Origin of the sequence: Bifidobacterium simiarum, assembly GCF_002802905.1 — a bacterium.
GTDB lineage: Bacteria > Actinomycetota > Actinomycetes > Actinomycetales > Bifidobacteriaceae > Galliscardovia > Galliscardovia simiarum.
In genome coordinates this window covers 288,357-402,570 of the sequence record NZ_PEBK01000001.1, presented here as the reverse complement: position 1 = coordinate 402,570, position 114,214 = coordinate 288,357, and the positions used below count along the sequence as shown (strand labels likewise).

Sequence of the window (114,214 nt, the reverse complement as noted above, 5' to 3'; positions counted from 1 at the left end):
GTTCGTCGGGTATCTGGGCGCGTCGACGGCATTGTCGTTCATGCTGATGCTGACGGCCCTGCTGCTGGCGGCAGTGGCGGGAACCCTATGCCGGAGCATGGCGGCGGCGTTCTCGGCGACGGGACTTGTCATGTTCGCCGCGGGAGCGCTGCCCGCCGTATGCGCCCAGAACGGCTGGTGGGAGGCCTACCATCTGATTGTCCTGATTGCCGCCGGACCGATGCATGCGCTGCTCACCCGTTCGATGTGGTTCACCGACATGGGGCTGAAGGCCCTGATGCCGTGGCAGGAAAGCATCGAAACACTCGCCTCGGCGATCATACTGGCCATCGCCGTGAAGATGGCCTGTCGCAGGTTCCGCGGGAAGGATCTGTAGCGATGCCTATGGTCGGACGGCGGAATGCTGAGGCCCGACCGCTAGGCCTTGCGGGGCATGTCAGTGTCGGTGTCAATCACGATGGTGACGGGACCGTCGTTGACCAGACCGACCCGCATGTGGGCGCCGAACCGGCCTTCGCGCACCTTCACGCCGCCGGAGCGCAAAGCCTCGTTGAATTCGATCCACGTCAGGTTCGCGTGTTCGGGCTTGCCTGCGCCGACGAAACTGGGACGGTTGCCCTTGTGCACGTCCGCGTACAGGGTGAACTGGGAGATCGAGAGGATCTCGCCACCCACGTCCTGGATGGAGCGGTTCATCCGGCCGTGCTCGTCCTCGAACACGCGCAGGCACAGCACCTTGTGTGCCAGCCAGGCGATCTCCCGCTCGTCGTCAGAGTCGGAGACCCCGACCAGCATCATGTATCCGTGGCCGATCTGCTGGGGTTCGAACGTGACGTCCGGGGTGCCCAGCTCGTTGACCACGTCCACGCTGGCCTGCGACACCCGCTGCAATACGATTCTCATGACCCCGATTATGGCATGACGGCCGCGACACCGTATCGATGGCGATATCGGGACGCGGCCGTCATGATCGGGTCATCGCATCGGGCTCACAGCACGTTGCTCGGCTTGACGAAACGCCATCCGCGCTGGTTCCACGCCTGGTCCCAGAACTCCCATTCCAGCTCGCAGCTCTTGAGGAAGATCTCCTCGGTACGCTTGAGGTGCTCCTCACGGTACTTCGGCGCCTCGGTGTCGAGCAGTTCGAACATCTTCGGCAGCACGGAATCGCCTTCGCCGTCAAAGTTGGCGTAGAAGTCGATCCACGGCTTGAACACGTTGTCCTCGCCGTTCTTGCCCTCGCGCACCAGCTCGTTGCCGATCTCGATGTACGTCCACGGGCAGGGGGTCATCGCGGCCACCACGTCGATCAGGTCGCCGGTGCGGGCCGCGTTGTACATGTGCTCGTTGTACAGGTAGGTGAACGGGGCCTGGGCCTCATGCTGCAGCGACTCGTACTCCACGCCGGCCACGTCGCAGAAGTTGTGGTGCGGGTGGATCTCGCTGTTGAGCACGAAGCCGATCTGCTGGGAGAAGAACGCCATCTGCTTGCGGTTCACGCACTTCTGGATCGCGCCCGCATACACCTTGATGAAGGCGTTGAGGTAGTTGAAGTCCTGTCCGACATAGAAGGTCAGGGCCTCCTTGGGCAGGTCGCCGTTGGCGATGCCCTGCACGAACGGGTGCTTGAGGATCTCCTCGAAGATCGGGGTTCCGGCCTTGACGAGCCGCTGGGAGAAGGATTCGGTGCTGTCGGTCATCTGTGCTCTTTTCCGATGCGTTGGTTGATGGTTTGCCAAATGCACACTGGAATTACCAGACGCGACTGACGTCGAAATCACTTTCCTACGTTGGTCCTAGCCAAATCAGGTTCGAAGGGATTGGCGTACAGCCATCTCAGCGCAAGGCACCCCTAGTGTTTCCGCGTATGCGTTCACAGGCTAACACCCGGTGGCGCCGACCCGCAAGCGCGAGTGCCGGAACCAGCGACCGTCCGGTCCACGGTTCGGACGATCGGTTGTCGTACGTCAACCGGGTCATTATGCTCACTTGCGTCTTCGAACCACGAGACGAACCACGAAACGGGGAGCATAGGAAGAGCATGGCCATTGCGGGAACATCGATCATCACGTTGCTGTGGGTGCTCGTGGCGGGCATCGGCGCCGGATTCGTCGGCTATGCGGTCGGCGCCTCGTCGCTGGTCTCCTACCCCGCCATGCTGGCGCTCGGCGTGCCGCCGGTGCTCGCCAACACCACGAACACCGTGGGCGTGGTCGGCACGGGAGTCGGCGGATGCCTCTCGGCACGCAAGGAGCTCACCGGCCATCGCGCCCGCGTGATCGCCTACGCGATCATCGGCGTGGTCGGCGGCATCCTCGGCGGCATCCTGCTGCTTGACCTGCCGCCGCAGGTATTCGAATATCTGGTGCCGCCGCTGATCCTGTTCAGCGCGCTGATCATCGCGTTCAACCCGCGGGGACGGGCCCACGCCCGCGAAGCCGTGCATCAGGCGCTCGGCCCCGACTCCGTTCAGGGCCGGGAGGTCTCACGGCAGTCGTCGGCCAAGCCCAGGGACGATATCCGCAAGGACCCGTGGTGGATGTGGCTCGGCATGGCGTTCGTCGGCACCTACAGCGGCTATTTCGGTGCGGGAGCGGGTACGCTCGCCCTCGCCATGCTGGATCTGGGCAGGATCGGCAGGTTCCATGAGATCAACGCGCTGAAGACGGTCGTCGGGTTCGGCGCGAACGTCACCGCGTCGGTCATGTTCATCATGCGCGGCTCGGTGAACTGGCCGTTCGCCATCGCCCTGTGCGCCGGCTGCTTCATCGGCAGCTACATCGCCCCGCCGATCACCCGGCATATCCCGGAGAACATCATGCGCGCCGCCGCCGTGCTGGCCGGCGTCATCCTCGCCGCCAAACTCGGCTGGAGCACCTACTTCTGATCGGCTGATCGGCTGATCGCCGTGATGCCCGCCGGCGCCGGCTTCGTCGTTGTCTGGGATTCGGCTCAGTCCGCCGAGCCCGAAGCGGCGTGTCCGGCACCGACATGGGTGTGGGGCTGCCCCGGGCCGGGGGCAAGGTGCTTTCGACAGCAATGCGTTCGGCTGAGTCTATCCGTGTCGATCATTCAGCGCCCTCGGCAGGATCTCGGAGAATACCGACGAACAGCGGCGCATTCCCATCGAAGTCGCTCGACAGATCCGCGTCCAACGCATAGATGAACGGACGGTCAAGCCTCACCCGCACCTTCTTCGGTTCGGGCGGAGGACCTCCGAGTGCCATGGCAAACATGGTGTATGCCGCGGCCTTCGCCCCCTCCTCCGACACTTCCATTCTGGTTTCCTGAATGGCTTCGCCGATGAACAGAGGAAGATCGGCCATACCGGAGAAGTCGGCGTTCTCGGCGTCGAAGGCACTGACGATACCGAGGGCGGCCAGATGATCGCATAGCGACGCCGAATCAAACGTGGACTGGACGGTGAAGCGCGGAATGCTCAGATCCACCAAATAGCCCCAGCTGCTGGCTTTGGCGTTGAACGCCTTTCTCAGCTCCTCCGTATCGCCGACAAGCCGGTCGAGAGCGGATCGGTCATCGGGAAGAATGCAGGTCAGTCCGCCCCTGTATCTCACAAACGGTATAGTGACTTTCACCCATCCGTCGCCCCGGGCATAGCCGAACGACCCTGATTGCTGACGCATCATGGGTACGGGTACGTCGCCGTTCGTTCCATGAAAGATCTCCGTTCTGGTCCGTGACTTGTTGAATTTATCCTTCCATGTGCCTTCGGCGACCAGAGCGTTGATCAGCACCAGCATCTGCGAGGGATTCACGCTGATATTGGGAGACAGCATCCCTCTGGTGTGATCGCTGACCCACTGCGACATGCGACGCCCGGTGCCGGCATCGAACGGTTCGGCGTCAAAGACGTCGGCCTCCATGGCATGTACGGTCGCGCGCCATGATTCGCGAATCGAACAGCCCTTCCACACCCATACCGAGTCGGCGATGTCATACGCCTTCATGGCGTTCATCTCACGTCGGAAGTCAGCCAGGTCCGATGCCGTGATGTCCGCGGCATGCAGCGCCTTCTCCAATTCGGCTTTCGTACGTCCCCCGGCACCGGTTAAGGCGACCATCAACGCCATCCACAGCGATGTCGGGGAATAGTTCACATTGCCGTCCGCAGACAGGAACTCCGAGGTCGAATCGACCGCGAAATCCCGGATCGCCGACACGACGTTTTTGGGCGCCTCGGGAGCAAGCGGCTCTTCTTCGAACTCTTCGTCATCCCAATCGTCATCCCAGTCAGGTTCATCCCCGTCGTCATCCCAATCGTCAAGCCGCTCGTCATCGTCGATATCATCGGTATCGGCGTCGAATGCATCGTGACGCATAGTCATCCCTTCCACGCAAAGACTCACATTGACGCGCCATCGCGCCTTCATTCATATCATGCAGATCCATAACGATCATATCGTTCAGGATTCGGCGGCGCAATGCTTCCGGCGGATCCAGACCGGTTCGATCATGCGGCCGTGACGCTGCAGATGGATCAGCAGGGCGATGGCGAGCGAGCCCATGATCACCACCGGCACGACGCTGGCTTCGAGGCCGAAACGGCCTCCGGTGAGCAGGTCCGGACCGCTCCATTGCGCGATCAGCCATGAACGCTGAGTTCCGGTGCCGGAAACGATCGAGCCGAAGATCGGCCCTTCGGCGATGTTCCACATGGCGTGGAAGCCGATGCACCACCACAGTGACCGTGTGGCCAGATAGATCGCACCGAACAGCAGTCCCGCTTCGATGGCGATGGCGATGCCGCCCCATAGCGTGCCGTCCGGATTGAGTACGTGCAGCAGACCGAACACGAGCGCGGACACCGCCACCGCGCCCCATGAGCCGAGACTTTCCTCGACCAGACGCAGCAGGATGCCGCGCATCATGATCTCCTCGGCCACGCCCGCGGTCAGTCCCAGCGTCAGCAGATCGGCCCACGGAACGTAGCCGGCGTTGAATCCGACGATCCGGTATCCGCCGAACAGGGCGATGACGCCGATGCTGACGGCGATGCAGACGAACGATGCGATGCCGCCGCGCACTAGATCAAGAGCGCGGGCCGGCGCCAGTTCGATCGGCCGGCGACGGCCTTCCAACGCCATCACGACGATCAGATACGCGATGATCGCGCCGAACAGTTCGCCCCACGATACGAGCGTCATGTCGGGAGTCACTCCTGTCCCGGAACCCGGCAGCGCCGCCTTTCCGCCGGAGCCGACGCCGATGATCGCAATCGCCGCGACAATGAACACCGCCGCGAATACGAAGCCGCGCAACGGCGCGCTGTAGCGCTTCCGGTCCTTGCCGTTATATCGGCGGACCGGATGGTCGTCGGTCATGAGATCGGTCTGTCGGATCGGGGGCATACCGCCCAGCAGTATCCGGTGGATGTCGTTCGTTGAGGTATCGTTCGCTCTGCGTCCGGGGTCGGTTTGCCGTGTGGCGTTCGTTTGGTTCTCGAGGTTTGTTTGGTGTTCGGGTTGCCGCGTATCATCCATCGCCATGCCCCTTCTTGCGAATACGCCGTTGTCCTCTTTCAGTATGGCACAGCCAAGGCGACGACACTATGGGCATTGATGCCTCTAAGATGGTTTCCAGCCGTATCGCAGAGGAGCGAAGGAGAAGGACTGGCTGATGGGGAAACCGACGAAGAAGGGTGGCAGAAACAGGAAGGCCATGCAGAAGGCGCAGCAAGCCGCTGCTCGTGATCTGGTCGCCGTATCGCATGCGGCCTCGGATCCGATCAACCATTATGCGCAGTTCCGACATGGCCCTCGTTCTTTCATCCTGCATGTAGGTCCCACCAACAGTGGCAAGACCCATGATGCGCTGCAGGCGCTGGTGGGCCACGGTTCCGGCATATATCTCGCGCCGTTGCGGCTGCTCGCGTTGGAAACCGGGGAACGGCTGCGGGAGACCGGATTCGCCTGCGACATCATCACCGGAGAGGAACGATCCCTCGAACAGGGAGCACGATATTCGTCGCGGACCATTGAAATGGTCGATCTGGAGCGTCCCTATGCATGTGCGGTGATCGACGAGGCCCAGATGATCGCGGACCCTAGGCGCGGCGGCGCATGGACCCGCGCCATACTTGGCATTGATGCCGCGGAGGTGCATGTATGCATGGCTCCCGAAGCATTGGACATCGTAACGACGCTCGTGGCCCTGTGCGGGGACGAGGCACGCGTCGTCCGTCATGAACGGATGACGCCGCTGAGCGTCGAACGTCATCCACTGGACGACGATTGCGTATCCGGAGATGCGCTGATTGCGTTCGACCGGCAGATGGTGCTCACCGAGGCGGCGAGCATTGAGGATCGCGGCATCCCCACCGCCGTCATCTACGGTGCATTGCCGTGGCCTGCCCGTAGGGCGGAAGCGGAGCGTTTCGCCTCCGGCGAGGCGAAGGTGCTGGTCGCCACCGATGCGGTGGGAATGGGACTCAATCTTCCCATACGACGGGTGGTATTCACCACAGTCAGCAAATACGACGGGAGAAGGAACCGCTTGCTCACCGCATCGGAGGTGCGTCAGATAGCAGGCCGAGCGGGACGTCTGGGCATGTTTGATCATGGATACGTCACTTCGACCTGCGACGAGAATGACTGGCTGAGAAGCAGAATCGAAACCACCATTCCACCGATCACGTCGGCCCGCCTGCCGTTCCCGCGCGAATTGGGAAAAGACGCCGATGTCCTACTGAGTGTCGTGCTCAAGGCGTGGTCGAAGGCTCCCCTTCGTTTCGACATGATGCGCCGTGTTGACCTTACCGGCCCGATCACCATCGCGTCCATGCTCGAACAACGAGGGGCGGGAACGGGACAAAGCCGAGCCTCCAGCCGAAGCACCCTGCTGAAGATGGCCTTTCTGCCCGTTGACGTGCACCGTGACCTCGATGAGGTCAACGGCCTGTATCAGGGATTGAAGCGCAAACGGCACCCCATGCTCCCGGGCGGCGAAGTATGGGAACGAGAATATGACCGGGAGGATCACGACCTGATGCGGCTGGAACGAATGGTCCGGACGCTGAGCATCAGATTCGCCTTCGCGCGCACGCTCGGACTGTTGGACGAAACCATGGAAGCCCGTTTTTCGGAGGAGCGAATACGCCTGGAGCGTCAGGTGATCGCCAAGGTCACCGGACCGAAGGCACCGTTGATCGAAGACCGACTCACGACGGATCTCCTTGACTCGGAAGGCAATGACGGGCGCCTGACCGGTGTCTGGAGATTCTGACGAATGGCGGCCCGTCCCGTCGGATCAGGCCGCACTCTCCTACCGGATAAGCGCTATGGGGGTATCAGCCGCGTCAGCGTCGAGTTTCGCGGATGGCGGCCTTGCAGGCCCATTTGGTGAGCAGGTATTGCCCGTAGCAGCTGACGGCGATGACGCCGACCATGATCGCCGTGGACGCGATCGTCGGCACCAGACCGTCGCGGTTCCTCAGCTCCTTCCACGGGCAGGCGCATGCGGGCTTGCCGTCCACGATTTCGGGAGCGACTCGCTCCGTGCCGTCCGTCTCGTTCATGCGCTTGTCGTCAGTGTTTCCGTAGTCGGCGTTTCCATAGTCGGCGTTCATGGCAATCCTCCTTGATTGAATCCGTGCGACCATGCCACATTCAGCTTATCAACCGGCGCCATCTGCGCCCAAGCAGCGTACATGTTCCTGATAGGTGTTCAACGTGTCGATGACCGGCGGAAAATCGATCATGACTGTGTCATATAGCACATCCCAATCAACATCCCCGTATTCATGGACGATAACGTTCCGCAACCCGCGGAGCTCTCTCCATGGCACATCGGCCATAGCCGTTCGGGCTGAATCGGAAAGCCGCGCGGCACATTCCTGCGCCTGCTCTATTTCCTTGGCGGCCGAATTACGGCTCTTTCGGTCCAGCGCCAGATCCTCGGCGGCAGCAAATTCAGACACATCATCATAGGCATAGCCGAGATGCTCAATGAGTTCGGCCAGCAACAAACCATCACGCTCAGATTCCTTCATCATACGATCCTTGTCAGATCATGTTTGATGGCGTCATAGAATCGTCTTCCCGAAACAGTGTGTTCGGCATTGAACAGCAAGGTCTTCTGGGAAAGGAGCGAAACCGGCGAGCCGAGACCTGCTTCCAAATCATCCTTCAACGATAGAATCGCCCCTGCCGTAGCCCTGTGATTGTCATCCAGCCGGTAGATGAGATCGACGTCCGAGTGGGGACCATTCTCACCGCGGGACACCGAACCATAGACGTACATCTCCCCAACACCATGATTCGGCGCTGTTCGCTGCGCGACGGTCCGCAACTGATCCAGTGAGAGAACACCCATATGTTCATGATACATAGCCTCGCAAACGGCACATAAGAGGGGCGTGATGAACACAACGGCAAGATTCACCCCCATACGATGGCGGATTCCGTTCGTCTCTCGACTTCCGTGTTGCTTTCCATCAAGGTATGAGTCATACGCAGGAAACGGCCGTGATCACTTTCGTCTCGCGCGCAACGTCCTCTCCTGCGGGCTTCCCTTGCGAGGGGTCTGCGAAAGGAAATCGGGCGCTGGGTTTGACTGTCGGCTCATAACCCATTATCATATTCCATGAATTCCCCCAAAGGGCCTCTCCGGACGGTCTTCGACTCAGCCGTGATGCACTGGGGGTTCTCTTTTTTCCCAAGGCATTGTTTCGTCCTCCGCCTCGGTTGCACCGACTTCGACATCATCCGCGCGCGAGTCGTTCCGCCCGTAGAACAGGATGACTACGATGCATCCGGCGAATGCGAGCATGGCGACGAACATGCCGGTCGTTCCCATGAGGCCCAGCGGGACCATTCCGAGCATGCCCAGTTGCAGCGTAAGGCCAACACCCAACATCACGGCGATACCAACGAGCAGTGTGTAGACACTCCATACTCGCATTATCACGGCATGCCTCCATACCGAGCGCGGAGGCCGATGCGGGTCGATCAGGCGCCCTGAGTACAGGATGGCGATGTGTCCAAGCACCATCACGGTAACAATGGCAAACTCGAAGCCGGGCGCAAGCCAGATCAGCCACGGACTTTTGTCGGCCCAACCGTCGACGACGCCGGCCATGTTCATGTGCATCGGCACACGCTGCGGCATACTGTCGTAGCCTGCGTATCCGATGATGACCGTCGCCGCGATGATCGCGACGTAAACGAGATCCCACCACAGCGGCAGCGGCTTGGGCAGCGAATCGTCAATGACGGCAACACGTCGATCGCCGGTCGCTTTCCAACCGCGTTCCGTCTTGACCGAGATCACCTCGCGGCGGCACCGCTGCCACCAGACGAATCCGAATGCCATGATCAGAACCAAGGCGATGACCGCGGTCCAGAATGCCACAGTCGGACCGAATCCAAGCCACACACCGAAGTCGACGAGTGCCAATATGCCGCCGAAGCCACCGACGGTCAACGAATAGTTTCTTCTGAGACCCGCGAGACGTATATCGGAGAACGCCGCGGGCGGTACTGTGACACCGAACATCTCGTACCGGTCGGTCGCCCATGGTGCGGCCGCCACGCCGACGGTCTCCAGCACCGGCAGCATCAGCCACATCGCCGTCGTGATGACGGTCATTGCGCTGTCATTCATTGCCCCCCTACTTGGGTCCTTGAATCACTTGAATTATATGTCCGTATGCCCGTTCGCACTGGCGCCGGACCATGATGAGGGACGATGCCATGTCACCGCCGCCGCTCGTAAAGCGCCATCCCGCGCGCAGCATCCCCGAGTTCAACCCGCACAAGGCCTCACACGATAGCAAAAACTCGCATGATGACGGGCTTCCATATGCCAAGGGTCACTGGTCTGGGTTGTTAAGTAGTGGGGCGCGACCGTCATCATATGCGCGGATCAATCGCGCAGAAGGAATGCCGTGAAGTATGGTGCGGTGAAGATGTGATTGCTGCCGCCGATGTTGCCCGCACTAAATTTGATACCGAAGTTGATGTCCGGGTAGGAGTCCGAAGTCACGAGCGTGCGCAATAATTTGGCGGTGCCGTTCTTCGCCTTCACCTCGACCGGGACGAGGTGGTTCCTGGTCCGGATGAAGAAGTCCTGTTCCAGTGTCGAATTCTCCCGCTTGTAGTAGTAGAGATCGTATCCCTGCTTCTTCAGCGCCTCGCCCACAATGCTCTCATATAGCGCACCCTTGTAGACACCCAGATTGCGGTTGGCCCGAAAGTCCTCGCTGGCCTCGCCGTCGAGCATGGACACAAACAGTCCGGTGTCGCCGAAGTAGAGCTTGAACCGGTTCTCGTCGTAGTTGCCCTTCAACGGCAGTTCCGGATACGCCAGACATGGGCTGCGTGTTGTATGTGGTGATTCCGATTGTCGCCAAAACCCATTGCCGAAGAATACAGGAGAAGCCATGAATTGGCAGAAGGACTCGGCTGGAATGAATCCTGCGACGGATGACTGTACAAGGTCTTCGTCCAACCGTTTTACGGATTGGTTGAGAGAAGCAAAGGGCTCATGCTTCGTGAAGGAAGCCGCATACAATGGGAAGCGTAATACTTTATAGGGGAACTATGGATTGGAGACTGTCATGGCGAAAATCGGCATGAGTAACCTGCTGGAGGCCAACGGTCTTCGGCTGGGATACACGGCGAGAACGGTCACGGTCACCGAGCCGGCGACCGGGTTCAAGATCGTGTTCAACAACGACGGCACGGTGCGCAGCAACACGTTCCCGCCCGAATCATTCCCGTTGGTGGAAGGCTATTTCAAGCGTTCCTATCCGTTTGTGGAGGACGCACGCGAAGTGGATCGCGAATATGCCTGAGATATGGTTTGAAGACGTCGCCGGATATGAGTTCTATGTGACCAGCAATGATGGCGGTCACGGCGTGCATTTTCATATTAAACGCAATAATTCGTATCGGCTTGCCAAATTCGTATTGGCCGCCGACGGGGACGTGGTCGTGGACTCGACCACGTTGGATCCCAAGACGACACGGAAGATTCAACTGTACATGCGCCGCAACTGGAACGGCTTCGTGCAGGCTTGGCGCAGTTTCTTTGGTAACTGCCACTTCGATAAGTGACAAGTCCAATGCGAGACATTCGGCGTTCTACTAGCAAAGCAGCCGGTCGCCGGCGAGCGCGTGCGCTTGGGTGTCTGCGTCTCAGCATCTCCTTGGATTGTGCGGCCATAGTATTTGACGAAATTCGCAATTGCGACAAATGCAATCACACCAAAACCTCATGTCGTCTTTAGTTGACAGCCGCTCCTTCGATTGGCGTAATCCCGCGCGGGCAATCATCATGGAGGAGCGAGACGCAGTAATACGCAACGGCAGGATTCTCGGAATAACATGACGGTTTCGGCGGCGGAACGCCGTCAGCAGACCATCATCGGAATGTTGACCGTCGCGATCACTGCCATCCTGCTGATCGTGTGCGGCGCTGCCCTGTATCGCAGTATGTCGGGCAGGCATTTCGCCACGACGGGCGCTCCGCAATCGGAACAGGCCGCATATGAGACCTTGCGCAAGGTCAAGGTCAAGCCGTCGCTCGCGGACGATCAGGGCGGCATTCTGATCGCCAAGAACGGGTACGTAAGAACGGCTTCTCCACGCCAACCGTCACAATCGACGATCGTCGCTGGCAAATGGACGGCGGCGATCTGAAAAGCAGCTTCCTCACCGCCATCGGCCTGGACGAAAATAAAGTCGGCAATTCGGCCATCACGCCGAAAAACTGATTGCACAAACCATAACGTTTGAGGAGCGATATTGATGGAACCGATACATGCTTGCGACAGTCTCAATGAGGTACGTACCAATATCGACCGCATCGACGCACGGATGGTCGATCTGATAGCCGAGCGCGGAGCCTATGTGGCGCAGGCCGCGCAGTTCAAGAAGAATGCGGACGACGTCAAGGCATCATCGCGCGTGGACGCGGTCATCGCCAAAGTGCGTGGGTTGGCCGAGGCATCCCATGCCGACCCGGATTTGGTCGAAGCGGTCTGGCGCACGATGATCACCCACTTCACCAATGCGGAAATGACGGATTTCATGCACCGATAATCGACGTCACTTCTCGCCGCGGCCATTCCCGCGCGCAACGCCACCCGAATCCAGCCCGCACAAGGTCCCACACACTAGAAAAGCCCGTCGGCCGTCATAACACGGCCGGCGAACTTACGCATTAACGAAATTATACGCAGGATCAGTCGCCCCACACCTCGTCGGCGATGGACTTGACGAGGGCGATCTTGGCCCACTGCTGCTCCTCGGTGAGCTTGTTGCCCTCCTCGGTGGAGGCGAAGCCGCACTGGGTGGACAGGCACAGGCGATCGAGCGGCACGAACTGCGAGGCCTCCTCGATGCGGGCCTTGATCACGGCGGGATCCTCGAGCTCCGGGGTCTTCGACGTGATCAGGCCGAGCACGACCTTCTTGTCGCCGGAGACTTCGGCGAGCGGCGCGAAGTCGCCGGAACGGTCGTCGTCGAACTCCAGGTAGTAGGCGTTGACGTTCTCGCGGCCGAACAGGTTCGCGGCCACGGGCGCGTAGCCACCGGAGGAAAGCCACGTGGAGTGGAAGTTGCCGCGGCACACGTGCGTGTTGATGGCGAGGTCGGCGGGCTGGCCTTCGATCACCGCGTTGATGATGTCGAGGTTCTGCCGCTGCAGGCGCTCGGCGTCCTCGTCGCTCCAGCCGAGACGTTCGCGCACGGACGGGTCGCACAGGCGGGTCCACGTGCAGTCGTCGAACTGCACGTTGCGGCAGCCGGCCTCGTACAGGTCGGCGATGGTTTGACGGTAGGCCTTGACGATGTCGGCGGCAAGCTCCTCGTCGGTGGCGTAGAACTCGTCGTACGGGTAGGCGGCCTTGTTGCCGGTGAGCACGAACAGGGTCTGGGCGGGAGACGGCATGGTCTGGCGGGCGACGGTGTTCTCGTCCTCGAACTGCTTGACGAACTTGAAGTGTTCGACGAACGGATGGTTATGGCCGTCGAGCCTGCCGGTCACGGCGGCGGTGTCGGCGGGGGTGACCTCGTCGTGGAAGGCGACGCGGTGGGCGGCGGCCTTGTGCTCCACTCCGGCGAAGCCCCACATGAAGTCGAAGTGCCACCAGCGGCGGCGGAACTCGCCGTCGGTGATCACGTGCAGGCCGGCCTGCTTCTGCCTGGCCACCAGTTCCTCGATGGCCTTGTCCTCGACCGCCTTGAGCGCGGCGGCGTCGATCTCGCCGACTTCGAAGGCCGCACGGGCCTGCTTGAGCGCTTCGGGACGCAGGTAGCTGCCCACCACGTCGGCATGGAAGGGCGCGTTGCTGGCGTATGCCATGGTTGTTCTCTCCTCGGGTATCCGGTTCGCCGTTTGCGGCGCTGACCTTGGTACCTTACCGCGATTCGGCGAGGCACGCGACCGATGGCACCGCCGGCGACGGATCGTCCGCGGCGGGAAGCGCGGTCACGCACACGGCAGGACGACGACATACGGATTATAGTCCGTGGACTACGGGCCCTGTTTCGGGGATCATATCCCGTATGAGTTTGGATGATGTGAAGACGAGACGACGTAGGGCATTCGGCAAGGCGGTCGCGGCATTGCGGCGGAACCGTCGGATATCGCAGGAGAAACTGGCCCTGAACGCCGGCATCGACCGCTCCTATGTGGGGCAGATCGAGCGCGGGGAGAAATCGCCCACGCTCGACAAGATCTGGCAGCTCAGCGACGCACTGGGCGTGACCCCCGTGGAGATGTTCACGCAGGTGCTGGTGGAGCAGCAGGTGCTGGACGACGGTCAGGACCGGTAGCCGGTAAGCGGCAACAGTCCCGACACCCCCGAAAAGCGGACGGGTGCCGGGACTGTTGCCGTTCAATGTCGAACGTCCGACTATTCGGCGACGATCCTGTTCATGGGCATGGCGGAGTCGATCGCGAAATCGGGTGAGCTGGGCTTGACGCCGGCCTCCACCAGATTCACGCCGAGCATCGCCACCATCGCACCGTTGTCGGTGCACAGCTTGATTTCGGGGATGCGCACCTCGACGCCATGGTCGGCGCCGAATTCCAGCAGCTTGGCGCGCAGCTGCGAGTTGGCGGAGAAGCCGCCGCCCACGATCAGCGTGGAGGAATCGTACTGTTCGCAGCCGCGCATGGCCTTGCGGGCCAGCACGGTGGCGACGGAGTCGGCCAGCGAGGCGCACACGTCGTTGACGGGGATCTCGCGGCCGGCGGCCTGCTGCTCCTCGATCCAGCGGGCCACGGCGGTTTTCACGCCGGAGAAGCTGAAATCGTAGGGGTGCTTCGCGGCGGCCTTGCCCTGGGTCAGCCCCTGCGGCACCCGGATGGCGTGCGGGTCGCCCTGCTGCGCGTGACGGTCGATGTGAGGGCCTCCCGGGTAGGGGAAGCCGAGCAGACGGGCGACCTTGTCGAAGCATTCGCCCGCGGCGTCGTCAAGCGTGGTGCCGACCACGTCGACGTGCCGGGCCACGTCCTCGACGTGCAGCAGCGACGTGTGGCCGCCGGAGACGATCAGCGCCAGCGTGTCGGGCGGGAACGGCCCGAACTGCAGCTGGGTGACGGCGATGTGGCCGATCACATGGTTGATGCCGTACAGCGGCTTGTTCGCCGCCCAGGCCAGCGCCTTGGCGCCGGAGACGCCGACGGCCAGACACCCGGCGAGACCGGGACCGGACGACACGGCGATCGCGTCGACGTCGGACAGCGTCATGTCGGCGTCGGCAAGGGCCTTGGAGACCACCGGCACGAACGCCTCGGCGTGCGCCCGGGAGGCGATCTCGGGGATCACGCCGCCGTATCGGGCGTGCTCGTTCATGGATGAGGCCACCACGTTGCTCAGCAGCGTCCGGCCGCGTACGATCGCCGCCGCGGTCTCGTCGCAGGTGGATTCGATGCCCAGCACCACCGGTTCGCTCATGATTCGTCTCCCCCGTTCCCTTGCTTGTTCTCCTGTTCAAGGCTTTCGTGTTCGCCAGTGCCGTGGAAGCCGACTGTCCACGGGTTCAGTTCCAGACTCATGGTGAAGGCGTCGATACCCTCCGGTTGATAGTACCGTTTGCGACGTCCCATCATCTCGAATCCGAAGCTGCGGTACAGGGCGAGAGCCGGCTCGTTGTCCACGCGCACTTCAAGCAGCATCCTGCGGGCGCCCTTGGCCTTCGCCTCGTCGATCAGCCGGCGCATCAGGGCGTTGGCGATGCCTTGGCGCTGATGCTGCCGGTCCACGCCGATGGTCATGAGTTCGGCGTCGTCCCCGTCATACCAGAATCCCGCGTAGCCGCGCATCGGCTCGTGCTCGGACGGGGCCTCGGCGAAGTACGAGCGGGCCGGGGCCTCGAGCTCCTGACGGATCATCGATTCGCTCCACGCTCCCCGACCGAACAGGTCGGCCTCCAGTTCGGCCATGCGCATGATGTCATTGTCCGTGAATTCGCGGATCATCGGCCGCCCTCGCCTTCCGCGGCAACACGGTCGGCACCGTGATCGGCACCGGCACGATCAGACCCGGCACGGTCAGACCCGGCACGGTCCGCACCGCCATGGTTCAGCACATGCTTCAGCGGGTTCGGCACCGACACGTCGGGCCTGCGCAGATACAGTGGTTCGGACGGGCATTCGTCGCCGTCGACATGGTGTCGTTCGGCCGTGCGGGCGAACAGGATCGGCCCTTCGACGCCCGCGCCATGCAGTACGGAGTCGTCAATCAGCTCCCCGCGTCGGATCAGGTTCAGCCATGCGGAGGCGTATTTCTCCACGCCGTGGCCGATGACGTCGACCACGATCGGACGGCAGTCCTCCCCGAGCATGTCGGAGACGATCGCGTTCGTCCTCTCCACGATGTCGTTCGGATACGCGATGTCCATGTCGCCGATCGGCCGGGGCAGTCCCGCCTTCGCCAGTCCCGACGCATCGGTCGGTTCGATCACGCTTTCGTACAGGCGGTAGTACAGCTGACGACGGCGGGCGTCGTTGACGGCGAGCACGAGATGCCGGTAGTCGGACGCCACGCCGCCATCGGCACGCAGACGGCGTTCGGCCTGCCAGACGGCCTGCGGCTCCAGCACGTCCTGTCCCAGCAGCTGCGCGTCGAGGGCGAAGGCGAGCGCCTTGGCCGCGACGATACCGGCGCGCAGTCCGGTGAACGGCGCGGGCCCGGTGCCCACCACGATGCGCGAGATGTCCTTCGGCTCCAGTCCCGCGCGTTCGATCGCCGCGGCGATGTTCGGCTGCAGCCGTTCGACGTGCAGGCGGGAGTCCGCCTCATGGATCGGTTCCTCGCCGACCACACTCACCGTGGAGCCGTACGACGTGTCGATCACCAACGTGGTCGGGAATGCGGTCGGATCCTCACACACCATAATCCTGTCCAGTCCTGCCCTTCTGTCCGCTCTGTCGTTCCGTTCTGTCCGTTCCGTTGCCGGTTGCGGCCGCCGTCTCCGTCCGGTTCGCCTCCGGCGTCCGTTTTCATTCCCCGTTATTGTAAGCCCGACACCCGTCGGGTCCAGTCCGATCCCACGGGCACGAGGGTGATCGTCCTGACGCCGTCGCCGGTCAGCTCCCGATCGGCGTCGGTCTCCTCGGCGGACGGTTCGATCGGCGTGATCGGCCGGTCGATGTGGATCTCCAGACGTTCGGGGGCCAGGGCGGCGATCATCTGCTCGCCCCATTCCATCAGCACCACCGTGTCGTCGCTGGGATCCTCCAGTTCCTCGTCGAGGCCGAGGGATTCGAGCTCGTCCAGCAGACGCGAGACCACGTCCTCGCCCGGCGCGTAGTCATTGCCTCCCAGGCGGTAGGCGTCCACGTGCACGAGATGGGCCGCCGTGCCGTCTGCGAACCGGCCCTTCAGCTCGCGGGCGATGGTGAAGGTGGGCGAGACGATGGGTTCGTCGATGCCCAGTCCCGCGCCCAGCCCCTGGGCGAAGGTGGTCTTGCCGGCGCCGAGCGGGCCGGAGAGCAACACCACGTCGCCACCGCGCAACAATCCGGCGACCCGTTCGCCGATCGTCCTCGTGTCGTCCGCGGTGGGCGCCTCGATGGTCAGCGCGTTCCTGCCGTAGGCGTTCATGTCGTTTCCGCTCATACTCGTTCCTCTCCTCATCGTCGGCCCTTGGCGGCGATGGATTCGATGCTGCGTTCCAGCGCGTACACCGCGTCCCCGCCGTTGGTCTTGCTTTGCTCGTCGGCCCATGCCAGCATGCGGATGCAGTGGCTCATGCCCTGCGAGGTCCAGCCCGGCAGCTGTCGCTTAGCGTTGTCCAGCACCCACGGATTGACCTTGGCCTCCGCCTTCGTGATCCTGCCCATCTTGACCGCCGAGGCCTTGGCCATGGTCCGCATCTTCATCGCCAGCGCGCCGATCAGCGCGATCGGGTCGGTGCCCTGTTCGATGGCGGATCGCATGGCCACGATGGCGCCGGCCGCGTCCCCGGCCACGGCCCTGTCGGCGACCATGAACCCGGTGACCTGCGGGTTGGCGGTCAAATACTGGTTCACCCGGTCGATCGTGATCGGATCGTCGTCGAAGTCGAAGCACAGCTGCGAGCACATGGCCGCCAGCTCGCCGGTCCGCTCCCCCAGCACGCTGACCAGCTGCTGGGCGGCCGCCGGGTCGATCCGGCGATGTTCACGCTCGAACCGCTGGTAGACGAAGTTGATCTTCGCCTCGGCCTTCTTCAGATCCGGCATCTGCACCCGTTCGGCGCCGGCACGGACCATGCCGTCCACCACGCGCTTGCCCTTCGGTCCTCCCTCGTGGCGGCAGATCACCACGCTGGAATGCGCCGGATCCTTGGCGGCCTGCTTCGTGTAGGCGATCAGGGCGTCGCCGAGCCTGTCGTCGGCGTTTTGCAGGTTCGTCAGGGAGACGACCGCCACGTCGGAGAGCAACGACGGGCTGACCGCCTCGTCGAATGCGTAGGCGTCGCATGAGGAGGCGTCCAGTTCGATGAGTTCGGCGTCCGGTCTGGCGTCGCAGGCCGCCCGGCAGCGTTCCCAGGCCCCCTGACGGTTGAGGAATTCGTCGCCGCCATACACGATGACGACCGGTGAGGTTCCCGCCTTGTTCGATGCTTTTGACGCTGCTGCCATATCTTCCCATCTTCCCGACGACGTGGACAATCGCCGCTCAGTCCTTCAGCAGCATGCCGCGGGTCTCCTCCCACCAGCCGGCGGCATGTTCGAACCATGTCGCCCGGTATTCGCCCGGAGCCGACCGTCCCCGTGCCGCCGAACGGGCTGCGATCGCATACCGGATGCCCCATATCGCCAGCGCCACGGCGATTTCCGCGCCGCAGACCCCCAGCATGCCGGGAACGCCTTCGGGCCATGCGAGCGTATGATCGCCGCCGAGCAGCGTGGCGCAGCGTTCCAGTACCCAGGTGCCGCAGCCCGACAGCCATGCCAACATGAAGCCGAGGGACGGCAGCGCCCAGGAGACGAGCAGCGAGGCGAGTCCCGCGACGGTGGCGAAGGCGACCACGGGCGCGGCGATGCAGTTCGCCGGCACCGACCAGATCGGAATATCCGGCGACATCAGCACCTGGATGGGCAGGGTCAGGCACTGGGCCGCCAGCGTCACTGCGGCGGCGTCGGCAAGCGGGCCGGGCATCCAACGGGACATGGGCCTCCGGATCACGTCGTACAGCAGCACGATGCCGTACACCGAGGCGCAGGAGAGCGCGAAGCCGAAGCTGACCGCCAGCGACGGGTCGAATATCAGCGACAGGATCACCGTCCAGTTCAGCGCTGACAATGCCTGCGAGCGCCGGCCGGCGAGCAGGCAGGCCACGCCGAACAGGCCCATGGCGAACGCTCTGAGCACCGAATCGGCGGGGAACATCAGCATCGTCAGGGAGGCGTAGGCCACGGTGACGGCCACGGCCTTCGCCCATCTCGGCAGCAGCAGGAACGAGGCCAGACGGGTGACCATGGCGGCGACGAGCACGAAGTGACCGCCGGAGACGGCCATCAGATGCATGATGCCTGCCGCCTTGAAGTCGTCCTCCAGAGCCTCGGCGTAGTTGCCGTCGATGGGCTGCGCCTCGCCGGATCGGCCGAATCCCGACCATCCGGTTTCAGGCAGATAGGCGTCCTGTCCGAGCACGCCCATGGTGAGTCCCGGCACGAGCACCCTGCCCTGATCGGAGAGTCGACGCGTCACGTCGATGAAGTCGTGGCGCATGGCCTCCACGGCCGTGTCGAGCCGACCCGGCGTTTCGGTTTCCAGCATCATGTCGCGGGACTTGTCCTTCAACGTCAGCCACGCGTCGGCCTGACCGTATTTCGGCTCGCCCAACGTGCCGCTCGCCCGGTAGACGCCGCCCTGCCGCCACCGGCAATGCGCCGCGTCGGCGAACACATGCACGGTCGCCGAGGACGGCGAACGGATACGCTCCGATTCGATCCACTGGACGACGGCGTCGGTCTGGCAGTCGGATCCTCGCATCGGTGACGCCGTCATCGGCGACACCGTCCGCAGACTCATCGTCACATGCCCGCCGCCTGCTCGCAGTGACGCGGCTACGGCGTCGCCGGAATCGATCAGAGCGGCGCACAGTCCGGAGCAGAGCGCGCACAGCGTCGCAACGACGAGAACCATGGCGTATTGCAACGAAACCATGCTCACGCCGACCGGTCTCATCCGGCTCCCGCCATTCGCCGTGCCACGGGGTTTCCGGGACAGCAGCCGCGGCAACAGGGACGGCACAACCGAACCGATCACGACGAAGCCGATGAACAGGGTCACGATGAGGAGGATCATGGCGTCGTCCCCGGCCGCCGATGCGCCGGAACCGAACGGCTGACCATACTCCGCTGACTGGCCATACCCCTCTGATTGACCAGACGATGCCGATTGGCCATACGATGCCGTTCGTCCGCGCCCCGCCAGCCGGTCATACAGTGCCCGTTCGGTTAGCTGCGCGGCCCATACGGTCAGCGCGACCGGCATCATGCGCCAGTCGCGGCTGCCCCGCTCGCGGCAGGCCGTCGGATCATGCCCGGTTTGTCCCCGGTCCGGCCCCGACTGGCGTACCGCACATTGTCCTATGCCTCGCTGCCTCATGATCCGCCGCCTTCTGCCGCACCGACGGCCCCACCGGCAGTCCCGCCTGCACCGACGGTGACGTAGGGGCGGATCTTGCTCAGGGTCTTGTCGCCGATGCCCGGAACGTCGAGCAGCTCCTCGACGCTGGCGTACCGGCCGATCCGGGCACGGTGATCGAGGATCTTGCGGGCGGTGGCCGGTCCGACGCCGTTGATGGTCTCCAGCTGCTCGGCCGTGGCGGTATTGAGATCGATGGGCACGGCCGAACCGCCGGACGCCGCCGACGGGGACGGGGACGCCGACGGGGACGAAGAACCCGACAACGACGAAGATCCATCGGTCCGCTGCGCTCCCCCGGATGGTGCCGAAGCCGTCGGCGTCGGCGCAACCGGCCTAGCAGAGGTCGATGCGGAGGTCGACGCGAGCGGTGACGAGGTGACGGCGGATCCCGGCGAATCGCCGGCGGACGCCATGCCGGACGATGACATGGCCCGGTTCATGGCGATCGTCTGCTGGACCAGCAGGGTCATGCTCAGGGCGAGCGCCATCGTCAGGATCAGGATGATGATCGCACTGTGCCGCGGGGTCAGTCGCAGCCGGGGCAGATCACGGCCGGTCTCGCGCTCCAGCAGGGCGTCGGCGCCGGAATCGTCCGGGGACACGCCGGAGAGTACGCCGAGCATCGTCTCATGCCGGCCGGCCTGGACCGATGATGGTTTCCCCGCCGGCACCGGTCGCCGCGATGACACAGACGACGAGATCGACTGCGAAGACCCGGACGACACCGGACCTCGGGCGACCGACGTCGCGGCCGGCACATCATGCGCAGCAGGCGGGGCCGGCGGTCTGAGGAGGCGTTCCCGGGCGGATCGTCGAGGGGCTCCGGGGGTTCTGTAGGTGGGCACGCTCCCAGTATCGGCGATGCGACCGTGCCGCAATCCGTCTTCGGGACAATGTGGTCGAACGTGCCTCGGTCCCGGCGTGTCTGTGGATGGATTCGGGGTCCGACGTGATGCCTGTGGACGAATCCGGCACCGTCAACAGTCGGACGCCGTGAACGTGCTGGGCGGAAAACCACCCTCCGACGCGTTGCACGCGTCACCTCCCGCCGGCGGGAGGAGCCCATCATCGGAAAACCGGGGAGAGGTCCTCCGCATCAGACCGACAAAAACAAAGGCCCCTCGCCCACCGGGTTCGGCGGGGCGAGGGGCCTGGATCATCGACTCAGATCATCGACGGATCGGAGGATCCGCCGGCATGATCAGTTCGCGGGCACCACGGAGACGATCTTCGGGGCCTTGACGATCACCTTGCGCGGGGGCTTGCCGCCCAGTCGGCTCTGCACTCCCGGCAGGGCGAGGGCCAGCTTCTCCAGTTCCTCGGGCGTGATGTCGGGGCTCACTTCGAGCTTGCCGCGCACCTTGCCCTTGACCTGCACCACGGCAGTGACGCTGTCCTGACCGACGTAGCGTTCGTCGGCGACCGGCCACGGCGCATGGGCCAGCGACTTCGGGTGGCCGAGACGGCGCCACAGCTCCTCGCAGATGTGCGGGGCGATCGGCGAAAGCATGAGGATCAGCGGCTCGACGGCGGCGCGCGGCACGGACGGCAGCGACGTGAGGTGGTTGTTGAGCACGATGAGCTTGGAGATCGCGGTGTTCGGGCGCATGCCCTCCATCTCTTCGGTCACCTCGGCGATCGTGTTATTGAGCAGCTTGAGCGTCTTCGCGTCGAGCGCGTCGTCGCTCACGTGCACCTCGCCGGTGTTCTCGTCGACCACGTTGCGCCACAGACGCTGCAGGAAGCGCATGCCGCCCACCACGTTGCGCGTGTTCCACGGACGGGAGTCGGCCAGCGGGCCCATGCTCATCTCGTACAGACGGAAGGTGTCGGCGCCGTAGTTGGAGTACATGTCGTCCGGCGTGATGATGTTCTTCAGGCTCTTGCCCATCTTGCCGAACTCGCGGTTCACGTGTTCGCCATGCCAGGTGAACGTGGGCTCGCCGTTCGCGTCAGCCGGACCCTCCTCCACTTCGGCGGCGGGCACGTACTGGCCGCGGTCGTCGGTGTAGGCGAACGCCTGGATCATGCCCTGGTTGAACAGCTTGTGGAACGGTTCGGCCGAATCCACGTAGCCGAGGTCGAAGAGCACCTTGTGCCAGAAGCGCGAGTACAGCAGGTGCAGCACCGCGTGCTCCACGCCGCCGACGTACAGGTCCACGCCACCGGCCCGGCCGGCGGTCTTGTTGTGGTTCGGGCCCATCCAGTAGTCGAACTCGTCCTTCTCCACCATGTGCTTGGTGTCGGTCGGGTCGATGTAGCGCATGTAGTACCAGCAGGAGCCGGCCCAGTTCGGCATGGTGTTGGTGTCGCGGTAGTAGGTCTTCTTGCCGTCGCCGAGGTCGAGCTCGACCTTCACCCAGTCCTCGTTGCGGCTCAGCGGGGCCTCCGGGTTGGATTCGGCGTCCATCGGGTCGAAGGTGCGCGGCTGGTAGTCGGGCACGTCCGGCAGGTTGATCGGCAGGGCGGAGTCGGGCAGCAGATGCGGGGTGCCGTCCTCGCCGTAGACGATCGGGAAGGGCTCGCCCCAGTAGCGCTGGCGGCTGAACAGCCAGTCGCGCAGACGGTAGCTGACGGTTCCCTTGCCGACGCCGGCGGATTCGAGCCATGCGTTGACCTTGGCGATTGCCTCGTCGACGCGCAGGCCGTCGAGGCTGAGCGCGTCGCCCTTGGCGGCGGTGGCGTCCACGGACGAGTTGATGACGATGCCGTCATGGGAGACGAACGGGGCTTTGCCCTCGTAGGCGGCGAGGTCGTCGCCGGAGTCGGGCAGCGGCTTGACCGTGTAGATGACGGGCAGACCGTACTTGACAGCGAAGTCGTAGTCGCGCTGGTCGCCGCCGGGCACGGCCATGATCGCTCCGGTGCCGTAGTCCATGAGCACGTAGTCGGCGGTGAACAGCGGCAGCCTGACGCCGGTGATCGGGTTGACGGCGTACAGGCCGGTGAACAGGCCTGTCTTCTCGCCGTTCTCCTCGACGCGGTCCTTCGCGGTCTTCGATTCGGCGGCGAGACGGTAGGCCTTCACGCCCTCGGCCGGAGTGGCGTAGCCGCCCTTCCAGCTGTCGGGGATGTCCGCGGGCCATTCGGCCGGCACGTACTGCAGCAGGTCGTGCTCCGGGGAGACCACGGCGAACGTGGTGCCGAACAGGGTGTCGGGACGGGTGGTGTAGATCTCCATGTCGCGGTCGCCGGACGGGGTCTCGACCGTGAAGTGCACGGAGGCGCCGTGGCTTTCGCCGATCCAGTTGCGCTGCATGAGCTTGACCTTCTCGGGCCAGTCGATGCCGTCGAGGTCCTCGATCAGACGGTGGCCGTAGGCGGTGATGCGCATGGACCACTGGCGCAGCTCACGCTGGAACACGGGGAAGTTGCCGCGCTCGGACTTGCCTTCGGCGGTGACCTCCTCGTTGGCGAGCACGGTGCCCAGACCCGGGCACCAGTTGACCGGGGACTTGGAGATGTAGGCGAGACGGAAGTCGTTGAGGATGTCCTGCTGCTCGGCCTCGCTCAGATCGCCCCACGCCTTGCCGTCGGACTCGTGGCCGGGGATGGCCTTCTCGCCGGATTCGAACTTGGCGACCAGCTCGCCGATCGGACGGGCGGATCCCTTGGAACCGCTGGGGTTGGTGGCGTCCTCGTCGTACCAGGCGTCATAGATGCGGGAGAAGATCCACTGCGTCCAGCGCACGTAGCCGGGGTCGATGGTGGCGAAGGTGCGGCGGTTGTCGAAGCTCAGGCCCATGCGGTGCAGCTGGCGGCGCATGTTGGCGATGTTGGCCTCGGTGGTGACGCGCGGGTGCTGCCCGGTCTGCACGGCGTACTGCTCGGCGGGCAGACCGAAGGCGTCGTAGCCCATGGCGTGCAGCACGTTCTCGCCCTTCATGCGGTGGTAGCGGCTCACCACGTCGGTGGCGAGGTATCCCAGCGGATGGCCCACGTGCAGGCCCTTGCCCGAGGGGTACGGGAACATGTCCATCGCGAAGTACGAGGGACGGCCCTCGGCGTTGCGGCCGTCGCCGTCCTTGAGATCGCCGTTGACGTTGGCCGCCCAGAAGGTGCCCTCATCGTCCCAACGCTTCTGCCAATCCTCTTCGATCCTCTGTGCCATCTGCGCGTTGTAACGGAACGCGGGTTCCTCCGGATTCGGGGTCACGTTGGCATCGGTAGCATCCTGGGCCATGCTGCTCCTTTTTCTCCTACTTACTCAGGTAACAGGGGCCATTATCATCATGCAACTGGACACGAGGACGTTTCGTTCCAGTTAGTGAACCTAGTGAACCTGATCGGCGAACCATCGGAGAACCATCGACGGACCATCAGCGACTTCGATCGGTCTCGTAGCCGATCGCGCCGAGCGTCCGGTTCCACGCCCGATCCCAGGTGCCGTCCCTGTGCATCCGCCGCAGCGCGAGGTCCACCCGGTGCTCCAGCTGCGTGCTGCCGGAGGGCAGGGCCACGCCGTAGCGGCCCTCGTCGCCGAACCGTTCGGACAGGATCCGCGTGGTGTCGTCGTTCCCGGCGCTGTGCAGTCCGGCCAGTACGGCGCCCGGCGCCACGACGGCATCCACCATGCCACTGAGCAGTGCGGTGGCGCACTGAGTGGACCCCGGCTGCTGGATGAGGCTCACCGAGGAGCCGAATTTCCTGCGCATCTGCTCCACGGACCGGCTGCCCCGCACCACGCATGCCTTGCGGCCGCGCAGCGCATTCAACGAATCGATCGGAGCTCCTCCCCTCCTGCGGACCATGACCGCCTGTCGTTCGGTAAGATACGCGCCGGCGAAGTCGAAGCCGAGATCGTCGACGTTCTGCGAATCATCCACGAACACGCCGACGATCATGTCGACCTCGCCGGAGGCCAGCATGCGGTCGCGATCGGCCTCGGGGGCGTTCTCCCAGACGATCTGCCAGTCCGCGTAGCCGAGCCGGTTCGCCACGTACCGGGCCACCTCCACGTCCAGTCCGCTGTAGTCGTCGCCCTTGCGGTATCCCATGGACGGCTGGTCGTAGGCCACGCCGATCGCCAGACGGGGGCCGACCACCTCGCTGGCGCCCAGCGGATCGGTCTGCCCGCAGGCGGCCAGCGGCAGGCACAGCGCAAGGGCGACGACGGCGGACAGCGCGCGGACGAGCAGTCGGCCTGCGCGTCGCGGACGGCATGAGGGCCGACGTAGGGACCGGCGACGGAGACGGTGGCCAGACCGGTGACAGGGCGCGGTCAGTGGTTCGCGAGAGGCGGACATGGCGGCCACCCGCTACTTGAACATGCGCGACCGGGTGAGGAACCACGTCACCAGCGCGGAAATGACCAGCGACAGGACGATGATCACCGCGAAGCCCCACGGATGCCCGGTGAACGGCATGCCGAGCATGCCCTCCTGGAAGTTCATGCCGTACATGGAGAAGATCAGCGTCGGGATGGACAGCGTGATCGAGATAATGGTGAACACGCGCATCACGTTGTTCAGGTTGTTGGACACCACCGAGGCGAAGGCGTCGGTCATGTTCGCAAGAACGCCGCTGTAGATGTTCGCCATCTCAATGGCCTGCTTGTTCTCGATGATCACGTCGTCGAGCAGATCCTGATCGTCGGGATACTGCCGGATGCGGCTGAGCGTGTTGAGCTTCTCCATCACGATCTCGTTCGATTTGAGCGACGTGGTGAAGTAGACCAACGTCTTGCTCAGTTCGAGCAGCATGAGGATCTCGCGATTCTGCATGGAGTGGCGAAGCTTGAGTTCGAGCTTGTCGCTTTCCCGGTCGATGATGCGCAGGTAACGCAGGTACATCGTGGCGTTGCGGTACAGGATCTGCAGGATGAACCGGGATTTCATGAACGTGTTGAACCCGCGGATCGTGCCCTCCATGAACGGGTGGAGCACCGGCGTGTCCTGCATGCACACGGTGATGATGATGTCGTCGACGATGATGATCGACAACGGGATGGTCTCGTACCAGTCGCGTCCGCCGCGCTCCTCCACGGTCGGGATGTCGACGATGATCATCGTGTAGTCGTCCTCGACGTCCACACGCGAGCGCTCCTCGTCATCCAGCGGGGCGCGCAGATCGGCCAGATCGATGTTGCAGGCCTCGGAGACGGTGGCCAGTTCCACGTCGGTGGGTTCGCTAAGGCATATCCACGATCCGGGGGTGGGTTTTTCGATCTGTTCGATCTGACCATTGATGGTGCTGAAAGTCCTCATCATCGTGCATCACCTGCCTCATATCCGCCATGCCGTGTTCCGGCCCTTCGTATGTGCGGGCGCGGTGCGGGACCGTCTGTCATGGCCGTGCCATGGTCCTTTTCGCCGCGAAACCCTCAATAAGGATAGTCCCCGCTGGGACATCGCACGGTCCCGTCACCGTCCGGACACCCGTCGTTCATCCGATGACGGTGAGGGGACGGCATACGGCTCGCGGATCCGGTGTCGGGCGATCCGTCCCGTCAGCCACGCCATGCCCTGAGGACGTCCGCGGGGATCCGGCTCGCGTCGAACCGGTAGTGCGAGGTCACGGTACGTCGGTGGATCCGACTCAGATAATCCTCCTCCATGTCGCCCTTCTGCCGGTTGTTGTGGATCAGGTACGGCACTCCCCGATCGTCGCGTCGGTCGGAGACGACGGCGATGTGCTTGGTGTGGTCGAAGATCACGATGTCGCCGGGCTGCCATTGGGCGAGGTTCGCCGCGTCCCCGGGGCGGATGTCGTTGGTGAGCCGGATGGCGTAGGCGCCGAAGAAGCCGTCCAGCGTGCCGGACCGGCGGAAGTCGATGTTGGGGTCGGGACGGGTGAGACCGGGATAGTGTTCGGGATGCGAAGCGATGTCCGCGTCCACCATGGCCTTGAGATCGAAGCCCGCGGCCCGGAACGCATGCTCCACGAGATCGGTGCACGCACCCCGGCCTTCGGGAGGATACCCGCCCTGATAGTAGCCGTCATCGTAGGTGGGGTGGACCTTGGCTTCGGCGCGCGCTCCCCGGACGATATCCGTGTAGTCGTCGATCCCGTTATGGTTGTAGTCCGATGAGGAGCGGATGTTCGCCACCGTGATCGCGGACTCGGACGGTACGGCGGTGGAGCCCGCCGACGATCCGGCGAGGATTCCGGACGATCGTCCATGCCACAGAATCATGGCGCCGACCATGCCGACCGCCAGCAACAGGATCAACGCGATGAGGGCGGCGATAATCCACGGACCGCGCGCTCCCCCGCAGACGCCGGAACGATGGCCGTCGCGGCTATGGGAATCAGGATGTCGTAAGTGTTCCATACCGTTCATGCTAGCCAATTGGCTCCATGCGCACGGCCTCGCCTCAGGCTTCCCCCTTTGGGGGAAGCTGGCAGCCGAAGGCTGACTGATGAGGGCGATCGATACGCATCAGGAAGATCGAATGCCGTCAGGAAATGCGCCGCTGGCGGGACTGGATCGTCTGAGACGAGACTGGGGATAGTTGACAATGAAGGCAGGAATGTTCGTCACACTGGAGGGAAAGCCCAGCAAGGAAGAACGCGAAAACCATTTCAAAATCCTTAAGGGAAAGGACATGCAGCATCATGCGCGCCACTTTGTTCCACGATTTCGACGACGTTGAATTCTGGCATAGGATTCCACAACGAATCGACTGCCCACCCTCGCAGATCGAGGTATATCGGATGCGTGAGTCGGATCGCGATCCGATGGACGAGGACTTCACCGACCCCGTCAACCGCATATGCGGCACCACCCTCGGCTACGGCGACGTCGACTTCTTCGACCCCCGCCAATGCAGGCTCCTCGCCGCATGGCTCGAAGCGCGACTCAACCAACCCATCACCCCACGACTCGCCGACATCTACCGCCACCTCCTCGACTACGCCCAAAGAGCCATCCGATACAACACCGGCATCGTCATCGAACTCTAAGAACAGGGCCCTCCCCTTTACGACATCAACCGGATTATTCATTGATGAATACCGATGACATGGTTTCGATTGGAAGCAATCGCATGACAAGAAGGAAGGGATCCAATGGCCCGATTCGATGACGATACCGATTTCGGGGGCGGTTACATGCTGGTTCCACCAGTGCTTATCCATGAACTTCGTCTCTGCACGGTTCAGGAGATAGCCGAACGATTTAACGTTTCACGGGATTGCGCGATGAGAGCACTCACCGCATATCACAATTGGCTCCGTCATCGAGATAATGACAAGACCATCGACGACAAGATCCTCACCCTGTATACCAAAGGCCTCTGGCTTGAGACACAAAACACGACAACGGGTCGGGAGACCGGGTCACCGCTGGAAGCAGCAACCACCAATTTGACTTCAACGACCCCCATCCAGACAGAGTCGCGCGATCATCTCATCAATCCTGCTGCTCATCGTCGTCCTCCCTCACCGTCAGCATTCGTTCCACCAAGTCGATCATGAGGTCCTTCTCGCCGGGGTCGCTCACCGCAATCAGCAGCGTGATGGCCACGAGATCGTTATTGGTGATGACAGGGCCTCCATCCTTCCCGAACGCCGCGTCGTTCCCTTCGAGGAAGCTGACGAACGCGGCTGCGGCCATACGCTTGTTACCGTCGGCGAAAGGATGGTCCTTCACGATGAAATACAGCAGGTGGGCGGCCTTCTCCTCCACGGTCGGATACAAATCCTGCCCCGCGAAGCTCTGATACACGGCGCCGATGATGCGTTCGAGCGCATCCCCGCGTTCCTGCCCAAGGAGCGTGTCGTCGGGATACTCCTTCCGCAACCGATCCGCCATGACGCGGGCGTCCGCGACCGTGAACTCCCAGACCGGTGCTGTCAGGGGCTTCGGATCGAGGGCATGCGCATCATAATCGCGGAGCATGTTCAGCCCCGGCAGGTAGCTCGACACCACGTCGGCGATGCCGGAGGCGAGTCGGTCGTCACTGCGGGCCAGCACTTTGACGACCTTCTCCAACTGGTTCAGACGGCGCTCGTTGACGGCGTACCCCTCCATCAGATACCGGCGCAGCACACTGGTGGCCCAGCGGCGGAACTGCACGCCTCGCTGCGACTTCACCCGATACCCGACCGATATGACGACGTCAAGATTGTAGTAATCGACCATGTAGGTCTTACCGTCAGCGGCAGTTGTTGCAAATTTTGCAACAACTGACTCATCGTGATTCAGCTCCCCTTCGTCGAATACGTTCCTGACATGCCTGGATATGGTCGACTTATTGCGCCCAAATAGCTCCGCCATCTGGTCACGCGACAACCACACGGTATCGCCCCGCACATTGACCTCCAGCTGCACCGAGCCGTCGTCGGACCGGTAGAGTTCGATATCGTTGGTACCCATCGTTCAGGCCTCCAGGTCCGCAACGATGGCGTCGATCTGTTCGCGCAGTTCAGTCTGACGTTTGACGATGTCGTCGGTCTTGTGCTTGCTGAGCACGATGACGCAGGTGGCGATGGTCACGCCGAAGAACAGGTTGGCGGGCAGTTGGACGACCGAGTCCACGGCGCCGCGAACCTCGTCGGCGATGCCCCAGATGGCCTTATGCAGTTCGGCGCGCTGCGATTCCCTGTTCCCCGATGCCGGCATATCCGCTCCTTCACCTGACCACGCGGCCGTTCCCGATGCATGATCCAACCGCAATGCACCGATTGTACCGTGATGCCGCGGCTTCAACCGGTGACGACAGCGTCGGCGATTTGTCCGCTGACGGTGGTACATATCATCGGAACGGCAGACACGTATTCTGACTCCACCGCTATCGGGAGCTGTCATGCGCAGCATGACTGAGGGTGGTCAAACACCCGCGGAAATCGAACGAGCGCAACAAGCGATATGAGAAGGCCTCCGCATGGTTCGCTCCGTTTCATTCGAAGCATCATTCAGCTCAGTCTCAATAAGATCGTCGTGATCATATCCTATTTCTTCTTCAGAGTTCCAAGGCTATTGTTTGCCTAATGTTGGCCTTGTTCGCAAGAATGGTTTCAGCCTGCATTGTGCACTGCCGGCCAAGGTCCTCCAACTCTACATGGCAGCCCCGGGATTCAATTTACGATAAGAACCGCAAACTGTTCAGCAAGGACTTCGTCTGGAGGAAGAAATGAGCAACAACCACAATCTTGAAAACCGTATCAGAGAATTCTTCGACGCCGACCACAACTCTATGCCTTATGACGAATGGTATGCATTGGAGAAACGAACCGCACACCTTGTGGACGAATATGGTTGGGATGCTGTCAGGCGGGAGTTCTTCCACTACGTGCAGACCGAATGCAAAAACCCAGATGACATCGCTCGTGTGGCATTCCGCTACGAGGGACTCGATTGGAACAAAAAACCGGTCCCCGATCCGTACGACTTTCTCGGATACCTCTACTACAAGGCTGGATTCAGAAAAGCCCCGTACGACGCCGCACGCGCCCTTGACGATCTGTGCATCAGCATCCTACCCGCATCGGGCTGCCCAGAAGCGAACATCTACTATCATCCATACTACGCAGCGGAAGCCGACCCCAAAATGATCGCTGCCGTCGAACGCTGGCGCCAACGCGAAGCTGACGACGACACCGGCACGGCCAATGAATCAAACACCTCGACCGCAAATTCCGAGAGGAAGGATCAATGAAGCCAGAGGACGCAAGAAAGAACATGTGACCATGGAAGCGGCATTGTTCCACGACTTCGACAACGTCACCTCATATTACGGGAACATTCCCTCCCGTCCGATGCGATCCGACGAACATGTCGAACTGTATCGGATGCGTGAGTCGGATCGCGATCCGATGAACGAGGACTTCACCGACCCCGTCAACCGCGTATGCGGCACCACCCTCGGCTACGGCGACGTCGACTTCTTCAACCCCGACCAATGCAGGCTCCTCGCCGCATGGCTCGAAACGCGACTCACCCAGCCCATCACCCCACGACTCGCCGACATCTACCGCCACCTCCTCAACTACGCCCAAAGAGCCATCCGATACAACACCGGCATCGTCATCGAACTATGAGAAAAAGAACATAGTCCTTCCACAACACCGAACCGTAACGACGATGACGACCCGCTGGCTGAGACTGAGGGCAGTCAAACAGACTTCATTCAGGCAACAGGAACGACAACGGCGTCGGCGTTCAGCGGCGGCAAGGCCATAGGTCGCAATAATGATCAGACGACCGGACTACCGAACACACATTTGGTCTACACCCCGTGCTTCGCCGGGCTGTATGCGGATGTCGAAACTTTCGGTTCGTCCTCAACGCGTCACTCGGTGCGGATGGTGCGTCACGCGGTGCGGGTCGTGCGTGACTGGGCGAGGATCATGCGTGACTGGAGGCGGATGGTGTCACTGGGTGCGGGCGCACCTGGTCACGCCTCTGCCCAACCCCCTGCGATTTCAACGTTTCTCACGCCCTGTCACTCGGTGCGCCCGCACCCAGTGACGTATCCCGCACCCGGTCACACCTCCGACGCACCCAGTCACGCCCCTGCGCACACGGCCGGACGCCAATTGGGGTTATGATCCCATCGTTGGCCTATGACCTAGCGGACATACGGCCTATGACCTAGAGGACATACACGTTTTGACCGATATCCCTAGAATCGGTTTAGCCAATACATTGCGCACCAATGATGAACTGCATCCCCATCACCTCATCCGTCCGACTTCGCCGGACACCTTCCCCTCGAGGGGAAGGCAGGGAGGAGGCTCCGCCGGCACAGGCAGACTTTAAGGCGGAAAACAAAAAAGGGCTTCGGGCGTGTGCCCGAAACCCTGTCTGTGGAGCTAGGGGGATTCGAACCCCCGACCCCCTCCATGCCATGGAGATGCGCTACCAGCTGCGCCATAGCCCCAAGAGCCATATAGCCCTGTCGGATGCACGATCGCCGAGCCTTTCGGCCGGTCCCGTGCGGACCTGAGATAGGTTACAACATGAAGCCCATTCACGCAATCCTCGGCGAGTCGCCTGCAATGGCGCGGTTTTCGCGTCATGCGGCGACTCGCTGGATCATGCCGTTCACGGTGTCACTGGATCCTCACTGGACCGTGGTCGACCCGCTGCCGCTTGAGCTGCCGCCCGAACCGGTCGATCCCGACGTGGTGCCGGAGGTCGAACCGGAGTTGGTGGACGACGAGCCCGAATCACCGGTGGTGCCGGAGTCGGAGGACGTGCCGCCTTCGGAGGTCGAGCCATTGCCCGACGTGCCGCCCGACGTGGTGCCGGAGTTGCTCGACGTTCCCGAATTGCCGGAGGTCGAGCCACCAGTGGTGCCGGACGTGCCGTTGCCGGTCGAGGACGAGCCATCGCTTCCGGCGCCGTCGGACGTGCCGTCGGTGCCGGTGGTGCCCGACGTGCCGGAAGTGCCGTCGTTCGACGTGGTGCCGTCGGTGCCAGTGTCGGTCGACGTGCCGTCGGTCGACGTGGACTGCGGCGTGGGCGTCGCGTCCTGCGTGGCCTGCTGGCTCGGCGTGGTCGTGGTGGGCGTAGCCGATGGCGTGCGCACGGTCCGGCTCGTCGTGGGTGCGACGATGTTCTTCACCACGTCGTCGGTGCCTTCGCCGTTGGTCAGGGCCAGCACCACGCCGGCGGTGGCGCCAACGGCGATCAGCGCGCTGACGATCGTGACGATGAGCGCCTTGCGGTTGACCGGAGTCTTCGCTCCGCCGATGTGCACGGTGCTGACGTGGCCGGCGGCATGGCCGCCATGCTTCGCCGCGGCCGAGGTTCCTGCGGCCTGCGCGCCCGCGATGGCGGGCATCACGCGGGTGCCGTCGGCCTCGTCTGCGGCATTGCCCAGAATCCTGGTCTCGTCACCGGTTCCGCCGGCCGCACCGGCAATGGCCGGCATGGCCGTCGTCTCGCCGGATCGCGCGGCCGCATCCACGGACCCGGCCGTGCCAGCGACGCCGTTCAGTGCGGGCATCGTCGTGGTCCGCCCATCGGTGGCGCCCGCGACGCCGGAGGTCTCCCCCACGGCGGGCATGGCGACGGTGGATTCCGCCTCCAACGCCGCCGCACCGGACGATCCGGCCACACGCGGCGTTCTGGACTGGTTCTCCTCGTCGGACTTCGAGTCCGAACCGGTTACCAACTCCACTTTCTCCTGAATCTTCTTTCCGGTCTCCTTCATCACGTTCTGATAGATCTGGGACGAGACGGCGGAGATCACCGAGCCGACGGCCGTGCCGATGAGCGAGCCGGCAAGACCGATCTTCGCAGACAGCAGAAGCGAGGTGACCGCGGCGAGCGCACCTGCAGTGACGGGCACCACGGATATGTTCTTAAAGTACTTCTTGAACACTTGCTCCCTTAAACCGAGTGATATGTATAGTCGTTTCGCAGGATACGGTATGCGTGTTTTCTGACCATTCTGTGAATTCCCGCGGCGAGAGGCCAAACCGTCACACGCTTCCTACAAATCGTTCGACGCCGGCGTAATGCACCGGCGTCGAACGTTCAGATGATCAGGGTGGGCGGTCAGGGCAGACGGGGGTCCTCCCAGCCCGTGGACTGGGCGATGGCGGGACCCATGTTGAACGCCGCGAGCCGCCAACGAATGGCACCGACAGTGCCATCACCGTCGGCCCGGTCCAGCGGTATCAGCCGCGCCCAGTGGGCGTTGCGCATCGACATGAGTCCGGCGAAGTCCGGGTGGACCTCGCTCAGCCCGATCAGGGTCTGCAGGGTCTGCGAGATCCACGCGCCGTGTGAGAACACGAACAGATCGACGTCCGAACCGTATCGGCCGGCCCAGTCCTCCAGCGCTTCGACGCCGCGGGCTCCGACGGCCCGCTTATCCTCGGCCCCGTGAGCCATCTCGCCGCCGCGGAATTCGACCCACTCGGCGTAGTCCTCGGGCCAGCGTTCGCGGATGTCGTGCAGGGTCATGCCCTCCCATTCGCCGAAGTTGCGTTCGCGCACCCGCTCGTCGGCGTGCACCTCCAGATGCAGCGGATCGGCGAACGCGTGGGCGCTCTGCCGGGCGCGGGTCAGATCGGAGCTGACGACCACCTGCCGGCGCCCCTGCCCGGCACCGTCCACGTACAGGTGACGCAGGGCGATGCCGGCCTGCTCCACCTGCCACAGTCCGGTGTCGTCCAGTGGGATGTCGGACTGCCCCTGCAACCGGCCCTCGGCATTGTACGCGGTCCTGCCGTGACGGATCAGCGTGATCGAACGGACGTGACGCACGACGGCATGATCCCGATCGGCGCCGGCGATCCCAACCGTTCCCGCCATGTCACTCGGCCTCGTCCACGGCCGGCTCGGCATCGGTACGCTCGGCCTCGGCATGCTCCGGATGCTCGAGACCGAGGTCGATCGTCGGGCAGTCCTGCCACAGGCGTTCCAGATCGTAGTATTCGCGGGTCTCGCGGTACATCACATGCACCACGAAGTCACCGTAGTCAAGCAGCACCCACTGCCCCTGATCCCGGCCCTCGCTGGTCAGCGGCTTGACGCCCCGCAGTTCGGCGAGCCGACGTTCGATCTCGTCGGCGATGGACACCACGTGCCGGTCCGACGAGCCGGAGGCGATCAGGAACGCGTCGGTGATGCCGAGCGGTTCGGACACGTCGAAGGCCACGATGTCCATGGCCTTGATGGAGTCGGCCGCCTGCGCGGCGACGCGAATGGAGTCGATCGAATCCTGTGATGCGGTCACGGACATCCTTTCCTTCGTTGATGCTGAACGTTGATGCTGAGACTGACGATGCCGGGAAATCCCGTGCCGGAGCTCAGTCCTTGGTCGGCGGCTGCCAGCCCTCGATCACATGTTGCGTGTTCTCGGAGTACACGGCGGTGTTCTCCGCCACCTCATGCCGGATCACCGAGCCGGCGCCGGTGGTCGCCCCGTCGCCCACGACGACCGGGGCCACGAACATGTTGCCCGCGCCCACGTGCACGTTCGAGCCGATCTCGGTGTGGTGCTTGTTCACGCCGTCGTAGTTGGCGGTGATGGTGCCGCCGCCGATGTTGGTGTGTTCGCCGATGTGCGCGTCACCTACGTAGCTCAGGTGCGGCACCTTGGTGCCACGGTCGATGTGTGCCTTCTTCATCTCCACGAACGCGCCGGCCTTGGTCTCCTCGCCCAGATCGTTGCCGGGACGCAGGTAAGTCCACGGGCCGATGTTGGCGGCGCGGCCGATGTGCGTGCCCTGCACGCGGGAGCGCTCGACGTGGGCGTCGGCGTCGATCACGGCGTCGATCAGCGTGGTGTACGGGCCGACCACGGCGCCGGACGCCACCACGGTGTGGCCCTGCAGGAAGCTGCCGGGCAGGACGGTCACGTCCTGGGCGAGACGCACGTCGTCCTCGATCCACGTGGTATCCGGGTCGAGGATCGTCACGCCGTCGCGCATCCAGCGCTCGCACACACGCCGGTTGTGCGCCTTGGCCAGACGGGCCAGCTGCACGCGGTCGTTCACGCCCTGCACGGCCAGCGCGTCGGGGGCCGCGTAGGCGCCCACGCCGCCGAACTCCTTGGCCTTCTCCAGCGCGTCGGTCAGGTAGAACTCGCCCTGCGCGTTGTCGTCGTCGAGGCCGGCGATGGCCTGGGCGAGCACATGGGCGTCGAACACGTACACGGAGGTGTTCACCTCGCGCACGGCCAGCTCGGAGGAGTTGGCGTCCTTCTGCTCGACGATGCGCAGCACATGGCCCTCGGAATCGCGGATGATGCGCCCGTAGCCGGTGGGGTCGTCGAGGATGGTGGTGAGCACGGTGGCAGAGTTGCCCGAGTTGGCGTGGAAGTCCATGAGGCTACGCAGGGTCTCGGTGTCGAGCAGCGGCATGTCGGAGGCCGCGATGAGCACCGACCCGTTGAGCTCGCCGCCCCGGGAGAGCTGGTCCATGGCGCACTGCACCGCGCGTCCCGTGCCGGGCACGTCGTCCTGGTTGACGATGGTTACGTCCTCGTCGTACGACTTGGCGGCGGCGGCCACGCGTTCGGCCTGATAGTGCACCACCACGGACAGCACTTCGGGGTCGAGGGCGCGGATGGCGTCGATCACCCTGTTGAGGAACGTCTTGCCGGCCAGCGTATGCAGCACCTTCGGGTCGGCGGACTTCATGCGGGTGCCTTCGCCCGCCGCGAGCACGATCGCCGCGCTGAATGCCATGGTGATCACAATCCTTTCATAACGAAAAAGCCGGTCGCGCAGCCGGATGAGGCGTCATCCGAGCGCAACCGGCACTCTCCAAGCTCCCCCACCTGGACTCGAACCAAGACAAAGGGTTCCAAAGACCCGTGTGCTGCCATTACACCATGGGGGAACGGCGGCGAAACCGCCGAGTGTTTATTATGCCATGACCCCGCGAATATGTCACGCGAAGACCGGCACGGCTTCGCCCGCAACGGTTCGGCCACGACCGCGAAGCCTTGACCGAACCGTGGTTCCGATCACGCGACGATCATGCGAAGAGGAATCCCTGACCGTGGTGGGTCGGGTAGGTGTCGAACAGCTCGGCCACGGAGCCGTCGTTGAACACCTCGCGGATCGCGCTGGCCAGCAGCGGGGCGATGGACAGCACGGTCAGGCCGTCCCAGCGCTTCTCCTGCGGGATCGGCACGGTGTCGGTGAGCACGACCTCGCGGGCGCCGCAGTTCTTCAGCCGTTCGACGGCCGGGTCGGACAGCACGCCGTGCGTGGCGGCCACGGTGATCGACTTCGCGCCGGCCTCCTTGAGCACCTTGCAGGCGCCGGCGATGGTGCCTGCGGTGTCGATGAGATCGTCGACCAGCACGCAGTCCTTGCCGCGGACGTCGCCGACGACGCGGTTGGCCACGGCCTGGTTCGGGCGGGTGATGTCACGGGTCTTGTGCACGAACGCCAGAGGGCCGCCGCCGAGGCGCTGGGCCCACTGCTCGGCAACCTTGATGCGACCGGCGTCCGGAGAGACCACGATCACGTTGTCGAGCTCGAGACGGTCACGCACGTAGTCCACCAGCACCGGCATGGCGATCAGATGGTCGACGGGGCCGTCGAAGAAGCCCTGGGACTGGGCGGCGTGCAGATCCACGCTCATCACGCGGTCGGCGCCGGCGGTGGCGAGCAGATCGAAGATCAGACGGCAGGAGATGGGCTCGCGGCCGCGGTGCTTCTTGTCCTGACGGGAGTATCCGAGCATCGGGCACACCGCGGTGATGGAGCGGGCGGACGCGCGCTTGGCGGCGTCGATCATGATGAGCTGCTCCATGATCCACTTGTTGATCGGCGTGGTGTGGCTCTGCAGCACGAACACGTCGGCTCCTCGAACCGATTCGGTGTAGCGAACGTACATCTCACCGTTCGCGAAATCGTAGGCGGTGGTTTCCAGAACATCGATGCCCAGCTGGTCGGCGACGTCCGCCGCCAGCTTCGGATGGGCCCTTCCGGTCACCAGAATAAGATTCTTATCGGGCTTTCCTTCGAGGATTGCGCTCACCGTATCTCCAAACGTGTGTGTTGGTTTGTTGACAATCCGTCAGTCTACCCACCGATTACGACAGTTCGGCCCTATCGGTACAGTCCGTGTTTCGAGATGTACTGCACCACGCCGTCGGGCACGAGATACCACACCGGCTCGCCCTGCTCGCTGCGCCGGCGCACGTCGGTGGAGGAAATGGCCAGCGCCGGGATCTCCAGCATGTCGACCGACCGGGTCGGCACGTCGAGCTTGCGCAGGTCCGAGGAGTATCCGGGACGCGACACGGCCACGAAATGGGCCAGCCGCAGCATCTCCTCGGCATCCTTCCACCGCATGATCTCGGCCACCGCGTCGGCGCCGGTGATGAAGAACAGTTCGGCGTCCGGCCGGGCCGCGCGGATGTCGCGCAGCGTGTCGATGGTGTAGGTGACGCCGGGCCGGTCGATGTCGACGCGGGACACCGTGAACTTCGGATTGGACGCCGTGGCGATCACGGTCATCAGATACCGGTCCTCGGCGTTGGTCACCGACTTGTCGAGCTTGAACACCGGGCGTCCGGTGGGCACGAAGATCACCTCGTCGAGGTCGTACACCCACGAGACCTCGGAGGCGGCCACCAGGTGCCCGTTGTGGATCGGATCGAAGGTGCCGCCCATGATGCCGATGCGCGGCACGGCGTGATGGTTGCCGCGCGCGGACGGCCGTCGGAACGGCATCTGCGCGCCGCCGAGCTCCGACATCGTGCGGGACTCGAGGGGCGTGCGACTGCTCGCCAGCGGAGTGGAATCGCTCATGCCCCCGCCTCCGCGTCACGCTGCTCGTGCTCGATGTCCTCGGCCAGAGTCTCATGCTCCATCTCGCTGGCCGTCCCCGAGGCATGGGGGTCGATCTTGCCCATGTCCTCGTCCCACTCGTCCTGCACCACGCGGCGGATCTCCGCGAAGGTGGGCAGGGGGAAGTCGGGCTGGAACAGCTTGCGGATCTCGGCCACCCGCTCGGAAATGCGGATCAGGATGTCGGTCATGCCGTCGATGTCCGCCCCGCGCTCGCAGTCGCGGAACTTGTCGATGTACTCCTCCATCACCCGCACATGGCCTTCGGCGTCGTGGCTCTGACGCTCGTCGAGCGCCACCACGTCGGGGGCGTCGGCGTCCGGCCACCCGATCAGCACGGCGTCGGCGTACTCCAGTGCGGAACGCTGGTCCGCCGTGGGGATGCCGTCCTCGATCTGCACCAGGAACACGTAGCGCACCAGGCTCAGCCGTTCGGCGGTGATGCGCAGCCACAGCCCGCTCCCGTCGCCGTTCGTCGTCTCGCCGCCCATGCTCTTCTCCTCGATCTTCTCGCTCATGGTTGTCCTCCTGCGTTCGTGCGGTCTACGGGCGGACCTGTCCGGTGCCGTAGCCGATCCACTTGGTGGTGGTGAGCTCCTCCAGTCCCATCGGCCCGCGGGCGTGCATCTTCTGCGTGGAGATGCCCAGTTCGGCGCCGAGGCCGAACATGCCGCCGTCCGTGAACCGGGTGGACGCGTTGACCATCACCACGGCCGAGTCGATGCGCTGGGTGAACTCCTCGATCGCCGAGTAGTCCTCCGAGACGATCGCCTCGGTGTGCCCCGTGGAATGCGCGTTGATGTGCTCGATGGCGGCGTCGAGATCGTCCACCACGCGGATGCCGATCTCGTAGTCGAGGTATTCGGTGTCCCAGTCGCGATCCTCGGCGGGCACGATCTTCAGATCGTCGATGCCGGCCGCGGTGATGATGGCGAGGGACGCATCGTCGGCGTGGATGGTCACGCCGTGCCGGCTGAGCTCGTTGGCCACGACGGGCAGGAAATCCTCGGCCACGGCCCGGTGCACGAGCAGCTTCTCCGCCGCGTTGCACACGCCCACGCGCTGGGTCTTCGCGTTGATCACGATGGGCAGGGCCTTGGCGAGGTCGCCGGAGGCATCCACGTAGATGTGGCAGTTGCCCGCCCCGGTTTCGATGACCGGCACCCGGGCGTTGTCGACCACGGCACGGATCAGGCCCGCGCCGCCTCGGGGAACCAGCAGATCGACGTGCCCGCGCGCCTGCATCAGCGCCGTGGCGCCTTCGCGTCCGTAGGCGTCGACGCTGGCGACCAGCGAGGAGGCGAAGCCATGGTCGGCCAGCACCTGCGCGATCACGGAGAGCGTGGCCTCGTTGGTCCGGCGGGCGGCGTGACCGCCCCGCAGCAGCGCCGCGTTGCCGGATTTGAGGCACAGTGCCGCCACGTCGACCGTCACGTTGGGCCGAGCCTCGTAGATCATGCCGACCACGCCGATCGGCACGCGCACCTGATTGAGCCGCATGCCGTTGGGCAGGTTCCTGCCCCGGACCATCTCGCCCACCGGATCGGGCAGGGAGACCACGTTCCGCACGCCGTCGGCGGTGGCATGGATGCGGGCCGCATCGAAGCGCAGCCGGTCGAGCAGGCCTTCGCTCATCCCCGCGGCCGCCGCCTCGCTCATGTCCACGGCGTTCGCCGCCTCGATGCCCGCGGCACCGGCCTCCAGCGCACCGGCGACGTCAAGCAGCAGATCGTTCTTCAGATCCGTACTGGCCCGCGCCAGCGTCCGCTGCGCGTATGCGGCCTCGTCGGCCATGTCGCATACGGCGGCGAACGTCCTCTCGCTCAGTTCATCAGTCATAGTGTTCAGATTAGCTCAGGGAAACGGGATTGACGACCATTCACGGCACTTCGTGGCCAACGGGACCGTGATCCGGATCACAGCGGACCGTCATACGGCGACCCGGCACGCAAAGGACCGGCGTCCGCGAACCGAATACGTCCGCTCCCCCGAAAACGAACCGCTCCCGCCGGATCGCATGCGCATCGCATGGATCCGGCGGGAGCGGCGGGACGAACGGTGCCGATCAGACGGTGCCGATCAGACCATCAGTACCGATCAGTGGATCTGATCGAGACCCGGGTACAGCGGGAAGTCCTCGACGAGCTTGTCGACGCGGGCCTTGAGCGCCTCCACGTCGGCGCTCTTTCCGGCGGCGAGCGCGGTGCCGATGATGTCGGCGACCTCCTCGTACTCGGCCGGTCCGAAGCCGCGGGTGGACAGCGCGGAGGTGCCGATCCTCAGACCGGAGGCCACGGAGGCCGGGCGCGGATCGAACGGCACGGTGTTGCGGTTGATGGTGATGCCGCACTGGGCGAGCAGGTCCTCGCCCTGCTTGCCGTCCATCTCGGAGTTACGCAGGTCGACCATCACCAGATGCACGTCGGTGCCGCCGGTGAGCACGGAGATGCCGTTGGCCTTCACGTCGTCGGCGAGCAGACGGTCGGCGAGGATCTTGGCGCCGTCGAGCGTGCGCTGCATGCGGTCCTTGAACTCGGGGGTGCCGGCCACCTTGAAGCTCACGGCCTTGCCGGCCACCACATGCATGAGCGGACCGCCCTGCTGGCCGGGGAACACGGCGGAGTTGAGCTTCTTGGCGTACTCCTGACGGGCCAGGATGAAGCCGGAGCGGGGGCCGCCGAGGGTCTTGTGCGCGGTGGAGCTCACCACGTCGGCGTACGGCACCGGGCTGGGGTGCAGTCCCGCGGCGACCAGACCGGCGAAGTGGGCCATATCCACCCAGAACTTGGCGCCGACCTCGTCGGCGATCTCCTTCATCGCCTTGAAGTCCTCGATGCGCGGGTAGGCGCTCCAGCCTCCGATGATCATGGCCGGGTGGGTCTCCAGCGCGCGCTGGCGGATGATCTCCGGGTCGATGCGGAAGGTCTCCGGGTTCACGCCGTAGGCTTCGGCGTGGTAGAAGCGGCCGGAGAAGTTGATCTTCATGCCGTGGGTCAGGTGGCCGCCGTGGTCGAGTGCGAGGCCGAGCACGGTGTCGCCCGGCTTGACCAGTGCCTGGTAGACGGCGGCGTTGGCCTGGGCGCCGGAGTGGGGCTGCACGTTGGCGTATTCGGCGCCGAACAGGGCCTTGGCGCGCTCGCGGGCGAGGGTCTCGATCTTGTCGACCTGCTCGCAGCCGCCGTAGTAGCGGCGACCCGGGTAGCCCTCGGCGTACTTGTTGGTGAGCACGGAGCCCTGGCACTGCAGCACGGCGCGCGGGACGAAGTTCTCGGAGGCGATCATCTCCAGTCCGCCCTGCTGACGGTGCAGCTCGGCGTCGAGCAGTTCGGCGATTTCGGGGTCGGTCTGTGCGATCGGCGCGTTGAACGCGTCGTCTTGGGTCTGTGCAAGCGGCGAAGCCATGGTCGTCTCCTTTGGTGTGGATGGTACTTGCCCGCCGGGCCGGATCCCTGCCGGCGTCACGGTCCGGGGCATACCCCGCCTAGTGTAGACGCTGTATGAGGCGTTGCCTAGTTACATGGTCGTAACCATCCGCTCCTTGGACCGCGTCCTTCCGGGACCGCGTCCTTCCGTGGCCACGGCTTACGGACCTCGTCCGGCGATGGACGGCAGGCCCTTCCTGCCCACACTTGCGACTAGACTGGGATTCTGCCTTGATGGCTCCCCCGTTCCGTCGATCCGAAGGATGAATTCGTGAGCACCTTCCATAGCACTCGCAGCACCACCGATTCTCTGACCGCCAAGCAGGCGATCCGCAAGGGCATCGCCGACGACGGCGGCCTGTTCGTCTCCGATTCGCTTGGCGAGGAGCATGTGGACATCGCCTCGCTGCCCGGCAAGTCGTACCAGCAGATCGCGCAGATGGTACTGGCGAAGCTGCTGCCCGACTTCACCGAGGAGGAGCTGGCCGACTGCATTCGCGAAGCCTACGGCGAGCAGTGGTCCGATCCGGCGATCACCCCGCTCAAGCCCTTGGGCGACGACTACATCCTGGAGCTGTTCAACGGTCCGACCAGCGCGTTCAAGGACGTAGCCCTGCAGATCCTGCCCCGGTTCATGGCCCGCACCACGCCGGCCGGCGGCGACGAGGACGAGCGGATCATGATTCTCACCGCCACGTCCGGCGACACCGGCAAGGCCGCTCTGGCGGGCTTCGCCGACGCACCGGGCACGGCGATCACCGTGTTCTACCCGGAAGGCAAGGTCTCCCAGGTGCAGCAGCTGCAGATGACCACGCAGACCGGAGGCAACGTGAACGTGTGCGCGGTCAAGGGCAACTTCGACGACGCGCAGTCGGCGGTCAAGCGCATCTTCGGCGACCATGATCTCGCCGCCGAGCTGGCCGACCGCTCCCACACCGTGCTCTCCTCCGCCAATTCGATCAACGTGGGCCGTCTGGTGCCGCAGGTGGTCTACTACTTCGCCGCCTACGCGCAGCTGCTCGCCGATCAGGTGATCAACGTGGGCGACGAGGTGGAGTTCACCGTGCCGACCGGCAACTTCGGCGACATCCTCGCAGGCTACTACGCCAAGCTGCTCGGCCTGCCGGTCAAGCATCTGGTGGTGGCCAGCGACAAGAACAACGTGCTGTTCGACTTCCTCACCTCCGGCACCTACAACCGTCAGCGCCCGTTCTTCCAGACGATCTCCCCGTCGATGGACATCCTCGTCTCCTCGAATCTGGAGCGCATGCTGTACTACTTCTCCGACAAGGACACCCGTCTGATCTCCATGTTGATGAACGATCTCAACGAGTGGGGTGCGTTCGAGGTGCCCGAGCCGATGCTCAAGCGCATCCGCTCGCTGTTCGGCTGCGGCTGGGCCGACGAGGATCAGGTACGCGAGTCGATCCACGACTGCTGGGAGAAGAACCACTACGTGATCGACCCCCATACGGCCTGCGGCTACTTCGTGATGCAGCAGATGCCCCGCGACCCGCTGACCCCGCGCGTGCTGCTGAGCACCGCCAGCCCGTACAAGTTCCCGCGCGTGGTGAACGAGTCCCTCGGCCTCGATGCCACGGGCACCGACTTCGAGTGCATGGACGTGCTCGCCGAGGCCACCGGCACGACGGCCCCCGCGGCCCTGCGAGGACTTGAGACCGCCGACGTGCGCTTCGACGACGTGGTGGAGATCGACGCCATGGAGGAATACGTCCGCACCGCCGCCGAAAGATAACGGACCGGCAGATAGCATCTCTCCGAAGGGGGTGCGTCGATCAGCCGATGCATCCCTTTCTGGCTTCCCCCTCCGGGGGAAGCTGTCGGCGCCAGCCGACTGATGAGGGGCAGGTAATCCCTGCATGCCAGACTCCACCGGCATGCAAGCTTATCGGGCACCTCATCCGACCGGCAAGGCCGGCTGCCTTCAGGCAGGAAAGGACGGCCGGGGATCAGGCGATGCGGGTGCGGAACGTTCCGGTCTCCAGCACGGATCGGATGCCCTCGACCGAGCAGTTGACCATGCTGTGCACGGCGGCGTCGGTGTAGAACGCCATGTGCTGGGTCATCACCACGTTGGGGAACTGCCTGAGGTAGGCGACGCCGCGGTTGGTGAGGATGTCGGTACGGCGGTCCCGGTGGATCAGATCCTCCTCGGTCTCCACCGTGTCAAGACCGAGACCGCCGATCTTCTCGGATTCGATGTTGTCGATCAGCGCCTCGAGATCCATGAGGCCGCCACGGGCGCAGTTAATGAGCACCACGCCGTCCTTCATGCGGGCGATGGTATCGCGGTTGATGATGTGCTCGGTGGACGGCAGCAGCGGCATGTGCAGGGTGATGATGTCGCTGCGGCGATACAGTTCGTCAAGCCCCACGTATTCGGCCAGCTCCGCCACCTTCTCGTTCGGGTGCGGATCGTACGCCAGGATCTCGCATCCGAATCCGGAAAGGCAGCGGATCACCGTGGCGCCGATGCGTCCGGTGCCCATCACGCCGACGGTGAGGTTGCGCAGCTCGCGGCCACGCAGGCCCTCGAGCGAGAAGTCGTACACCTGCCCGCGCCACAACGCCGGCTTGTAGTTGCGCAGCACCATGAGCATGAACATCACCGTGTATTCAGCCACGCCGTTCGGCGCGTAGTCGGCGTTGAGCACGGCGAGACCGAGTCGCTTCGCCGCATCAAGGTCGATGTGGTTGTATCCGATGGTGCGGGTGGCCACCACCTTCACGCCGCGTCCCGCAAGCGTCTCCAGCATCCCGGCGTCGAGACGGCTCAGCCCGAGGGTGCTGACGCCGTCGCAGCCATCGACCAGCGCCGCATTGCCCGTATCCAACGGCTCCGCATGCAGCGTGACCTTCACACCGAGGCGTTCGGCCTCCGTGGCGAATGCCTCACGCTCATCATCCCGCACCTCGAACGCCGCGATTCTCATGGTCTTCCGCCTTTCTCCCATCCTCGGGAATCCTCGTCAATGGTCATCAGTCATCATAGCGACACGCAAACTTCTTTCCGTCATGGAAAGTGATATGCTTTCCACAACGGAAAGAAGTTTCGACATCATCCGCCAGCCACCGACCGATGTCCCAAACTCCATCCGACCCCCATCACTCGCATCAGGAGGCGAAATGATGACCGACACACCCCGTACTCGGCCCACACAGGACGACGACACCGAGCACGCCCCGCGGATCGACGCCCTGAAGCAACTGCAGGCCCTGCAGGACCTCGACGCCGACCGACTCGCTCTGGCGCAGCGCGGACAGCGGGGACACGCCGCGATGCTGCTGCCGTTCGCGGTGTTGGGGTTCATCGTCATCATGCTCTACTGGCCGTTCGGACTGATGTTCGGCGGGTACATCGACATGACCTGGGCGATGCTCTTCGCGTTCCTGGCGTTCGCCATCCTGTCCATCATCGGCATGCTCCTGCTGATGCATCGGTATCAGCGCCAGACCGGCATGGCGACATATTTCGGCGGAGGCAAGGGCTCGCGCCGCGCTTCCCTGAAGGCATGGCATAATCGCGGGTACGCGGCAACCTACGCACTCGTCATCGTCACCGAAATCGGCATTCCATGGCTGAACATGGCGTGGGGCTACCACGGCGGCAGCTGGCCGGTCGCCGCACTGATCGCCCTGGCAGGCAGTATCGTCATCTACCTGCTGCTGCAAAGCAACATGCGGATCTTCTTCCGCACACTCGCTTCCCCCTCCTCCCCCGAGCTGCACGACGACACGACACCTATGACGGGCATGAAGGACGCCGCCGCACCCAGATCGGCGCCACGGAATCCATCGACGTCACCGGCAGGTGACCCGTCATGACCGATGCCATGGAACCGAAGTTCGACGACGTCATCCACGCGCCGATCCGCCTGCGCATCTGCGGCATGCTGGAAGCCTACGGAACCCTGAGATTCGACGCCCTGCGCGACACGCTGGACGTCAGCGACGCCACCTGTTCCAAGCACCTCAAGACCCTCGCCGACCACGGATACGTGACGCTCACCAAAAAGGCCGGCGGCGGCAAGGGATACAAGGTCACTTGGGTGAGACTCACCGACGACGGGCTCCGCGCCTTTCAGGGACACGTCGCCGCACTGAAACGGATTATCGCCGGCGAATAGTCCGTTGCGGCAATCCACTTCGACAATCCGTTGCGATAATCCCTTGATCGCCGATCCGAGCCTCGCGTAGCGGTTCCCGCATCGCGGCCCACACGCCGGGCCGGGCGTCAGCATGCCCAAATTCGGCCGCCCAGGCCGCCTACCTCCCCCGTCATCACCCACCTGTCGCCACCCACCTGTCGCCACCCACCACAACCTTCACCAACCCAAGAGGCGATAATGAAAGCCATTCTTTACAAGGATATGATCCAACTCGGCCGCAATACGCCGATGCTTGTGCTGCTGATCATCGGCGTCATCCTGTCCGGCGCGACGCTGGCCCTCACCGCGATCACCGATCCCGCACCCCGCATGGCCTCCGTCATGCTGCAAAGCTCGCTGATCTGCCTGATCATGACGGTCACTCCGACCTGCGCCTTCGAGCTGATCCGGTCGGACCTCGCCAACGGCACGATCGCCGCGTTCCTGTCAAGCGGCCGGCCGCGCCGACAGTATCCGCTCACACAGTTCGCCGTCGCGATCGTTCCCCCGGCCGCGTTGGGCTTCGCCGCCATCGCCGGCTTCCACCTGTTCGTCCCCGCACTACAAGGGACGTTCGCCGGGACGAACGGTCCGTTCATCCTCCTCGAACCGCTGCTGCCGGCGCTGATCCTCTACTCCTGGTCCATGTTCTTCAAGGGAAAGGCAATACTCATGACCACGACCACCGCATCCGCATCCATCACCGCACAGTCCAAAACCAACCAAGCCGAAACTCATCAGGCAGGCATCAATCAGTTCGAAACCACCACGTCGCCGATCGCCGTATCCGTACAGGACGTCTCCTTCGCCTACCGCAGGAACCGTCCGGTGCTCGAGCACATCGACCTCGACGTGCCCCGGGGACAGTCGATCGGCATCCTCGGCTACAACGGCGTGGGCAAGACCACCCTGTTCGGCGTGATCATCGGCACCTTGAAACCGCAGTCCGGCCGGACGATCATCAACGCCGACGTCTTCGGTTCGATGCGCGACGTCTTCCAGCTCACCGACTCCGGCAACCTGACCTTCGATATGACCATACGCGAGAACATCCGTTTTCGTGCGATGCTGTACGCCACGCATGACGATCCGCATCCAGTCGATCTCGACCATCTCGAGGATCTGCCGATGGTGAAGGCGTTCGAACTCGGCGACCATCTCGACAAGAAGGTCAAGGAGCTGTCCGGCGGATTGCGCAAACGCGCGGGCATCGTGGCCGGCCTGCTGTTCGATCCGCATCTGATCATGCTCGACGAACCGACCAACGCCGTGGATCCGGTCACCCGGCAGCTGCTCATCGCACTCATGCGGCAGCTCAGGGCCGACGGCCGCACGATTATGACCATCACGCACGATCTCGAATACTGCTGGGAGGTGGCCGACCGCGTGGTCATGCTGGACGATCGACGGATCGTCGGAGACCACAGGATCGCGGATTTCCCCGACTACGAGTCGTTCCAACTGACCGCGACACCCGGCCGCGAACGGACAGCCGTCGATTTCGGCATCGCCGATCGCTGAGAGACCATCAATCACTGGGAAAGGAAAGGACGGATCATCATGAAAGCCGTAATCTGGAAGGATTGGCTGCTGTGCAAACGCACCCGAATGTTCTGGGTGGTGATCGTCGGCGTGGCGGTGGGCTACGTCGTCGGGGCCTCGATCTTCTCCTCCATGCTCGGCAGCGGGTACGGGGGTGTGGTCCTGATGCTTCTGGGACCGTGCATCGCCTACATACCGCCGGTGCTGACCGCGGGACTGTCGTATCCCAACACCGATACGACGGCCGGCGGACTCAGCGGCACGCTGCGGGAAGACGGCACCATCGAGACCGTGCGATGCTCGGGCCGTTCGATGGCCGGCTATCTCATGGCGAAAAGCGTGATGCCGATGATCGTGGCCGTCATGCTGTTCCTGCCGATGTTCGCCTACTGCCTGTGGGGCGGCGCCCTGCCGCTTTCCGAAGCGTTTTCGGTGCCGACCGCCTATGCACTGGGCGCTGCCGTGCTGCTGACATTCGTCAACCAGCAGATCCTGCTGGCCACGCGGGCGAACACCGCAGGAGCCCTGCACCTTATGGTCCTCGTCACCCTGATCCCGGTGTTCGCGTTCATGGTCCTGTTCATGGTCGTCCCGTATTGGGCGGCGTTGGCGATCATGCTGGCCTTCGGCGCACTCGCCGCGGCGGTCAGCGTGACCAACTGCCGCAGACGGCATCCGAATACGCTGACCTCGCTCGTGCCGACGGGACCGACAGCATCGGCCTGAGAGACCGAAGGGACGGCGACCGAAGGATAGCGGCCAGCGCACGGCAATAACGACTAGCGCCACTCCTCCTTCCAGCGCCGCTGCATGCGGTAGGCGCTGTCCCAGAACATATATTCGTGTTCGACGCCGACGACGAACTGTTCGGTCAGCTCCCGCAGATGCTCCCCGGGCTCGGAGACGGCAAGCCGTTCGATGTCGTCGATCAGCCACACCGCCGAATCCCAGAACTCGTCGGTCCTGTACATGTCGATCCACGCCTTGTACGGGTTCGCGTCGATCGCGTCGCCGATGCGCTCCGCGATACGCGTGCCATAGTCGGCGTACACCCATGCACAGGGCAGCAGCGCCACCAGAATGTCGATCAGCGGCTTCGTGTAGGCGATGGCGATCATGTTCGAGGTGTAGGAACGGGCGAAGGCCGACTGCCGCGCCGAGGCCATCTGCTCACGGGTGATGTCGAACGCGTCGCGGAAGAAGTCGTGCACATGCTCGGTCTCGTTGGAGGCGCCGGCGATGGCATTCGACAGGTGCGTGCGGATCACCGGATCGTCGCACTTGGCGAACGCGATGGCGTGCACGTTCACGTAGTCGTTGAGATACAGGTAGTCCTGCAGCATGTAGAACACGAACCGGTCGCGGTCGAGCGTGCCGTCGGCGAGCTCGCGGAGGAACGGCTGGTCGAGCCCCTCCTCCCATACCGGCTCGGCGGCTCGGTAAAGCCGCTCGGCAAAGGGATGGTCAGGCAGGAAACGGGTGAGAGGCATGGAAAACTCCTTCTTCGAAATATCGGGGATGCGACGCCACGGGGGCACGTAAGGTCACAACGTGCGAGGCGCTTCGACGAAGTCATGCATCGTGCCGTCGGCGATCTCGCAGATCAACGGCCACTGGCCGCGCGACGAGGCGTCGTACATCGCCCACGCCGTCATGCCGACCGACTTCACCGCCCGGATGCCGACGAGGATATCCTCGAACACCGTGCAGTCGGTCGGATCGACGCCGATCCGGCTTGCGGCACGCAGATACACGTCGGGTTTGTCCTTGGACACATGGCCGACGTCGTCGACGCTGCACAGGACGTCAAAGAGATCGAAGACGCCAAGCCGGCGCAGCACCGGCTCGCGGAAGTTCGGCGGCAGGCTGGTGGCCACGGCCAGCTTCGCGCCAGTGGCCTTAAGATAGCGCAGATACTCCCCCGCATGTGGCTTGAGCGGCACGGTGGTGGCATAGGCGTCGAAGGCCATGCGATTCCACTCGTCCATAAGATCCTCGGGCGAGTCGGGCAGACCGAACCGCTCCACCGTGTACCGGGCGCACTCGTCGAACGACAGGTGGGCGATGGACTCGGCATAGTCCGACGGCACGTCGAGGCCGCGACGCCGCAGGAACTCGTTATCCACGTCGGTCCAGACGCGCATGGAATCCAGCAGCGTGCCATCGAGATCAAAGATGGCGGCGCGACCGGCATTGCTCATACCGGTGCCAGCCGCGCCTCCGGCGTCGAAGACGCAGGAATCAACAGGATCAGGCATTGGCGTCGAAGCCGGCGAGGCCATGCGCGTACAGGTCCCAGAAATGGTTGGTCGGGCCGTTGCCGTGACCGAGCTCCAGCGAATGCTCGATGGCCATGGTCACGTACTTCTTGGCGCGGTCGATGGCCTCGTGGAACGGATGGCCCAGCGCGAGATTCGCGGCGATGGCCGAGGAATAGGTGCAACCGGTGCCGTGCGTGTTCTTGGTGTCGATGCGCTTGGCGGAGAACTCGTAGAAGCGCTCGCCGTCGTACAGCACGTCGATGGCGTCGCCCGTGGCATGGCCGCCCTTGACCAGCGCGGAAGTGCATCCCATCTCCTGAATGGCCTTGGCCGCGGCCTTCTGATCATCGAGATCATGGATCTTCATGCCCGAGATGCATTCGGCCTCGGGGATGTTCGGGGTGAGCACGTCGGCATGCGGGATCACGATCTTGATCAGCGAGTCGATGCAGTTGGGATCCATGAGCGGGGCGCCGTTCTTGGCGTACATCACCGGATCGATCACGATGTTCTCGGCCTGGTATTCCACCAGCTTGTCGGCCACGGTGCGCATGATGTCGGGGTTGTCGAGCATGCCGATCTTCACCGCCTTGGGACGGATGTCCTCGAACACGGCATCGATCTGGTCGGCGATGATCTTCGGCTCCACATCCATCACGGAGATCACGCGGGCCGTGTTCTCGGCCACCACGGAGGTGATCACCGACATGGCGAAGCAGCCGTTGGCGCTCATGGTCTTCAGATCGGCCTGGATGCCGGCGCCGCCGGAGCAGTCGGATCCGGCGATGGACAATACGGGCGTAAGCACACTCATCTTTCGTTCCTCCCTACGCTGGTGTTAACCAACAGGTTCTAAGGGTCAGGCGGTTTCGCCTCTCTCAACCCACGGGCCGCGGCCCTTTCCGGTCCGGCCTGCGCGGGTTCCCCCGTAACTGACAGTGTCGAATGTATGCCGTCGTTACGACAACCGGCCTGAAGTGCGTCGGGGACGGTCGCGGGCCGGCGGGGACCGCGGAAATCCCCGATCAGGTCCGACCGGACCCCGATCGAACACTGTCTGGGCCTGATCGGACGTTGCCGGGCCCGATCAAGCCCGGTCGGCGGACGTCACAGACGACTGGAGTCCAGCAGCTCCCTTGCGTGGCTGATCGACGTCTCGGACTCGCTGCCGGCGAGCATACGGGCGATCTCCCGCTCCCGCTCCTCGCCGCGCACCTCGCTCACGGTGGTCCACACGTCGGCGTCGGAGCCGTCGCCGGCCGGGGCGTCGTCTCCCGTACTCGCGGCCTCCTCCGTACGCGCGGCGCCCTTCGACACCACGAACTGCGCATCCGCCCACGACGCCACCTGCGGCAGGTGGGTGACCACGACCACCTGGGCATTACGCGCCAGCGTCGCCAGACGCCTGCCGAGCTCCGCCGCGGCCTTGCCGCCCACGCCGGCATCCACCTCGTCGAACACGAACGTCGACGGCGACGACCCGACGGCGTCCTTTCCGGCTCCCGCGCCCGCGCCGAATCCGCGGTCGGCCGCGGCGAGCTCCAAGGCGAGCATCAGACGGCTCAGCTCGCCGCCCGACGCGCTTTTGCCCATCGGCAGCCGCGGGGACCCGGGGAACGGGGTGAACAGGAATCGCACGTCATCGCATCCGGAGGCGTCCAGCGGACCGAATCCGTCGGCCGGAGCCTCGGACGGCTCCCATCCGCCGACGGCACCCCCGTCTGCGGATTCCGCTTCCGTCGCGGCGCCAGCCCCTGCTCGGGCAGTCACCTCGATATCCAGTGCGGCGCCGTTCATCGCGAGCGACTTCAGCTCCCCGGTCACCCGACCCGCAAGGTCCCGTGCGGCACCGGCTCTCGCCTCATGCAACCGCCATGCGGCCTTCATGGCCACCGCCCACGCCTGCGAGCGTTCGGAGCGCAACCGTTCGAGACGTTCCGGCGAATCGTCGAGGTCCTCGAGCTCATAGCCCGCCTTCTCGCGCCATGCCAGCACGTCGTCCAGCGTGGGCCCCCATCGCCTGGACAATTCGTCAAGATCATGGATCCGTCCGTTGATCTGATCGAGGTCCTGTCCCTGCGCATCGTCGTCGATCAGACCGGTCAATGCGTAGACCACGTCGGACAGTTCAGCATTCACCGATTCCAGACGGTCGGCGAGATCGGCGTAATCGCCTTCCACGCGGATGGATCTGAGTGATTGCGCGGCCTGTTCCACCAGTGCGGAGGCGCCCGGCGACCCTCCTGACGACATATCGTCGTCCACGCCGATCTGCGAGGGATCGATCGCGGCCAGTGCCTCGGAGACTCCTCTGGCGATCTGGGCGGCGTTCTCGATACGGTCGCGGAGCCGGTGGAGTTCGTCGTCCTCGCCGGCCTTCGGCGCCACCGCGTCGATCCGCTCGATGGATTCGCGTAGATAATCGGCCCGCTGCCGGGTCTCGGCCTGCTGCTCGGAGAGCCCGCGCAGCTTCGCATCGCAGTCGTTCAGCCGACGCCAGGCCTCGTGATAGGCCTCGGCGAGCGCCCCGTCGCCCGCATAGGAGTCAAGGAATCCGCGCTGTCGCGACGCGGCGGCCATGCGCAGCTGATCGGACTGGCCGTGGATGGTCACCAGCTCCCCGCTGATGCGCTGCAGCACCGCACGGGGCACGCTTCGTCCGTTGAGCACCGCGCGGGACCGTCCCTTGGACGGCACCGAACGGGTGAGGTACAGTTCGCCGTCCTCGACGTCGGTTCCCGCCTCCGAGGCCATGCGTGACGCTCCGTCGTCCGCGCCGACGTCGAACACGCCCTGCGCCCAGGCGTCGTGGGCCCCGGCGGATACCATCCTCCCCGGCGCGTCCCCGCCGGAAATCAGCCGGAGCGCGTTGAGCAGCATGGACTTTCCGGCTCCGGTCTCTCCGGTGATCGCCGTCATGCCTGTGGCGGGGGCGATCATCGCATGGCGAATGGGGCCGAGATTACGAATCTCCAGTTCTCTGAGCATCACATCTTCCCGTTGGCGCGGCCGGTGACCCCGCCTTCATGGGCGTCGGCGCCGCGGTTCTTGTTCGATTCACGCCATCCCTGCACCGGCAGGTCGAACTTGCTGACCAGACGGCTGGTGAACGGCACGCCCATCAGACGGGCCAGCCGCAGCGAGTTCGGCGACTGCTTGACGATGATCCGGCTGCCGCGGGGCACGGCGCGCTGGCGGCGGCCGTCGCAGCAGATCCATCCCTCGCTCGCGGAATCCTCGGAGACGCCCAGCGTGAAGGTGGATTTCGATCCGATCACCAGCGGTCGGGCGAACAGGGCGTGGGCGGCCAGCGGCACCAGCTGCAGCGCGTCGACGTTCGGCCAGATGATCGGGCCTCCGGCGGAGAACGCGTACGCCGTGGATCCGGTAGGGGTCGAGACGATCACGCCGTCGCAGCCGAAGGAGCTCATCTCCACGTCGTCCACGCTGATCGACAACTCCACCATCTTGCCGCGGTCCGCCCTCTCGAGCGTCACGTCGTTGAGCGCCCACTCGTGCAGGGGCTCGTCGGCGCCGGGCAGCCACACGTCCACCCATGCGATCACGCGTTCGTCGATGGTGTAGTCCCGCGCGGCGATCTTGGCGATGGCATCGCGCGTCTGAAAGCTTTCGAATTCGGCCAGGAAGCCCACATGGCCCATGTTGATGCCGACGATCGGCACGTCGGTGCCCTTGACCAGCTCGGCCGCGCGCAGAATGGTGCCGTCGCCACCCAGAACGACCACGATCTCCGTTTCGGGATCGAACTCCTGCACCTCGCTGACGGCGAACGGCGGCGCCTCGAGATTGTCCACGATGGAGACGTCGAAGCCATTGTCCCTGAGCTGTTCGACGACCTCCTTGACCTCGGTCCCCGTGGTCGCCAGTTTCCTATGGGTTACCACCACCGCGCTTCGTTGACCTGGCAATGCACCCCTCCTGACGTTGACGTTGTACGATCGGCTTTCATTCTCCCACACTCAATCGATATGTTCCGGCACCGGCGCGAAGCGATCCCCAACTGACGACAACATTCCCCGCGTGTCGCACTTGCCTTTAATTAATTAACGTTGTTAATATATTCACAGCAAGACAACATGTTTGACAACGCCGTTAACGATGCCAGATCCAATCGACACCCATACGACGCCCGACGTCAAACCCCGACCCCGTCCGCCCGGTCCCCGTCGCCCGGACGCGCGAATCCTCCCCACCGGAGACAATCAGCATCAAGGAGGCCCGATGATCGCACCCGGCAGCACCCATGCCTCCATGGCCGAGCTCAACCGCTCCCGCATCATCCAGCTGCTCCACCTCAACGGCGTCAGCTCCCGCGCCCACATCGCCCGCGAACTCGGGCTCACCCCCGCCGCGATCACCAAGATCACCGCCCAGCTCATCGACATGGGCATCATCAGCGAGACCGGCAACCTCGACGGCATCAAGAAGCGCCGCTCCATCGGGCTCAAGCTCAACGAATCCAAGTACCGCGTGATCGGCGTGAAGTTCGCGCGCAGCATCATCCAGATCGGCGTGTTCGACCTCGGCGGCAACCTCGAAAGCGCCCAGACCCTTCCCCCGGTGGACAACGACGACATCCCCGCCACGCTGGAGGACATCAAGACCCGCGTGAACGCCCTGCTCGACCGCGACCCCTCGATCGTCGCCATCGGCATGGCCGTGCCCGGCCCCTATCTGCGCGACGAAGGCCGCATCGCCGTGGTCACCTCGATGATCGGATGGCAGAACGTCAACTTCCTCGACGAATACGAGCACGCCTTCCGGGTGCCGGTGTTCATCGAGCAGGACGCCCGGGCCGGCGCGCTGGCGCAGAGCCTGTTCAACCCGCACGTCTCCTCGAACAACATCGCCTACTATCTGGTCGGCGAAGGCGTGGGCCTCGGCCTGATGGACCACGGCGGGCTGATCAACGGCGAGCTGGGCGCCGCGACCGAAATCGGTCACATCAGCATCGACGTGAACGGCGAGGCCTGCGAATGCGGCAACCGCGGGTGCCTCGAACGATACTGCTCCGCCGTGCGCCTGCACCGGCTCATCAACGAGGCCGGCGTGGTCGAGGGATCCGAATCCATGACCCACGCCGACGCCTGCCGGGCACTGTTCGCACGGCTCGGCCATGACGACGTCTGCGACGAGCTGTTCCGTTCGCTCGCCACCTACGTGGGCTACGGCTGCGCGATGATCATCAACGCGTTCAACCCCAAGCAGATCGCGATCGGCGACATCCTCGCCGAAGCCGGCCAGCCGCTGCTGGACACCGTCCGCGAGGTGGTACGGCAGCGCATCATCCCCGCGCTGAGCGAGACCACCGAAATCCTGCTCTCCGACCTACCGGCCGACGCCACGCTCTCCGGAGCGGCGGCAGTCGCTGCGGCCCAGTTCCTCGAACACCCCACGGAATTCGTCGAACCGCGGGACGACGACGGCGTCTAGCCGCACGACCCGCGCGGCGGACTTCCCCGCAGGGATCCTCCCGTAGGAAACCGAGCCCCATCCACCCCCGTTCCCGCACCACCTCCACCACCCACCGACAGACACTTCCATCAGCAACCAGCAATGTTCTCGCAGCAGAGAGCAGTAGAGAAAGGAAACCAACCATGTCCGAATCCAAGCCGATCGTCCTGAGCCTCGGTGAAATCCTGTGGGACATGATCCCCGAAGGCAAGCGCGCCGGCGGCGCCCCCGTCAACTTCATCTACCACGCCACCAAGAACGGCGCCGACGGCTACTCGATCAGCGCCATCGGCGAGGACGAGCTCGGCGACGAACTCAAGGCCGCGGTCGAGAAGACCGGCATCAAGTCCGTCCTGCAGCGCAACGCCTACCCCACCGGCCGCGCCGACGTGAAGCTCGAGAACGGCATCCCCGAGTGGACCATCGTCAAGGACGTGGCCTGGGATCACATCGCCCTGACCCAGGACCTCATCGACCTGGTGCGCAAGGCCGACGCCATCTGCTACGGATCCCTCGCATGCCGCATGCAGGAGTCCCACGACACCATCATGAAGCTGCTCAAGCTGAGCCGTCCCGAAACCCTGCGCTACTACGACATCAACATCCGCGGCGACCACTACTCCAAGGAACTCATCGAGGAGCAGCTCGCCGACGCCACCGTGTTCAAGCTCAACGACGACGAACTCATGCTGCTGCGTCCGATGTTCGGCATCACCGGCACCGACGAAGAGGCCTGCCAGTGGTTCATGGACCACTACGACCTCGACTACGTGATCCTCACCGCCGGCGCCGACTTCAGCACCATCCTGGCCAAGGACGGCGAGATTTCCACGCTGCCGACGCCGCGCGTGCAGGTGTCCGACACCATCGGCGCCGGTGACTCCTTCTCCGGCGCGTTCACCATCAACATCCTGCTCGGCAAGTCCCTCAAGGAGGCCCACCGCGCCGCCGTGAACACCGCCGCGTACGTATGCACCCAGGCCGGCGCCTGGCCCGAGTACCCGGAGGTCATGCCCGACTACATCGCCGAATGGGAGGCCGCCCACAAGGAGTAATCTCCACGGAGAAGGGTGATTCTCGTAGGGGATGATCACACCCGATCCGTTCGCCCATGGCGATCATCGGGGATGATCGCCGGGCGATTGTTGACGAAACCGGACATGGCACGGTATAGTGAAATGTCCGGTTTTCCACACCGGAATGCTTGATAATTCAAGATTGGGGACGATCGGTTTCGACGGTGATCTGTTCGCCGCAGGGAAGCGTGCCGAGAACGCGGGGGTCCACTCGTTAATGTCCTCCCGCAAAGAATAAGTGCTAAATCTAACCGCACTGAGTTCGCTCTCGCTGCCTGAGCTTCGCGCCAGGATTAACCAGTGAGCAGCCGCTCCGTTCACTCTCCCATGTCTTCGGGGAGATGCTGAGCGTCGTTTAGGAGACTCGCCCGATGCGTTGCGTCACAGGATGCATCGGGGACGTTTACTGTGACTATGCCCGCCGTCAGTAGTCTGCGACACAGACGGGGGCAGACAGATAGCCATCCGGCCAGCGGACTACGCACGTAGAAGACTGTGGGTACGGTCACCGGACGCGGGTTCAATTCCCGCCGTCTCCACTGATGCGAAAGGGGCAGGACGCCGTCAGGTGTTCTGCCCTTTCGCATTCCTTGGCGGGAATTGAACAGGGCATGGATCACGCCGGCGTGATCCAACCAACAGCATCGCCGGATGTCTGGGTGCCGCCGCTAGACCATGCACCCATCCGGATAGTCGTTCCATCCGTTCGGATAGTCGACCCAAGGACGCGGCTTGCCGATCTCCAGCCAATGGGAGATGTCCGCGATGACGCCTTCGACGCTGTCCGGATATTCCTCACCGGCATGATAATAGGGCTCATGGAACGTCGCCGAATATTGGCGCAAAAGCTTTTTCAACGGACTCAATGTGTTATCGCCGCTCATTAATCATGCCCTTTACAATCTGATCAAACATCTTCGTCGCCTTCGGGAAATATGTCTCCATTATCGTCCAGGATCTCTCATCGACCAACTATTGGGGCGCAGTTCACATCAGGCGCCGACTCACACCTCATCAGTCAGCCTTACGGCTGCCAGCTTCCCTTCAAGGGGAAGCCCGTCCCCCCGGTTTTTGGTCAATCCAAGCTTGAACAGGCCGGAAACGGGCTCTTCAAGCTTGGAATGACCAAAAACGGGCCGCATCGAACCCACAACACGCCAAGAACACCGTCGGTCCGTATTGCGGACGGAAGATCACAAACGATCCGACGGTGATTATCCTCGTTGGGGTCATTCGTCAACGGAGACAGACGGAGAAGACACGACGAAGAAAACCACGACGGGAGGAATACGGGAGAAATGGGTCTGTTCAACGCCCTGCAGGGGTTCTGCGTCATCGGCGTCATCATTCTCATCGGCTATGTCGCCGCACGGTTCCGTGTTGGCGGCCCCACCGCGCAAATGGTCCTCAACCGGTTCAGCTTCTTCGTCTCCACGCCATGCCTGATGTTCTCGCTGCTGTCCAAGGAGCATCTTTCCGACGTGTTCAAGCCGTCGATGCTCGTCGCGCTCCTCTGTGCCTCCATCACCGGCGTCGTCTTCCTGCTGCTGGGACACAAGGTGTTCCGTCTCGGCACGGCGGACACCACGATCGGCGCACTGGTGTCGATGTACATGAACGCCAACAACATCGGTCTGCCCGTCGCCACCTACATCCTCGGCGATCCGACCGCGGTCACCCCGATCATCCTCATGCAGCAGGTGATCTTCACCCCGATCGCCCTGACCGCACTCGACCTGTCCGTCAAAGGCAAGGTGAGCGCCAAGGCCATCATCACCCAGCCGCTGCACCAGCCCATCCTCATCGGCGTGACGATCGGCATCGTCGTCTCCGCGATCAGCGACGCCGTCGGCTGGTTCGTCGTGCCGCAGTACCTCTACGACCCGATCAACATCGTCGCCCAGTCGGCCGTGCCGCTGATCCTCACGGCGTTCGGCATGTCGCTGCGCGGCGCCAGACCGCTGCAGGGCGGCAACCGCTCCGCCGTCGTCATGGCCACGCTGTGCAAGGATCTGATGATGCCCGCCCTCGCCTTCGTACTCGCCTACTTCATGATGGGATTCCGCGGCCAGGAGCTCTACGCCTGCGTCGTGCTCGCCGCGCTCCCCTGCGCCCAGAACGTCTACAACTATTCCGCCCGGTACGAGACCGGCACCACGTTCGCCAGGGACGGGGTGCTGCTGACCACGCTCACCTCCCCCATCGTGATCTTCGTCATCGCGGCCCTGCTCGGCTGACACCGCCGAACCGCCTGAGCCCGCCGAACCCTCCGACACGCCGCGGCACGGCCATAAGACCACCACCACCCATGCGGCCACATCTATACTGTCATAGACGCCGCGTTGTCACCGACATCATCCCTGACATCGTCCGTCGCCGATACCGTCAAAACCCAAGGAGGCCCTTCGATGACCGTTGCCGCATGCGGATCGATGTCCATGCTGACGCTGGGGTTCGCCCCCAACACCGCCATCGCCGCCGAGAAAAGCCGGTTCCCCAAGGCCGCGTTCGTCGGCAAGGATCCGCTTTCCACGAAGCTGAGGCAGCGGTTCGTCTCCGACGTCGAAAGCATCACCCTGCTGGGCCTGCTGCGCCCGCAGAACACCGGCATGGCCGCGGGCCGTCTCGGTGAGATCCTGGTGCTCGGCCTGCGCCTGAACGTCCCGGACGTCCCCAAGTCGGTGATCGAGCGCATCGCCGCGCAGCGCAAGGGCGGCATCCTGTTCGTCTGCGTGCGTCAGACCGCGCAGGCGACCGCGGACGAGTCTCAGACCGAGGACGCGACCGAGGGCGAGGAGGGCACGGTCCGCGAGGAATGCGCGCTGGCAATCCGTCGCGCCCTGCCGGTCAAGCCCGGCCATCTGCCCGAATTCAGGGTTCACGTCGGCGAATGGACGGACCCCGCCGACGTCCATCTCGCCCTGCACGGCACCACCATGGACGAACTGTGGGATTCGCTGGGCGCCCAGGTGATCCTGCACGATGAGAACGGCGCCGATCTCGACATGAGGCTGGCCGTGCACGACAGGATCGTCAGGCTCGAGGCGGAGGAGGTCAAGCTCGTGCGGGACCATCAGCGGGCCAACACCACGTCGCAGCGCAACGAAGTGTACGCCCAGCTGCATCGTGTCCGCACCCAGATCGAGAAGCTCAGGTCCGTGCTGCGTCCGACGGTCTGACGGCCAACAGATACGGACGGCCGTCAGACCGGTCCGACGGCCCAACGGCCTGACTGCCACCTGACCCGGCCCCAGCTTCAAGGCAGGGGCCTCGGTCATTTGATCGTGGCCTTGTCCGGAGCCGCCACGTTGATCGTCTTGGCCCCACCCAGCTGCTTGGGGTTCTTCAGCAGCGTATCGACCACCGCCTTCTTCAGCCGCATCTGGGAGGAATTGCCCCAGATCACGGTATAGCCGTCGGCGAGGGTGGTGGTGACGGAATCCTGCGTCTTGGCGGTGACCTTGCTCACCTTGCGCCGCATCGACTCGTCAAGCGTGCCCAGCACCTTCACCGCCTGGATCACGGCCTTGTTGTCGAGGCTCTTCTTCGCGTTCTTCACCTCGATCACGGGAATGCCCTTTACCGAGGCGTTCACCGCGTTGAGTACGCGCCCCTCGCTGTCCACGGCGGTCATGTCGCCGTTGGCGTCCTTGAGGACCGCTGCCGGCGGCTCGGCCTTCACCACGATGTCCAGTCCGTGCGGATACCGTTTGCTGGCCTGTGCGGACACCACGCCGGGCAGCTCGCCGATCTTCTCCTCGATCCCGCTGCCGCTGACCAGCAGCAACGACGAGCCGACGTGCGTGTCGGCGATGGCGGTCACGTCGCCTTTCGACACCCAGGTGTTGGTGCCGCGCACCGTGATCTGATCGGCCTGCAGCTTCAGCAGCGGAGAGAACAGCAGCGACCAGATCAACGTGAGCACCGCCACGACAACCAGCGCCGCGACACCCATGCGGGTCAGCCGCTGCCGACGGTTCGCCTTGCGGCGTTCCTTCAGTCGTTCGGGAAAATCCACCACCTTGGGTCTGGTGAGCAGTCCCGGCCCACCGAACGCCTCGCTGTCCAGCCGTTCGGAAACGCTCTCCCCCGACCGCAGGACGCGGGCGTCCACGAACCGGCCCGAATCCGCGGCGGAGACGTCCGCACGCTGAGAACGGACGGTTCGCCCCGATCCGTGCTCAGCGGAAGCCGACGATACGTCCCCGGATCCCGGACCGAAGGGGACCGAATCGGAGGAGGCGGTACCGGAGGCGACTCGGCGACCCGGCGCCTCCGACCCCGATCCCGAGCTCAGGGACCGACCGCGGCGTGACTGGCCGTGCGGGGACTGCCCATACTGAGACTGCCCATACCGGGACGGGCCGTCATCGGAGGATCCGTCGTGCGAGGTGACCCTGCGCCCCACCAAGGTCAGGACTCCCGGTCGCCGCGGGCCTTGAGCACGCTGAGCAGCACCGGCGCCATATCCGTGATGTCGCCCGCGCCCACGGTGATGATCACGTCACCGGCCGAGCTGCGCATCGCCAGCATCTTCGCGGCCTGGCACATGTCGGGCACGGCCGAGATCCATCCCTCGGCGGGGTCGTGCGTCAGACCCGCCGCCGCATCCACCACGGTCTGCGGGCCGACGTCGGGATAGTCGGCCTGCTTCTCGCGTGCGGGGAAGATGCCGGTCACGATCACGTCATCGGCCTTGGCGAGAGCCTCGGCGAAGTGACGGGCGAAGAACATCGTTCGGGAGAACAGATGCGGCTGGAACAGCACCCGGATCACGGAGCCGGGGAACCGGCGACGGGCGGCGTCCAGCAGGGCGGCGATCTCGGTGGGATGGTGGGCGTAGTCGTCGACCACGGTGACCGAGGACACCGTGCCCTTGATCTCGAAGCGTCGCGCCGCACCACGGAAGGTGGAGGCGGCTTCGGCGGCCCGGGCCGGATCCATGCCGAGCAGTGTGGCCGCGATGATGGCGGCCGAGGCGTTGCGGGCGTTGTGGATGCCGGGGATGCGCAGGCCCACGGTGATGTCGCGGGCCTCGGACGGAGCCCCGCCCTGCGCACCCTGCGCCGGCTCGCCGCCCATGCCGGCGGGAAGATGCAGCGTGAACGATTCGACGGCGGACGCGTCGCTCGACGCCGAGGCCTCCGACTCATGCTCGATATGGGCCAGCGTGGCGCCGTTGAGATCGCCGAGCTGGTCGGCGTCGTGCGTGGCATACACCACCGCGTGGGATGCGGCCTCGGGGGACATCGAGCGCAACACCGCGAGCGCGCCCTCGTCGTCGCCGCACAGCACCACATGGCCCACGGCGTGATGCGCGTGCTCCACGAACGCCTGACGGTATGCCTCGGCGGTGCCGTAATGGTCGAGATGCTCGGCCTCCACGTTGGTGATCACCGCCACCTGCGGATGGTACTTGGCGAGGCTGCCGTCGGATTCGTCGGCCTCGGCCACCAGCACGCCGCCCTTGCCGGCATGGCCGCCGTCGAGCGGGCCGTCGGGGCCCTGGATCGAGCCGCCGATGGCGTAACTGGGGTCGGCGAGTTCGCCTTCGCCGGCGTGCAGCAGAATGTGCGCGATCATGGCGCTGGTGGTGGTCTTGCCGTGGGCGCCGGCCACGGTGACGGCCTTGGCGGACTTCATCAGCAGCGCCAGCACGTCGCTGCGGTGCATGAGACGGGCTCCACGGGCGACCGCGGCGACGATCTCCGGGTTGTCGGGCTTGATGGCGCTGGACCACACCACCGTGTCGGCGTTGGCGACGTGCTCCGCCTGCTGCCCGACGAATACGGTGATGCCCAGCTCCTGCAGACGCCTGGCCTTGGGACCGAGCTCACGGTCCGAACCCTGCACGGCCACGCCCTTCTCATGCAGGATCTCGGCCAGCACGCTCATGCCGGCGCCGCCGATACCGATGAAATGCGTGACCCCCAGCGAGGCCGGGGTCAGTGAGTCCGCGTCGGCGGGACGACTCGTGGGCTCAAGCACGATGGACGATGTGGAAGCGTCATTCACTGTTCAATACTCCTTTTTCGGCATGCCGGCCCGATCCGCACAACCATGCGGACGGCATGGCATCCGACCAACACATTCCTAACCATTATCGACGACGTCCCGCCAACGACGGAAACGTCTCCCGAACCCGTCCGAAACTACCGGCGGGCCTTTCCGGCGATGTCGAGCACGCGGGAGGCCATCGTCTGCGCGGCGTCGCGGATGCCGTATCCCCATGCGGCCCGGGCGACCTGCGCCAGTCGGTCGCCGTCGGCGAGCAGCTGCGGCACATGGCCGGTGACCCACTCGTCGGTGAACCGGTCGTCGGGCACGAGGAATCCGCCGCCGGCCTCGACGACCGGCTCGGCGTTGAAGCGCTGTTCGCCGTTGCCGATGGGCAGCGGCACGTAGACGGCGGGCAGGCCCAGGGCCGCGATCTCGGCCACGGTGCCGGCGCCGGACCGGCAGATCACCAGATCGGCGCAGGCGAACGCCTGATCGATGCGCTCGAGGTATTCGGCGGCGTGGTAGTCGCCCTTGCCCCGCTGGTCCGAACCGATGCCGCTCAGCACCGACTCCCCCGCCGACGCGGTGACGAGCTGACGGACCTGGCCCATCTTGCCCTTGCCGGTCAGATGGATCACCTGCGCGCGGGACAGCAGTTCGCCGGCGGCGTTCGCCACGGCGACGTTGAGGCTCTGAGCGCCGAGGGAGCCCCCGGTGACGAGCAGGATCGGGCGGGAGGGGTCGAGGCCGAGCCGTTCGGCCCCCTGACGGCGGGCCTGCGCACGGTTGCGCTCCATGCTGCGGGCCACGTCGGCGATGGCCGGGCGAAGCGGCAGTCCGACGCGTTCGATGACGGTGCCGGACGGGGCCTTGAGACCGGTGTTCTCATACACCGTACCGATGAACTGGGCCCACCTGGCGCCCAGCTTGTTGGCCATGCCCGCGCGGGCGTTCTGCTCGTGGATCACGATCGGGATGCCAAGCTTGTGGGCCGCGTAGTAGGCCGGAGCCGAGGCGTATCCGCCGACGCCGACCAGCACGTCGGCATGGCGTTCGGTCAGGATCGTCTTGACCTTGTTGACCTCGCGGATCCAGCGGGCGGGGAACGCAAAGGCCGCGCGGTTGATGGATCGGGGGAACGGCACCTTCTCGATGGTGTCCATGTCGAATCCCGCCGCCGGAACCAGCTGCCGTTCCAGTCCCACCTCGGTGCCGATCACGCTGATGGAGGCCTTGGGCTCGAGGCGTCGGATGCTTGACGCAATGCTGAGCAATGGATTGACATGACCTGCCGTGCCGCCGCCGGCCAGCACGATGCTTGACTCTTCAGACATGCCTATGAGCATAGCGCCGGGCACGAACCGATTTCAACCCGCATGCGGCCGCGCGCACGCTCACGTCCGCAACCGTATCCGACCGCGTCCCCGACAGTCCCCCGCAGCCCCGGCGCCTGGCTCGGGACCGCGGCTCACGCCTTGGCGAGGGCGGCCTTGATGTCCGTCTGCGTGCGGGCCATCGCCACCGCGGTGCCGGCCGCGGCCAGACACATGACCAATGCGGTGCCGCCATAGGAGACGAACGGCATGGGCAGGCCCATCACCGGCAGAAGGCCGACCACCACGCCGATGTTGACCAGCGCCTGCGCGACGATCCACACCACGAAGCACATGATCACCATGCGGGCATAGGCGTCCCGGTGATGCATGGCGATGTTGATCAGACACCATCCCATCACCACGAACCCGAGCACCACGGCGAGTGCGCCGAGGAAGCCGAGCTCCTCGCCGATGACCGCGAAGATGAAGTCGTTGTGGGCGGCGGGCAGGTAGTTCCACTTCTCGCGGGAGTTGCCCAGCCCCACGCCGGTCAGGCCTCCGGAGGCCATGGCGTACGCGCCGTGGATCGACTGGTAGCACACGCCCTGGGCCTGTTCGGCCGTGCAGGTGCCGTAGGCCGCGAGGATACGGCTCATGCGGTTGGAGTTGCCGGTGACGAACAGCAGCAGGATGCCGACCACGCCCAGACCGCCGAGGCCGAGGAACCAGGAGATCGGCAGACCGCCGACCAGCAGTGCGGAGGCGCCGATCAGCACGACGATCATGGCGGTGCCCAGATCCTTGCCCACGATCACCGCGCCGAACGCCAGCAGGAAGACGCCGATCGGCACGGCCCATGCCTTGACCGTCGGCAGCTTCGTCTTGCGCATGGCCAGAATGGCGGTCGGCATCCACAGGCAGACCGCCCACTTGAGGATCTCGGCGGGCTGCCAGCGTACGGAACCGATGTGGACCCATCCGACGTTGCCACCGGCCGAGGAGCCGATGCCGGGCACCATCGTCAGCAGCTGCATGACGATGGCGATGCCAAGGGCCACCGCCGCGAACCTGCGGAAGAACTTGACGGGAACCCTCGACAGCACGAAGGCGATGAACGCCCCGCCCAGCGCATAGCCGGTCTGGGTGATCAACTGATTCCACGGGGATTTCCCGGAGGCGACCAGATCGACCGAGGAGCTGGAGAAGACCATCATCAGCCCGAACAGCGTCAGCGCACCGACGGCGATGATGAACCCGTAGTAGCACCACAGCGGATTGAAGACGCATCGCCAGCCGGAGTAGTCGGCGGGACGGTTCGATTCCGGATCGTCGGCATCGCGCGAGAACGACGTTCCCGCGGTCACCATCGCCACGGCCTTGTCCAGCGGATCGGGGTGCGGCGCGACATCCGTCTTCCTGCCCGATCTGCCCGTCCCGTCTCCCGATCGTCTGGACACGTCGGTGGAGGAACGTCTGACAGGCAGTTTGCTCAGGATGTCGTCGAGCTTGCTATTCGCCATGGGCGGCTACCCAGCTCTCGGCGGCCTTGGCGAACCGGTCGCCTCGATCGGCGTACGAGCGGAACTGGTCCATGGACGCGCAGGCGGGGGCCATGAGCACCACGTCGCCGGCCTCGGCGAATCCGCCCGCGGCCTCGACCGCCCGGTCCATCACCGTATCGTTCGGTTCCGGATCGATCACGGTGATCGGCGTATCCGGCGCGCTGGCGGCGAAGGCCTCGCGCATGGGCGCGGTGTCCTTGCCGATGATCACGGCGGCCTTGATCGTCTCGCACTGGTCGGCCACCAGATCCTCGAACCGGGATCCCTTGGCCAGTCCTCCGGCGATCCACACCACATGGCCGTGCGCGAAGCTGGACAGCGACGCGTGGGCGGCGTGGGCGTTGGTGGCCTTGGAATCGTCGACGAACCGCACGGTGCCGCCGGGCACCCTGGCCTCGGCGACGGTGGCGATGCGGTGGCCGCCGGGGGCGAACCCCTTCAGCGCGCGGACGGCGGTTTCGGCGTCGACGCCGAGACCGAACACGAGGGCGAGCGCGCACAGGGCGTCGGCGAGCAGATGCGGATACACCGTGCCGTCGGGCTCGCTCAGATGGGCGAAGTCGAGCACGCGGGCCAGCTTCGGATCCTCGGCGGAGTCCCGCAGACCGGAACGATCCACGATCCAGCCGTCCTCCACGCCGATCTGGCCTTCCGCGGGAACGCCGAGCGTGAAGCCCACGCGGCGGCATCCCTCGGCGGGCTTCGCCGCGGCGGCGAGGGCCGAGACCCGCTTGTCGTCGGCGTTGAACACCAGAGCGCGCCTGACGCCGTGGTACACCTTCGCCTTGTCGGCGGCGTAGTTCTCGAATCCGCCGTGCCAGTCGAGATGATCGTCGGCCAGATTGGTGATGGCCGCGCAATCCAGTTCCAGCGAATCGGTGTAGTGCATCTGGAACGAGCTGAGCTCGACGGCCAGTGCTGTGTTGGCGGGGTCGACGGCCGCGGCGGAGACCGGGGTGCCGATGTTGCCCACGGCCGGGGCCGTGAAGCCGGCGGCGCGCAGCATCTCGGACGTCATCTCGGTGGTGGAGGTCTTGCCGTTCGTACCGGTGATGCCCACCCATGCGGCGGGCCTGCCGGTGGCCCGGCTCGGCACGCGCAGACGCCATGCCAGTTCGACCTCGCTCATCACGTCCATGCCGCGGCGGGCCGCCTCGCGCAGGAACGGGGTCGACGGCGCGAAGACCGGCGAGGTCATGATCGCGTCGAGGGCGTCGAAGTCGATCTCGTCATACGAGTGCAGATCGGCGTCGGCCTTGCGCTCATCGAAGGTGAGTACGTTGGCGCCGTGGTCGCGCAGCACGTTCGCGGCGCTGACTCCGGACACCCCCAGTCCGGCCACCATCACCGTCTTGCCCGAAAAATCCTCCACCTTGTTCATCGGTTCCTCCTTATTGGGAACGAGTATCGCCGGCCATGGCCCTCCGGCCACCGCCGCCCCGGCCTTCGGGACCGGGCGTCGACGTCGTGGGCGTCACAGCGTCACAGCAGTCCCGAACGGACCAGCCAATCGGTATAGAACAGTACCAGCCCGACGAGCACGAAGACCATTTCGATCATCCAGAACCGCACGACCACGGTGTTCTCGCGCCATCCGCACAGCTCGAAGTGATGGTGGATCGGCGCCATCTTGAACACGCGCTTGTGGGTCATCTTGAAGTAGCCGACCTGAATCACGTCGGAGCAGGTCTCCATGACGAACAGGCCGCCCAGGATCACGGCCAGCAGCTCGGTGTGCGTGGCGATGGACAGCGCCGCGTACAGGCCGCCGAGCGCCAGGGAACCGGTGTCGCCCATGAAGATCTGGGCCGGGTTGGTGTTGTACCACAGGAAGCCGAAGCAGGCCGCCACCGCGCAGGCCGCGATGATGGCCAGATCCTGCGGGTCGGAGACCGCGTAGCTGTAGCCTTCGGCGCCGGAGCCGGCCAGATGGGCGCTCTCCCAGTAGGCGATCATCGAATAGCCCATGAACGCCACCATCGAGGTTCCCGAGGCGAGGCCGTCGAGGCCGTCGGTGAGGTTGAGGGCGTTCGACCATGCGGTCATCAGCAGGTTCACCCAGATCACGAACAGGATCAGGGCCACCGCCGTGCCGGCGAAGGTGAACGTGATCACCGGCTTCTCGATGTAGGCGATGCCCGCCTGCGCGCTGGGGAAGCCGCTCTTGGTGGGCAGCATCAGGCACAGCACGGCGAACAGCGTGGCGAAGACGAACTGGCCGAAGAACTTGCCGCGCACGGTCAGGCCCTCGTTCTGCTTCTTGCGCACCTTGGCGAAATCGTCGATGAATCCCAGCAGACCCATCGACAGCATGGCGAACAGCACCAGCACCGCGGTCCACGACGGCTTGTCGTGGTAGGCGATGTGGCGGTAGAGGGCCGACGCGCCCCAGCCGAGCACGATGGCGAGATTGATGACCACGCCGCCGAGCGTCGGGGTGCCACGCTTGATCTGGTGGGACTGCGGGCCGTCCTGGCGGATGTACTGGCCGTAGTGCAGCTTGTGCACCAGACGAATCAGCAGGGGCGTGCCAATCAGGGTGACGATCAGGGAGGTTCCCAGACCGATGAGCAGTGAGATCACTGTGCCTCTCCATTTCTTCTCTCGGCATCGGCCGCCGCGACCGGCGCGGACGGCTCCGGAAGGTCATCATTGCGGTCCCATCGACCGGCAAGGGCGCTCAGTCCCGAGGCGTGGGATCCCTTGAGCAGGACCACGGCGTTGGCGTGTCCCGCGGCGAGGTCGATTACCAGACGGTCCGCCTCGTCCACGTCATGGACGAGCTCGGTCAGCGTCGAGGCATGGTCGGCCGTGCAGGCGTCGCGTGCGCCGGCCACGAGATCGCCGGCCAGCTCGTCGAGCTTGCCGTCGCCGCGGCTGCCCACGCCGATCACCGCGTCGAGACCCAGACCGACGGCGTAGGCGCCGATCCCACGGTGCAGTTCGGTTTCGTTCGCGCCGAGCTCCAGCATCGAGCCGAGCACGGCGATGCGGTACGGCTGCTCGCCGTCACGGTCGACGGCCCATCCGGCGAGTCCGTCCAGACCGGCCTTCATGGAATCGGGGTTCGCGTTGAACGAGTCGTCGATCACGGTGAACCGCGATCCGCCGCGTTCGAGCCCGAAGACCGCCATGCGGTGCGGGCTGATGGAGGACTGCTCCGCCAGCACGTTCACGATGTCGTCGACAGGCACGCCGATGCGTACGGCCACGGCGATGACGGCCAGCGCGTTCATTACGTTGTGCCGGCCGGGGATGGCCAGCCTGACCTTCACCGGGTCATGGCCGGGCGCGGTCAGCGTGAAGCCGGCACGGTCACGGCCGTCCGCGGTGATGTCCGAGGCGCGGAAGCCCGCCCGCTCCCCCAGACCGAACCAGATCACCTCGCCGGGGGCGATGTCGGCCATCGGCACCACATGCTCGTCGTCGGCGTTGAGCACGGCCACGCCATGGGGCACCAATGCCCTGACGATCTCACTCTTGGCCCGCTGGATGTTCTCCACGGAGCCGAACTCGCCGAGGTGGGCCACGCCCACCTTGAGCACGACGGCGATGTCCGGCGGCACCAGGGCACCGAGATTGGCGATCTCGCCCAGATGGTTCGCGCCCATCTCCGCGATCAGGAACCGCGTATGCTCGTTGACTTCGAGCGCGGTGATCGGCATGCCGATGTCGTTGTTGAACGATCCGACCGGGGCCACGGTCTCGCCCTGCGTGGACAGCACCGCCCGGAGCAGATCCTTGGTGGTGGTCTTGCCCACCGAACCGGTCACCCCAACCACGGTGAAGGGCGTACCGGACCGGCGACGCAATTCGATGTTGGCCTTGGCGAGCAGACCCAGCGCACGGACGGTGTCCGGAACCACGATCTGCGTGATCTCGGCGCCCTCGACCTCGTGGTCGACCAGCGCCGCGACGGCACCGGCGTGATAGACCTGACCGACGAACCGGTGGCCGTCAACATGCTCGCCGGCAATGGCGACGAACAGCGAACCGGCTCCGGCCTGACGTGAATCCGTGACCACCGTCCCGATCGGGGAATCGGGCGACGTCTCACCCCTGCGCAGCTTTCCGCCGACTGCCTCGGCCGCCTGCTCAACCGTCATGGTCATCATTTGTGCGTTCAACCTCTTCCGTATCTCGTTCTCTCGACGATTTCGTCTGCACCGACCAGCCGTCCCCGCCGGGGACGCGCCGGTCAGTCGAATTCCTTGGACACGCGCAGGGCGCTTCGGATGTTGCCCTTGCGCACGCCGGCCTTCATCACCATGGCGATGGCCAGCGACAGCCGGCGTCGGTCGGCGTCGGACGCGTCGGCATCCCGGTGGGCGGCCATCTCGTCGGTCTCGGACGAGCGATGGGCCAGATGCGTGCGTTCGCGCAACGCGACGCCGAAATGCTCCATCGCCTCCTTGAGCGCAGGCGTCCCGGCGGCCGGATCGTCGCCCTCGCTCACCGCGCAGACGTCGGTGACCACGGACTGGAGCGCACCGGGCATCAGCGCCCTGTCGTCCGCCCCGATGATCACCGCCGAGGCGCCGTCCTCCACGAACACGGACAGCATGCGCTGCACGTCGAGTTCGTTGAGCGGGTATTCCTCGATCAGATGCCGTTCCAGCGACTTGGAGTGCTGGTAGCTGATCTGTCCGACCGGATTGCCCAGCACATGCAGCAGCCCGGCCAGCGCGGCGGCCTGCTGCGCCGCCTGTTCGCCGATGATCAGGAACACGGCGATCGAATTGGAGGGGTGTCCGGCGATGTCGGCGGCGATGCGGCCGCGCTCCTCCGCGGTCAGGTCGCCATACAGCACGGGAATGTCTCCGCCGAGCCCCATGGCCCGGGCGCTCGTCGGCAGCAGGACGGCGTAGGCGCCCTTCAGCTGGGCCTGTTCGACCGAGTGCTCGTCCACGTCGCCGGCCGACGGCATGTACAGCGCACCCGGCGTCACGGATTTGAGATCGTTGGCGATCGACGTGACCGTGACCCTGCCCGCGTACTTCGCATCCGTCAGCAGTCCGTACCGTTCCCTCAGGTCCGATACGGTGAGGTGCTCCGTACTGGCTTCGCTTAATGCACTCATCTCTTACCTCGCTAGATCGACTGTCGTCGAGAATCGATGGTCCACGGTCGGATCACCACTCTGTAGGGATAGCATTCTTACGCTGGGACGAGGCGGGGACCTCATACTTCTGCATAAGGAATTCACCAATGGTGCCGACCACCGGACCGGCCGTCACACCGCCGTAGACGCCGGCCGGATCCTTGAGCACCACGGTGATCACGAACTGGGGATCGTCGGCCGGAATGGCCGCGATGAAATCACCGATGTGACTGGTCAGGGCGCCGGTGGCTCCGGCGACCTGGGCGGTACCGGACTTGCCGGCGATGCGGTAGCCCTTGACCTTGATGAGCCCCGAATACTGGGAGGCCATGGACTCCATCATGTCCATCAGCTCGCTGGCCACGCCCTCGTCGATCACGCGCACCGGCTCGTTCGTCTTCGGGGTGGTATCGTTGCCCTCGGCGTCGGTGGACGACTCGATGATCGACTGGCCGCAGCGCACGCCCTTGTTGGCGATCGTGGCCACGACGTTGGTCATCTGCAGGGCCGAGGCCGAGTAGCCGCCCTGACCGAACAGCACGGTGTTGCGGGTCCTCAGGTCCCAGGACTGGTAGGGCGTGAGCGTGCCGGAGGATTCGCCGGGGAAGTTCAGACCGGTGCTCTGGCCGATGCCGAACTTCGAGATGTACTCGTAGCGCTTCTTGACCGAATAGTTCGAGGAGGCCATCACCGTGCCCACGTTCGACGACTCCTTGAGGATGCCGGCCAGCGTGAGGTTCTCAAGGCCGTGTTCGTGCGAATCGTGGTAGGTCTGGTTGTTCACTTCGATCTGGTAGGGCACCTGGAAGCGGTCGGTGGGCTTGTGGATGCCCTCCTGCAGCAGTCCGGCCGCGGTGATGAGCTTGCCGGTGGAGCCGGGCTCGAACACCGAGGTGATGGCCTTGGAGGCGTTCATCTTCGCCTCGTCGCTGCCCGCCGCATAGTCGTCGGTATCGGCGATGGCCACGATGCGGCCGTCCTTGACCCGCTGCACCACGGCGATGCCCCATGCGGAGCCGGTCTTCGCCTGCGCGTCCTTGAGGGCCTTCTTCACGTACCACTGGACGTCCCAGTCGATCGTGAGCTTCACGGTGCCGCCGTTGACCGGATCCTTCGCGGCGACTCGCGTGCCGGGGATCTCCTGACCGTTGGCGCCCCGCTGGTAGCTGACCGAGCCGTCCTTGCCGACGAGGGAGGCGTTCGTCATCTTCTCGATGCCGGCCACGCCGGTGCCCTCGGCGTCCACGCCGCCGAGCACCGTGCCCAGCAGGCCGTTGTCGGAGTATTCGCGGTTCGAGGTGAGCTCGTAGTTGATCACGCCGGAAAGATGCAGGTTGTCGATCTGCCGCTTGACCGCCGGCACCACGTTCTTCTTGAGCACCACGTACCGGCTGGTGCCCACGAGCTTGCCGCCGAGCTCCATCGTGTTCATGCCCAGCACGGGGGCGAGCAGCTTGGCGACGGCCGCCGCACCGGTGGCACCGACCGGCTTGCCGTCGATCTGATGGCATGTGCTGGCGTTCTTCCCGGTGCACTTGACCGGCTTGAAGCCTTCGACGGCGACCTGATCGGCATAGACCGTGTAGCTTTCCACGCTCTGCGCGAGCACCACGCCGTTGGTGTCGACGATCGTGCCCCGCTGGGCCTGCAGCACGCGGGTGGCCATGCGGCTCGCCGTGGCCGCCTGTGCGGTCGAGCTCGCCGAGAACAGCTGGATGTAGGAGAGCTTGACGACGCAGGCGCTGGCGATCAGCGCGAGGATGACCCCCACGACGAGCGCCCGGCGCCTGAAGATGTCGCCCCGGGTGCGGCGCATCGTTCGTTTCACTGGTTCTCCTTCGTGTTCGGGGTCGTATTCTTCGTCGCGTTCGCGGTGGCGGAGGCCTTGGCGGTGGATTTGGCCGAGGACTTGGCCGACTGGGAGGCCTGGGTCTTGGCGGCGGACTTGGAGGTGGAGGCTCCTTCGGAGGGCTTGTACCCCTGAAGGTCGATGGTCAGCGCGTCCGAACCGGGAACCATACCCAGCTTCTGCGCCTTCTCCGGCAGTGACGCCTCCAGCGCGTCGAGCTTGGTCTGGTCCTCCTGCACGTCCTGGGTGAGGCGGCCGATGGACTGCTGCACGTCGGTGATGGCGAAGGAATCCTCCACCATCTGGGTGCGCAGCAGCAGCGATCCCACCAGACTGGCGCCCAAAAACACCAGAGCGCACACGAAATGCACCATCCTCATGCGACTTGGACGAATCGCCGCGAACATATCGTGCATCCTTCCCGACGAGGAGCCGGTGCGGCGCGACGCATTGACGCTCACGCTCAGCTGCGGTCTCGACTGCGTTCGTGAATCCGAAGCCCTGCCGGGAGACGTCGAACGGGATCGCGCGATCCTTGGCGACGCACCGCTCATCGACGTCCCCTTCCTGCCCTGACGGCCTTTGATGATCTTCTCGTATTCCTGCCCTTCGATTCGCCCGCGGCCCGACCGCCGGTCACGGCGGACGGATCCGCCGCCCACTGCTCGAACCTCGACGACCATCGATCGGGCAGCGGACGGGTGAGTTCCACGGCCCGCAGCCGCACCGAGGCCGACCTCGGGTTGGCGGCGATCTCGTCGGCGTCGGCCTTCACCGCACCGTGGGTCAGATCACGAAGGAACGGCTGCATGTCGTCGGGGATCACCGGCATGCCGGCGGGCACGTCGACGTTCAGCCCATGGGCCATGAACCGCTTCACGGTTTTGTCCTCCAGCGAATGGTAGGACTCCACGACCAGCCTGCCGCCGACGTTGAGATGCAGCACCGCCTGGGGAAGGGTGCCGGCGAGTTTGTCCAGCTCGCCGTTGACCTCGATGCGCAGCGCCTGGAACACCCGCTTGGCCGGGTTGCCGGCCGGACGGTGGGCACGGGGCACCACCCGATCGACCAGATCGTTCAGCTGACGCGACGTGGTCAGGGGCGCCTCGTCCCGTCCGGCCACGATGGCCCGGGCGATCGGCCCGGCGAACCGCTCCTCGCCGAATTCCCGGAAGATCCGGCGCAGTTCGTCCTGCGAATAGGTGGCGAGGATCGTCCGCGCGGTCAGGCTCTGGGTCGGGTCCATGCGCATGTCGAGCGGGGCGTCGTGCGAATAGGAGAATCCCCGTTCGGTCTCGTCGATCTGCAGACTGGACAGGCCCAGATCCATGAACACCGCGTCCACGTGGGTCAGTCCCTGATCGGCGAGCACGTCGGAGAACCGGTCGAAGGGCGCGTGGACCGGCGTGAACCGGTCGGCCAGCCCCTCCTTGCGCATGCGTTCGGTGGCCAGCGCCAGGGCCTCCTCGTCGCGATCGATGCCGATCAGCCGCGCGTCGGGTGCGGCCTTGAGGAACGCGGTGGAATGCCCGGCCAGCCCCAGTGTGCAATCGACGATGACCGCGCCCGGCCGTGCGGCCGCGGGCGCGATCAGCTCCACGCAATCGTTGAGGAGCACCGGCTGATGTATCGCTGTGATATCCATGTCAGAACTCCAATGCAGGCAGTACGTCGTCCGCGATATCGGCGTAGCCCTGCTCCTGCTCGGCAAGGTAGCGCTCCCAGGATTCGCGGTCCCAGATTTCGGCACGGGTACCGACGCCGATCACCACGACGTCGCTGCCCAGCCCCGCATAGTCACGAAGCATCGGGGGAATCACCACACGCCCCTGCTTGTCGGGCTCCTGGTCGACGGCTCCCGACAAAAACACGCGCAGGTAGTCGCGTGCGGCCTTGTTTCCCAACGATGTGCGCTGGATCTGCGCGGCGACGCGGCGGAATTCGCTGTGGGGAAGGAGGTAGATGCAGCGTTCCTGACCGCGGGCCATCACCACTCCCGCGCCGAGCTGGCCACGCAGTTTCGCCGGAAGGGCGAGGCGGCCCTTCGCGTCGATCTTCGGGGTATAGGTGCCCAGCAACAGCGGCGGAAGATCCGCCGGGGCCGGGGTTGCGGCAACGGACGATTCCTGTCCATCGACCATCGCGTTCACCTCCATGCCCCGTTCGTCGTGACCAGCGACTCAACAGTTCACCACTCTACCCCACTGCATGCCACCGCTCCCCACCCAATGGGCAATTTCATCCCCAGACCGCCACATAACCGTCAACACGCCGCGTCTTCAGGCCGAACAACGGCGGCAGGCCCCGTCCTCGGATACGATTCCGGGTACGGATCCGGATCCCGACCGCGGCAAGGACCATGGACGGGATCCGCAGCGAAGAAGGCCCGGTTTCCCAGCGGGACCAAAGGTCTTATCGAAGGTTTTAGAGGGGCCTGAGTATAGTGGGATGCCGAACTTTTCACCTGCCCCCGCAAGGAGCGACCTCGATCATGTCGAACTACTCTGCCCAACTCCATGAAGAACAGCAGGCCGTGGACCGCGCCTACCACCGTCTCGACGCCATGCGAGCGCAGACGAGGAGCCGACTGGACGCCGTGAGGGCCGCCGGCTCCCACGGGTCGCCCACCCAGCGCACCGAACGCGATTCGTTCGCGACGATGTACGAGGACCGTCTCACCCAGCTGCGGGCCGTGGAGGACCGTCTCGTCTTCGGCAGGCTCGACGAGAACGACGGCACCCGCCGGTACATCGGCCGCATCGGGCTTTCCAGCGAAGGGCACGAGCCGATCCTCACCGACTGGCGCGCCGAGGCCGCCCGCCCGTTCTACGAGGCGACCCCGGCCCATCGGGGCAACATCGCCATGCGCCGCCACATCACCCTGCGCTTCCGCGAGGTGGTGGGCGTCGAGGATGAGGTGCTCGACGTGCACTCCTCGCACGTCAGCCAGGCCTCGGATTCGGGCACGCTGACCGGCGAGGGCGCGCTGCTCGCCTCGCTGAGCACCCGCCGCACCGGCAAGATGACCGATATCGTGGCCACGATCCAGGCCGAGCAGGACCGCATCATCCGCGCTCCCCTGAACCGCGCCGTGGTGGTGCAGGGCGGCCCGGGCACCGGCAAGACCGCGGTGGCGCTGCATCGCGCCGCCTATCTGCTGTACACGCACCGCCGGCTGCTGCAGCGTTCCGGCGTGCTGGTGGTGGGCCCCAGCCCCGCCTTCCTGCATTACATCGATCAGGTGCTCCCCTCGCTGGGCGAGACCGGCGTGATCTCGCGCACCATCGCCGACCTGATCCCATCGGTCCATGCCGAAGGCGTCGAATCCCCGCGGGCGGCGGCCCTCAAGGGCGACCGGCGCATGGCCGGCGTGATCGCCAACGCCGTCGCCGCCCGCGAGCGCATCCCCGACGATCTGCCGCAGGTGAAGGTCAACGGCTTCGTCGTGCCGATGCTGCCCACGGATCTAGCCGCGGCGCAGACCGACGCCAAGCGCACCCGCCAGCCGCACAACAAGGCCCGCGAGACGTTCGTCGAATCGATGCTGCATCTCATGACGAACCGGTACGTCGAACAGCTGGACTACGACCCCGATCGTTCCGAGATCGCCCAGGCCCGATCCTCGCTTCGCCTCAACGATCAGGTGCGCAGGGCGCTGAATCTGGCGTGGCTGCCGATGACCGCGCAGTGGCTGATCGACGACCTGTGGGCCAAGCCCGCCAAGCTGCGCCGGTTCGCCCCGTGGCTGAGCGACGAGGACGTCCGGCTGCTGACGAGGCCGAAGGGTTCGCCGCTGACGACGTCGGACATCCCGCTGCTCGACGAGGCGCTGGAACTGCTCGGCGCCGACCCCAAGGAGACCGCGGCGGCCGCCCGCAAGGAGGAGCAGCGCAAGCAGGACGAGCAGTTCGCCCGGGATACGCTGGCGCAGAACGGCATCGGCACGGGCATCGTGACCAGCGACATGCTGCTGGAGCAGATCAACGGCCTGGACGAGGACACCACAGCCCAGCGTGCCTCCACCCAGCGGGAATGGACGTTCGGGCATGTGGTCGTGGACGAGGCGCAGGAGCTCACGCCGATGGACTGGCGAATGCTGATGCGCCGCTGCCCCTCCCGTTCGTTCACCATCGTGGGCGACATCGCCCAGACCTCCGCGCTGGCCGGATCGCGGTCGTGGCGCAAGACCCTCAACCCGCTGTTCGGCCGTAACGGCTGGGATCTCAACGAACTGACCATCGACTACCGCAACCCGCAGGAGGTCTCCGACCTGGCCTCGAGGTTCGCCGAGGGCGAAGGCCTGTACATCTCCACGGTGAAGGCGGTCCGGGCCGTACCGGATTCCGTGGAGCGCGTGGTGCTTCCCGACGCCGACCGCGTGGTGGACGCCGCCGGCGAGTATGCGGCCGATCTGGCCGTGCGGTTCGTTTCCGAGGACGGTACGGGACGGGTCGCGGTGATCGCCGACGACGAGCTGATCGAGCGCGTCGAAGCGTCGGTGTGGGACCGTCTGCGCGGACGGCTCGGCGAGGAGCGCGTGCGTCGTCTTCGCGCCCAGCCGGCGTGGGACCGTCAGGTGAGCCTGTGCGGCCCGCAGGATGTGAAGGGCCTTGAATTCGACGCCGTGGTGATGGTCGAGCCGGGGCTCATCGCGGACAACGCCCCATCGCGCATGGTGGCGGCCTCCGACCTGTATGTGGCGATGACCCGTCCCACGCAGAAGCTGGTCATCGTCAGGACCTCCGAGGATGCGGACCACCTGACGATATAGTCCCGATAGTTCTGATAGTCCTGCGGAATGACGGTTCTGACGACATGACGATATAGAGTAGGGCGTATGCCTAAAGCCTTACTTTTGGAAAACATTCATCCGTTCGCCTCGGAGAACCTGCGCCAGCACGGGTTCGAGGTGGTCACCGCCAAGGGCGCCATGGACGAGGACGAGCTGATCCGCGCGCTGGACGGCGTGGATCTGCTCGGCATCCGCTCCAAGACCAGCGTGACGCCGAAGGTGCTTGATGCGCGTCCCGACCTCACCGCCGTGGGCTGCTTCTCCATCGGCACCAATCAGGTGGATCTCGACTACGCCGGCTCGCATGGCATCGCCGTGTTCAACGCCCCGTACTCGAACACCCGATCGGTGGTGGAGCTGGTGATCTCCGACATCATCTCCCTGATGCGCCGGCTTCCCGCCCATACCTTCCACATGCGTCAGGGCGTGTGGGACAAGACCGCCAGCGGCTCGCACGAGGTTCGCGGCAAGACGCTGGGCATCATCGGCTACGGCAACATCGGCTCCCAGGTGTCCGTGCTCGCCGAGGCGCTGGGCATGCACGTCGTGTTCTACGACATCGAGGAGAAGCTGGCCCTCGGCAACGCCGAACGCGCCTCCAGCCTGGAGGACCTGCTGGAGAAGTCCGACGCCGTGACCCTGCACGTCGACGGACGCAAGGCGAATACGAACTTCTTCGGCGAGGACCAGTTCGCCCGCATGAAGCCCGGTTCGGTGTTCATCAACCTGTCCCGCGGCTTCGTGGCCGATCTCGACGCCCTGAAGCGCCATCTGGATTCCGGGCACATCGCCGGCGCCGCGGTCGACGTGTACCCCGTGGAGCCGAAGAAGACCGGCGACAGCTTCACCACGCCGCTGGCCGAAGAGGACAACGTGATCATCACGCCGCACATCGGCGGATCGACGCTGGAGGCTCAGGAGTCCATCGGCCACTTCGTCTCGCACAAGCTGCTTGACTACTGGGAGAACGGCATCACCTCGCTGTCGGTGAACATGCCGACGCTGAACATGAACCCCTGCCAGGGCCGGGCGAGGATCGCCCACCTGCACGACAACCTTCCCGGCGTGCTGGCGAACGTCAACCGGGTGCTCGGCGCGGAGAACATCAACATCACCGCCCAGGCGCTGTCCACCGAGGACGAGCTCGGCTATGTGGTGACCGACGTGGACACGATGCCCAGCAAGGACGCCATCGAGGAGCTGAAGAGCCTGCAGGGCACCATCCGCGTGCGCGTGCTGCCGAATCGGTAATCGGTAGCCGATCGGCGGATCGACAATCGGCGGATCGACAATCAGCGGATCGTCCGCGATCCGCAAACGACCCGCAAATACGGTGATGGCCGTGTCCCGCATACGTTCGGGGCACGGCCATCACCGGTTGTATCGGCCATATCGGCTGCTGTTCTGCTTTTCTACTTCCCCTGTTTTCCCTGTTCGCTCTGGCGTTCGCGTTCCTGCTGACTACGCAGCTCCCTGATCGCGTTTTCGAAATCCTCGAGGTTGTTGAATTCCTGATACACGCTGGCGAATCGCATGTAGGCCACCTCGTCCAGATCACGCAGGGGCTTGAGGATCGCGCGGCCCACATCCTCCGAGGGAATCTGGGCGAGACCGCGGGAGCGCAGATCCTCCTCGACCTTCTGCCCGAGCTGCTTGAGATCCTCCTCACGGATCGGACGACCCTGGCATGCCTTGCGTACGCCGGTGATGACCTTGTCGCGGTCGAACGGCTCGACGTTGCCCGAGCGCTTGATCACCATCAGCGTGGCCGTTTCGACGGTGGTGAACCGTCTGGAGCATTTCGGGCACACGCGTCTACGGCGTATCGCGTAGCCGTCCTCCCCCACTCGGGTATCGACCACCTTGGTATCCGGATTCTGACAGAAAGGGCAATGCATATGCCCCACACTACCGGGCCGTGAAGAAAACACGCTACCGGACCGGCACAACGAGGCGCTGACCGGTCTGCAACGCATAGGAATCCAGATGATTGAGATCCCTGAGCTCCTCGACCGTGGCCGAGACGTCCCCTCCCTTCGGCGTGATGGTCATGGCATACGACCACAGCGTGTCGCCCGGACGAACTACGTAGCTGGTCACCGCCGTCGGACCGGAGGCCGAATCCGCGGGCATGGCCGGGACGATCGCCGATCCCACCGCCCAGGCCAGCATGAGAGCCAGCACGGCGACCGTCACCTTTCCCCGCAGAGTCAGGCGCATCGTCGTATGGCGGCGTGCCGACGACCGGTGATGCCTCCTCGCATCGCCCGGCATTCCCGCATCGCCCGGCATTCCCGCATTGCCCGATATTCTCAGAACACCCGATGTTCCCGTATCACCTGCAATGGCAGGCATTGTCTCATGCAGCGTCCGAATCATATCGACCACTCCTTTCGAACAAACGTTCTATCGAACGGATGTTTCAACATCATACAGATGTTCGAATCGATGCGCAACCCACCATCGAACAGATGTTTGATCATTGCCAGTTTTCACGCTACAGTGGTACAGAACGAAAGGAGTCGCCGTGAACACCACCCCATCGCCCTCGAAAACCGGCCAGTCGGACGACGGGGCCGAGTCCACGCTGACCCCACGCCAGCGGGACGTGCTCTCGGCCATCCGCCGGCATGTTCGGGAACGCGGGTTCGCCCCGTCGTTCAGGGAGATCGGCACCGCCGTCGGTCTGAAGAGCCCGTCGTCGGTCAAGCATCAGTTGCAGGTGCTGGAGGAGAAGGGGTTCATCCGCATCAGCGCCAACAAGGGACGGGCCATCGAGCTGCTGGGACACGCACACCCGGGCCTGGCGGAGGCCGACGGCCGGAACGTGCCTGAGGTCGGAGTGGCGGATTCGACGGTCGTCCGGTTCCCCGTGACCGGCACGTTCGGCGGCGACGGGACCGATGACGCCCTGTCGCGCTCCCATGACATTCCTCTGGTCGGCCGGATCGCGGCCGGCGCGCCGATCACGGCCGAGCAGCATGTCGACGACGTGATGCGGCTGCCGGAGCGCCTGACCGGCAACGGCCATCTGTTCATGCTGGAGGTGCATGGCGATTCCATGGTGGATGCCGCCATCTGCGACGGTGATTTCGTGGTGGTCAGGGAGCAGCACACCGCGGTCAACGGCGAGATCGTCGCGGCGCTGCTTGACGGCGAGGCCACGGTGAAGACCTTCCGGCAGGAGAAGGATCATGTGTGGCTTATTCCACACAATCCCGCCTACTCCCCCATCGACGGCAGCAACGCCACGATCATGGGCAAGGTGGTCACCGTCCTGCGCAAGCTGTAGTCCTTGCGGTCTGCCGTCCCAGCAAACCGCCTCCCCGGCAGATCGTGCTTCCAGCACCGCCAAAATTTGTTATCATTTCGAGACCCCGTCGTCTCATCACCTATTCCACGATGCGAACACCCGAGGTCCGGCCCGTAAAAGAAAACCCTACGCCGCATAGCGGTCGTGGGGACCAAGGCCAAAAAATGGCGTCGATGCGTGCAGCCTCTAGGCGCGCCCTCGAGGACACCAAGTCCCGCCCCCAAATAAAACGAAGCCCCACGCTGCGCAGCAGTCGTGGGGGGGCCACCTTCATCCGGATAAAACGGAGCCCTACGCGTGTGTCCGCAAGGCGCGGGAACCGAAGGCGTACAAAGGTACGTCGAGGTTCCCGCAACGCAGCGGACACTCCGTAGGGCTACGTTTTATCAGAAGCCGAACTGGGCGGCGGTCTGCTTCAGCGTCTCGGCCGAACGCTTGAGGGCCGCGAGCTCGCCGTCGGAGACGGGGGTGTTGATGTGGGTGTTGACGCCCTGACGGTTGAGGACGGAGGGGACGGACATGCACACGTCGGAGATGCCGTGGAAGTCGTCGAGGAGGGAGGAGACGGGGAGGATGCGGTTGGAATCCTTGAGGATGGATTCGATGATGTCGACGCCGGACATGGCGATGGCGTAGTTGGTGGCGCCCTTGCCTTCGATGATGCGGTAGGCGGCGTTCTTGACTTCCTGGTGGATCTGCTCGCGCTTGGCGGCGTCGAGCGGCTCGTGGCCGGGGAGTTCCTTCCAGTCGCACATGGGGACGCCGCCGATGGTGGCGGAGGACCAGAGCGGGACTTCGGAGTCGCCGTGTTCGCCGGCGATGTAGGCGTGGACGTTCTTGACGTTGACGCCGGTCTGCTGGGCGATGAGGAAGCGGAGGCGGGCGGAGTCAAGGTTGGTGCCGGAGCCGAAGATCTGGTTGGCGGGCAGGCCGGAGAGCTTCATGGAGACGTGGGTGACGATGTCCACGGGGTTGGTGACGAGCATGTAGATGGCGTTGGGGGCCACGTTGACGACACCGGGGATGATGGACTTCATGATGTTGATGGTGGCGCCGGCGAGGTCGAGTCGGGACTGGCCGGGCTTCTGGCGGGCTCCTGCGGTGATGACGACGACGTCGGCATCACGGCAGATTTCGACGTCGTCGGAACCTTCGATGGAGACCGTGGGGTAGAAGCTGGATCCGTGCTGCATGTCGAGGACTTCGGCTTCGACGCGCTTGGCGGCGATGTCCTCGAGCACGATCTGTCGTGCCACGCCGCGCTGGGCGGCGGCGAAGGCCATGGTGGAGCCGACAGCGCCTGCGCCGATGATCGCAAGCTTCGTGGGACGAATCGATGATTCTGCCATAAAGGCACCTCTCTCTGAGATTACTCCAATTGCGGCATTCTTAAGCCAAACTTCGGCTACACTATATCTTCACCTTGTGACGAGGCGAGCGGCGTTGAATCCGAAGGCAACAATAGGCAACCACTGGTTGCCGACATGTGGGTGCGGATGGTGTCGCGCGCGGGGAGTGTCGTCACTCGCGCGGCGTGGCCGGGGCCGTGTGCGAGACCGGGATCTTGTCCGCGGCACCAGCGGCCCCAGCGGCATCCACGGCATCCACAGCATCCGCATCCATGTCATCCACGGCATCCTCATCATCCGTGTCGATGGAGCGGTCGACGATGCGGGCGGCGAGGTGGTCGTCCACGTCGGCCTCCACGTAGACGCCGTCGGGGCGGTAGTCCACGAGGGTGACGATGCCGTATTCGCGGACGGCCGAGACCAGGGCGCCGGCGTCGTAGGGCAGCAGGGCCTTCACATGCACGTCGGGGATGGGCAGCAGGGATTCGACGGCATGCCGCAGAGCATCCACGCCGTCGCCGGTCGCCGCGGAGACGAGGAAGGCCGAGGGATCCAACTCGGTGAGCCGTTCGCGGGTGACGGTGCCGATCATGTCGGTCTTGTTGAAGGCCAGGATCCTCGGGATGCCTTCGGCGCCGTCGATGTCGGCGAGCACGTCGTTGACCGCGTCGATCTGGGCGAACGGATCGGGGTGGGAGGCGTCGACGACGTGCAGGATCACGTCGGCCTCGCCGACCTCCTCCAGCGTGGATTTGAAGGCTTCGACGAGCTGGGTGGGCAGCCGGCGCACGAATCCGACGGTGTCCACGTAGGTGTAGAGACGCCCGTCGGCGGTTTTCGCGCGGCGCACGGCGGTGTCCAGCGTGGCGAACAGCGCGTTGCCGACGAGTTCGGCGGATCCGGTGAGCCGGTTGGTGAGCGACGACTTGCCGGCGTTGGTGTATCCGACCACGGCCACGGACGGCATGCCGTGGCGTCGGCGGGAGCCGCGCTTGACCTCGCGCGCCGGGGCCATCTGCGCGATCTGCCGGCGCAGACGGGCCATGCGGCTGCGGATCACGCGACGGTCCATTTCGATCTGGGTTTCGCCGGGGCCTCGGGAGCCGATGCCGCCGTTCTGCCCGGCGGCCTGTCCGCCGGCCTGACGGGACAGCGATCCGCCCCATCCGCGCAGTCGGGGCAGCATGTATTCGAGCTGGGCGAGCTCCACCTGCGCCTTGCCTTCGCGGCTGGTGGCGTGCTGGGCGAAGATGTCGAGGATCACGGCGGTGCGGTCGACGACCTTGACCTTGGCCACGTCCTCGAGTCCGCGTCGCTGCGAGGGCGGCAGGTCGGCGTCAACGACGATCGTGTCGGCGTCGAGCTGCTCGACGATCCTCGCGATCTCCTTGGCCTTGCCGGAGCCGACGTAGGTGGCGGAGTCGGGGCGCAGACGATGCTGCAGCAGACCGTCCATCACCTCGGCGCCGGCGGTCTGGGCGAGGGCGGCGAGCTCCCTGAGGGATTCCTCGGCTCGGGTCTGCGTGGTCTCCATGCTCGACCAGACGCCCACGAGCACCACGCGTTCGAGTCGCACCTGACGGTATTCGACTTCGGTGACGTCCTGCTTCTCACCAAGGCCGAGGACGTGCTTGAGTGCGTTGCGCGATTCGCGCTCCTGCCATTCCTGCCCGCCGGGGGCGTTGGCCATGCCGGCGTCGTCCTGAAGCACCTCGGAGTGCTCGGCGAGCACATCGGGGGTCTCCCCGAGCGCCTCCTCGCCCGTCGCCTGCTTCCACTGGTCGGTATTGTCGGTATTGGTAGTAGTCACTGACACCTCTCGAACGCTGTTCTATTCTGGCTACTTATTATCATCGTGGAAGACGACAACGAACCCAAGGATTCCAAGGAGCGTGCATGGCCAACCGGAGCAATGAGACGAGTCAGGGCAACGAACAGTACTTTTCGGCGAACCCGTCATCCGAGGACGTGCGGCGTACGCTGCATGTGACGCTGCGCGGACGCGAAGCCGACGTGGAGGTGTCCAACGGCGTCTTCTCGTCCGGCCGTCTTGATCTCGGCACGTCGGTGCTGCTGCGGCATGTCCCCGATCCGGCGTCGGCCGGGAAGGAGACTCCCCACGCCTTTCTCGATCTGGGATGCGGCTGGGGACCGATCACCCTGGCGCTCGCCGAAGCGGATCCCAGGGCCGAGGTGTGGGCGGTGGACGTCAACGACCGGGCGATCGCGCTGACGGCGAGCAATGCGACGGCGAACGGATACGGCAACGTACACGTCGGCCATCCCGAGGACGTGCCCGCGGATCTCCGGTTCGACACGATCTGGTCGAATCCCGCGATCCGTATCGGCAAGGAGGCGCTGCACGACATGCTGATGACGTGGCTGCCCCGTCTCGCACCGGGCGGCGAGGCGTATCTGGTCGTGCAGCGCAATCTCGGCTCCGATTCCCTGATGCGCTGGCTGGCCGACGCGCTGGGCGACGGTTTCTCGGTGGGCAAATACGCCAGCTCCAAGGGCTACCGTATCATTGAGATTTTGCGTAAATAACGACATCAATCACCGAAGCATCGCGGCGAGGGCCGTGATGAGGATGCAACGGGAACGGGACGTATGAGATTCGAGTATCCTTCCGAACTGCCGGTCAGTGCGGCCAAAGACGAGATCGCCGAGGCGGTGCGCCACCATCAGGTGGTCATCGTCTCCGGCCAGACCGGTTCCGGCAAGACCACGCAGCTTCCCAAGATCCTGCTGGAGATGGGCAGGGGCACGCACGGCCATCAGATCGTGCACACGCAGCCGAGGCGCATCGCCGCGAGGACCGTGGCGGAGCGCATCGCCTCGGAGATGGGCGTGCGTCTGGGCGACGAGGTGGGTTTCCAGGTGCGGTTCACCGACGAAAGCTCGCCGAAGACCCGTCTGCGCGTGGTGACCGACGGCATTCTGCTCGCGCAGATCCAGCGGGACCCGAATCTGAGCGCCTACGACACGATCATCATCGACGAGGCGCATGAGCGCAGTCTCAACATCGATTTCCTGCTGGGATATCTCACGGCGCTGCTCCCCCGCCGCCGGGATCTGAAGCTCATCATCACGTCCGCGACGATCGACTCGGTGAAGTTCCAGGAGCATTTCGCCGACGCCCTGCATGAGAAGGTGCCGGTGATCGAGGTGTCCGGCCGGACCTACCCGGTGCAGATCGTCTACGAGCCGCTGGGGTCCGGCCCCGCACTCATGCGGTACGTGCCCGGCTTCGAGGATGCGCACGACGACGAGGATGACGACGACTCCATCGACATGCCGACCGCCGTGGCCCGTGCCTGCGCGGAGCTGGTGATCCACTCCTCGCATGAGAGCGGCCCGCGCGACATTCTGGTGTTCGCGGCCGGCGAGCGCGACATCCATGACTTCGAGTCGTCGCTGCGCCGGCATTTCGGCCAGCGGTGCGTGGACATGCGCCGCGGCGATGCGATCGAGATCCTGCCGCTGTTCGCCAGATTGTCGGCCAAGGAACAGCATCGCGTGTTCGAGCCGCATGCGCATCAGCGCATCGTGCTGGCCACGAATGTGGCGGAGACGTCGCTGACGGTGCCGGGCATCCGCTACGTGGTCGATCCGGGTACCGCCCGTATCTCCCGGTATTCGAAGGCGGCGAAGGTGCAGCGTCTGCCGATCGAGCCGATCAGTCAGGCGAGCGCCGATCAGCGCAGCGGCCGGTGCGGCCGTATCGCCGACGGCATCGCGATCCGTCTGTATGACCGTACGGATTACGAGACCCGCCCCCGTTTCACCGAACCGGAGATCCTGCGTACCGCGTTGGCGTCGGTGGTGCTGCACATGCTGTCGGTGGGGGTGGCCCGGACCGTGTCGGACGTCACGGATTTCGGGTTCATCGATCCGCCGGACACCAAGGCCGTAACGAACGGCTTCAACGATCTGGTCGAGCTTCGGGCGATCTCCCGTTCGCATGGCGACGCGAAGCTGACCCGCATCGGCCGTCAGCTGGCCCGTCTGCCGATCGACGTACGTCTGGCCCGCATGGTGATTCAGGCGTCGCATGACACGCCGAACACGCTGGCGGCGATTCTGGTGATCGTGGCGTTCCTCAGTCTGCAGGATCCGCGCGAACGTCCGGAGGACAAGCGCGACGAAGCCGATCGCATCCATAACCGGTATGCGGATCAGTCCAGTGATTTCCTGACGGCGCTCAACGTGTGGGACCGGTTCTTCCAGGCGGACGGCGAAACGTCGAATTCCGCGCTGCGCAAGGCGTGTAAGGCGGAGTTCATGAACTATCCGCGTATGCGTCAGTGGCGGGATCTGTACCGTCAGCTGCGGCAGATGTGCCGTGAGCTCAAATTCGAGGTCGGCGAGCCGCTGCCGTCGAACCGTCCGGAGCTGGCGGTGCGGCAGCTGCCGCTGAACCAGCAGGCGGCGCATTCGCTGGTCTGCTCGTGGGATTCGACGGGCATTCACAAGGCCATGCTGTCCGGTCTGCTCTCCAGCATCGGCATGCAGCAGGTGCGTGAGCCGAAGGCTTCGGATTTCGCGGGTCTGCATGGGCCGGCGAAGGCGAAGGCGATGCGTATGGCTGCCAAGCGCGCCCGGAACGAGTATCTGGGTTCGCGCGGCACACATTTCGCGCTGTTTCCGGCGTCGGCCGTGGCGAAGAGCACGCCGCAGTGGGTGATGGCCGCGGAACTGGTGGAGACGTCTCGGCTGTGGGCGCGATCCTCGGCGGCGATCGATCCGGCGTGGGCGGAGCCGTTGGCGGGCAGTCTGACGCGTACCACGTATGCCGAGCCGCATTGGTCGGCGTCGAAGGGCGCGGCCGTGGCGAGCGCGAAGATCCTGCTGTACGGCCTGCCGATCGTGCAGGACCGTCCGGTGCTGTGGGGCCGGATCAACCCGGTTGAGGCCCGTGACTTCCTGATCCGTCAGGGTCTGGTGGCCGGTGAGGTGCAGCAGCGGTTCCCGTATGACGATTTCATCGACGACAACCGGGCGGTGCTCGAGGAGGCCGACGAGGAAACGAGCCGCACCCGGCAGGCGGCCGATCGGCTGACCGATGAGGATCTCGTCGACTTCTACGATCATGTGCTGCCCGCCGATATCACGTCGATGGCGGCGTTGGGCTCGTGGTGGCGGCATCATCATGACGAGAACCCCGATCTGCTGCGGTTCGACCCGGAGAAGGTGGAGCGTCTGCAGACCGCGGACGAGGTGAATCTCGACGATTATCCGGACCACTGGCACACGTTGGGCTCGGATGGCACGCCGATCGATCTGAAGCTGACGTACGTCTATGATCCGCATGCCGACAACGACGGCGTCACCGTGCATGTGCCACTGAAGTTCCTCTCGCGGATCTCCCCGGAGCAGTTCACGTGGATCGTGCCGGGACTGTTGGACGAGCTGATCGTGACGACGATCAAGTCACTGCCGAAGGCGCTGCGCGTGCAGTTCGTGCCGGCGCCGGATACCGCGAGGGCGATGCGGGCGTGGATCGACGAGCATTATCCGCAGCTTCCCGGTTCGGGCGAGCGCGGGCATCCCGCGCAGGCGCCCGCCGATCCGTCGACGGGGGCCGCTCGCTGGCCTGATTTCGCCCATGTGTTCACACAGGCGGCGATCGCCGTGGTCGGCGCGCAGCTGCATCCGGAAGTGTTCGGCAAGGAGCAGCTGGAGCGGCTGCCGAAGCATCTGAGGATGACGTTCTCGGTGGAGAAGCCGGTGGCGTCCGGCCGTGGCTCGCGACGCGGACGGGGTTCGGGCCGCGGGCGCGCCACGCGCATGACCGTGGTGGGTTCGGGCAAGTCGCTGGCGGATCTGCAGCGTCGGTTCGCCGAGCAGGCAGCCGAATCGGCCCGGGCGACGGTGAACCGTCAGGCGGAGCGTGCCGTCGATGAGGGCCGTGTGGTGCAGTCGGCGAATCTGCTGCATCGGGCCGGAGCCACCACGGTGTCCCGCGCCGATATGCTGTGGCGTGCCGCGTTGGATGCGCTACGCCTGCCCACGGAAAGGGTGTCCTCGCGCTGGCTGGGAGCCGAGGCGCTGATGCTGGCGTCCGCGCCGTATGCCGACACCGCGTCGCTGGTGGAGGATCTGCAGATGGCCGCGGTCAAGCGTCTGCTGCCCGCCATCGACCGGATCGGCGACGATGCGCAGCTGGCGGATGCGGTCAGCGACGTGATGCAGGTGTATGAGGATACGGTGTATCAGGTGGCGCATGACGTGATCGCGATCCTGAAGCGGTTCGCCGAGGTGGAGAAGGCCGTCGGCGGCCCGGCGTCGCTACCGTTGCTGGCGGTGCTGCAGTCGATCCGCGAACATGCGGCGTCGCTGGTGAAGCCGGGCTTCATCGCCGCCGCTCCCCCGGATGCGCTGCGTTCGATGGACCGGTATCTGCACGCGGATCTGCTGCGTCTGGAGAAGGCGAAGTCGGACAAGTCCCGTGACGTGAACTGGGCCTGGCAGGCGGACGAGGCGAAGCAGCTGGTGGACAAGGCGCTGAAGTCCGCGGGCGAGCTGCCGGCCGGTCCCCGTCATGACGAGAGGATGGCGAAGGCCGTGGATGCGCGGTGGATGCTGGAGGAGTTCTATGTGTCGCTGTGGGCGCAGGAGCTCGGCACTCCTCGACCGGTGAGTCTCAAGCGCATCGTCAAGGCGATGAAGGGCTGACCGGGCGGATTTGCCGGGATATGGTTCGGGGGTGGGACGCGGATTTATGACTCCGCATCCCACCCCTGAATCGTAGGGACGGCGGCCGGTTCAGCGGCGGCCGATGTCGTGACGCAGCGCCCGCGAGACGTTGCTGTGGTGGTGGGAGTGCTGGTCGTTCATGACGGCGAAGTTGATGCCGATGAGCAGTCCGCCTCCGACGAAGTTGCCAAGGATGACCACGATGATGGCGAGGACCTCCATAAGCGGGTCGCCCACGCCGAACAGGCCCATGATGAGGAAGAGCACGGAGTCGGCGACGGAGTGTTCGAAGCCGAGGTAGGCGAAGACGAACACGGCGACCATCATGATGATGCACTTGGTGAAGTCGTTGACGATCTTGCCGTTGTAGCACATAAGCATGGCGATGTTGATGCAGAAGTTGCAGAAGATGGCGCGCACGAACAGGTCGGCGACGCCGAAGGCGCCCTGGGTCAGGTAGCCGGTCTTGGTGGCGACGGCGGTGGCCATGACCTGGTAGACCTCGCCGCTGACGATGGTGGACGAGCGCATGAGCAGGGCGACGACGAGGCCGCCAAGCAGGTTGCCGATGAGGCACAGGCCGAGGATGCGCAGGCTGTGCAGCCAGCTGATGCGCTTGTGGTAGACGCCGATGGACACGATCATCATGTTCGAGGTGAGCAGCTCGGAGTTGGTGTAGTAGATCAGGACGAGCGCCCAGCCGAAGGTGCAGGCGCCGAGCACCTTGCCGGCGAGGGCCATGGCGGGTCCGGCGGTGGCGAAGGTGGCGGAGATGGTGAAGAACGCGGTGAAGAAGATGCCGACGAACAGGCCTGCCATGAGGGCTCGCTGCATGTATTTGCTGACGAGCCGGCCGGTCATGGTCTCCTTGCTGTTGAGGACGTCGAGCACGGTGGAGACGAAGATATTGCCGGGGAACAGCGGATGGAGCTTGGGGGCGGCGCCGAGCGGGGATGCCGGCGTGGCGGCCGCGGCCGGTGCGGCGTTTGCGGTCGCCGCGGTGTTGGCGGCGGTGTTGGCCGCGTCGGCGGCCGTGGCGGCGGCTGATGCGGCGGCCGCAGCGGCGGTGGCTGCGGCTGCGGCTGCGGCGGTGGCGGCGTCGGGCGTGGCGGCGGGCTGCGCCACCGGCTGGGCTGGTGACATCGGCTGCGCGGTGACGGACTGTTGGATCTGATCGGGATTCGAGGACATGGATCGCTCTCTCATTCTGAATGCTGAAAAACTGGATTCCCTCTATGTATGCCTTTTCACAGTAATTCAGAATGCGGCCCGGCGGTGTCATGTTGCCGTGAGATTCCCCACAAAAAAGACGTTCCATGGAGCGTTATCGATGTCGCGAATGACTCGACGTACCTTTGTACGCCTTCGTCCTCCGCGACATCGATACCACACGCATGGAACGTCTTTTTACCGGTTCGCGGCGGGATCCGGATGCCAGAGGATTCCTTCGTTCGGCACCTCATCAGTCAGCTACGCTGACAGCTTCCCCTCAAGGGGAAGCCAGAACAGGGAGGATTCACGCCACGCGTGCGGTATCGGACGTTGGAGGACGAAGGCGTACGGCGGTACGTCGAGTCCTCCATAGTCCGATAACGCTCCGTGGCGTGAATCCTACAGCCTTGGGAGGTAGTGCTTGAGCTCGTAGGGGGTAACCTGCATCCGATAGTCCTCCCATTCCTTGCGCTTGTTGCGCAGGAAGTAGCGGAAGGCGTGTTCGCCGAGGACGTCGGCGACGAAGTCGGATTTGGCCATGATTTTCAGGGCGGTGTCGAGGGAGTCGGGGAGGGGTTCGATGCCCATGGCCTGACGTTCCTCGTCGGTGAGCTCCCAGACGTCGTCACTGGTGGGTTCGCCGAGGACCATCTGCTTGTCGATGCCGTCGAGGCCGGCGGCGAGGAGCAGGGAGTAGGCGAGGTAGGGGTTGGTGACGGGGTCGAGGGCGCGGAATTCCATGCGGGCGGAGTTGCCTTTGCCGGGCTTGTACTGCGGCACGCGGAGGAGGGCGGAGCGGTTGTTGTGGCCCCAGCAGATGTAGCTGGGGGCTTCGTTGCCGCCCCAGAGGCGCTTGTAGGAGTTGACGAACTGGTCGCATACGGCGGTGATTTCGGCGGCATGGTAGAGGATGCCGGCGGCGAACTGGCGCGCGGTGAGCGACATGTTGAACTCCTGGCCGGCTTCGTAGAAGGCGTTGGAGTCGCCTTCGAAGAGGCTGAGGTGGGTGTGCATGCCGGAGCCGGGCTGGTCGGCGAGCGGCTTGGGCATGAAGCTGGCGTGGATGCCGCGTTCGAGGGAGATTTCCTTGACGACGGTGCGGAAGGTCATGATGTTGTCGGCCATGGTGAGCGCGTCGGCGTAGCGCAGGTCGATCTCGTTCTGGCCGGGGCCGCCTTCGTGGTGGGAGTATTCCACCGAGATGCCCATCTGTTCGAGCATGTTGACGGTGGCGCGGCGGAAGTCCATGCCGGGGCTGCGGGGGACGTGGTCGAAGTAGCCGCCTTCGTCGACGGGCTTGGGGGTGAGTGACCAGTCATCCTGCATTTCGAAGAGGTAGAACTCGATTTCGGGATGGATGTAGAAGGTGAAGCCCTTTTCCTTGGCCTTGGCAAGGGTGCGCTTGAGGACGTGTCGGGGGTCGCCGAGGCTGGGCTCTCCTTCGGGGGTGAGCACGTCGCAGAACATGCGGGCGGTGCCTTGGGGGCCTCCGCGCCAGGGCAGGATCTGGAAGGTGGAGGGGTCGGGCTTGACGATCATGTCGTCTTCGGAGACGCGGGTGAGGCCTTCGATGGCGGATCCGTCGAAGCCCAGTCCTTCCTCGAATGCGGCTTCCAGTTCCGCCGGTGCGATGGCGACGGACTTGAGGGTTCCGAGCACGTCGGTGAACCATAGTCGAATGAAGCGCACGTCGCGTTCTTCGACCGTGCGCAGGGCAAACTCTTGCTGTCTATCCATAGGAGCCTATGGTTTCATGACTTTATTTCATGCATCGTTAACAGAAGCCGTGCGTGTCGCGAGTCTGACGGCGATGGGCCGTTCGGTGGGGTATGTTTGATTGCGGCAGTTTTGCAGTTGTCCGACAACACAGGAAAGTTTGGGGCATGAAACGCGAAGGCACAATGCGTGGGACTACGACGTCACGACCGCAATCCGGGGAGCCGCCGGTCGTTCTCGACTGGGTTGAGGCCACGAATCCGAAGGACCGGGTGCTGATGGGCACGATCGCAAGGAGGCGGGCTCCGCTGGGCGATCATGCCATCTGGCATCCGCGGCCGAAGCGGACGGAGAAGATCGATCTGCTTGAGGAGCAGTCGGCGATCCGCGTGCAGGAGCTGATCCCGCTGCGGTACGCGCGCATGAGCGTATCGCCGTTCACGTTCTACCGGGGTACGGCGCTGATCATGGCGTCGGATCTGGCGACCACGGCGGTCAGCGGCATTCCGGTGCAGTGCGTGGGTGACGCGCATATCGCGAATTTCGGCATTTTCATGTCGCCCACCCAGCATCTGGTGTTCGACATCAATGATTTCGATGAGACGCTGCCCGGACCGTGGGAGTGGGATGTGAAGCGTCTGGTGACAAGCGTGGAGATCTGCTCGCGCGATCGCGGGTTCGATGCGGCGACGCGCCGCAGGGCGGTGCAGGAGTGCATCCATTCGTATCACGAGTCGATGGATATGTTCGCGAAGATGGACAATCTCGACGTATGGTATGCGAATCTCGATGTGGAGAAGACGCTGCAGGAGTATTCGAAGAGCGGCATGCCCAGCAAGACGCTGCGCAAGGCGGTGCAGAAGGCGCTGTCGAAGGATTCGAACCATGCGGCGCAGAAGTTCGGCCAAATGGTCAAGGGCGAACCGAGGTTCCGTTCCGAGCCGCCCGAACTGGTGCCGATCGACGAGCTGACGGGGTACGATCTCGAGGGCCCGCTGGATGTGACGATCCGTACGCTGTTCGAGCGGTACAAGAACAATCTGTATGCGGATCGCCGTCAGGTGCTGGATTCGTATCACCGGTACCATGATGCGGCGCGCAAGGTGGTGGGCGTCGGCAGCGTGGGCACGCGCGTGTGGGTGATGCTGCTGTCGGGCCGTGACGTCAACGACGCGCTGGTGTTGCAGATCAAGGAGGCCGAGGAGTCGGTGCTGGAGCGGTTCGTCGGCCACAGCCGGTTCGCGACGCATGGCGAACGGGTGGTGCAGGGCCAGAAGGTGATCCAGACCACGTCGGATGTGCTGCTCGGGTGGACGAGCATGACCACGCCTGAGGGGCTTCGCAAGGATTACTATGTGCGTCAGCTGTGGAACGGCAAGGGGTCGATCGATCTTGACCATGCCGGCAAGGAGGGCATCATCAATACGGCCCGTATGAGCGCGTGGGCGCTGGCCCATGCCCATGCCCGGACCGGGGACGCGATCGCGATCAGCGCGTACATGGATCATGGCGAGATCTTCGACAACGCCATCGTGTCGTTCGCCAAGCAGTATGCGGACCAGAACGAGCTAGACTATCAGGTCTTCATGGACGCCATCAAGTCGGGCCGTCTGCCCTGTGCCAAGTAGGTCCGGCACGAAGTAAGCCAGCCGGATATCGATCGAGCCGGTCGGGTGAGACAACCATCATCGTCTCGCCCGACCGGCTCGATTCGTCGTGGGCCGTGGATCAGCGCATCAACGGAAAGCTTTAGGCTCCGGCGACCTCAAGGGCCTCCTCGAGAGTGAAGGCGCGGGCATAAAGGGACTTGCCGAGGATGGCTGAGTCCACGCCGAGACCTTCGAGCTTCCTGATGGCGCGCAGGTCATCGAGGCTGGCGATGCCGCCGGATGCGGTGACCTTGGCGTCGGTGCGTTCGGCGACCTCGCGCAGCAGATCGATGTTCGGTCCGCTCATCATGCCGTCGCGGGCCACGTCGGTGACGACGTACCGCGAGCAGCCGGCGTCGTCGAGGAACTTCATGGTTTCGAAGAGGTCGCCGCCCTCCTTGACCCAGCCTCGCGCGGCGAGGATGTGGCCGCGGACGTCGAGGCCGACGGCCACGCGGTCGCCGTACCGCTTGATCACGGCGGCGGTCCACTCGGGATTCTCCAGGGCGGCGGTGCCGATGTTCACGCGGGCGGCGCCGGCGTCGAGCGCGGCGTCCAGCGAGGCGTCGTCCCGCACGCCGCCGCTCATCTCGATGTTCACCCTGTCGCCGAGTTCGCCGACGATGTCGCGCAGCTGGGCGCGGTTGTCGCCCGTGCCGAACGCGGCGTCGAGATCGACCAGATGGATCCATTCGGCACCGGATTCCACCCAGGTGCGGGCGGCCTCGAGCGGGCTGCCGTAATCGGTTTCGGATCCGGATTCGCCCTGACGCAGACGAACGGCCTTGCCATCGCGCACGTCGACGGCGGGAAGAAGGGTAAGCATGTTGGTTTCCTTTCACCGGAAATAATGGGACGATGACGGGTGAGGATGGCCGACGGTCATGACCTGTACCATGTCAGGCACCTCATCCGACCGGCTGACGCCGGCCACCTTCCCCTTGAGGGGAAGGCAATATGGCACGAATCAGAACGTGCTGATCCAGTTGCGCAGCAACCGGGCTCCCGCCTGGGCGGATTTTTCGGGATGGAACTGGGTGGCGACGAGCGGGCCTTGTTCCACCGCGGCGACGAACCGGCTGCGCCCGTACTCGCACCACGTCACCTTCCGGTCGTATGCGGCGAGGAGGTCGGCATGCGGCGCCTCATCGCTCGGGTCGGTCACCCCGTAGGAGTGCACGAAGTAGAACCGCTCCCCCGCCACGCCGTCGAGCAGACGGGAGTCGGCCGGGGCCTCGACGGTGTTCCATCCCATGTGGGGCACCACGTCAGCATCGAGCTGGCCCACGGTGCCGCCGATCAGTCCGAGACCGTCGGTTTCGGTGCCGCCTTCCAGACCGTGCGCGAACATGACCTGCAGTCCCACGCACACGCCCATCACCGGCCTGCCGTCCCTGAGCCGATCATAGATCACTCGATCGCCTCCCACGGTCTTCAGTCCCTCCACGCAGGCGGCGAACGCGCCCACGCCGGGGACCACGAGCCCGTCGGCGTCGAAGGCCTGACGGTAGTCGCTGGTCAGCGTCACATCGATGTCGAGGTTCGCCAGCGCGCGAACCATGGATCGCACATTGCCGAATCCGTAGTCAAAGACCACCACAGAGGTCATTGATCCGCCTTTCCTCGTTGCGTTGCGGGCCGACGGCGACGCCGACCCGCTCGTTCATCACCGCTGCCGAGTGTATCGATCATCGGTTACGGACGGTGTCATCAGTCCACCGTCATCGGTCCGTATCGGACCGCATCAGTCCACCGCGGAGCCGCGGGTCGAGCCGCCGCGGCCGAACCGGGTATGGCCGGCGATCACCTTCAGCGCGGCCTCGCGCTCCATGGCGCCCGAATCCACGACGTCGAGCCCCTGGGCCTTGAGCTCGTCCACCGTGGTGGTGCCGATGAGCAGGTCCTCGACGAACGGGGGCGTGGACATGAACAGCACGGGCGGCGCGAACTGCGAGCCGGGCTTGCCGTTGACGTACAGCGTGGCCTCGAGCTTGTCGGCGCGGTTCACCGCCAGCACCACCGAAAGTCCGGAGACCACGGTGGTCAGGTCCTTCGCCGCCGCTTCGGGACCGTCGCCGTTCACGTTGCGCAGCACCGCCACGGCGCCGTTCTCGTTGCCGACGCACTGGGCGGAGATGTCGGAGAGCTGGCAGAAGGCGGCGAGCAGGTCGGCGGCGCTCAGCTGGGTGATGAGCACCGCGGCCTTGGCCTTGTTGCCCAGCAGCCCCTGCAGTTCGGAGTCGAAGGAGTCGAAGTCGTTGAGATCGTCCTCGAATCCGGCGAGGGCCGCGTTGATCTCCTCCTCGCTGAAGGAGTCGGGGTCGCGGTCCTTGTCGGGCACGTTCGGATGCTGATCGTCGCTCATAGCGCTCCCTTGGTGCTGGGGATGCCGTCCACGCGCGGATCGGGCTCGATGGCGAAGCGCAGGGCCCGGGCCAGCGCCTTGAACTCGGCTTCGGCGATGTGATGCGGGTCCCGTCCGGCGAGCACCTGCAGATGCAGGCAGATGCCGGCGTGCAACGCGATGGATTCCATGACGTGCCTCACCAGCGATCCGGTGAAGTGGCCTCCCATCATGCAGTACTCGTAGCCGGCCGGCTCCCCGGAACACACCACGTAGGGGCGTCCAGAGATGTCGACCACGGCCTTGGCCAGCGCCTCGTCCAGCGGCACGGTGGCGTCGGCGAAGCGTCGGATGCCGCGTTTGTCGCCCAAGGCCTGCTTCAGCGCCTCGCCGAACACGATGGCCGTGTCCTCCACGGTGTGGTGCACGTCGATGTCGGTGTCCCCCGTGGCCTTGATGTCGAGGTCGATGAGCGAATGCTTGCCCAGCGCGGTCATCATGTGATTGTAGAACGGCACGGAAGTGTCGATGTCGGTTTTGCCCGTGCCGTCGAGGTTCAGGCTCAGGGTGATGTCCGATTCGCTGGTCTTCCTGTGAATGGTTGCGGTACGTGCCATGTCAGGCCTCCTTCTCGGCCAATGCGAGCACTTCGGCGAACGCGGCGCGGAACGTCGCCATCTCCTCGTCGGTGCCCATGCACACGCGCAGCCAGCCATCGGGGCCGACGTCGCGGATCAGCACGCCGCGGCGGAGCAGTTCGTTGAAGATGAAATCACGGTCGTCGAACAGACCGAAGTACACGAAGTTCGATTCCGAATGCGCCACGGTGAGGGGACGTCCCTTGTAGGTCAGTCCCTTCAGCCACGCCGCGGTGGCCTCGCGCGTCTCGCGCAGATGGGCGACCGTGCTCAGCTGTTCGTCGGTATGCTCCAGCGCGGCGAGGGCGGCGGCCTGCGTGACGGCGCTCAGATGGTACGGCATGCGTACAATGCGCATGGCGTCGACGATGCCCCGGTCGGCGGCGATGTAGCCGACGCGGGCGCCGGCGTAGGCGAACGCCTTGCTCATCGTGCGGCTCACGGCCAGATTCGGATGCTCGTCGATCAGCGTGACCGCGGAGGGCACGCCCGGCGTGCGGAATTCGACGTAGGCCTCGTCCACCACGAGGATCGGGTGGACGCCCTCGTCGGCGCCGTCGACCGAGGCCTGTTCGCAGGCGGCAAGCAGACGCTTGGTCTGGTCCATGGGCAGCGGCGTGCCGGTGGGGTTGTTCGGGCTGGTGACCAGCACCATGGCCGGCCTCACCTCGTTGATCGCGGCGATCGCGGCGTCGACGTCGAGCGTGAAGTCCTCGTTGCGCGGCACGGTGACCCACTGCGTGAAGGTGTCGCGGGCGTATTCGGGATACATCGAATACGTCGGCGCGAAGCCGAGCGCCTTGCGTCCCGGGCCGCCGAACGCCTGGAACAGCTGCAGCATGATCTCGTTGGAGCCGTTGGCCGCCCAGATCTGCTCGGGATCGAGACGGGTGTCGGACTCCTTGGCGAGGTAGTCGCTGAACGCGCGGCGGAGCGCCATATGCTCGCGGTCGGGGTACCGGTTGAGCGTGGGCGCGATCTGACGCACGCGCTCGGCGATGGTGTCGACCACGTCGGGGGCCGGCGGATACGGGTTCTCGTTGACGTTGAGGCAGACCGGAACGTCAAGCTGCGGGGCGCCGTAGGGCTCCTCGCCCTTCAGGTCGTTGCGCAGCGGCAGGCTGGCGGGAATGCTCATTTGAGACCGGCTTCCTTCTCCTGCTCGTCCAGCGTGGCCTTGTCGTACGGGTCCTTGACGAAGCGGGACAGCACGCACTCGCCGTGGGCGGGCAGGTCCTCGGAGACGGCGAACGCGTTGATGCGCGCGGCCAAGGCCTTGAGACCCTCCTCGTCGTATTCGATGACCTCGACCGGCTTCATGAAGGTGTGCACGCCGAGGCCGGCGGCGAAGCGGGCGGTGCCGCCGGTGGGCAGCACGTGGTTGGAGCCGGACATGTAGTCGCCCAGCGGCACCGGGGAGTACGGTCCACGGAAGATGGCGCCGGCGTTCTTGATGCGCTTGACGACCGCATCCGCGTCGGCGGTCTGGATCTCAAGGTGCTCGGCGGCGTACGCGTTGGCGGCGTCGATGGACTGGTCGAGTCCGTCGGTGAGCACGATCGCGGACTGGGTGCCGGACAGCGACGTGTGCACGCGCTCGGCGTGCTCGGTGCGCGGCACGCGGTAGTTCAGGTTCTCCTGCACCTTGTCGGCGAGCTCCGGGGAATCGGTGAACAGCACGGAGCCGGCGAGCTCGTCGTGCTCGGCCTGACCGATGAGGTCGGCGGCCAGCAGGCTCGGGTTGGCGTCCTTGTCGGCGATGATGCCGATCTCGGTGGGGCCGGCGACGGCGTCGATGCCCACGAACGCGGAGACGAGGGACTTGGCGGTGGCCACGAAGATGTTGCCCGGACCGGTGATCTTGTCGACCGGATCGCACAGCACATCGCCGTCCTGCGGCTCGCTGCCCTTGGCGCCGTAAGCAAACATGGCGATGGCCTGGGCGCCGCCGACGGCGTACACCTCGTCGACGCCGAGGATGGCGCAGGTGGCGAGGATGGTCTGGTTCGGCAGGCCCTCCGCGTTGTCGCGGGCGGGCGGGGTGGCGATGGCGAGCGATTCGACGCCCGCGGCCTGGGCCGGCACGGCGTTCATGATCACGGACGACGGGTAGACGGCCTTGCCGCCGGGCACGTAGAGGCCCACGCGCTGGATGGGGATCCAGCGTTCGGCCACGCGGGCGCCGGGGGCGAGATCGGTGTGGAAGTCCTTCGGCACCTGATTGGCGGCCACGGCGCGGGCGCGACGCACGGATTCCTCGATGGCGGCGCGCACTTCGGGGTCGAGCGTGTCGAGGGCGGCGGCGATGGCCTCCTTGGGCACGCGCAGGTTGGCGGGGCGCACGTGATCGAACTTCTCCTCGAAGTCGCGCAGGGCCGCAGCGCCGCGGGCCTTCACGTCGTCGAGGATCGGGCGGACGAGCTCGGTGGCCTCCTGGGTGCCCATCTGGGCACGCGGCATGGCCTCCAGCAGCTCGGCTCGGGTGAGGTTCTTTCCACGCAGATCGATGATGCGCATGATCTTCTCTTCAGTATTGGTCATACCTACCGATGGTAGAAAACCCGGGTGACAGATAATCCCATATTCCGCCTGCCGTCTCACACTTCGGAGCATCCGTGCGTCATCCGCCCGGTCGGACGGCGTTCGCGCCACCGACCGGGCAATCAACCGCCGATACACAACCGCCGATCCGGACCCGACGGGTCAGGTCGCCGATCACACCGACGGATCAGGCCGCCAGAAGGCTGGCCGGGCCGAACACCGTCTTGATCTCGCCGAACAGCGAGGTGTCGCGCTTGACGCGGAACCGGTCGCCGAAGGTCAGCATCCGCACGTTGCCCTTCTCGTCGGTGATCGCCAGCTTCACCTCGCAGTAGCCGGGGTGTCGCTGCAGGATGGTCGACAGGGACTGCGCGTGCCGCATGTCCAGCGCGGTGGACGGCAGCATGATGACCAGCGGCCGCTCGTCCTCCGCGTCCAGCGTCGGCACCTCCATTTCGGTGGCGCGCAGCGACACCGTCTCGTCACGGACCTCCACCATGCCGCGGATGCGCACCACGGTGTCCAGCGCCATGTCCCCCACCGAGGCCTCGTACACCTTGCCGAAGAACATGCACTGGATCGAGCTTTCCATGTCCTCGATGGTCACGATGGCCCAGGGGTTGCCCTTCTTCGACACCCGTCGGTCAATGCCGGTGATCAGGCCGGCGAGCGCCACCTGTTCACGGTCGCCCATGGTCTTGGCCCGGTCGACCAGCTGGGCGATCGACATGTCGCGCAGGCCGGCCAGCACGGCGGACATGCCGCTGAGCGGATGGTCGGAGACGTACAGGCCGAGCATCTCGCGTTCGAAGTTGAGCTTGGTCTTCTTGTCCCACTCCTCCATGTCGGGCACGCTCACGTCGGCGTCGCCCATCGCGTCGGCCGAGTCGGACGAGTCGCCGTCGTCCATGCCCGCGAACAGGTCGAACTGTCCCTCGGCCTCCTTGCGCTTGATCGGCACCACCTGGTTGATCGCGGTCTCGTGGATGGTGAACAGGGCACGACGGTTGGGGTCGATGGAGTCGAAGGCCCCGGCCTTGATCAGCGATTCGACGAGACGGCGGTTGAGCGCGGTGAGCGGCACGCGCTTGATGTAGTCCATGAAGTTCACGTACTTGCCGTGGGGACCGTTGCGCTCGGCGATGATGTCGGCCACCGCCTTCTCGCCCACGTTGCGGATGGCGCCGAGACCGAAGCGCACCACGTCGCCGACTGCCGAGTATTCGAGCACCGATTCGTTGACGTCGGGGGGCAGCACCTGGATGCCCATGCGTCGCGCCTCGCCGAGGTACAGCGCGGTCTTGTCCTTGTTGGTGCTGGCGCCCTGCAGCAGCGCGGCCATGAACTCGGTGGGGTAATGCGTCTTGAGGTAGGCGGTCCAGTAGGAGATCAGGCCGTAGGCGGCGGAGTGGGCCTTGTTGAACGCATAGCCGGAGAACGGCACCAGGATCTCCCAGATCGCCTCGGCTGCCTCCTCGGAGTAGCCGTGCGCCTTCATGCCGGCGAAGAACGGCACCTTCTCCTTGGCCAGCACCTCCGGCTTCTTCTTGCCCATGGCTCGGCGCAGCACGTCGGCCTTGCCCAGCGAGTAGCCGGCGAGGATTCGCGCGGCGGACTGCACCTGCTCCTGGTAGATGATCAGGCCGTAGGTCTCGTCGAGCACCTCCTTGAGCGGCTGATCGAGTTCGGGGTGGATCGGCTCGATCTTCTGCAGGCCGTTCTTGCGCTTGGCGTAGTTGGTGTGCGACTCCATGCTCATGGGGCCGGGACGGTACAGCGCGATGAGTGCGGAGATGTCGTTGAAGTTGGTCGGCTTGAGCGTGCGCAGCAGCGAACGCATGCCGTCGCCATCGAGCTGGAACACGCCGAGGGTGTCGCCCCGGGAGAGCAGCTCGTAGGTGGCCTTGTCGTCCAGCGGAATCTTGGTGTGGTCGATCGGCTCCTTGCCGTTGTTCTTGATGTTGCGCAGGGTGTCGCGGATCACCGTGAGGTTGGAGAGTCCCAGGAAGTCCATCTTGACCAGACCCAGGGTTTCGCAGGTGTGGTATTCGAAGGTGGTGGTCACCGTGCCGTCGGTGCGTTCCAGCAGCGGCGAGGTATCGGTGATCGGCTCGCTTCCCATGATCGTGGCGCAGGCATGCACGCCGGTCTGGCGGATCAGGCCCTCGATGCCCATGGCCTCCTCGGTGATGCGCTTGACGTCCGGATCGGATTCGTATAGTTCGCGGTATTCGCGGGCCTCGGCGTAGCGCTTGGCCTTCGGATCGAAGATGTCGTGCAGCTTGATGTCCTTGCCACCGGTCTCCGCCGGGGGCAGCGCCTTGGTGACGCGTTCGCCCATGGAAAACTCGTAGCCCATGATACGGGCGGAGTCCTTGAGCGCCTGCTTGGTCTTGATGGTGCCGTAGATCACGCACTGGGCGACCTTGTCGTGGCCGTACTTCTCCCCCACGTATTCGAGCACCTTCATGCGGCCGTCGGGGTCGAAGTCCACGTCGATATCGGGCAGGGAGACTCGCTCGGGGTTGAGGAACCTCTCGAAGATCAGGCCGTGCTCGAGCGGGTCGAGCTCGGTGATGCCCATGGCGTAGGCCACCATGGCGCCGGCGGCGGAGCCTCGGCCGGGCCCCACCATGATGCCGTGCTCCTTGGCCCAGTTGATGTAGTCGGAGACGACGAGGAAGTAGCCGGGGAACTGCATCTGGCAGATCACGCCGCACTCGTAGTCGGCCTGCTTGGCCACGTTCAGCGGCACGTTGCCCTCGTAGCGCTTCTCCAGGCCCTCCTCGACCTTCTTGAGGAACAGCGAGGTCTCGTCCCAGCCTTCGGGGCAGGCGAACTTCGGCATGAAGGCGCCGTCCTCGCCGTCGTCGAACATCACGTTGCAGCGTTCGGCGATCTCCAGCGTGTTGTCGCACGCCTCGGGCAGCTCCTTGAACAGGGCGCGCATCTCCTCGGCGGACTTGAGGTAGTAGCCGGAGCCGTCGAACTTGAAGCGGTCGGGGTCGTCGAGCTGGGAGCCGGAGTTGATGCACAGCATGGCGTCCTGCGCGCCGGCGTCCTCGGCGTGCACGTAATGCGAGTCGTTGGTGGCAAGGATCGGGGCGCCGAGCCGCTTCGCGATCTCCAGCAGGTCCTTGGTGACCTGCGTTTCGATGTCGAGTCCGTGGTCCATGAGCTCGATGTAGAAGTTCCCCCGGCCGAAGATGTCCTGCATCTCGCCGGCGGCGCGCATCGCCTCGTCGAACTGGCCGAGCCTGAGCCTGGTCTGGATGATGCCGGACGGGCATCCGGAGGAGGCGATCACACCCTTCGCATACGTGGCGAGCACCTCCTTGTCCATACGCGGGTAGCGCATCACGCGGCCTTCGAGATTCGCCACCGAGGAGGCCTTGATCAGGTTGACCAGTCCCTCGTCGCTTTCGGCCCACATGGTCATGTGGGTGATCAGGCCGCCGCCGGAGACGTCGTCGGGGTTGCGCTTGCGATGCTTCTCGTCGACGTTCGGATCCCAGTTCCTGTCCCAGCTGACCCTGGTGGGATCCTGCCTCGCCGTTTCCGGCGTCACGTACGCCTCGATGCCGATGATCGGCTTGACGTCCTGCTTGACGGCGGTGCTCCACATCTCGTAGGCGCCGTGCATGTTGCCGTGGTCGGTGATGGCGACGGCCGGCATGTCCAGCTCCTTGGCCCGCGCCACCAGATCGGGGATCTTCGAGGCGCCGTCCAGCAGCGAGTAGTGCGTGTGGTTGTGCAGGTGCACGAAATTCGACGAATCAGCCATGATGTCCAATCTACAGGGGTGGGAGGGGAAAGAGTTAGGGTTCGCGCTCGGCGGCCCGGGCGCGCAGCACGTCGAGGGCATGCGCCAGATCGGCGGGATACTGCGATTTCACATGGGTCCACACATGGGTACGGGGGTGACGGAATTCGAGCTCCATGGCGTGCAGCCACTGCCGTTCGAGCCCCAGCTCCTCGGCCAGCTTTGGATTCGCCCCGTACATGTGGTCGCCGACCAGCGGATGGCCGATCGACGAGAAGTGGACGCGGATCTGATGGGTGCGCCCCGTCTCGAGGTTGATCTTCGCGAGGGTGGCCTCGCCGAACCGTTCGAGGACGTCCCAGTGGGTGACGGCCGGCTTGCCCGCCGGGGTGACGGTGAACCGGAAGTCGGAGACGCGGTCCCTGCCGATCGGGGCCTCGATGGTGGCCCGGTCCTGTCGGAGATTGCCCTGGGCCACGGCATGGTAGGTCTTGACGACCTCATGCTCGGCGAACTGGCGGCGCATCTCCCGGTAGGCGAGTTCGGACTTGCACACCAGCATCAGTCCGGACGTGCCCACGTCCAGACGGCTGACGATCCCCTGCCGGCCCGCGGCGCCGTAGCTGGTGATGTGCACGCCACGCTGGAGCAAGCTGCCCAGCACGGTGGGGCCGGTCCATCCCGCGGAGGCGTGGGCGGCCACGCCGACCGGCTTGTCGACCACCACCACGTCATCGTCCTCGTAGGCGATGGCCATGTCCTCGGCGATGGGCTCGGGGCTTTTCACCTCGGCCTTCAGCGCGAATTCGACCATATCCCCCGCCAGCAGCGTGGTGGATCGGTCGCACGGCCGGTGCAGCAGCCTGACCTGTCCGGAGTCGATGAGATGGCCGGCCTTCGAACGGGATTCGCCGGTCATCTTGGCCACGGCGACGTCGAATCGGCGGCCGATCAGCGCATCGGGTGCGGGAACGATGGGTTCCATGGCTCAGCGCTCCTCGTGTTCGTTCGTCGTTCGGCGGACCGCGGCGTGATCGTCCTCCCGTCCGGTGTCGCGGAATGGCACGGAACGCAGGATCAGCGCCACCAGGGCGACCCCAGCCACGACCAGCCAGATGTCGGCGACGTTGCCGACCGACCAACCGTAGTCAAGGAAGTCCACGACGCTGCCGTCGAGAAACCCGTCGGCATAGATCACGCGATCGATGAGATTGCCCACGGCGCCGGAGAACGCCAGCGACAGGGCCAGCGCCCATGGCGTCGACGTGGTGATCACGCCGGCGACGAGCAGACCGACGCCGACGATCATGGCAAACAGGGAGATCACCCATGTGGCGGATGATCCCATGCCCAGGGACGCTCCGGGATTGTGCAGCAGCCGCAGGGACAGCAGTCCGGGGACCACCGGGGTCGACGAGTCCGTGGACAGTGATTCGAGCGCCATGAGCTTGGTCACCCGGTCGATGACCAGAGTGACCAGCGCTACGCATACGAAGACGGCCACGTGGACACGCGGCCGTCTTGCGGAGTTCAGTTCAGCCATACCGTCTTATCAGTGCTTGGACTGTCCCATGGCCTGGTAGTTGTTCGTATCGGAGATCTGCGCGGTCAGCTGGCCGAGGAACTCGGTCAGGCGGCTGCGGTACTCGGTCTCGAACTGCTTGAGGCCTTCGATGTTGCCCTCGATGACCTTGGAGTCGGCGTAGAGCTTGTCCTTGACCTGCTGGGCGTAGTCGTCAGCCGCGGCGCGGGTGCGACGATCGTACTCGTCGGCCACGTTGCGGGTCTTCTGGGCGTACTCGTCGCCTTCGGCGCGGGTCTTCTTGGAGTAGTTCTCCGCCTCGTTGTGCGTGTTGTTGGAGTACTCGTCGGCCGCGTTGCGGGTCTTCTTGGAGTATTCGTCGGCTTCGGTGCGGGTCTTCTTGGTGTAGGCGTCGGCTTCGGAATGGATGCGCTGGGAGTACGCGTCGGCATCCTGATGGATGCGCTGGGAGTACGCATCGGCCTTGTTGACGAGATCCTCATGCTTGGCCTGGCCGTCGGCGATGAACTGGTCGCGCTGGGCCTTGCCCTTGTCGACGTACTGATCGTGCAGCTGCATGGCGAGGGCCAGCATGGCGGTGGCACGCTCGGGCTCGGAGTTCGCGCCGGCACCGGCACCGGCGATCTTGCGCAGGCTGCCGGTCTCGGTCGGCGGCTCGACCTTGGCGAGCTGCTGGCGCATCTGCTCCTCGCGGGCCTTGGAGGCTTCGAGCTCCTTGTTGAGGGCGGCGATCTGCTTGCCGGCGTCGCCGGCGGAGGCGATCTGCTGCTGCAGGGTGGCGATCTGACGCTGGGCGTTCTGCAGCTGGCCGGTCAGGTCGGCGCTGCGACGGCGCTCGGTCTCGAGGGCCGCGGCGGCGTCACCGCTCTGCGCGGACTGGGCGGTGAGCTGATCGATCTGGGCGTTGAGCTGATCGACCTGGGACTTCAGCTGGGCGTTCTGGCTGGACAGGGTCTGCACCTGCTCCGCGTCGACGGAGTTCTGGGCCTGTTCCTTGTTCTCGGACTGCGCCTTGGCCAGCTGGTTAGTCAGCTGGGCGTTCTCGTTGGTCAGCTGGGCGATCTTGTCGTTCAGCGCGGCGACATCCGGACCCAGCGACTGGGTGGAACCCGACTGTGCGGCCTGGCTGCCAAGCGCCTCGACCGTCTCGGTGACCTCATCAAGGAAATCATCGACCTCGTCGATGTCGTAGCCTTCCTTGAAACGAACCGTCTGGAAAATATGGTTACGAATATCATTCGGTGTCAACAGGGCCATTACAGATCCCAACCTCACTCTCAGCTCATACTACGAGCTTATGAATTACGTACTCGGCACCATGCTAGCACGGTGCCTACGACTGTATAGGGTTTCGGTTTGCCATTCGGCCGCATCGCACGTCAGATCAGGATCTGCAGCACCACCAACGCGAAATACAGCACGATAAAGCTCACATCCAAGTACACAGTACCAAGTGGTATGGGCTTAATGTATCGCCGCAGCCATCTGAGCGGAGGCTCGGTGATCCGGTAGACCACGTCGATCAGGGCGGCGATGACGCCCCGGGGGTACCAGCGCGGGGCGAGCACGCGGACCCAGTCGAGGATCATCCGGACGAACAGCACGAAGATGTAGGCGTTGATCAGCCAATCGAGGATCAGCCTCAGCAGGTAAATCAGACTCATGTCCCCTACCGTATCAGCGGAAGGCCACAGAACGGGACGGTTACGCTACGTGCCGATGACGGGGACGATGATGACAGGGCAGGGACGCCGGCCGCGACGCCGGCGAAACGACGACCGCCCCGCCCGATACCCGTGGTCCCGATACCTGTGGTCGGTGAGCGGACGGATGTCGGACGGGGCGGTCGCTGGGCGGATGCCGTCGGACGGATGCGGATCAGGAGCCGAAGATGTCGGTGTCGGACGGGGCCGAGGTGTCCTCCACCTTGATGTTCACCTGGGCGGGGCTGAGCAGGAACACGCGCGGGGTGACCCGCTCGATGGATCCCCGCACGCCGAACACTACGCCGGCCGAGAAATCCACGATGCGGTAGGCGATGCTCTCCTCGACGCCGGTGAGATTGAGCACCACCGGCACGCCGTCGCGGATGGCACGGCCCACCAGCTGGGCCTCCTCATAGGACTTCGGGTGGATGGTGGTGATGCGGTTGAGCTGGCCCTTGAACGGCGTGGTGCGGCCGCGAGGCGAGGGCTGGGCCACCGGAGCCGCCTGCGCGGGGGCGGCGGGCGTCACCGTGCGGTCGGAGTCGAAGGACGATTCCTTGGCCGCAGGCTCCTCCTGCTCGAGCTCCTCCTCGTCGTCGACCACGTCGGCCATGCCGAGATACGACATCGCGTTCTTCATGAAGCCAGCCATCATTGCCCTCCAGTAGGTTCAGTGCGTATCAGCGAAGGAAGTCGGGGATATCGAGCAGATCGTCCGGGTCGGAATCGGGTACGCGGCTCGGCGGCACGATACGACGTTCGGAGGTATCGTCCGCGGCGGGCTGCACCGGCTGCACCGGCTGGACGGGCTGCTGCTGCACCGGCTGGGCCACAGGCGCCGGCTGGATGGGCTGGACCGGCTGCTGCACCGGCTGAGCGGTCTGGACCGGCTGCGAGTCCTGGGACGCGCCGGCGTTGCCGCCGTTGCTCAGTCGCAGTTCGGGCAGATCGGGGACCGAGACGTCCTTGCGCTCAACGGGACGGTAGGAGCTGGCCGTGGCCTTCTTGGCATCGAAGCCGGCGGCGATGACGGTGACGCGCACCTCGTCGCCGTAGGCGTCGTCCAGAGCAAGACCCCAGATGATCTGGGCCTCGGGGTGGATGGCCTGACGCACCAGATCGGAGGCTTCGGCCACTTCCTGCATGGTCAGGTCGGTGGGGCCGGCGACGTTGAGCAGCACGCCGTGGGCGCCCTCGATGCTGGCTTCCAGCAGCGGGGAGCTGATGGCGATCTCCGCCGCCTGCGTGGCGCGGTCCTCGCCCCGGGCGGAACCGATGCCGAACAGTGCAGTGCCGGCGTCCTTGAGGATGGCCGTCACATCGGAGAAGTCCACGTGGATGTAGGAGTTCATCGAGATCAGGTCGGTGATGCCCTGCACGCCGGCGAGCAGCGCCCAGTCGGCGTGCTTGAAGGCGTCGATGATGCTGACGGAGCGATCGGAAAGGTCGAGCAGTCGGTCGTTCGGGATGACGATCAGGGCATCGACCTCCTTGCGCAGGTTCTCGATGCCGGAATCGGCGGATGCGGAACGACGGGGGCCTTCGAAGCTGAACGGACGGGTGACCACGGCGATGGTGAGCGCGCCAAGCTGTCGGGCGGCCCGCGCGACGAGCGGGCTGGCGCCGGTACCGGTGCCGCCACCTTCGCCGCAGGTGACGAATACCATGTCGGCGCCCTTGAGGGCCTCCTCGATGTCGGACTGGTGGTCCTGGGCGGCCTTGGCACCCTTCTCCGGGTCCGCGCCCGCGCCGAGGCCACGACTGGTCTGATCGGAGAGCGAAATCTTGATGTCGGCGTCCGAACGCATCAGATCCTTGGCATCGGTGTTGATGGCCACGAACTCGACGTCCTGCAGCCCCTCGGCAATCATTCGATTGACCGCGTTGCCTCCGGCTCCACCCACGCCGACGACCTTAATCACGGTCTTATCGCTGAAATTCTCAGCCTGGGCAATGTCGCTCACTATTCTGCTCCTGTCACTCACGGTTATGCCTAACTTTATCGCAGTATTCCCGTTCAAACGTGAATATTCTATGGCGTGTACGTCTTTTTTCAGGCCGCGAACACCTAGCCTACGCCGAGGGCGCCCCGATCGTCCCGATTCTCAGTATGACGCATCCATCGGATCGTCGCCGAAGAGCGTCTCGCGCTCCTCGTGCGTGGTGACCCGGGAATCCAGCCAGCCATACGGCAGATGGACCTTCTTGGCGAATCGCACCCGGCCCCGGGGCTTGTCGATCACCCGCTCCGGATACTCCACCGTCGGGTCGAGGCGGTCGATCTCACGCCTCACGTCGGCCAGAGACTCGCACTCCATGAACGCCTTGCGCGTGGAGCCGCCCACCGGGAATCCCTTGAGATACCAGGCGATGTGCTTGCGCAGATCATGCACGGCCATCCGCTCGTCGCCGTCATAGAACTGCGTGAGCAGGCCGGCATGGCGCCAGATCACGTCGCATACCTCGCCCAGATTCGGGTTGAGACGTTCGGGACGGCCCTCGAAGGCGTTGCGGATGTTGGCGAACAGCCACGGACGGCCCTGACATCCACGGCCGATGGCCACGCCGTCGCATCCGGTCTGCCGGATCATGGCCAGCGCGTCCTCGGCCCCCCAGATGTCGCCGTTGCCGAACACCGGAATGTCAAGCGCCGACTTGAGTTCGCCGATGCGGCTCCAATCGGAGTGGCCGCCGTAGTACTCGGCGGTAGTGCGGGCGTGCAGCGTGACGGCCCGGCACCCCTCCTCCTGAGCGATATGGCCGGCCTCGAGGAACGTCTCGTGCTCGTGGTCGATGCCGACCCGGATCTTGGCCGTGACCGGGATGTCGGCCGCATCGCACACCTTCACCACGCGACGCAGGATCTCGGCGAACAGGTCGGTCTTCCACGGCAGTGCGGAGCCGCCGCCACGACGGGTGACCTTGGGCACCGGGCAGCCGAAGTTGAGATCGACGTGATCGGCCATATGCTCGTCCACCACGATCCTCGCCGCCTGCTCGACGATCGACGGGTTCACGCCGTACAGCTGCAGGGAACGCACCCGCTCCTGAGGGGCGAACCGGCACAGCCGCAGGGCCTTGGGATTGCGGGCCACCAGAGCCCTGGCCGTGATCATCTCGGCCACGTACAGGCCTTCGGGCCCGTATTCCTCGCATAGGACGCGGAACGGCCAGTTGGTCACCCCCGCCATCGGGGAGAGCACCACCGGGGTCGGCACGGTGATCGGGCCGAGCCTCACCGGCGAGATGTGCACGGGATCCGCGGGAACGGACGGCGAATCCGTACGCGGATCGAGGATCTCGGTCTCGTGGGGCGCGCTAATCGTGGTTTCCATGGGCTCCATCACTGGGTCGTGCATTCACCTTTCGGGCTGATATTGCGGACGATGTTTCGGACTGACGTTTCGGCTGCCGTCTCGGACACCGGGACGGCGCTGCCGCGGCGCGTGGGAAACGGCCGCGGCAGTCCGTCAGCGGATCGATGCGGATCGATGCGGATCGATGCCGGGGATCGGCGCGGATCGAGGATCCGTGGATCAGTACAGGCCGCCGGCCTCGTTGATCTTCACGGAATCCGGCCACGGATCCCCGCCCATCGACACCGGCTTCTGGGGCACGTGGGTGCGCTTCTCGCCGATGCGGGCGGCCACGTAGTCGGCGACCTTGTCGAGGGCCACGCGCTCCTGCTTCATGGTGTCGCGCTCACGGATGGTCACGGCCTGATCGTCGAGCGTATCGAAGTCCACGGTGATGCACAGCGGGGTGCCGATCTCGTCCTCGCGACGGTAGCGGCGGCCGATGGCACCGGACTCGTCGTAGTCGATCATCCACTCGTTCTGGCGCAGATCCGAGGCGAGGTTCTGGGCGACCTCCTGCAGCGCCGGCTTCTTGCTCAGCGGCAGCACGGCGGCCTTGATCGGGGCCAGACGCGGGTCGAGGCGCAGCACCGTGCGCTTGTCGACGCCGCCCTTGGTGTTCGGGGCCTCGTCCACGTCGTAGGCGTCCACGAGGAAGCACATGAGCGAACGGGTCAGGCCGGCGGCCGGCTCGATGACGTACGGCACGTAGCGCTCGCCGGTGGCCTGGTTGAAGTAGCTCAGGTCCTCGCCGGAGTGCTTCGAGTGGGCGGACAGATCGAAGTCGGTGCGGTTCGCCACGCCCTCGAGCTCACCCCAGTCGGAACCCTGGAAGCCGAACTTGTACTCGATGTCGACGGTGCGCTTGGAGTAGTGGGCGAGCTTCTCCTTCGGATGCTCGTAGTGACGCAGGTTCTCCGGCTTGACGCCGAGATCGAGGTACCACTGGGTACGCGCGTCGATCCAGTACTGGTGCCAGTCCTCGTCGGTGCCGGGCTGCACGAAGAACTCCATCTCCATCTGCTCGAACTCGCGGGTGCGGAAGATGAAGTTGCCGGGGGTGATCTCGTTGCGGAAGCTCTTGCCCATGTTGGCGATGCCGAACGGGGGCTTGGAGCGCGAGGAGGTCATCACGTTCTTGAAGTCCACGAAGATGCCCTGCGCGGTCTCGGGGCGCAGGTAGTGCAGGCTGTTCTCGTCCTCCACGGGGCCGAGGTGGGTGCGCAGCATCATGTTGAAGTCACGGGGCTCGGTCCACTTGCCGCGGGTGCCGCAGGCGGGGCAGACGATGTCGGCCATGCCGTTCTCCGGCAGCTTGTCGCCGTGCTTCTCAGCGTAGGACTCCTCCAGCTTGTCGGCGCGGTTGCGCTTGTGGCAGTTGAGGCACTCGACCAGCGGATCGTTGAACACCGCGACATGGCCGGAGGCCACCCACACGGGGGTCGGCAGGATGATGGACGTGTCCACGCCCACCACGTCGCCGCGGGTGACGACCATCGAACGCCACCATTCGCGCTTGATGTTGTCCTTCAGCGCGACGCCGAGCGGACCGTAGTCCCAAGCGGAACGGGTACCGCCGTAGATCTCTCCGGCGGGGAACACAAAGCCGCGACGCTTCGCGAGCGAGACAACGGCATCAAGTTTCGATTCAGCCACAATGCACCTTCTGGTTTGAACGGTTTGGGGTCGTGTACAACCGCCTAACATTACCGCCATGCGATGACAGCGGACGACGGCCCCGGATCTGTCCACTATCGCGCATACGTTGTGGAGCAGAAGCCGGGGAGCCCGCCGCATGTCGCACTGACGGGCAAGGGTGGGCCCCGGACCCCGAAACCTGTTGGAATCCCCTGTCGGGATCCTTCGGCCGACACCACTGGCCGACACCATCGTAGGGAGGCATCGCATGAGCACGGGCGCATCGCATGATTCCGCCGCCGCGCACAATCCGGACGAGTCGAACGCCATGCGTGGCCGTGGAACGGACCACGGAGAAACGGACCACGGCGCGCATGATCCGAACACGAACGATCCGAAGACGAACCGCAACCTGCCGATCAACAACCCCCTGCGCGGCGACATCGCCGCGGCAGTGACCGCCGTACGGGCCAGCAAGCCGCTGGCCCAGTCGCTGACCAACTTCGTCACCATCAATCTGGTGGCCAACGCCCAGCTGGCGGTGGGCGGCGCCGCGGCCATGCACTACAGCGCCGAGGAGGCCCACGCCCTCAACCAGGGGGCCTCGAAGGCCACCTACATCAATATGGGCACGCTGCTTGAGGAGTTCCGCGACCAGTATCCCGCCGCGGCCCGGGACACCGTCGCGGCCGGGCTGCCGTGGGTGCTCGATCCCGTGGGCGCCGGCGCCGGCGAGCTGCGCACGGCGATCCTGCGCTCGTTCGTCGACTGCCCGCCCGCCATCGTCCGGTGCAATGCGTCCGAGGCCATCGCCCTCGCCGGGATCTGGGGACTGGACGTGCCCGGTGCCGGCCGGGCCCACGCCGGGGTCGAATCGTCGGACGAGGTGGAGGCCGCCGTACCCGCCGCCCACGCCATCGCCCGGTTCACCGGCGGCGTGGTGTCGGTCTCCGGCGCGGTGGATCTGGTCACCGACGGCAGCCGAGACTTCTACCTGCCGGGCGGCAGCGTGTGGCTCACCAAGATCACCGGAGCGGGATGCTCGCTCGGCGGGGTGAGCGCCACCTACGCCTGCGTGGCCGAACCTCTGGTCGCCGCACTGGCCGCGGCCCTGCACTACAACCGGGCGGCGGACACGGCCGAACGCGTGGCCAACGGCCCGGCGTCGTTCCAGACCGCGTTCATCGACGCGCTGTGGAACACCTCCGCCGACGAGATCGCGCAGTCCACGATCTTCATCTGACTCATTTCCCCATCCGAGCCGGGTCGATCGCCACCGAACCGTCCGGATCGCCACCGACCTGCCCGGCCCACCGCCGATCAACCCGACCCGACCCCGTTGCCGCCGAAAGGAGCATCATGACCTTCCGATTCCCCTACCCCTCCATGCGCGAGACCTTCGATATCTCGGCCTATCTGGTGCTCGGCCCCGACGACACCCACGGCCGGCCCGTTCAGGACGTGGTGCGCGACGCCCTGCGCGGCGGCGTGACCTTCGTGCAACTGCGGGCCAAGCACTCCGACTCCGGCGAGATCATCGACATGGCCGGCCGGATCGCCGACGTGATCGCCGAGGAGGGCAAAAGCGACACCGTGCCGCTGCTCATCGACGACCGTCTCGACGCCGTGCTCGCCGCCAGGGAGCGGGGCATCAAGGTGGACGGCGTGCATGTGGGCCAGACCGACGTTCCCGCCGACGTGTGCCGCAAACTCCTCGGCCCCGACGCGATCGTGGGCCTGAGCGCCAACACCACCGAGCTGTTCGACGTCATCGAACGGATGCCCGCAGGGATCATCGACTACATCGGCGCCGGAGCCGTGCATCCCACCGCCACGAAGCCCGAGGCCCAGCTCATCGAGAACGCCGGCGACGACGCCTCGTCCATCGAGGCGATCGCCCGTCTGTGCGCGATCAGCGAATACCCCGTGGTGGCGGGCGGCGGCGTGAAGCTCGCCGACGTGGAGCCTCTGGCCCGTGCCGGAGCGGACGGCTGGTTCGCGGTCTCCGCCATCGCGGGCGCCGACGATCCCGAAGCCGCGGCGGCGGCCATGACCGAACGGTGGCGGACTACCATGCGCTCGCTGCCCGACGGCGGCCACGGCACCCGTCACGCGAAGGCCGAGGTCGGGGCGACCAACGTGGGACCAGAGGACGAGCGGTACGTCAACACCCTCGCCCAGCTCACGATCTGGCCCACCGGCGTCGGCGAGGAGCTCAGCGAATACGTGGCCGAGGTCGTGCGCGTGATCCGCGAATCGGGCATCCGCAACGAGACCCATGCCATGTCCACGGAGCTGGAGGGCGATTACGATGACATCATCGCGCTGGTGAAGAGGGCCGCGTTCGTGCTGCGTGATCATGGCTACCGTACGCAGGTGAGTCTGCAGATGGACATGCGTCCGGGATACCGCGACCAGATGCACCGCAAGGTCGAGCTGGTCGATGAAATCATTCGCGAAAACGGACGTGAGCGCTCTCATAACCGTTAAGATAGTTAACCATGACAACCATGAAGGAGATTGCCGAGCGCACGGGGGTATCGGTATCGACGGTCTCTTTGGTACTCAACGGTCGCGATGCCGGACGCGTGAAGCCCGGCATCGCATCGAAAGTGCGCAAAACGGCAGAAGATCTGGGCTACAGGCCCAATCCGCTGGCCAGAAGTCTAAGGACCAGCAAGACGAAGATACTGGGGTTCATCAGCGACGAGATCGCCACCACCCCCTATGCGGGGCGGCTGATTCTCGGCGCGCAGGACGCGGCCCGGTCGATGGGATACATGCTGCTCACCGTCAACACGAACGGGGACGTCGAACTCGAGCGGCATGAGATCAGCACGCTGAAGCAGTATGACGTGGACGGATTCCTCTACGCCTGCATGTTCGACCGTGCCGTCGACCCGCCTGACAGTCTGGAGCCGCTGCCCACCGTACTGCTCGACGGCACGGACAAGCGGGGACGTCTCGCCTCGATCGTACCCGACGAGCATCGCATCGGCTATGACGCCACCCGTCGGCTGATCGAGGCGGGATGCCGATCGATCGCCTACATCGGCGCCGGAGGGGAGGATCTGCCGAAGGTCAGCGGTCAGGTGATCGCCGACCGGTATCCCGCCGACGTGCTGCGCGAACAGGGGTATCTGGACGCCCTGCATGAGGCGGGCCGCGAAACCGACCCCGATCTCATGATCCGGGTGTCCTTCAATCGTCCGGCCCTCGACGCCGTCAGCGATCTGTTCGACCGCAAACGACCCGACGGATTCGTCTGCTTCAACGACGCGCGCGCCTGGTACGTCTATCTGTGCGCCGCGCAGCGAGGACTGACGATCGGCCGCGACGTGAGCGTCGTCGGCGTGGACAACCACCGTCTGGTGTCCGACACCCTGGCCCCGGAACTGACCACCGTAGATCTGCCCCACTATGAGATGGGTTATTGGGGCACACTCAAGCTGGTGTCGATCATCGAGCATCGGACGCCGGACGACGCGGCACTGCCCGGCACCCGTTCGCCCCTGCCCGATCTGAGCGAGACGAATGCGATGATCCACTGCACCCTGCTCGAACGTCATTCGGTCGCCGATCCCGCACGCTGAGGCCCTGCCGAACGGCCCTGTAGAAAGGCCATGCCAAACGGCCCTGCCGACACGCGAACACGCGACAGATGCCGTCAGAGTGTCGTCCTCTATAATCGTTTGACGTAGAGAAAGGCATTCAATGACGAGTGACATCAACAGGGAATTCATCGACCATACCTCGGCCCTGCGTGCCGCCGAGGAGGGCGTGGCCAAGCTGGCCGCCGGACGCAACGACCGCTGGTACCCGAAGTTCCACATCGCCTCCGACGGCGGCTGGA

At 64.9% G+C, this 114,214-nt stretch carries 102 protein-coding genes, 2 tRNA genes, 1 other RNA gene, 1 pseudogene and 2 riboswitches (2 of these 108 only partly in view); of the genes and pseudogenes, 32 read left to right on the top strand and 74 right to left on the bottom strand.

Annotated elements, in window-relative coordinates:
- Positions 1–376, top strand: partial view of a hypothetical protein gene (locus tag CSQ87_RS01555; RefSeq protein ID WP_100512091.1) — the 3' portion only. Its footprint begins 785 nt before the window's first position; 376 of the gene's 1,161 nt are visible here — the last part of the coding sequence; the start codon falls outside the window, past its left edge; it ends in the stop codon at positions 374–376.
- Between the two features lie 41 nt (positions 377–417).
- On the opposite strand, the gene dtd is transcribed toward CSQ87_RS01555, so the two are convergent.
- Both dtd and tenA (CSQ87_RS01545) read right to left on the bottom strand, forming a co-directional pair.
- Entirely contained in the window at positions 418–903 is a 486-nt protein-coding gene (dtd, locus tag CSQ87_RS01550) for a D-aminoacyl-tRNA deacylase (protein ID WP_100512090.1), read from the bottom strand.
- An 86-nt stretch (positions 904–989) separates the two neighbouring features.
- Positions 990–1,700, bottom strand: coding sequence for a thiaminase II (gene tenA, locus CSQ87_RS01545; protein ID WP_100512089.1), 711 nt, complete (start codon positions 1,698–1,700; stop codon positions 990–992).
- 65 nt (positions 1,701–1,765) lie between these two features.
- Positions 1,766–1,864, bottom strand: a riboswitch (TPP riboswitch).
- Positions 1,865–2,041: 177 nt separating this feature from the next.
- Here tenA (CSQ87_RS01545) and CSQ87_RS01540 point away from each other — a divergent pair.
- A complete protein-coding gene (locus CSQ87_RS01540; protein ID WP_100512088.1) occupies positions 2,042–2,887 on the top strand; it encodes a sulfite exporter TauE/SafE family protein in 846 nt (281 codons plus the stop codon).
- Positions 2,888–3,068: 181 nt separating this feature from the next.
- On the opposite strand, the gene CSQ87_RS01535 is transcribed toward CSQ87_RS01540, so the two are convergent.
- Positions 3,069–4,340: a serpin family protein gene (locus CSQ87_RS01535; RefSeq protein ID WP_133122317.1), complete on the bottom strand. Its 1,272-nt coding sequence runs from the start codon at positions 4,338–4,340 to the stop codon at positions 3,069–3,071.
- A gap of 84 nt (positions 4,341–4,424) precedes the next feature.
- Positions 4,425–5,342, bottom strand: a complete 918-nt coding sequence (locus tag CSQ87_RS01530; RefSeq protein WP_165776680.1) for a CPBP family intramembrane glutamic endopeptidase — start codon at positions 5,340–5,342, stop codon at positions 4,425–4,427.
- Between the two features lie 295 nt (positions 5,343–5,637).
- On the opposite strand from CSQ87_RS01530, the gene CSQ87_RS01525 reads away from it, so the two are divergent.
- Complete coding sequence (locus CSQ87_RS01525; RefSeq protein WP_100512085.1) at positions 5,638–7,242, top strand: helicase-related protein; 1,605 nt, start codon at positions 5,638–5,640, stop codon at positions 7,240–7,242.
- 73 nt (positions 7,243–7,315) lie between these two features.
- Here the strand turns inward: CSQ87_RS01525 and CSQ87_RS01520 are convergent, their stop codons facing one another.
- From CSQ87_RS01520 to CSQ87_RS01495, 5 genes are all read right to left on the bottom strand, one after another.
- Complete coding sequence (locus tag CSQ87_RS01520) at positions 7,316–7,585, bottom strand: hypothetical protein (RefSeq protein ID WP_100512084.1); 270 nt, start codon at positions 7,583–7,585, stop codon at positions 7,316–7,318.
- A gap of 48 nt (positions 7,586–7,633) precedes the next feature.
- Positions 7,634–8,011, bottom strand: coding sequence for a HepT-like ribonuclease domain-containing protein (locus CSQ87_RS01515; RefSeq protein WP_100512083.1), 378 nt, complete (start codon positions 8,009–8,011; stop codon positions 7,634–7,636).
- Entirely contained in the window at positions 8,008–8,406 is a 399-nt protein-coding gene (locus tag CSQ87_RS01510) for a nucleotidyltransferase family protein (protein ID WP_100512082.1), read from the bottom strand. Before CSQ87_RS01510 ends, CSQ87_RS01515 begins: the two co-directional genes overlap by 4 nt.
- A 234-nt stretch (positions 8,407–8,640) precedes the next feature.
- The gene (locus CSQ87_RS01500) at positions 8,641–9,621 is read right to left on the bottom strand and encodes a DUF1648 domain-containing protein (RefSeq protein WP_100512081.1); all 981 of its coding nucleotides are present in this window, start codon (positions 9,619–9,621) and stop codon (positions 8,641–8,643) included.
- A gap of 261 nt (positions 9,622–9,882) precedes the next feature.
- On the bottom strand, positions 9,883–10,305 hold the full coding sequence (locus CSQ87_RS01495) for a DUF4143 domain-containing protein (RefSeq protein WP_243388785.1): 423 nt from the start codon (positions 10,303–10,305) through the stop codon (positions 9,883–9,885).
- 271 nt (positions 10,306–10,576) lie between these two features.
- Between CSQ87_RS01495 and CSQ87_RS01490 the strand changes: the two genes are divergently transcribed.
- The 4 genes from CSQ87_RS01490 (at position 10,577) to CSQ87_RS01475 (ending at position 12,062) form a co-directional block, all read left to right on the top strand.
- Positions 10,577–10,813 carry a hypothetical protein gene (locus CSQ87_RS01490; RefSeq protein WP_100512080.1) on the top strand — a complete coding sequence of 79 codons (237 nt, stop codon included), beginning with the start codon at positions 10,577–10,579 and terminating at the stop codon, positions 10,811–10,813.
- The gene (locus CSQ87_RS01485) at positions 10,806–11,075 is read left to right on the top strand and encodes a DUF4160 domain-containing protein (protein ID WP_100512079.1); all 270 of its coding nucleotides are present in this window, start codon (positions 10,806–10,808) and stop codon (positions 11,073–11,075) included. Before CSQ87_RS01490 ends, CSQ87_RS01485 begins: the two co-directional genes overlap by 8 nt.
- A gap of 270 nt (positions 11,076–11,345) precedes the next feature.
- Positions 11,346–11,660 carry a hypothetical protein gene (locus CSQ87_RS01480; RefSeq protein ID WP_100512078.1) on the top strand — a complete coding sequence of 105 codons (315 nt, stop codon included), beginning with the start codon at positions 11,346–11,348 and terminating at the stop codon, positions 11,658–11,660.
- 108 nt (positions 11,661–11,768) lie between these two features.
- Positions 11,769–12,062: a chorismate mutase gene (locus tag CSQ87_RS01475; RefSeq protein ID WP_100512077.1), complete on the top strand. Its 294-nt coding sequence runs from the start codon at positions 11,769–11,771 to the stop codon at positions 12,060–12,062.
- Between the two features lie 142 nt (positions 12,063–12,204).
- On the opposite strand, the gene CSQ87_RS01470 is transcribed toward CSQ87_RS01475, so the two are convergent.
- Positions 12,205–13,326, bottom strand: a complete 1,122-nt coding sequence (locus CSQ87_RS01470; RefSeq protein ID WP_100512076.1) for a 5-methyltetrahydropteroyltriglutamate--homocysteine S-methyltransferase — start codon at positions 13,324–13,326, stop codon at positions 12,205–12,207.
- A 203-nt stretch (positions 13,327–13,529) separates the two neighbouring features.
- Here CSQ87_RS01470 and CSQ87_RS01465 point away from each other — a divergent pair, with 203 nt between their 5' ends.
- The gene (locus tag CSQ87_RS01465; RefSeq protein WP_100512075.1) at positions 13,530–13,799 is read left to right on the top strand and encodes a helix-turn-helix domain-containing protein; all 270 of its coding nucleotides are present in this window, start codon (positions 13,530–13,532) and stop codon (positions 13,797–13,799) included.
- Positions 13,800–13,879: 80 nt separating this feature from the next.
- Here CSQ87_RS01465 and tsaD read toward each other — a convergent pair whose 3' ends face one another.
- The 11 genes from tsaD to CSQ87_RS01410 all read right to left on the bottom strand — a co-directional run bounded on the left by tsaD (position 13,880) and on the right by CSQ87_RS01410 (position 27,389).
- On the bottom strand, positions 13,880–14,926 hold the full coding sequence (gene tsaD / locus CSQ87_RS01460) for a tRNA (adenosine(37)-N6)-threonylcarbamoyltransferase complex transferase subunit TsaD (protein WP_100512074.1): 1,047 nt from the start codon (positions 14,924–14,926) through the stop codon (positions 13,880–13,882).
- The gene (gene rimI, locus CSQ87_RS01455) at positions 14,923–15,450 is read right to left on the bottom strand and encodes a ribosomal protein S18-alanine N-acetyltransferase (protein ID WP_100512073.1); all 528 of its coding nucleotides are present in this window, start codon (positions 15,448–15,450) and stop codon (positions 14,923–14,925) included. Before rimI ends, tsaD begins: the two co-directional genes overlap by 4 nt.
- Complete coding sequence (tsaB, locus tag CSQ87_RS01450) at positions 15,447–16,367, bottom strand: tRNA (adenosine(37)-N6)-threonylcarbamoyltransferase complex dimerization subunit type 1 TsaB (protein WP_100512072.1); 921 nt, start codon at positions 16,365–16,367, stop codon at positions 15,447–15,449. Before tsaB ends, rimI begins: the two co-directional genes overlap by 4 nt.
- 116 nt (positions 16,368–16,483) lie before the next feature.
- Positions 16,484–17,092 (bottom strand): tRNA (adenosine(37)-N6)-threonylcarbamoyltransferase complex ATPase subunit type 1 TsaE, encoded by a 609-nt coding sequence (gene tsaE / locus CSQ87_RS01445; protein WP_423734759.1) that lies wholly within the window; start codon positions 17,090–17,092, stop codon positions 16,484–16,486.
- Between the two features lie 14 nt (positions 17,093–17,106).
- Positions 17,107–18,099, bottom strand: a complete 993-nt coding sequence (gene holA / locus CSQ87_RS01440; RefSeq protein WP_100512071.1) for a DNA polymerase III subunit delta — start codon at positions 18,097–18,099, stop codon at positions 17,107–17,109.
- A gap of 37 nt (positions 18,100–18,136) precedes the next feature.
- Positions 18,137–19,771 (bottom strand): ComEC/Rec2 family competence protein, encoded by a 1,635-nt coding sequence (locus tag CSQ87_RS01435; RefSeq protein WP_165776679.1) that lies wholly within the window; start codon positions 19,769–19,771, stop codon positions 18,137–18,139.
- Between the two features lie 299 nt (positions 19,772–20,070).
- Entirely contained in the window at positions 20,071–20,739 is a 669-nt protein-coding gene (locus tag CSQ87_RS01430; RefSeq protein ID WP_100512069.1) for a ComEA family DNA-binding protein, read from the bottom strand.
- 578 nt (positions 20,740–21,317) lie between these two features.
- Positions 21,318–24,299 (bottom strand): leucine--tRNA ligase, encoded by a 2,982-nt coding sequence (leuS, locus tag CSQ87_RS01425; RefSeq protein WP_100512068.1) that lies wholly within the window; start codon positions 24,297–24,299, stop codon positions 21,318–21,320.
- 136 nt (positions 24,300–24,435) lie between these two features.
- Entirely contained in the window at positions 24,436–25,362 is a 927-nt protein-coding gene (locus CSQ87_RS01420; RefSeq protein WP_133122316.1) for a transporter substrate-binding domain-containing protein, read from the bottom strand.
- A gap of 12 nt (positions 25,363–25,374) precedes the next feature.
- Positions 25,375–26,325, bottom strand: coding sequence for a magnesium transporter CorA family protein (locus tag CSQ87_RS01415; RefSeq protein ID WP_100512066.1), 951 nt, complete (start codon positions 26,323–26,325; stop codon positions 25,375–25,377).
- Positions 26,326–26,564: 239 nt separating this feature from the next.
- Positions 26,565–27,389, bottom strand: coding sequence for a DUF1287 domain-containing protein (locus CSQ87_RS01410; protein ID WP_243388784.1), 825 nt, complete (start codon positions 27,387–27,389; stop codon positions 26,565–26,567).
- Positions 27,390–27,772: 383 nt separating this feature from the next.
- Between CSQ87_RS01410 and CSQ87_RS01405 the strand changes: the two genes are divergently transcribed.
- Positions 27,773–28,021, top strand: coding sequence for a hypothetical protein (locus CSQ87_RS01405; protein ID WP_100512065.1), 249 nt, complete (start codon positions 27,773–27,775; stop codon positions 28,019–28,021).
- 448 nt (positions 28,022–28,469) lie between these two features.
- Here CSQ87_RS01405 and CSQ87_RS01400 read toward each other — a convergent pair whose 3' ends face one another.
- Together CSQ87_RS01400 and CSQ87_RS11085 are read right to left on the bottom strand one after the other, a co-directional pair.
- Complete coding sequence (locus CSQ87_RS01400) at positions 28,470–29,435, bottom strand: virulence RhuM family protein/type II toxin-antitoxin system death-on-curing family toxin (RefSeq protein ID WP_100512064.1); 966 nt, start codon at positions 29,433–29,435, stop codon at positions 28,470–28,472.
- A 69-nt stretch (positions 29,436–29,504) separates the two neighbouring features.
- Positions 29,505–29,600, bottom strand: a pseudogene (locus CSQ87_RS11085) (N-6 DNA methylase); the annotation flags it as partial.
- A 592-nt stretch (positions 29,601–30,192) separates the two neighbouring features.
- On the opposite strand from CSQ87_RS11085, the gene CSQ87_RS01390 reads away from it, so the two are divergent.
- Both CSQ87_RS01390 and CSQ87_RS01385 read left to right on the top strand, forming a co-directional pair.
- Positions 30,193–30,717, top strand: coding sequence for a hypothetical protein (locus tag CSQ87_RS01390; RefSeq protein ID WP_100512062.1), 525 nt, complete (start codon positions 30,193–30,195; stop codon positions 30,715–30,717).
- 31 nt (positions 30,718–30,748) lie between these two features.
- Positions 30,749–31,099 carry a hypothetical protein gene (locus CSQ87_RS01385; RefSeq protein WP_133122315.1) on the top strand — a complete coding sequence of 117 codons (351 nt, stop codon included), beginning with the start codon at positions 30,749–30,751 and terminating at the stop codon, positions 31,097–31,099.
- Between the two features lie 769 nt (positions 31,100–31,868).
- Here CSQ87_RS01385 and CSQ87_RS01380 read toward each other — a convergent pair.
- The 11 genes from CSQ87_RS01380 to glyA form a co-directional block, all read right to left on the bottom strand.
- Positions 31,869–31,941: transfer RNA gene (locus CSQ87_RS01380), tRNA-Ala, on the bottom strand.
- 183 nt (positions 31,942–32,124) lie between these two features.
- Entirely contained in the window at positions 32,125–33,360 is a 1,236-nt protein-coding gene (locus CSQ87_RS01375; protein WP_133122314.1) for a hypothetical protein, read from the bottom strand.
- A gap of 206 nt (positions 33,361–33,566) precedes the next feature.
- Entirely contained in the window at positions 33,567–34,328 is a 762-nt protein-coding gene (locus CSQ87_RS01370) for a histidine phosphatase family protein (RefSeq protein ID WP_100512059.1), read from the bottom strand.
- A gap of 1 nt (position 34,329) precedes the next feature.
- Entirely contained in the window at positions 34,330–34,752 is a 423-nt protein-coding gene (gene rsfS / locus CSQ87_RS01365) for a ribosome silencing factor (RefSeq protein WP_100512229.1), read from the bottom strand.
- Positions 34,753–34,825: 73 nt separating this feature from the next.
- Positions 34,826–36,208 (bottom strand): bifunctional UDP-N-acetylglucosamine diphosphorylase/glucosamine-1-phosphate N-acetyltransferase GlmU, encoded by a 1,383-nt coding sequence (gene glmU / locus CSQ87_RS01360; protein ID WP_100512228.1) that lies wholly within the window; start codon positions 36,206–36,208, stop codon positions 34,826–34,828.
- Positions 36,209–36,291: 83 nt separating this feature from the next.
- Positions 36,292–36,362 (bottom strand) — tRNA-Gln (locus CSQ87_RS01355).
- Positions 36,363–36,500: 138 nt separating this feature from the next.
- Positions 36,501–37,514, bottom strand: a complete 1,014-nt coding sequence (locus CSQ87_RS01350) for a ribose-phosphate diphosphokinase (protein ID WP_165776678.1) — start codon at positions 37,512–37,514, stop codon at positions 36,501–36,503.
- A 71-nt stretch (positions 37,515–37,585) separates the two neighbouring features.
- Complete coding sequence (nadD, locus tag CSQ87_RS01345; protein ID WP_240541757.1) at positions 37,586–38,236, bottom strand: nicotinate-nucleotide adenylyltransferase; 651 nt, start codon at positions 38,234–38,236, stop codon at positions 37,586–37,588.
- Positions 38,237–38,286: 50 nt separating this feature from the next.
- Positions 38,287–38,820: a phosphoribosylglycinamide synthetase gene (locus CSQ87_RS01340; protein WP_100512227.1), complete on the bottom strand. Its 534-nt coding sequence runs from the start codon at positions 38,818–38,820 to the stop codon at positions 38,287–38,289.
- A gap of 52 nt (positions 38,821–38,872) precedes the next feature.
- Complete coding sequence (locus CSQ87_RS01335) at positions 38,873–40,168, bottom strand: glutamate-5-semialdehyde dehydrogenase (RefSeq protein ID WP_100512056.1); 1,296 nt, start codon at positions 40,166–40,168, stop codon at positions 38,873–38,875.
- A gap of 258 nt (positions 40,169–40,426) precedes the next feature.
- Positions 40,427–41,731: a serine hydroxymethyltransferase gene (glyA, locus tag CSQ87_RS01325; protein ID WP_100512054.1), complete on the bottom strand. Its 1,305-nt coding sequence runs from the start codon at positions 41,729–41,731 to the stop codon at positions 40,427–40,429.
- A 291-nt stretch (positions 41,732–42,022) separates the two neighbouring features.
- Here glyA and thrC point away from each other — a divergent pair, with 291 nt between their 5' ends.
- Positions 42,023–43,507 carry a threonine synthase gene (gene thrC / locus CSQ87_RS01320; RefSeq protein WP_100512053.1) on the top strand — a complete coding sequence of 495 codons (1,485 nt, stop codon included), beginning with the start codon at positions 42,023–42,025 and terminating at the stop codon, positions 43,505–43,507.
- Positions 43,508–43,721: 214 nt separating this feature from the next.
- Here thrC and CSQ87_RS01315 read toward each other — a convergent pair whose 3' ends face one another.
- Entirely contained in the window at positions 43,722–44,705 is a 984-nt protein-coding gene (locus CSQ87_RS01315) for a D-isomer specific 2-hydroxyacid dehydrogenase family protein (protein ID WP_100512052.1), read from the bottom strand.
- A 193-nt stretch (positions 44,706–44,898) separates the two neighbouring features.
- Here CSQ87_RS01315 and CSQ87_RS01310 point away from each other — a divergent pair, with 193 nt between their 5' ends.
- From CSQ87_RS01310 to CSQ87_RS01295, 4 genes are all read left to right on the top strand, one after another.
- On the top strand, positions 44,899–45,597 hold the full coding sequence (locus CSQ87_RS01310) for a hypothetical protein (RefSeq protein WP_100512051.1): 699 nt from the start codon (positions 44,899–44,901) through the stop codon (positions 45,595–45,597).
- Complete coding sequence (locus tag CSQ87_RS01305) at positions 45,594–45,899, top strand: transcriptional regulator (protein WP_207761069.1); 306 nt, start codon at positions 45,594–45,596, stop codon at positions 45,897–45,899. The genes CSQ87_RS01310 and CSQ87_RS01305 overlap by 4 nt, the downstream gene beginning before the upstream one ends.
- A gap of 219 nt (positions 45,900–46,118) precedes the next feature.
- The gene (locus CSQ87_RS11080) at positions 46,119–47,441 is read left to right on the top strand and encodes an ABC transporter ATP-binding protein (RefSeq protein ID WP_243388783.1); all 1,323 of its coding nucleotides are present in this window, start codon (positions 46,119–46,121) and stop codon (positions 47,439–47,441) included.
- A 39-nt stretch (positions 47,442–47,480) separates the two neighbouring features.
- The gene (locus CSQ87_RS01295) at positions 47,481–48,188 is read left to right on the top strand and encodes a hypothetical protein (RefSeq protein ID WP_100512050.1); all 708 of its coding nucleotides are present in this window, start codon (positions 47,481–47,483) and stop codon (positions 48,186–48,188) included.
- A 53-nt stretch (positions 48,189–48,241) separates the two neighbouring features.
- Here the strand turns inward: CSQ87_RS01295 and tenA (CSQ87_RS01290) are convergent, their stop codons facing one another.
- From tenA (CSQ87_RS01290) to CSQ87_RS01270, 5 genes are all read right to left on the bottom strand, one after another.
- The gene (gene tenA / locus CSQ87_RS01290) at positions 48,242–48,952 is read right to left on the bottom strand and encodes a thiaminase II (protein WP_100512049.1); all 711 of its coding nucleotides are present in this window, start codon (positions 48,950–48,952) and stop codon (positions 48,242–48,244) included.
- A 54-nt stretch (positions 48,953–49,006) separates the two neighbouring features.
- Positions 49,007–49,663, bottom strand: a complete 657-nt coding sequence (locus CSQ87_RS01285) for an HAD family hydrolase (RefSeq protein ID WP_100512048.1) — start codon at positions 49,661–49,663, stop codon at positions 49,007–49,009.
- Positions 49,664–49,712: 49 nt separating this feature from the next.
- Complete coding sequence (gene thiD, locus CSQ87_RS01280; protein ID WP_100512047.1) at positions 49,713–50,537, bottom strand: bifunctional hydroxymethylpyrimidine kinase/phosphomethylpyrimidine kinase; 825 nt, start codon at positions 50,535–50,537, stop codon at positions 49,713–49,715.
- A riboswitch (TPP riboswitch) is annotated at positions 50,531–50,661 on the bottom strand. It overlaps the preceding gene by 7 nt.
- Positions 50,662–50,830: 169 nt before the next feature.
- On the bottom strand, positions 50,831–52,711 hold the full coding sequence (gene recN, locus CSQ87_RS01275; RefSeq protein WP_100512046.1) for a DNA repair protein RecN: 1,881 nt from the start codon (positions 52,709–52,711) through the stop codon (positions 50,831–50,833).
- On the bottom strand, positions 52,711–53,652 hold the full coding sequence (locus CSQ87_RS01270) for an NAD kinase (RefSeq protein WP_100512045.1): 942 nt from the start codon (positions 53,650–53,652) through the stop codon (positions 52,711–52,713). The genes recN and CSQ87_RS01270 overlap by 1 nt, the downstream gene beginning before the upstream one ends.
- 316 nt (positions 53,653–53,968) lie before the next feature.
- Here CSQ87_RS01270 and CSQ87_RS01265 point away from each other — a divergent pair, with 316 nt between their 5' ends.
- The 3 genes from CSQ87_RS01265 to ssrA all read left to right on the top strand — a co-directional run bounded on the left by CSQ87_RS01265 (position 53,969) and on the right by ssrA (position 56,816).
- The gene (locus tag CSQ87_RS01265) at positions 53,969–55,177 is read left to right on the top strand and encodes an ROK family transcriptional regulator (RefSeq protein WP_420868052.1); all 1,209 of its coding nucleotides are present in this window, start codon (positions 53,969–53,971) and stop codon (positions 55,175–55,177) included.
- Positions 55,178–55,341: 164 nt separating this feature from the next.
- Positions 55,342–56,253 carry a carbohydrate kinase family protein gene (locus CSQ87_RS01260; RefSeq protein WP_100512043.1) on the top strand — a complete coding sequence of 304 codons (912 nt, stop codon included), beginning with the start codon at positions 55,342–55,344 and terminating at the stop codon, positions 56,251–56,253.
- Between the two features lie 165 nt (positions 56,254–56,418).
- Positions 56,419–56,816: a transfer-messenger RNA gene (gene ssrA, locus CSQ87_RS01255) on the top strand.
- Between the two features lie 126 nt (positions 56,817–56,942).
- On the opposite strand, the gene CSQ87_RS10740 is transcribed toward ssrA, so the two are convergent.
- Positions 56,943–57,158, bottom strand: a complete 216-nt coding sequence (locus tag CSQ87_RS10740) for a hypothetical protein (RefSeq protein ID WP_133122313.1) — start codon at positions 57,156–57,158, stop codon at positions 56,943–56,945.
- A gap of 414 nt (positions 57,159–57,572) precedes the next feature.
- Here CSQ87_RS10740 and CSQ87_RS01250 point away from each other — a divergent pair, with 414 nt between their 5' ends.
- Together CSQ87_RS01250 and CSQ87_RS01245 are read left to right on the top strand one after the other, a co-directional pair.
- Positions 57,573–58,511: an AEC family transporter gene (locus CSQ87_RS01250; RefSeq protein WP_100512042.1), complete on the top strand. Its 939-nt coding sequence runs from the start codon at positions 57,573–57,575 to the stop codon at positions 58,509–58,511.
- Positions 58,512–58,682: 171 nt separating this feature from the next.
- Complete coding sequence (locus CSQ87_RS01245) at positions 58,683–59,453, top strand: DUF4391 domain-containing protein (protein ID WP_100512041.1); 771 nt, start codon at positions 58,683–58,685, stop codon at positions 59,451–59,453.
- Positions 59,454–59,548: 95 nt separating this feature from the next.
- Here CSQ87_RS01245 and CSQ87_RS01240 read toward each other — a convergent pair whose 3' ends face one another.
- From CSQ87_RS01240 to ftsL, 10 genes are all read right to left on the bottom strand, one after another.
- Positions 59,549–60,682 carry a cell division protein FtsQ/DivIB gene (locus CSQ87_RS01240; protein WP_243388793.1) on the bottom strand — a complete coding sequence of 378 codons (1,134 nt, stop codon included), beginning with the start codon at positions 60,680–60,682 and terminating at the stop codon, positions 59,549–59,551.
- A gap of 5 nt (positions 60,683–60,687) precedes the next feature.
- Positions 60,688–62,289, bottom strand: a complete 1,602-nt coding sequence (gene murC, locus CSQ87_RS01235) for a UDP-N-acetylmuramate--L-alanine ligase (RefSeq protein ID WP_100512040.1) — start codon at positions 62,287–62,289, stop codon at positions 60,688–60,690.
- Positions 62,290–62,426: 137 nt separating this feature from the next.
- A complete protein-coding gene (locus tag CSQ87_RS01230) occupies positions 62,427–63,608 on the bottom strand; it encodes a UDP-N-acetylglucosamine--N-acetylmuramyl-(pentapeptide) pyrophosphoryl-undecaprenol N-acetylglucosamine transferase (protein ID WP_100512039.1) in 1,182 nt (393 codons plus the stop codon).
- A gap of 134 nt (positions 63,609–63,742) precedes the next feature.
- Positions 63,743–65,110, bottom strand: a complete 1,368-nt coding sequence (locus CSQ87_RS01225) for an FtsW/RodA/SpoVE family cell cycle protein (RefSeq protein WP_243388782.1) — start codon at positions 65,108–65,110, stop codon at positions 63,743–63,745.
- The gene (gene murD / locus CSQ87_RS01220; protein WP_100512038.1) at positions 65,100–66,533 is read right to left on the bottom strand and encodes a UDP-N-acetylmuramoyl-L-alanine--D-glutamate ligase; all 1,434 of its coding nucleotides are present in this window, start codon (positions 66,531–66,533) and stop codon (positions 65,100–65,102) included. Before murD ends, CSQ87_RS01225 begins: the two co-directional genes overlap by 11 nt.
- A gap of 101 nt (positions 66,534–66,634) precedes the next feature.
- Positions 66,635–67,735 carry a phospho-N-acetylmuramoyl-pentapeptide-transferase gene (mraY, locus tag CSQ87_RS01215; RefSeq protein WP_100512037.1) on the bottom strand — a complete coding sequence of 367 codons (1,101 nt, stop codon included), beginning with the start codon at positions 67,733–67,735 and terminating at the stop codon, positions 66,635–66,637.
- A complete protein-coding gene (locus tag CSQ87_RS01210) occupies positions 67,732–69,267 on the bottom strand; it encodes a UDP-N-acetylmuramoyl-tripeptide--D-alanyl-D-alanine ligase (protein WP_100512036.1) in 1,536 nt (511 codons plus the stop codon). Before CSQ87_RS01210 ends, mraY begins: the two co-directional genes overlap by 4 nt.
- 83 nt (positions 69,268–69,350) lie before the next feature.
- Positions 69,351–70,232, bottom strand: coding sequence for a UDP-N-acetylmuramyl peptide synthase (locus CSQ87_RS01205; protein WP_100512035.1), 882 nt, complete (start codon positions 70,230–70,232; stop codon positions 69,351–69,353).
- A 52-nt stretch (positions 70,233–70,284) separates the two neighbouring features.
- Entirely contained in the window at positions 70,285–72,069 is a 1,785-nt protein-coding gene (locus CSQ87_RS01200; RefSeq protein ID WP_100512034.1) for a peptidoglycan D,D-transpeptidase FtsI family protein, read from the bottom strand.
- Positions 72,070–72,077: 8 nt separating this feature from the next.
- Entirely contained in the window at positions 72,078–72,476 is a 399-nt protein-coding gene (gene ftsL / locus CSQ87_RS10990; protein ID WP_207761068.1) for a cell division protein FtsL, read from the bottom strand.
- Between the two features lie 4 nt (positions 72,477–72,480).
- On the opposite strand from ftsL, the gene CSQ87_RS10985 reads away from it, so the two are divergent.
- Complete coding sequence (locus CSQ87_RS10985; protein ID WP_207761067.1) at positions 72,481–72,678, top strand: hypothetical protein; 198 nt, start codon at positions 72,481–72,483, stop codon at positions 72,676–72,678.
- Here CSQ87_RS10985 and rsmH read toward each other — a convergent pair.
- On the bottom strand, positions 72,653–73,747 hold the full coding sequence (rsmH, locus tag CSQ87_RS01185) for a 16S rRNA (cytosine(1402)-N(4))-methyltransferase RsmH (protein ID WP_100512033.1): 1,095 nt from the start codon (positions 73,745–73,747) through the stop codon (positions 72,653–72,655). The two genes, CSQ87_RS10985 and rsmH, sit on opposite strands and share 26 nt — an antisense overlap.
- Position 73,748: 1 nt before the next feature.
- Positions 73,749–74,258, bottom strand: a complete 510-nt coding sequence (gene mraZ / locus CSQ87_RS01180; protein WP_420868047.1) for a division/cell wall cluster transcriptional repressor MraZ — start codon at positions 74,256–74,258, stop codon at positions 73,749–73,751.
- Positions 74,259–74,593: 335 nt separating this feature from the next.
- On the opposite strand from mraZ, the gene CSQ87_RS01175 reads away from it, so the two are divergent.
- Positions 74,594–76,873: a HelD family protein gene (locus CSQ87_RS01175; RefSeq protein WP_100512032.1), complete on the top strand. Its 2,280-nt coding sequence runs from the start codon at positions 74,594–74,596 to the stop codon at positions 76,871–76,873.
- 66 nt (positions 76,874–76,939) lie between these two features.
- The gene (serA, locus tag CSQ87_RS01170; RefSeq protein ID WP_100512031.1) at positions 76,940–78,145 is read left to right on the top strand and encodes a phosphoglycerate dehydrogenase; all 1,206 of its coding nucleotides are present in this window, start codon (positions 76,940–76,942) and stop codon (positions 78,143–78,145) included.
- 161 nt (positions 78,146–78,306) lie between these two features.
- Here serA and nrdR read toward each other — a convergent pair whose 3' ends face one another.
- Positions 78,307–78,792: a transcriptional regulator NrdR gene (nrdR, locus tag CSQ87_RS01165; RefSeq protein WP_100512030.1), complete on the bottom strand. Its 486-nt coding sequence runs from the start codon at positions 78,790–78,792 to the stop codon at positions 78,307–78,309.
- Between the two features lie 34 nt (positions 78,793–78,826).
- On the bottom strand, positions 78,827–79,078 hold the full coding sequence (locus tag CSQ87_RS01160; protein WP_243388781.1) for a LysM peptidoglycan-binding domain-containing protein: 252 nt from the start codon (positions 79,076–79,078) through the stop codon (positions 78,827–78,829).
- 343 nt (positions 79,079–79,421) lie between these two features.
- Here CSQ87_RS01160 and lexA point away from each other — a divergent pair, with 343 nt between their 5' ends.
- On the top strand, positions 79,422–80,186 hold the full coding sequence (gene lexA, locus CSQ87_RS01155; protein ID WP_100512029.1) for a transcriptional repressor LexA: 765 nt from the start codon (positions 79,422–79,424) through the stop codon (positions 80,184–80,186).
- A gap of 407 nt (positions 80,187–80,593) precedes the next feature.
- On the opposite strand, the gene CSQ87_RS01150 is transcribed toward lexA, so the two are convergent.
- Positions 80,594–81,556, bottom strand: coding sequence for an L-lactate dehydrogenase (locus CSQ87_RS01150; protein WP_100512028.1), 963 nt, complete (start codon positions 81,554–81,556; stop codon positions 80,594–80,596).
- A 172-nt stretch (positions 81,557–81,728) separates the two neighbouring features.
- Positions 81,729–83,246 carry a GTPase HflX gene (gene hflX / locus CSQ87_RS01145; protein ID WP_100512220.1) on the bottom strand — a complete coding sequence of 506 codons (1,518 nt, stop codon included), beginning with the start codon at positions 83,244–83,246 and terminating at the stop codon, positions 81,729–81,731.
- Positions 83,247–83,452: 206 nt separating this feature from the next.
- Between hflX and CSQ87_RS01140 the strand changes: the two genes are divergently transcribed.
- Together CSQ87_RS01140 and hrpA are read left to right on the top strand one after the other, a co-directional pair.
- Positions 83,453–84,103 carry a class I SAM-dependent methyltransferase gene (locus CSQ87_RS01140; protein ID WP_100512027.1) on the top strand — a complete coding sequence of 217 codons (651 nt, stop codon included), beginning with the start codon at positions 83,453–83,455 and terminating at the stop codon, positions 84,101–84,103.
- Between the two features lie 63 nt (positions 84,104–84,166).
- Entirely contained in the window at positions 84,167–88,234 is a 4,068-nt protein-coding gene (gene hrpA, locus CSQ87_RS01135) for an ATP-dependent RNA helicase HrpA (protein ID WP_100512026.1), read from the top strand.
- A gap of 90 nt (positions 88,235–88,324) precedes the next feature.
- Here hrpA and CSQ87_RS01130 read toward each other — a convergent pair whose 3' ends face one another.
- On the bottom strand, positions 88,325–89,446 hold the full coding sequence (locus tag CSQ87_RS01130; RefSeq protein ID WP_243388780.1) for a formate/nitrite transporter family protein: 1,122 nt from the start codon (positions 89,444–89,446) through the stop codon (positions 88,325–88,327).
- Between the two features lie 420 nt (positions 89,447–89,866).
- Positions 89,867–91,204 carry a type I glutamate--ammonia ligase gene (gene glnA, locus CSQ87_RS01125; RefSeq protein ID WP_100512025.1) on the bottom strand — a complete coding sequence of 446 codons (1,338 nt, stop codon included), beginning with the start codon at positions 91,202–91,204 and terminating at the stop codon, positions 89,867–89,869.
- Positions 91,205–91,368: 164 nt separating this feature from the next.
- Here glnA and CSQ87_RS01120 point away from each other — a divergent pair, with 164 nt between their 5' ends.
- Positions 91,369–92,811 carry a DUF2252 domain-containing protein gene (locus CSQ87_RS01120; RefSeq protein ID WP_100512024.1) on the top strand — a complete coding sequence of 481 codons (1,443 nt, stop codon included), beginning with the start codon at positions 91,369–91,371 and terminating at the stop codon, positions 92,809–92,811.
- A 121-nt stretch (positions 92,812–92,932) separates the two neighbouring features.
- Here CSQ87_RS01120 and priA read toward each other — a convergent pair whose 3' ends face one another.
- The 15 genes from priA to CSQ87_RS01045 form a co-directional block, all read right to left on the bottom strand.
- Positions 92,933–93,658 (bottom strand): bifunctional 1-(5-phosphoribosyl)-5-((5-phosphoribosylamino)methylideneamino)imidazole-4-carboxamide isomerase/phosphoribosylanthranilate isomerase PriA, encoded by a 726-nt coding sequence (priA, locus tag CSQ87_RS01115; RefSeq protein WP_100512023.1) that lies wholly within the window; start codon positions 93,656–93,658, stop codon positions 92,933–92,935.
- Positions 93,659–93,799: 141 nt separating this feature from the next.
- Positions 93,800–94,441 carry an imidazole glycerol phosphate synthase subunit HisH gene (gene hisH / locus CSQ87_RS01110; RefSeq protein WP_100512022.1) on the bottom strand — a complete coding sequence of 214 codons (642 nt, stop codon included), beginning with the start codon at positions 94,439–94,441 and terminating at the stop codon, positions 93,800–93,802.
- A 135-nt stretch (positions 94,442–94,576) separates the two neighbouring features.
- Positions 94,577–95,197, bottom strand: coding sequence for a hypothetical protein (locus CSQ87_RS01105; protein WP_100512021.1), 621 nt, complete (start codon positions 95,195–95,197; stop codon positions 94,577–94,579).
- A complete protein-coding gene (hisB, locus tag CSQ87_RS01100) occupies positions 95,194–95,793 on the bottom strand; it encodes an imidazoleglycerol-phosphate dehydratase HisB (RefSeq protein WP_100512020.1) in 600 nt (199 codons plus the stop codon). Before hisB ends, CSQ87_RS01105 begins: the two co-directional genes overlap by 4 nt.
- 1 nt (position 95,794) lies before the next feature.
- On the bottom strand, positions 95,795–96,952 hold the full coding sequence (locus CSQ87_RS01095) for a histidinol-phosphate transaminase (RefSeq protein ID WP_100512019.1): 1,158 nt from the start codon (positions 96,950–96,952) through the stop codon (positions 95,795–95,797).
- A complete protein-coding gene (gene hisD / locus CSQ87_RS01090) occupies positions 96,949–98,355 on the bottom strand; it encodes a histidinol dehydrogenase (RefSeq protein WP_341476076.1) in 1,407 nt (468 codons plus the stop codon). The genes CSQ87_RS01095 and hisD overlap by 4 nt, the downstream gene beginning before the upstream one ends.
- A 187-nt stretch (positions 98,356–98,542) precedes the next feature.
- Positions 98,543–102,139 carry a DNA polymerase III subunit alpha gene (gene dnaE, locus CSQ87_RS01085; RefSeq protein WP_100512018.1) on the bottom strand — a complete coding sequence of 1,199 codons (3,597 nt, stop codon included), beginning with the start codon at positions 102,137–102,139 and terminating at the stop codon, positions 98,543–98,545.
- 34 nt (positions 102,140–102,173) lie between these two features.
- Positions 102,174–103,103 carry an RluA family pseudouridine synthase gene (locus tag CSQ87_RS01080; RefSeq protein ID WP_100512017.1) on the bottom strand — a complete coding sequence of 310 codons (930 nt, stop codon included), beginning with the start codon at positions 103,101–103,103 and terminating at the stop codon, positions 102,174–102,176.
- Between the two features lie 3 nt (positions 103,104–103,106).
- On the bottom strand, positions 103,107–103,661 hold the full coding sequence (locus CSQ87_RS01075) for a signal peptidase II (RefSeq protein ID WP_100512016.1): 555 nt from the start codon (positions 103,659–103,661) through the stop codon (positions 103,107–103,109).
- Between the two features lie 9 nt (positions 103,662–103,670).
- Complete coding sequence (locus CSQ87_RS01070) at positions 103,671–104,918, bottom strand: DivIVA domain-containing protein (RefSeq protein WP_100512015.1); 1,248 nt, start codon at positions 104,916–104,918, stop codon at positions 103,671–103,673.
- A 122-nt stretch (positions 104,919–105,040) separates the two neighbouring features.
- Positions 105,041–105,325, bottom strand: coding sequence for a YggT family protein (locus CSQ87_RS01065; RefSeq protein WP_165776677.1), 285 nt, complete (start codon positions 105,323–105,325; stop codon positions 105,041–105,043).
- Positions 105,326–105,539: 214 nt separating this feature from the next.
- Positions 105,540–106,019 carry a cell division protein SepF gene (locus CSQ87_RS01060; RefSeq protein WP_100512216.1) on the bottom strand — a complete coding sequence of 160 codons (480 nt, stop codon included), beginning with the start codon at positions 106,017–106,019 and terminating at the stop codon, positions 105,540–105,542.
- 28 nt (positions 106,020–106,047) lie between these two features.
- Complete coding sequence (gene ftsZ / locus CSQ87_RS01055; protein WP_165776693.1) at positions 106,048–107,334, bottom strand: cell division protein FtsZ; 1,287 nt, start codon at positions 107,332–107,334, stop codon at positions 106,048–106,050.
- A 138-nt stretch (positions 107,335–107,472) separates the two neighbouring features.
- Positions 107,473–108,702: a tRNA dihydrouridine synthase DusB gene (dusB, locus tag CSQ87_RS01050; RefSeq protein ID WP_243388778.1), complete on the bottom strand. Its 1,230-nt coding sequence runs from the start codon at positions 108,700–108,702 to the stop codon at positions 107,473–107,475.
- A 201-nt stretch (positions 108,703–108,903) separates the two neighbouring features.
- Entirely contained in the window at positions 108,904–110,379 is a 1,476-nt protein-coding gene (locus CSQ87_RS01045) for a glycine--tRNA ligase (RefSeq protein ID WP_100512010.1), read from the bottom strand.
- 310 nt (positions 110,380–110,689) lie between these two features.
- Between CSQ87_RS01045 and thiM the strand changes: the two genes are divergently transcribed.
- The 4 genes from thiM to CSQ87_RS01025 form a co-directional block, all read left to right on the top strand.
- On the top strand, positions 110,690–111,604 hold the full coding sequence (gene thiM, locus CSQ87_RS01040) for a hydroxyethylthiazole kinase (protein ID WP_100512215.1): 915 nt from the start codon (positions 110,690–110,692) through the stop codon (positions 111,602–111,604).
- A gap of 116 nt (positions 111,605–111,720) precedes the next feature.
- Positions 111,721–112,851 carry an MTH1187 family thiamine-binding protein gene (locus tag CSQ87_RS10980; protein WP_100512008.1) on the top strand — a complete coding sequence of 377 codons (1,131 nt, stop codon included), beginning with the start codon at positions 111,721–111,723 and terminating at the stop codon, positions 112,849–112,851.
- Between the two features lie 11 nt (positions 112,852–112,862).
- Positions 112,863–113,954, top strand: coding sequence for a LacI family DNA-binding transcriptional regulator (locus CSQ87_RS01030; protein WP_100512006.1), 1,092 nt, complete (start codon positions 112,863–112,865; stop codon positions 113,952–113,954).
- A gap of 121 nt (positions 113,955–114,075) precedes the next feature.
- Positions 114,076–114,214: the 5' end (the start) of a glycoside hydrolase family 32 protein gene (locus CSQ87_RS01025; protein ID WP_100512004.1), read on the top strand. Its footprint extends 1,430 nt past the window's final position; 139 of the gene's 1,569 nt are visible here — the first part of the coding sequence; its start codon is at positions 114,076–114,078; its stop codon lies off the right edge, out of view.

What these genes read in the sequence shown, in the direction of transcription:
- dtd (WP_100512090.1), bottom strand. Translation starts at nt 903, where the DNA reads ATGAGAATCGTATTGCAGCGGGTGTCGCAGGCCAGCGTGGACGTGGTC.
- tenA (WP_100512089.1), bottom strand. Translation starts at nt 1,700, where the DNA reads ATGACCGACAGCACCGAATCCTTCTCCCAGCGGCTCGTCAAGGCCGGA.
- CSQ87_RS01540 (WP_100512088.1), top strand. Translation starts at nt 2,042, where the DNA reads ATGGCCATTGCGGGAACATCGATCATCACGTTGCTGTGGGTGCTCGTG.
- CSQ87_RS01535 (WP_133122317.1), bottom strand. Translation starts at nt 4,340, where the DNA reads ATGCGTCACGATGCATTCGACGCCGATACCGATGATATCGACGATGAC.
- CSQ87_RS01530 (WP_165776680.1), bottom strand. Translation starts at nt 5,342, where the DNA reads ATGACCGACGACCATCCGGTCCGCCGATATAACGGCAAGGACCGGAAG.
- CSQ87_RS01525 (WP_100512085.1), top strand. Translation starts at nt 5,638, where the DNA reads ATGGGGAAACCGACGAAGAAGGGTGGCAGAAACAGGAAGGCCATGCAG.
- CSQ87_RS01520 (WP_100512084.1), bottom strand. Translation starts at nt 7,585, where the DNA reads ATGAACGCCGACTATGGAAACGCCGACTACGGAAACACTGACGACAAG.
- CSQ87_RS01515 (WP_100512083.1), bottom strand. Translation starts at nt 8,011, where the DNA reads ATGATGAAGGAATCTGAGCGTGATGGTTTGTTGCTGGCCGAACTCATT.
- CSQ87_RS01510 (WP_100512082.1), bottom strand. Translation starts at nt 8,406, where the DNA reads ATGGGGGTGAATCTTGCCGTTGTGTTCATCACGCCCCTCTTATGTGCC.
- CSQ87_RS01500 (WP_100512081.1), bottom strand. Translation starts at nt 9,621, where the DNA reads ATGAATGACAGCGCAATGACCGTCATCACGACGGCGATGTGGCTGATG.
- CSQ87_RS01490 (WP_100512080.1), top strand. Translation starts at nt 10,577, where the DNA reads ATGGCGAAAATCGGCATGAGTAACCTGCTGGAGGCCAACGGTCTTCGG.
- CSQ87_RS01485 (WP_100512079.1), top strand. Translation starts at nt 10,806, where the DNA reads ATGCCTGAGATATGGTTTGAAGACGTCGCCGGATATGAGTTCTATGTG.
- CSQ87_RS01480 (WP_100512078.1), top strand. Translation starts at nt 11,346, where the DNA reads ATGACGGTTTCGGCGGCGGAACGCCGTCAGCAGACCATCATCGGAATG.
- CSQ87_RS01475 (WP_100512077.1), top strand. Translation starts at nt 11,769, where the DNA reads ATGGAACCGATACATGCTTGCGACAGTCTCAATGAGGTACGTACCAAT.
- CSQ87_RS01470 (WP_100512076.1), bottom strand. Translation starts at nt 13,326, where the DNA reads ATGGCATACGCCAGCAACGCGCCCTTCCATGCCGACGTGGTGGGCAGC.
- CSQ87_RS01465 (WP_100512075.1), top strand. Translation starts at nt 13,530, where the DNA reads ATGAGTTTGGATGATGTGAAGACGAGACGACGTAGGGCATTCGGCAAG.
- tsaD (WP_100512074.1), bottom strand. Translation starts at nt 14,926, where the DNA reads ATGAGCGAACCGGTGGTGCTGGGCATCGAATCCACCTGCGACGAGACC.
- rimI (WP_100512073.1), bottom strand. Translation starts at nt 15,450, where the DNA reads ATGATCCGCGAATTCACGGACAATGACATCATGCGCATGGCCGAACTG.
- tsaB (WP_100512072.1), bottom strand. Translation starts at nt 16,367, where the DNA reads ATGGTGTGTGAGGATCCGACCGCATTCCCGACCACGTTGGTGATCGAC.
- tsaE (WP_423734759.1), bottom strand. Translation starts at nt 17,092, where the DNA reads ATGAGCGGAAACGACATGAACGCCTACGGCAGGAACGCGCTGACCATC.
- holA (WP_100512071.1), bottom strand. Translation starts at nt 18,099, where the DNA reads ATGGCAGCAGCGTCAAAAGCATCGAACAAGGCGGGAACCTCACCGGTC.
- CSQ87_RS01435 (WP_165776679.1), bottom strand. Translation starts at nt 19,771, where the DNA reads ATGATCCTCCTCATCGTGACCCTGTTCATCGGCTTCGTCGTGATCGGT.
- CSQ87_RS01430 (WP_100512069.1), bottom strand. Translation starts at nt 20,739, where the DNA reads ATGCTCGGCGTACTCTCCGGCGTGTCCCCGGACGATTCCGGCGCCGAC.
- leuS (WP_100512068.1), bottom strand. Translation starts at nt 24,299, where the DNA reads ATGGCCCAGGATGCTACCGATGCCAACGTGACCCCGAATCCGGAGGAA.
- CSQ87_RS01420 (WP_133122316.1), bottom strand. Translation starts at nt 25,362, where the DNA reads ATGTCCGCCTCTCGCGAACCACTGACCGCGCCCTGTCACCGGTCTGGC.
- CSQ87_RS01415 (WP_100512066.1), bottom strand. Translation starts at nt 26,325, where the DNA reads ATGATGAGGACTTTCAGCACCATCAATGGTCAGATCGAACAGATCGAA.
- CSQ87_RS01410 (WP_243388784.1), bottom strand. Translation starts at nt 27,389, where the DNA reads ATGGAACACTTACGACATCCTGATTCCCATAGCCGCGACGGCCATCGT.
- CSQ87_RS01405 (WP_100512065.1), top strand. Translation starts at nt 27,773, where the DNA reads ATGCGTGAGTCGGATCGCGATCCGATGGACGAGGACTTCACCGACCCC.
- CSQ87_RS01400 (WP_100512064.1), bottom strand. Translation starts at nt 29,435, where the DNA reads ATGGGTACCAACGATATCGAACTCTACCGGTCCGACGACGGCTCGGTG.
- CSQ87_RS01390 (WP_100512062.1), top strand. Translation starts at nt 30,193, where the DNA reads ATGAGCAACAACCACAATCTTGAAAACCGTATCAGAGAATTCTTCGAC.
- CSQ87_RS01385 (WP_133122315.1), top strand. Translation starts at nt 30,749, where the DNA reads ATGGAAGCGGCATTGTTCCACGACTTCGACAACGTCACCTCATATTAC.
- CSQ87_RS01370 (WP_100512059.1), bottom strand. Translation starts at nt 34,328, where the DNA reads ATGGCGGGAACGGTTGGGATCGCCGGCGCCGATCGGGATCATGCCGTC.
- glmU (WP_100512228.1), bottom strand. Translation starts at nt 36,208, where the DNA reads ATGGCATTCAGCGCGGCGATCGTGCTCGCGGCGGGCGAAGGCACCCGC.
- nadD (WP_240541757.1), bottom strand. Translation starts at nt 38,236, where the DNA reads ATGTCGGAGCTCGGCGGCGCGCAGATGCCGTTCCGACGGCCGTCCGCG.
- CSQ87_RS01340 (WP_100512227.1), bottom strand. Translation starts at nt 38,820, where the DNA reads ATGGGCGGCGAGACGACGAACGGCGACGGGAGCGGGCTGTGGCTGCGC.
- CSQ87_RS01335 (WP_100512056.1), bottom strand. Translation starts at nt 40,168, where the DNA reads ATGACTGATGAACTGAGCGAGAGGACGTTCGCCGCCGTATGCGACATG.
- glyA (WP_100512054.1), bottom strand. Translation starts at nt 41,731, where the DNA reads ATGGCTTCGCCGCTTGCACAGACCCAAGACGACGCGTTCAACGCGCCG.
- CSQ87_RS01315 (WP_100512052.1), bottom strand. Translation starts at nt 44,705, where the DNA reads ATGAGAATCGCGGCGTTCGAGGTGCGGGATGATGAGCGTGAGGCATTC.
- CSQ87_RS01310 (WP_100512051.1), top strand. Translation starts at nt 44,899, where the DNA reads ATGATGACCGACACACCCCGTACTCGGCCCACACAGGACGACGACACC.
- CSQ87_RS01305 (WP_207761069.1), top strand. Translation starts at nt 45,594, where the DNA reads ATGACCGATGCCATGGAACCGAAGTTCGACGACGTCATCCACGCGCCG.
- CSQ87_RS11080 (WP_243388783.1), top strand. Translation starts at nt 46,119, where the DNA reads ATGAAAGCCATTCTTTACAAGGATATGATCCAACTCGGCCGCAATACG.
- CSQ87_RS01295 (WP_100512050.1), top strand. Translation starts at nt 47,481, where the DNA reads ATGAAAGCCGTAATCTGGAAGGATTGGCTGCTGTGCAAACGCACCCGA.
- tenA (WP_100512049.1), bottom strand. Translation starts at nt 48,952, where the DNA reads ATGCCTCTCACCCGTTTCCTGCCTGACCATCCCTTTGCCGAGCGGCTT.
- CSQ87_RS01285 (WP_100512048.1), bottom strand. Translation starts at nt 49,663, where the DNA reads ATGAGCAATGCCGGTCGCGCCGCCATCTTTGATCTCGATGGCACGCTG.
- thiD (WP_100512047.1), bottom strand. Translation starts at nt 50,537, where the DNA reads ATGAGTGTGCTTACGCCCGTATTGTCCATCGCCGGATCCGACTGCTCC.
- recN (WP_100512046.1), bottom strand. Translation starts at nt 52,711, where the DNA reads ATGCTCAGAGAACTGGAGATTCGTAATCTCGGCCCCATTCGCCATGCG.
- CSQ87_RS01260 (WP_100512043.1), top strand. Translation starts at nt 55,342, where the DNA reads ATGTCCGAATCCAAGCCGATCGTCCTGAGCCTCGGTGAAATCCTGTGG.
- CSQ87_RS10740 (WP_133122313.1), bottom strand. Translation starts at nt 57,158, where the DNA reads ATGAGCGGCGATAACACATTGAGTCCGTTGAAAAAGCTTTTGCGCCAA.
- CSQ87_RS01250 (WP_100512042.1), top strand. Translation starts at nt 57,573, where the DNA reads ATGGGTCTGTTCAACGCCCTGCAGGGGTTCTGCGTCATCGGCGTCATC.
- CSQ87_RS01245 (WP_100512041.1), top strand. Translation starts at nt 58,683, where the DNA reads ATGACCGTTGCCGCATGCGGATCGATGTCCATGCTGACGCTGGGGTTC.
- CSQ87_RS01230 (WP_100512039.1), bottom strand. Translation starts at nt 63,608, where the DNA reads ATGTCTGAAGAGTCAAGCATCGTGCTGGCCGGCGGCGGCACGGCAGGT.
- CSQ87_RS01225 (WP_243388782.1), bottom strand. Translation starts at nt 65,110, where the DNA reads ATGGCGAATAGCAAGCTCGACGACATCCTGAGCAAACTGCCTGTCAGA.
- murD (WP_100512038.1), bottom strand. Translation starts at nt 66,533, where the DNA reads ATGAACAAGGTGGAGGATTTTTCGGGCAAGACGGTGATGGTGGCCGGA.
- CSQ87_RS01210 (WP_100512036.1), bottom strand. Translation starts at nt 69,267, where the DNA reads ATGATGACCATGACGGTTGAGCAGGCGGCCGAGGCAGTCGGCGGAAAG.
- CSQ87_RS01205 (WP_100512035.1), bottom strand. Translation starts at nt 70,232, where the DNA reads ATGAGTGCATTAAGCGAAGCCAGTACGGAGCACCTCACCGTATCGGAC.
- CSQ87_RS01200 (WP_100512034.1), bottom strand. Translation starts at nt 72,069, where the DNA reads ATGCGCCGCACCCGGGGCGACATCTTCAGGCGCCGGGCGCTCGTCGTG.
- ftsL (WP_207761068.1), bottom strand. Translation starts at nt 72,476, where the DNA reads ATGGTGCATTTCGTGTGCGCTCTGGTGTTTTTGGGCGCCAGTCTGGTG.
- CSQ87_RS10985 (WP_207761067.1), top strand. Translation starts at nt 72,481, where the DNA reads ATGCGACTTGGACGAATCGCCGCGAACATATCGTGCATCCTTCCCGAC.
- rsmH (WP_100512033.1), bottom strand. Translation starts at nt 73,747, where the DNA reads ATGGATATCACAGCGATACATCAGCCGGTGCTCCTCAACGATTGCGTG.
- mraZ (WP_420868047.1), bottom strand. Translation starts at nt 74,258, where the DNA reads ATGGAGGTGAACGCGATGGTCGATGGACAGGAATCGTCCGTTGCCGCA.
- CSQ87_RS01175 (WP_100512032.1), top strand. Translation starts at nt 74,594, where the DNA reads ATGTCGAACTACTCTGCCCAACTCCATGAAGAACAGCAGGCCGTGGAC.
- serA (WP_100512031.1), top strand. Translation starts at nt 76,940, where the DNA reads ATGCCTAAAGCCTTACTTTTGGAAAACATTCATCCGTTCGCCTCGGAG.
- nrdR (WP_100512030.1), bottom strand. Translation starts at nt 78,792, where the DNA reads ATGCATTGCCCTTTCTGTCAGAATCCGGATACCAAGGTGGTCGATACC.
- CSQ87_RS01150 (WP_100512028.1), bottom strand. Translation starts at nt 81,556, where the DNA reads ATGGCAGAATCATCGATTCGTCCCACGAAGCTTGCGATCATCGGCGCA.
- hflX (WP_100512220.1), bottom strand. Translation starts at nt 83,246, where the DNA reads ATGGCCAACGCCCCCGGCGGGCAGGAATGGCAGGAGCGCGAATCGCGC.
- CSQ87_RS01140 (WP_100512027.1), top strand. Translation starts at nt 83,453, where the DNA reads ATGGCCAACCGGAGCAATGAGACGAGTCAGGGCAACGAACAGTACTTT.
- hrpA (WP_100512026.1), top strand. Translation starts at nt 84,167, where the DNA reads ATGAGATTCGAGTATCCTTCCGAACTGCCGGTCAGTGCGGCCAAAGAC.
- CSQ87_RS01130 (WP_243388780.1), bottom strand. Translation starts at nt 89,446, where the DNA reads ATGTCCTCGAATCCCGATCAGATCCAACAGTCCGTCACCGCGCAGCCG.
- glnA (WP_100512025.1), bottom strand. Translation starts at nt 91,204, where the DNA reads ATGGATAGACAGCAAGAGTTTGCCCTGCGCACGGTCGAAGAACGCGAC.
- CSQ87_RS01120 (WP_100512024.1), top strand. Translation starts at nt 91,369, where the DNA reads ATGCGTGGGACTACGACGTCACGACCGCAATCCGGGGAGCCGCCGGTC.
- priA (WP_100512023.1), bottom strand. Translation starts at nt 93,658, where the DNA reads ATGCTTACCCTTCTTCCCGCCGTCGACGTGCGCGATGGCAAGGCCGTT.
- hisH (WP_100512022.1), bottom strand. Translation starts at nt 94,441, where the DNA reads ATGACCTCTGTGGTGGTCTTTGACTACGGATTCGGCAATGTGCGATCC.
- CSQ87_RS01105 (WP_100512021.1), bottom strand. Translation starts at nt 95,197, where the DNA reads ATGAGCGACGATCAGCATCCGAACGTGCCCGACAAGGACCGCGACCCC.
- hisB (WP_100512020.1), bottom strand. Translation starts at nt 95,793, where the DNA reads ATGGCACGTACCGCAACCATTCACAGGAAGACCAGCGAATCGGACATC.
- CSQ87_RS01095 (WP_100512019.1), bottom strand. Translation starts at nt 96,952, where the DNA reads ATGAGCATTCCCGCCAGCCTGCCGCTGCGCAACGACCTGAAGGGCGAG.
- hisD (WP_341476076.1), bottom strand. Translation starts at nt 98,355, where the DNA reads ATGACCAATACTGAAGAGAAGATCATGCGCATCATCGATCTGCGTGGA.
- dnaE (WP_100512018.1), bottom strand. Translation starts at nt 102,139, where the DNA reads ATGGCTGATTCGTCGAATTTCGTGCACCTGCACAACCACACGCACTAC.
- CSQ87_RS01080 (WP_100512017.1), bottom strand. Translation starts at nt 103,103, where the DNA reads ATGGAACCCATCGTTCCCGCACCCGATGCGCTGATCGGCCGCCGATTC.
- CSQ87_RS01075 (WP_100512016.1), bottom strand. Translation starts at nt 103,661, where the DNA reads ATGGCTGAACTGAACTCCGCAAGACGGCCGCGTGTCCACGTGGCCGTC.
- CSQ87_RS01070 (WP_100512015.1), bottom strand. Translation starts at nt 104,918, where the DNA reads ATGGCCCTGTTGACACCGAATGATATTCGTAACCATATTTTCCAGACG.
- CSQ87_RS01065 (WP_165776677.1), bottom strand. Translation starts at nt 105,325, where the DNA reads ATGAGTCTGATTTACCTGCTGAGGCTGATCCTCGATTGGCTGATCAAC.
- CSQ87_RS01060 (WP_100512216.1), bottom strand. Translation starts at nt 106,019, where the DNA reads ATGGCTGGCTTCATGAAGAACGCGATGTCGTATCTCGGCATGGCCGAC.
- dusB (WP_243388778.1), bottom strand. Translation starts at nt 108,702, where the DNA reads ATGGAAACCACGATTAGCGCGCCCCACGAGACCGAGATCCTCGATCCG.
- thiM (WP_100512215.1), top strand. Translation starts at nt 110,690, where the DNA reads ATGCGTGGCCGTGGAACGGACCACGGAGAAACGGACCACGGCGCGCAT.
- CSQ87_RS10980 (WP_100512008.1), top strand. Translation starts at nt 111,721, where the DNA reads ATGACCTTCCGATTCCCCTACCCCTCCATGCGCGAGACCTTCGATATC.
- CSQ87_RS01030 (WP_100512006.1), top strand. Translation starts at nt 112,863, where the DNA reads ATGACAACCATGAAGGAGATTGCCGAGCGCACGGGGGTATCGGTATCG.